This window comes from Arthrobacter sp. 05L417, assembly GCF_056397865.1.
On record NZ_JBFTOG010000012.1, the window covers coordinates 1 to 115,343 of the forward strand.

At 60.7% G+C, this 115,343-nt stretch carries 87 protein-coding genes and 8 pseudogenes; 60 read left to right on the plus strand and 35 right to left on the minus strand.

Going from position 1 to position 115,343, the window contains the following annotated elements:
• The 4 genes from AC1DJW_RS11185 to AC1DJW_RS11200 all read right to left on the minus strand — a co-directional run.
• The coding region (locus AC1DJW_RS11185; protein WP_476901450.1) for a N,N-dimethylformamidase beta subunit family domain-containing protein at positions 1–2,625 on the minus strand (2,625 nt) is incomplete at its 3' end.
• A 233-nt stretch (positions 2,626–2,858) separates the two neighbouring features.
• Positions 2,859–4,067, minus strand: coding sequence for an L-2-hydroxyglutarate oxidase (gene lhgO / locus AC1DJW_RS11190; RefSeq protein WP_459342581.1), 1,209 nt, complete (start codon positions 4,065–4,067; stop codon positions 2,859–2,861).
• Positions 4,064–4,657: an acyltransferase gene (locus AC1DJW_RS11195; protein WP_476901451.1), complete on the minus strand. Its 594-nt coding sequence runs from the start codon at positions 4,655–4,657 to the stop codon at positions 4,064–4,066. Before AC1DJW_RS11195 ends, lhgO begins: the two co-directional genes overlap by 4 nt.
• A gap of 157 nt (positions 4,658–4,814) precedes the next feature.
• Entirely contained in the window at positions 4,815–5,195 is a 381-nt protein-coding gene (locus AC1DJW_RS11200; RefSeq protein WP_476901452.1) for a cupin domain-containing protein, read from the minus strand.
• A 210-nt stretch (positions 5,196–5,405) separates the two neighbouring features.
• Between AC1DJW_RS11200 and AC1DJW_RS11205 the strand changes: the two genes are divergently transcribed.
• Positions 5,406–6,545, plus strand: coding sequence for a class I SAM-dependent methyltransferase (locus tag AC1DJW_RS11205; protein WP_476901467.1), 1,140 nt, complete (start codon positions 5,406–5,408; stop codon positions 6,543–6,545).
• A 13-nt stretch (positions 6,546–6,558) separates the two neighbouring features.
• On the opposite strand, the gene AC1DJW_RS11210 is transcribed toward AC1DJW_RS11205, so the two are convergent.
• Positions 6,559–7,449 (minus strand): aminoglycoside phosphotransferase family protein, encoded by an 891-nt coding sequence (locus AC1DJW_RS11210; protein WP_476901453.1) that lies wholly within the window; start codon positions 7,447–7,449, stop codon positions 6,559–6,561.
• 129 nt (positions 7,450–7,578) lie between these two features.
• Between AC1DJW_RS11210 and AC1DJW_RS11215 the strand changes: the two genes are divergently transcribed.
• The 4 genes from AC1DJW_RS11215 to AC1DJW_RS11230 all read left to right on the plus strand — a co-directional run bounded on the left by AC1DJW_RS11215 (position 7,579) and on the right by AC1DJW_RS11230 (position 12,097).
• Positions 7,579–8,832 (plus strand): ROK family protein, encoded by a 1,254-nt coding sequence (locus AC1DJW_RS11215; protein WP_390277725.1) that lies wholly within the window; start codon positions 7,579–7,581, stop codon positions 8,830–8,832.
• 104 nt (positions 8,833–8,936) lie between these two features.
• Positions 8,937–10,292: an extracellular solute-binding protein gene (locus tag AC1DJW_RS11220; protein ID WP_390277723.1), complete on the plus strand. Its 1,356-nt coding sequence runs from the start codon at positions 8,937–8,939 to the stop codon at positions 10,290–10,292.
• A 3-nt stretch (positions 10,293–10,295) separates the two neighbouring features.
• The gene (locus AC1DJW_RS11225; RefSeq protein ID WP_476901454.1) at positions 10,296–11,222 is read left to right on the plus strand and encodes a carbohydrate ABC transporter permease; all 927 of its coding nucleotides are present in this window, start codon (positions 10,296–10,298) and stop codon (positions 11,220–11,222) included.
• A complete protein-coding gene (locus AC1DJW_RS11230; protein WP_390277946.1) occupies positions 11,216–12,097 on the plus strand; it encodes a carbohydrate ABC transporter permease in 882 nt (293 codons plus the stop codon). The genes AC1DJW_RS11225 and AC1DJW_RS11230 overlap by 7 nt, the downstream gene beginning before the upstream one ends.
• 17 nt (positions 12,098–12,114) lie before the next feature.
• On the opposite strand, the gene AC1DJW_RS11235 is transcribed toward AC1DJW_RS11230, so the two are convergent.
• The gene (locus AC1DJW_RS11235) at positions 12,115–12,318 is read right to left on the minus strand and encodes a hypothetical protein (RefSeq protein WP_265981384.1); all 204 of its coding nucleotides are present in this window, start codon (positions 12,316–12,318) and stop codon (positions 12,115–12,117) included.
• Between the two features lie 450 nt (positions 12,319–12,768).
• On the opposite strand from AC1DJW_RS11235, the gene AC1DJW_RS11240 reads away from it, so the two are divergent.
• Both AC1DJW_RS11240 and metE read left to right on the plus strand, forming a co-directional pair.
• Entirely contained in the window at positions 12,769–13,737 is a 969-nt protein-coding gene (locus tag AC1DJW_RS11240) for a methylenetetrahydrofolate reductase (RefSeq protein WP_269997849.1), read from the plus strand.
• A 66-nt stretch (positions 13,738–13,803) separates the two neighbouring features.
• Entirely contained in the window at positions 13,804–16,137 is a 2,334-nt protein-coding gene (metE, locus tag AC1DJW_RS11245) for a 5-methyltetrahydropteroyltriglutamate--homocysteine S-methyltransferase (protein WP_284754844.1), read from the plus strand.
• 150 nt (positions 16,138–16,287) lie between these two features.
• Here metE and AC1DJW_RS11250 read toward each other — a convergent pair whose 3' ends face one another.
• Both AC1DJW_RS11250 and AC1DJW_RS11255 read right to left on the minus strand, forming a co-directional pair.
• Positions 16,288–16,794 (minus strand): DUF2004 domain-containing protein, encoded by a 507-nt coding sequence (locus tag AC1DJW_RS11250; RefSeq protein WP_284754842.1) that lies wholly within the window; start codon positions 16,792–16,794, stop codon positions 16,288–16,290.
• A 51-nt stretch (positions 16,795–16,845) separates the two neighbouring features.
• Complete coding sequence (locus tag AC1DJW_RS11255; RefSeq protein WP_476901455.1) at positions 16,846–17,823, minus strand: LysR family transcriptional regulator; 978 nt, start codon at positions 17,821–17,823, stop codon at positions 16,846–16,848.
• A gap of 522 nt (positions 17,824–18,345) precedes the next feature.
• Here AC1DJW_RS11255 and nrdH point away from each other — a divergent pair.
• The 4 genes from nrdH (at position 18,346) to nrdF (ending at position 22,367) form a co-directional block, all read left to right on the plus strand.
• Positions 18,346–18,588 (plus strand): glutaredoxin-like protein NrdH, encoded by a 243-nt coding sequence (nrdH, locus tag AC1DJW_RS11260; protein ID WP_028267421.1) that lies wholly within the window; start codon positions 18,346–18,348, stop codon positions 18,586–18,588.
• Between the two features lie 56 nt (positions 18,589–18,644).
• Positions 18,645–19,115 (plus strand): class Ib ribonucleoside-diphosphate reductase assembly flavoprotein NrdI, encoded by a 471-nt coding sequence (gene nrdI / locus AC1DJW_RS11265; RefSeq protein ID WP_284754836.1) that lies wholly within the window; start codon positions 18,645–18,647, stop codon positions 19,113–19,115.
• An 11-nt stretch (positions 19,116–19,126) separates the two neighbouring features.
• A complete protein-coding gene (nrdE, locus tag AC1DJW_RS11270; protein WP_284754834.1) occupies positions 19,127–21,274 on the plus strand; it encodes a class 1b ribonucleoside-diphosphate reductase subunit alpha in 2,148 nt (715 codons plus the stop codon).
• Between the two features lie 118 nt (positions 21,275–21,392).
• Positions 21,393–22,367 (plus strand): class 1b ribonucleoside-diphosphate reductase subunit beta, encoded by a 975-nt coding sequence (nrdF, locus tag AC1DJW_RS11275; RefSeq protein WP_284754833.1) that lies wholly within the window; start codon positions 21,393–21,395, stop codon positions 22,365–22,367.
• Positions 22,368–23,540: 1,173 nt separating this feature from the next.
• Here nrdF and AC1DJW_RS11280 read toward each other — a convergent pair.
• The 4 genes from AC1DJW_RS11280 to AC1DJW_RS11295 all read right to left on the minus strand — a co-directional run bounded on the left by AC1DJW_RS11280 (position 23,541) and on the right by AC1DJW_RS11295 (position 27,173).
• Positions 23,541–23,672 carry a hypothetical protein gene (locus AC1DJW_RS11280; protein WP_441429442.1) on the minus strand — a complete coding sequence of 44 codons (132 nt, stop codon included), beginning with the start codon at positions 23,670–23,672 and terminating at the stop codon, positions 23,541–23,543.
• A gap of 58 nt (positions 23,673–23,730) precedes the next feature.
• On the minus strand, positions 23,731–25,221 hold the full coding sequence (locus AC1DJW_RS11285) for a CoA transferase (RefSeq protein WP_441429441.1): 1,491 nt from the start codon (positions 25,219–25,221) through the stop codon (positions 23,731–23,733).
• 91 nt (positions 25,222–25,312) lie between these two features.
• Positions 25,313–26,380: an SDR family NAD(P)-dependent oxidoreductase gene (locus AC1DJW_RS11290; RefSeq protein ID WP_476901456.1), complete on the minus strand. Its 1,068-nt coding sequence runs from the start codon at positions 26,378–26,380 to the stop codon at positions 25,313–25,315.
• Between the two features lie 118 nt (positions 26,381–26,498).
• Positions 26,499–27,173 (minus strand): TetR/AcrR family transcriptional regulator, encoded by a 675-nt coding sequence (locus AC1DJW_RS11295; protein WP_441429439.1) that lies wholly within the window; start codon positions 27,171–27,173, stop codon positions 26,499–26,501.
• A gap of 104 nt (positions 27,174–27,277) precedes the next feature.
• Here AC1DJW_RS11295 and AC1DJW_RS11300 point away from each other — a divergent pair, with 104 nt between their 5' ends.
• From AC1DJW_RS11300 to AC1DJW_RS11315, 4 genes are all read left to right on the plus strand, one after another.
• Positions 27,278–28,399, plus strand: a complete 1,122-nt coding sequence (locus tag AC1DJW_RS11300) for a CoA transferase (RefSeq protein WP_441429438.1) — start codon at positions 27,278–27,280, stop codon at positions 28,397–28,399.
• Positions 28,392–29,684 carry a CaiB/BaiF CoA transferase family protein gene (locus AC1DJW_RS11305; RefSeq protein ID WP_441429437.1) on the plus strand — a complete coding sequence of 431 codons (1,293 nt, stop codon included), beginning with the start codon at positions 28,392–28,394 and terminating at the stop codon, positions 29,682–29,684. Before AC1DJW_RS11300 ends, AC1DJW_RS11305 begins: the two co-directional genes overlap by 8 nt.
• Before the next feature lie 13 nt (positions 29,685–29,697).
• Positions 29,698–31,254 carry an aldehyde dehydrogenase gene (locus tag AC1DJW_RS11310; RefSeq protein ID WP_441429436.1) on the plus strand — a complete coding sequence of 519 codons (1,557 nt, stop codon included), beginning with the start codon at positions 29,698–29,700 and terminating at the stop codon, positions 31,252–31,254.
• A 1,372-nt stretch (positions 31,255–32,626) separates the two neighbouring features.
• On the plus strand, positions 32,627–33,865 hold the full coding sequence (locus tag AC1DJW_RS11315) for an IS30 family transposase (protein WP_476901468.1): 1,239 nt from the start codon (positions 32,627–32,629) through the stop codon (positions 33,863–33,865).
• 914 nt (positions 33,866–34,779) lie between these two features.
• On the opposite strand, the gene AC1DJW_RS11320 is transcribed toward AC1DJW_RS11315, so the two are convergent.
• Positions 34,780–36,003, minus strand: coding sequence for a cytochrome P450 (locus AC1DJW_RS11320; RefSeq protein ID WP_441429435.1), 1,224 nt, complete (start codon positions 36,001–36,003; stop codon positions 34,780–34,782).
• Between the two features lie 189 nt (positions 36,004–36,192).
• On the opposite strand from AC1DJW_RS11320, the gene AC1DJW_RS11325 reads away from it, so the two are divergent.
• From AC1DJW_RS11325 to AC1DJW_RS11360, 8 genes are all read left to right on the plus strand, one after another.
• Positions 36,193–36,513: a 2Fe-2S iron-sulfur cluster-binding protein gene (locus AC1DJW_RS11325; protein WP_441429434.1), complete on the plus strand. Its 321-nt coding sequence runs from the start codon at positions 36,193–36,195 to the stop codon at positions 36,511–36,513.
• A complete protein-coding gene (locus AC1DJW_RS11330; protein WP_441429433.1) occupies positions 36,479–37,789 on the plus strand; it encodes an NAD(P)/FAD-dependent oxidoreductase in 1,311 nt (436 codons plus the stop codon). The genes AC1DJW_RS11325 and AC1DJW_RS11330 overlap by 35 nt, the downstream gene beginning before the upstream one ends.
• Positions 37,790–37,888: 99 nt before the next feature.
• Positions 37,889–39,025, plus strand: coding sequence for a thiolase family protein (locus tag AC1DJW_RS11335; protein ID WP_441429432.1), 1,137 nt, complete (start codon positions 37,889–37,891; stop codon positions 39,023–39,025).
• Between the two features lie 4 nt (positions 39,026–39,029).
• Positions 39,030–39,443 (plus strand): Zn-ribbon domain-containing OB-fold protein, encoded by a 414-nt coding sequence (locus AC1DJW_RS11340; RefSeq protein ID WP_476901457.1) that lies wholly within the window; start codon positions 39,030–39,032, stop codon positions 39,441–39,443.
• Entirely contained in the window at positions 39,443–40,240 is a 798-nt protein-coding gene (locus AC1DJW_RS11345) for an enoyl-CoA hydratase/isomerase family protein (RefSeq protein WP_441429431.1), read from the plus strand. Before AC1DJW_RS11340 ends, AC1DJW_RS11345 begins: the two co-directional genes overlap by 1 nt.
• Before the next feature lie 64 nt (positions 40,241–40,304).
• A complete protein-coding gene (locus tag AC1DJW_RS11350) occupies positions 40,305–41,687 on the plus strand; it encodes an NAD-dependent succinate-semialdehyde dehydrogenase (RefSeq protein WP_441429430.1) in 1,383 nt (460 codons plus the stop codon).
• A gap of 439 nt (positions 41,688–42,126) precedes the next feature.
• Positions 42,127–42,960: an SDR family NAD(P)-dependent oxidoreductase gene (locus AC1DJW_RS11355; protein ID WP_441429429.1), complete on the plus strand. Its 834-nt coding sequence runs from the start codon at positions 42,127–42,129 to the stop codon at positions 42,958–42,960.
• Between the two features lie 47 nt (positions 42,961–43,007).
• Complete coding sequence (locus AC1DJW_RS11360; protein ID WP_441429428.1) at positions 43,008–43,973, plus strand: aldo/keto reductase; 966 nt, start codon at positions 43,008–43,010, stop codon at positions 43,971–43,973.
• 982 nt (positions 43,974–44,955) lie between these two features.
• Here AC1DJW_RS11360 and AC1DJW_RS11365 read toward each other — a convergent pair.
• On the minus strand, positions 44,956–45,582 hold the full coding sequence (locus tag AC1DJW_RS11365; RefSeq protein WP_441429427.1) for a TetR/AcrR family transcriptional regulator: 627 nt from the start codon (positions 45,580–45,582) through the stop codon (positions 44,956–44,958).
• A 94-nt stretch (positions 45,583–45,676) separates the two neighbouring features.
• Between AC1DJW_RS11365 and AC1DJW_RS11370 the strand changes: the two genes are divergently transcribed.
• Complete coding sequence (locus AC1DJW_RS11370; protein ID WP_441429426.1) at positions 45,677–46,423, plus strand: NADPH-dependent F420 reductase; 747 nt, start codon at positions 45,677–45,679, stop codon at positions 46,421–46,423.
• A gap of 142 nt (positions 46,424–46,565) precedes the next feature.
• On the opposite strand, the gene AC1DJW_RS11375 is transcribed toward AC1DJW_RS11370, so the two are convergent.
• Both AC1DJW_RS11375 and AC1DJW_RS11380 read right to left on the minus strand, forming a co-directional pair.
• Positions 46,566–46,745, minus strand: coding sequence for a hypothetical protein (locus AC1DJW_RS11375; protein ID WP_476901458.1), 180 nt, complete (start codon positions 46,743–46,745; stop codon positions 46,566–46,568).
• A 65-nt stretch (positions 46,746–46,810) separates the two neighbouring features.
• Positions 46,811–46,951: pseudogene (locus tag AC1DJW_RS11380) on the minus strand (DUF4192 family protein); the annotation flags it as partial.
• Between the two features lie 538 nt (positions 46,952–47,489).
• Here AC1DJW_RS11380 and AC1DJW_RS11385 point away from each other — a divergent pair.
• Positions 47,490–47,750 (plus strand): annotated as a pseudogene (locus AC1DJW_RS11385) (pyridoxal 5'-phosphate synthase lyase subunit PdxS); the annotation flags it as partial.
• Positions 47,751–47,878: 128 nt separating this feature from the next.
• Here AC1DJW_RS11385 and AC1DJW_RS11390 read toward each other — a convergent pair.
• Positions 47,879–48,784, minus strand: coding sequence for a helix-turn-helix domain-containing protein (locus AC1DJW_RS11390; protein WP_441429424.1), 906 nt, complete (start codon positions 48,782–48,784; stop codon positions 47,879–47,881).
• A gap of 142 nt (positions 48,785–48,926) precedes the next feature.
• On the opposite strand from AC1DJW_RS11390, the gene AC1DJW_RS11395 reads away from it, so the two are divergent.
• The gene (locus tag AC1DJW_RS11395) at positions 48,927–49,949 is read left to right on the plus strand and encodes a carbon-nitrogen hydrolase family protein (protein ID WP_441429423.1); all 1,023 of its coding nucleotides are present in this window, start codon (positions 48,927–48,929) and stop codon (positions 49,947–49,949) included.
• Positions 49,950–49,960: 11 nt separating this feature from the next.
• Positions 49,961–50,470 carry a group I truncated hemoglobin gene (locus AC1DJW_RS11400; RefSeq protein WP_441429422.1) on the plus strand — a complete coding sequence of 170 codons (510 nt, stop codon included), beginning with the start codon at positions 49,961–49,963 and terminating at the stop codon, positions 50,468–50,470.
• A gap of 153 nt (positions 50,471–50,623) precedes the next feature.
• On the opposite strand, the gene AC1DJW_RS11405 is transcribed toward AC1DJW_RS11400, so the two are convergent.
• Entirely contained in the window at positions 50,624–51,541 is a 918-nt protein-coding gene (locus tag AC1DJW_RS11405) for an AraC-like ligand-binding domain-containing protein (protein WP_441429421.1), read from the minus strand.
• Positions 51,542–51,689: 148 nt separating this feature from the next.
• On the opposite strand from AC1DJW_RS11405, the gene AC1DJW_RS11410 reads away from it, so the two are divergent.
• The 4 genes from AC1DJW_RS11410 to AC1DJW_RS11425 all read left to right on the plus strand — a co-directional run bounded on the left by AC1DJW_RS11410 (position 51,690) and on the right by AC1DJW_RS11425 (position 55,075).
• Positions 51,690–52,094, plus strand: coding sequence for a cupin domain-containing protein (locus tag AC1DJW_RS11410; protein ID WP_441429420.1), 405 nt, complete (start codon positions 51,690–51,692; stop codon positions 52,092–52,094).
• A gap of 224 nt (positions 52,095–52,318) precedes the next feature.
• The gene (locus tag AC1DJW_RS11415; protein WP_441429419.1) at positions 52,319–53,737 is read left to right on the plus strand and encodes an aldehyde dehydrogenase family protein; all 1,419 of its coding nucleotides are present in this window, start codon (positions 52,319–52,321) and stop codon (positions 53,735–53,737) included.
• Between the two features lie 95 nt (positions 53,738–53,832).
• Positions 53,833–54,213 (plus strand): hypothetical protein, encoded by a 381-nt coding sequence (locus tag AC1DJW_RS11420; protein ID WP_476901459.1) that lies wholly within the window; start codon positions 53,833–53,835, stop codon positions 54,211–54,213.
• Between the two features lie 691 nt (positions 54,214–54,904).
• Positions 54,905–55,075 carry a hypothetical protein gene (locus tag AC1DJW_RS11425; protein ID WP_441429418.1) on the plus strand — a complete coding sequence of 57 codons (171 nt, stop codon included), beginning with the start codon at positions 54,905–54,907 and terminating at the stop codon, positions 55,073–55,075.
• A 146-nt stretch (positions 55,076–55,221) separates the two neighbouring features.
• Here the strand turns inward: AC1DJW_RS11425 and AC1DJW_RS11430 are convergent, their stop codons facing one another.
• The 5 genes from AC1DJW_RS11430 to AC1DJW_RS11450 all read right to left on the minus strand — a co-directional run bounded on the left by AC1DJW_RS11430 (position 55,222) and on the right by AC1DJW_RS11450 (position 64,157).
• Positions 55,222–57,012, minus strand: coding sequence for a flavin-containing monooxygenase (locus tag AC1DJW_RS11430; protein ID WP_441429417.1), 1,791 nt, complete (start codon positions 57,010–57,012; stop codon positions 55,222–55,224).
• An 889-nt stretch (positions 57,013–57,901) separates the two neighbouring features.
• On the minus strand, positions 57,902–59,440 hold the full coding sequence (locus tag AC1DJW_RS11435) for a sigma-54-dependent Fis family transcriptional regulator (RefSeq protein ID WP_476901460.1): 1,539 nt from the start codon (positions 59,438–59,440) through the stop codon (positions 57,902–57,904).
• A gap of 426 nt (positions 59,441–59,866) precedes the next feature.
• Positions 59,867–61,402, minus strand: coding sequence for an aldehyde dehydrogenase family protein (locus tag AC1DJW_RS11440; RefSeq protein WP_476901461.1), 1,536 nt, complete (start codon positions 61,400–61,402; stop codon positions 59,867–59,869).
• Positions 61,403–61,776: 374 nt separating this feature from the next.
• Complete coding sequence (locus AC1DJW_RS11445) at positions 61,777–62,526, minus strand: SDR family NAD(P)-dependent oxidoreductase (RefSeq protein WP_441429414.1); 750 nt, start codon at positions 62,524–62,526, stop codon at positions 61,777–61,779.
• 170 nt (positions 62,527–62,696) lie between these two features.
• Positions 62,697–64,157 (minus strand): APC family permease, encoded by a 1,461-nt coding sequence (locus AC1DJW_RS11450; RefSeq protein ID WP_476901462.1) that lies wholly within the window; start codon positions 64,155–64,157, stop codon positions 62,697–62,699.
• Positions 64,158–64,740: 583 nt separating this feature from the next.
• Here AC1DJW_RS11450 and AC1DJW_RS11455 point away from each other — a divergent pair.
• Positions 64,741–65,769, plus strand: a pseudogene (locus AC1DJW_RS11455) (IS30 family transposase); the annotation flags it as partial.
• 17 nt (positions 65,770–65,786) lie between these two features.
• Here the strand turns inward: AC1DJW_RS11455 and AC1DJW_RS11460 are convergent.
• On the minus strand, positions 65,787–66,593 hold the full coding sequence (locus tag AC1DJW_RS11460) for an IS3 family transposase (protein WP_441429412.1): 807 nt from the start codon (positions 66,591–66,593) through the stop codon (positions 65,787–65,789).
• A gap of 47 nt (positions 66,594–66,640) precedes the next feature.
• Entirely contained in the window at positions 66,641–66,961 is a 321-nt protein-coding gene (locus AC1DJW_RS11465) for a transposase (RefSeq protein ID WP_441429411.1), read from the minus strand.
• 156 nt (positions 66,962–67,117) lie between these two features.
• Between AC1DJW_RS11465 and AC1DJW_RS11470 the strand changes: the two are divergent.
• Positions 67,118–67,370: pseudogene (locus AC1DJW_RS11470) on the plus strand (IS30 family transposase); the annotation flags it as partial.
• On the opposite strand, the pseudogene AC1DJW_RS11475 reads toward AC1DJW_RS11470, so the two are convergent.
• Both AC1DJW_RS11475 and AC1DJW_RS11480 read right to left on the minus strand, forming a co-directional pair.
• A pseudogene (locus AC1DJW_RS11475) lies at positions 67,371–67,675 on the minus strand (DDE-type integrase/transposase/recombinase); the annotation flags it as partial. It lies immediately after the preceding pseudogene.
• 98 nt (positions 67,676–67,773) lie between these two features.
• Positions 67,774–68,421: a TetR/AcrR family transcriptional regulator gene (locus tag AC1DJW_RS11480; protein ID WP_441429410.1), complete on the minus strand. Its 648-nt coding sequence runs from the start codon at positions 68,419–68,421 to the stop codon at positions 67,774–67,776.
• A 235-nt stretch (positions 68,422–68,656) separates the two neighbouring features.
• Here AC1DJW_RS11480 and AC1DJW_RS11485 point away from each other — a divergent pair, with 235 nt between their 5' ends.
• From AC1DJW_RS11485 to AC1DJW_RS11525, 9 genes are all read left to right on the plus strand, one after another.
• Complete coding sequence (locus AC1DJW_RS11485; RefSeq protein WP_441429409.1) at positions 68,657–70,456, plus strand: sigma-54-dependent Fis family transcriptional regulator; 1,800 nt, start codon at positions 68,657–68,659, stop codon at positions 70,454–70,456.
• A 246-nt stretch (positions 70,457–70,702) separates the two neighbouring features.
• A complete protein-coding gene (locus AC1DJW_RS11490; protein WP_441429408.1) occupies positions 70,703–71,650 on the plus strand; it encodes a C-terminal binding protein in 948 nt (315 codons plus the stop codon).
• 20 nt (positions 71,651–71,670) lie between these two features.
• Positions 71,671–72,963, plus strand: a complete 1,293-nt coding sequence (locus tag AC1DJW_RS11495) for an aspartate aminotransferase family protein (protein WP_441429407.1) — start codon at positions 71,671–71,673, stop codon at positions 72,961–72,963.
• A 2-nt stretch (positions 72,964–72,965) separates the two neighbouring features.
• Entirely contained in the window at positions 72,966–73,865 is a 900-nt protein-coding gene (locus AC1DJW_RS11500; protein ID WP_441429406.1) for a fumarylacetoacetate hydrolase family protein, read from the plus strand.
• Between the two features lie 34 nt (positions 73,866–73,899).
• Complete coding sequence (locus tag AC1DJW_RS11505) at positions 73,900–75,990, plus strand: hydantoinase/oxoprolinase family protein (RefSeq protein WP_441429405.1); 2,091 nt, start codon at positions 73,900–73,902, stop codon at positions 75,988–75,990.
• A gap of 2 nt (positions 75,991–75,992) precedes the next feature.
• Positions 75,993–77,753, plus strand: a complete 1,761-nt coding sequence (locus AC1DJW_RS11510; RefSeq protein WP_441429404.1) for a hydantoinase B/oxoprolinase family protein — start codon at positions 75,993–75,995, stop codon at positions 77,751–77,753.
• 81 nt (positions 77,754–77,834) lie between these two features.
• Complete coding sequence (locus AC1DJW_RS11515) at positions 77,835–78,968, plus strand: Gfo/Idh/MocA family protein (protein ID WP_441429403.1); 1,134 nt, start codon at positions 77,835–77,837, stop codon at positions 78,966–78,968.
• Between the two features lie 183 nt (positions 78,969–79,151).
• Positions 79,152–81,101, plus strand: coding sequence for a 3D-(3,5/4)-trihydroxycyclohexane-1,2-dione acylhydrolase (decyclizing) (gene iolD, locus AC1DJW_RS11520; RefSeq protein ID WP_441429402.1), 1,950 nt, complete (start codon positions 79,152–79,154; stop codon positions 81,099–81,101).
• An 84-nt stretch (positions 81,102–81,185) separates the two neighbouring features.
• Complete coding sequence (locus AC1DJW_RS11525; RefSeq protein ID WP_476901463.1) at positions 81,186–82,541, plus strand: NAD-dependent succinate-semialdehyde dehydrogenase; 1,356 nt, start codon at positions 81,186–81,188, stop codon at positions 82,539–82,541.
• A gap of 79 nt (positions 82,542–82,620) precedes the next feature.
• Here AC1DJW_RS11525 and AC1DJW_RS11530 read toward each other — a convergent pair.
• The 4 genes and pseudogenes from AC1DJW_RS11530 to AC1DJW_RS11545 all read right to left on the minus strand — a co-directional run.
• Positions 82,621–82,782 (minus strand): annotated as a pseudogene (locus AC1DJW_RS11530) (IS3 family transposase); the annotation flags it as partial.
• Positions 82,728–83,351 carry an IS3 family transposase gene (locus AC1DJW_RS11535; protein WP_441429400.1) on the minus strand — a complete coding sequence of 208 codons (624 nt, stop codon included), beginning with the start codon at positions 83,349–83,351 and terminating at the stop codon, positions 82,728–82,730. The pseudogene AC1DJW_RS11530 and the gene AC1DJW_RS11535, both read right to left, overlap by 55 nt.
• Before the next feature lie 56 nt (positions 83,352–83,407).
• A complete protein-coding gene (locus AC1DJW_RS11540; RefSeq protein ID WP_441429399.1) occupies positions 83,408–83,713 on the minus strand; it encodes a helix-turn-helix domain-containing protein in 306 nt (101 codons plus the stop codon).
• A gap of 93 nt (positions 83,714–83,806) precedes the next feature.
• Positions 83,807–84,991 (minus strand): Gfo/Idh/MocA family protein, encoded by a 1,185-nt coding sequence (locus tag AC1DJW_RS11545; protein WP_441429398.1) that lies wholly within the window; start codon positions 84,989–84,991, stop codon positions 83,807–83,809.
• Between the two features lie 222 nt (positions 84,992–85,213).
• Between AC1DJW_RS11545 and AC1DJW_RS11550 the strand changes: the two genes are divergently transcribed.
• From AC1DJW_RS11550 to AC1DJW_RS11595, 10 genes and pseudogenes are all read left to right on the plus strand, one after another.
• On the plus strand, positions 85,214–85,945 hold the full coding sequence (locus AC1DJW_RS11550; RefSeq protein WP_476901464.1) for an SDR family NAD(P)-dependent oxidoreductase: 732 nt from the start codon (positions 85,214–85,216) through the stop codon (positions 85,943–85,945).
• Between the two features lie 52 nt (positions 85,946–85,997).
• Positions 85,998–87,758, plus strand: a complete 1,761-nt coding sequence (locus tag AC1DJW_RS11555) for an IlvD/Edd family dehydratase (RefSeq protein WP_441429396.1) — start codon at positions 85,998–86,000, stop codon at positions 87,756–87,758.
• A gap of 63 nt (positions 87,759–87,821) precedes the next feature.
• Positions 87,822–88,817 carry a D-2-hydroxyacid dehydrogenase gene (locus tag AC1DJW_RS11560; RefSeq protein WP_441429395.1) on the plus strand — a complete coding sequence of 332 codons (996 nt, stop codon included), beginning with the start codon at positions 87,822–87,824 and terminating at the stop codon, positions 88,815–88,817.
• 391 nt (positions 88,818–89,208) lie between these two features.
• Positions 89,209–92,163, plus strand: coding sequence for an FAD-binding and (Fe-S)-binding domain-containing protein (locus tag AC1DJW_RS11565; RefSeq protein ID WP_476901465.1), 2,955 nt, complete (start codon positions 89,209–89,211; stop codon positions 92,161–92,163).
• Entirely contained in the window at positions 92,163–92,363 is a 201-nt protein-coding gene (locus AC1DJW_RS11570; RefSeq protein WP_441429393.1) for a hypothetical protein, read from the plus strand. The genes AC1DJW_RS11565 and AC1DJW_RS11570 overlap by 1 nt, the downstream gene beginning before the upstream one ends.
• Positions 92,364–92,744: 381 nt before the next feature.
• Positions 92,745–93,488, plus strand: coding sequence for a TetR/AcrR family transcriptional regulator (locus AC1DJW_RS11575; protein WP_476901466.1), 744 nt, complete (start codon positions 92,745–92,747; stop codon positions 93,486–93,488).
• A 122-nt stretch (positions 93,489–93,610) separates the two neighbouring features.
• Complete coding sequence (locus tag AC1DJW_RS11580) at positions 93,611–94,984, plus strand: APC family permease (protein ID WP_441429454.1); 1,374 nt, start codon at positions 93,611–93,613, stop codon at positions 94,982–94,984.
• A 221-nt stretch (positions 94,985–95,205) separates the two neighbouring features.
• Positions 95,206–96,417, plus strand: a complete 1,212-nt coding sequence (locus AC1DJW_RS11585) for a D-arabinono-1,4-lactone oxidase (RefSeq protein ID WP_441429391.1) — start codon at positions 95,206–95,208, stop codon at positions 96,415–96,417.
• A gap of 789 nt (positions 96,418–97,206) precedes the next feature.
• On the plus strand, positions 97,207–98,232 hold the full coding sequence (gene iolG / locus AC1DJW_RS11590) for an inositol 2-dehydrogenase (protein ID WP_441429390.1): 1,026 nt from the start codon (positions 97,207–97,209) through the stop codon (positions 98,230–98,232).
• 383 nt (positions 98,233–98,615) lie between these two features.
• A pseudogene (locus AC1DJW_RS11595) lies at positions 98,616–99,054 on the plus strand (PALP domain-containing protein); the annotation flags it as partial.
• A 171-nt stretch (positions 99,055–99,225) separates the two neighbouring features.
• Here the strand turns inward: AC1DJW_RS11595 and AC1DJW_RS11600 are convergent.
• Positions 99,226–100,467 (minus strand): annotated as a pseudogene (locus AC1DJW_RS11600) (IS701 family transposase).
• Between the two features lie 577 nt (positions 100,468–101,044).
• On the opposite strand from AC1DJW_RS11600, the gene AC1DJW_RS11605 reads away from it, so the two are divergent.
• The 6 genes from AC1DJW_RS11605 to AC1DJW_RS11630 all read left to right on the plus strand — a co-directional run bounded on the left by AC1DJW_RS11605 (position 101,045) and on the right by AC1DJW_RS11630 (position 110,910).
• Complete coding sequence (locus AC1DJW_RS11605) at positions 101,045–102,655, plus strand: APC family permease (protein ID WP_441429389.1); 1,611 nt, start codon at positions 101,045–101,047, stop codon at positions 102,653–102,655.
• Between the two features lie 411 nt (positions 102,656–103,066).
• On the plus strand, positions 103,067–103,951 hold the full coding sequence (locus AC1DJW_RS11610; protein WP_441429388.1) for an ATP-binding cassette domain-containing protein: 885 nt from the start codon (positions 103,067–103,069) through the stop codon (positions 103,949–103,951).
• The gene (locus AC1DJW_RS11615) at positions 103,948–104,937 is read left to right on the plus strand and encodes an ABC transporter permease (RefSeq protein ID WP_441429387.1); all 990 of its coding nucleotides are present in this window, start codon (positions 103,948–103,950) and stop codon (positions 104,935–104,937) included. Before AC1DJW_RS11610 ends, AC1DJW_RS11615 begins: the two co-directional genes overlap by 4 nt.
• Before the next feature lie 83 nt (positions 104,938–105,020).
• Positions 105,021–105,989 carry a sugar ABC transporter substrate-binding protein gene (locus tag AC1DJW_RS11620; protein WP_441429386.1) on the plus strand — a complete coding sequence of 323 codons (969 nt, stop codon included), beginning with the start codon at positions 105,021–105,023 and terminating at the stop codon, positions 105,987–105,989.
• Between the two features lie 1,043 nt (positions 105,990–107,032).
• The gene (locus AC1DJW_RS11625) at positions 107,033–107,260 is read left to right on the plus strand and encodes a hypothetical protein (protein WP_441429385.1); all 228 of its coding nucleotides are present in this window, start codon (positions 107,033–107,035) and stop codon (positions 107,258–107,260) included.
• Positions 107,261–108,762: 1,502 nt separating this feature from the next.
• Positions 108,763–110,910 carry an amylo-alpha-1,6-glucosidase gene (locus AC1DJW_RS11630; protein ID WP_441429384.1) on the plus strand — a complete coding sequence of 716 codons (2,148 nt, stop codon included), beginning with the start codon at positions 108,763–108,765 and terminating at the stop codon, positions 110,908–110,910.
• 252 nt (positions 110,911–111,162) lie between these two features.
• Here the strand turns inward: AC1DJW_RS11630 and AC1DJW_RS11635 are convergent, their stop codons facing one another.
• On the minus strand, positions 111,163–111,816 hold the full coding sequence (locus tag AC1DJW_RS11635; RefSeq protein ID WP_441429383.1) for a transposase: 654 nt from the start codon (positions 111,814–111,816) through the stop codon (positions 111,163–111,165).
• 525 nt (positions 111,817–112,341) lie between these two features.
• On the opposite strand from AC1DJW_RS11635, the gene AC1DJW_RS11640 reads away from it, so the two are divergent.
• Together AC1DJW_RS11640 and AC1DJW_RS11645 are read left to right on the plus strand one after the other, a co-directional pair.
• Complete coding sequence (locus AC1DJW_RS11640; RefSeq protein ID WP_441429382.1) at positions 112,342–112,521, plus strand: hypothetical protein; 180 nt, start codon at positions 112,342–112,344, stop codon at positions 112,519–112,521.
• Positions 112,522–112,539: 18 nt separating this feature from the next.
• On the plus strand, positions 112,540–112,725 hold the full coding sequence (locus tag AC1DJW_RS11645) for a hypothetical protein (RefSeq protein ID WP_441429381.1): 186 nt from the start codon (positions 112,540–112,542) through the stop codon (positions 112,723–112,725).
• Positions 112,726–113,353: 628 nt separating this feature from the next.
• Here AC1DJW_RS11645 and AC1DJW_RS11650 read toward each other — a convergent pair.
• Both AC1DJW_RS11650 and AC1DJW_RS11655 read right to left on the minus strand, forming a co-directional pair.
• Positions 113,354–114,253 carry a diacylglycerol kinase catalytic domain-containing protein gene (locus AC1DJW_RS11650; RefSeq protein ID WP_441429380.1) on the minus strand — a complete coding sequence of 300 codons (900 nt, stop codon included), beginning with the start codon at positions 114,251–114,253 and terminating at the stop codon, positions 113,354–113,356.
• Positions 114,254–114,262: 9 nt separating this feature from the next.
• Positions 114,263–115,333 (minus strand): SPFH domain-containing protein, encoded by a 1,071-nt coding sequence (locus tag AC1DJW_RS11655; RefSeq protein ID WP_441429379.1) that lies wholly within the window; start codon positions 115,331–115,333, stop codon positions 114,263–114,265.
• Positions 115,334–115,343 lie beyond the last annotated feature (10 nt).

The following is a 115,343-nucleotide window of genomic DNA, read 5'->3' on the forward strand; positions in this document are numbered from 1 at the left end:
GGTGGTGGTGTTGTAGCTGGTGGTGCCGGGTACGGCGGTGTTGGTGGCGTCTTTGAGGGTGTAGGTGATGGAGGACGCGGTGACGGCCTGGTTGAAGGTCGCGGTTGGTGCGGTGTTGGTGGGCACGGCGGTGGCGTTGTTGGCCGGGGACGTGGAAGAGACCGCAGGGGCCGTGCTCGAGGGATTGAAGATCGCGTCCACCCAGTAGTACTCGGCGTCATACGATTCGTTCGGGAACGCCGAAGAAGAGCCGTAGGCGTAGAGGCCGTTAGGGGTGCCCGGGAGGCTCCGCGGGTAGTGCAAAGGTGCACTGTCTACGCGGCTGTTACCCGCGGGCGGCGGAGACGGATGCAGGTAGAAGTAGGCTGTGTCCTCGGAATAGTGGCCCGCAGGAGCGTAATAGGAAACGACGTACATCGTGTTCGCGGAGACGGCCAGCGGCGTCGAGAAATTCACGGTCTGCCACCCCGTGGCGGATTCACCGGTGAAGGTTGCACTGGCCAACAGCTGCCCGCTGGCGGACCAGATGTTGCCGATGTGTGTCCCGGTGTTTTTGGTTGCCTTGTAGAACCGGACTCCTTTGATGGTTCCGTTGACTTCGGAGTAGAACTTGGCGCCTACCTCGATCGCGGTCGGGTCCGCCGCGTCGGCCACGGTTGGCGAGATGTTCACGCCCGAAAGGGAACACGGGCAGGCGACGTTGGTGACAACGCCCGACGACGGCGTCTCCACGTTGCCGCTGTCGTCAACGGCACGTGAGCGCAAGGTGGACGTGGGGTTGCCGTGCGCATTCCAGGTGAAGGTCCAATTTGTCGTGCCCGTGGCGGGACGCCAGGTATTTCCGTTGTCGGTGGAGACCTCGACGCCGGCCACCACGCCTCCGGTGTCGGCCGCGGTTCCGCTGATGGTGACGATGGTTCCGTCAGCAATGTTCGCGCCGAAGGCTGGTGAAGTGATGGTGGACGTCGGCGGAGTGACATCTGTGGATCGGGTGGCGGCAGTCAGCCCGGTGACGATCGTCGCCGGCTGGACTCCCATGTCGGCGAACAGGTTGACGGTAGCCTGCTGCATGTTCTTGTCCACCGCTTTGCCAGTGGTGAACCCGTCAAGTCCCCACGGCCACTGCACTGTGCCCGCGCCAAAGACAATCGCTCCACTCGGTGCTTTGTACATTGTGAGGTTGTGGGTGGCTGTCTTCCCGGTGGCAGTCTGCGAGCCGTAGTCCGTGAAGACTTCCGCGGACGTGTTCGTGGTGGCCGACAGCTTGAAGAGGCCGGCCGGCCGGAAGCCGTTATCGGCGTCGATATCCCATTCGTAACCGAGCGTTCCCAGGCCCGCACCGAGGGTCACGCTGGTCCCGGGGGCCGTCGTGGCAATGGTCGTGTTCCTCCACATCCGGAGCGCACTGTATTGCGAGGGAACCGTGATGTCAGTGGTTCCTGAATTGACGATGAAGAACTGGCCTGTCAGTGAGTTTTCGGGGTTTCCTCCACCAGTGGAGGTCCCGAAGCGCGGGTCCCGATAGGTGCCCGTCCAGGAGACCGGGTCGGTTGGCGCGTTGAAATGCGTATCTTTGTAGGCCACCAGAGTCCGGCCGGGCGTGCTGGGTCCGGCGACGCTCGGTTCCCAACGCGTCTTCCAGAAGACCTCGTTGCCGCTGAAGAACGCAAGGTTCACGCCGGCGTCGCGGGCGGCTTCGACGTTGGCGCGCTGGTCGCCGGACCAATACTCGTCATGCCCCACGGACATGAATGTCTTGTGGTTGAGCAGCAGGGAACCCTTGGTGGCGACATCGTTGCCGCTCATGTAGCTCATGTCGTACCCGTTGGCTTCCATGAACCGGATCATCGGGTACTCGGAGTACATCAGCCAGCTTCGCCCTTGGTCGTCCGCAGCGGAATTGAACGGCCTGTTGTACGAGACTTTGAAGGCCGACTTATAGGCCTGCGGGTTCCCGGGAGGGCAAGCGACGGTGCAGCTGTAGAGGCTGTTGCCACCATAGGTGTTGTACGCCTGCCACGTCTCGTCCGAGGTCTGGAACAGCATGTCTGAATGTGCGGAGTCGTTCCGGACAACGAATGGCACGATGCTCGCGCCGTTCGTGTCGTTGCGCACGAGCCTTGCGATATAGACGCCGGAGACCGCAGTGGACGGGACCGCCCAGGAAGCCGACACGCCCCAGTTTCCGCAGTCGATGAGTCCCGTGTCGGAGTAAGTGTTACAAGCCGGTTGTGATTGCGGCAGTGCAGCCGAGGGGAGGACGTTCGAGGCAACTTTGCGGGCCCCCAAGCCCTGGTAGTAACCAAGCCGATACACATCGATGTGGTAGGCCGACGCGGGCGTCAGAATCTTGAACGAGATCGTTTGGCCGATATTGACGCTCATCGACGTGCCGTAACCCTGGATCGTGGAGTCTCCGGCTCCGGAGACCTGCCATTCGGAGGCGGGGTTCCCGGGCAGAGTGTTTTCGCAAGCAACCGGGTTGGTGACCGGCGCGGCGCATGGATCCGTGGCTGCGACGGCGGAGACTGCCATCTGCAACGGCAGGAGCGTTGCGATCATGGCCAGCACGGTCGGCAGGACCGCGCGGCGCACAGCCAAAGGGAAATTTCGGTTGTTGCTCATGTCGCGACCTGCTTCTGTCATTGGTTTCAGGCACTCAATGACGGAAGCATATGGAGCGGGCCGGGAGCATGGCACGAGTGCCGGTACCCGTTTTTTTGGCCGCCGCACGTCGGGAACGGCGGTCGTTTACCTGTTTTTAGGCTTCGGACACGCGGAAATACCAGCCGATGTCGAAACGAACCCCGGGGGCACGGAGGAAATGCCGCGCGGGTGGAGCTGTCAGGTGCCCTGGATCAGGAGAGTCGGGCTCGTCCCGTTGCTTCGGCCACGATGTGCTCGGCGATGGCCATCGACGAGGTCGCGCCCGGCGAGGGAGCATTCCGCACGTGGAGGACGCGGCTCGTGCCGGTAATGACGAAGTCATCGACGAGGCTGCCGTCGGAGGTCATTGCCTGCGCCCGGATTCCGCGGGGACCGCGCGTGACATCGCCCGGCAGGATGTCCGGAACGTACTTCTGTGCCTCCCTGACGAAGGCACGGGTGTTCATCACCGTGCGTGCCTCCCGGACGGCTGCGGGCAGGTTGCCTGCGGCGAACCGCCAGAATCCCGGGAACCCCAGCACGGCGCCGAGATCGGCGGGGGACATTTGCGTGCGGCGGTAGGCTTCCCGGCCGCCGGCCAGGAAAGCATTGGGTCCCACCAGGATGGCGCCGTCGATGCGCTTGGTCAGGTGGACACCGAGGAAGGGATATCGCGGGTCCGGCACGGGATAGATCAGGCCTTTGACCAAAGAACGCTTCTCGGTCCGGAGCAGGAAATAGTCGCCGAAAAACGGCACGATACGGGGGTCCGCGGGGTCTCCGGCGGCGTAGGCCAGCCGATCCGACTGCAAGCCGGCACAAGTGATAACGACGTCGAACGCTTCAGTTCCGCGGGAGGACCGTATCCGCACCTCGCGGCCACGGTCTTCCACACCGGTCACCGCCAGTCCCAGCAGGATATTCCCGCCCGCCGCACGCACGTCCTGGGCCAAGGCATTGGTGATGGCGCGGTAATCGACTATCGCGGTCCGCGGCGAATGCAGGGCGGCCAGGCCGCGGGCATGCGGCTCGACGACGGCGAGATCGTCCGCGCCGATCATGCGGACGTCCGGCACGCCATTGGCGATGGCCCGGGCGTGTATCGCCTTGAGCCGGTCAAGTTCGCGGGCATTGTGGGCGACGACTACTTTGCCGCACTCTTCGTAGCCGAGGTTCTTCTCCGCCGCGAACTGCCGGAGAAGGTCCACGCCGCGGCGGCAGAGTCGCGCCTTCAGGCTCCCGGGCTCGTAGTAGAGCCCTGCATGCACAACGCCGCTGTTGTGTCCGGTCTGGTGTCCGCCAAGCTCGATTTCCTTCTCGAATACCGTCACGTCCGCATTGTCGAGTCTGCGGGTGAGCTCACGCGCCACCGCGACGCCGATGATTCCGCCTCCGACGACGGCGGCACGGACCCTGCTCATACCGTGGGTGCTTCTGTGAGCGTGTCTCCGTTTTTGATGTAGCGCTCTCCCGTCGCGGGGCACACCAGTTCGTCGCCGTCCGGCCGAAGGGGATGTCCGGACTTGCCGACCCAGCCGATTTGCTTTGCGGGAACTCCTGCAACCAACGCGAAGGCCGGAACGTCCCGGACCACCACCGCGCCCGCGGCAACGGTTGCCCATCTGCCGATCGTTATGGGCGCGATGCACACCGCTCGGGCGCCGATTGCCGCGCCATCTTCTACGATCACGCCCACGGGGGTCCAGTCGTCGGCCGATTTCATTGTGCCGTCGGGGCTCACCGCCCGGGGGTACGTGTCGTTGGTGAGTACGGCTGCCGGGCCGATGAAGACTCCGGCGCCCAGCCGGGCGGGCTCATAGACCAGGGCATAGTTTTGAAGCTTGGAGTTGGGGCCTATTTCGACACCTGGTCCCACATAGGCCCCGCGACCAATGTTGCAGTTTTCGCCGAGGCGGGCATCCTCCCTGATCTGGGCAAGATGCCAGATCCTCGTGCCGTGGCCAATGGACGCCTGCTCTGAGACATCGGCGGTTGGTTCAACGAAAGCCATGGAAACACGTCCTCTACTTATCGGTGAAGACGGCCGCGTCTTCCGTTCGGTGTGAAACCGTCCGTGCGAGCGGTCGCTTGCGACGATTGTAGATGCGTTTCCTATTCGGCAGCAGGCCGAGGAGAAAATCCCAGGACGCGCTGACGGCATGTAAAGACTATTGCTCGGCTTTGACTCCATATTCTGCCGCGCTGACAAACTCGATGGCCGAGTAGGTTTCGTCGCCTACCACCCAGGCATTGTGTCCCGGCGGGATGGTGTACGAATCTCCTTTGGAGATGCTGATCTTCTTGCCGTCGGTGGTCTCGACTTCGAGCGAACCGGTAATGCAGTAGCCCACGTGGTTGAGCTGGCAGGAATCGGTTTGGACCACCGGCTTGATGCAATCCGCCCAACTCCAGCCTGGCTCGAAGCTGAGGCGGCCGATGGTGTAGTCACCGACAGTGACGTTTTCCACCACGGTTTTCTCGGGCCGACGGATTTCATCGGGAGAATTGTGCGACTTTACTTCAAGCTGAGTGACGAGGTTGACAGTCATGGTCTGCTCACAAGGGGGAGTGGGAGCCTGGTCTTCCAGGTCCGCAACGTGGCTCGCCCTTCGCAGCGGACCCTGATGTCTTGGCTGCTTGCGGCGTGTGCCGTGCCTTCAGCAGCGGTCAGACGGTCGATTACTTGCAATCTCTACCTTCCTCCGCCGCCCCTGTGTTGTCGAGGGTTCGTGAGGGAGATAGATTGGTGCACCGTGACCTTGACCGAGCTGGATGTACACCTTGAGACACTGTTCGGCACCTTGCGCCGCTTCCCCGATGTCGAGGCGGAGAACCTGCAGGCGCACGACGCCACCGACCGGCTGCTCCTTGAGACCGCGGCTGGCTACATCGCAAATCCGGAAACCCGCGTTGCGGTGATCGGTGACCGCTACGGAGCCCTGACCCTGGGCGCTTTGGCGGCCATCGGCGTCGGGCATGTCCGGGTGACCCAGGACCTCTACGCCGGCAGGCTCGCGCTGGAACGTAACGCCCAGGCGTCCGGGTTGTCCGGGCGCTTTGATCAGCTCGAGTTGGGTGCCGGGCTGCTCGACGGCGCCGAACTGGTGATCATGCAATTGCCCAAAGCCCTCGCGGAACTGGAAGAAATCGTCGACGCCGTTGCACGCTTTGCAGCGCCGGGAGCCGTCCTGCTCGCCGGAGGTCGCGTCAAGCACATGTCCCTGGGCATGAACGCCGTCCTTGAACGCAGCTTCGAATCGGTGCAGCCGCAGCTTGCGCAGCGGAAGTCGCGTGTCCTGATCGCCCGCAGTCCCAAGCGGCCGGACACGCCGGAGTCCTTCCCGGTTTCGGAGCAGAACACCGAGCTTGGGATGACGGTCTGTGCCCACGGGGCTGCGTTTTCAGGCACGAAGCTGGATATCGGCACGCGCTTTCTCCTGGGCTTCCTGGACAGGATCCCCGAAGCGCGCCACGCCGTAGACCTTGGCTGCGGGACCGGGATCCTCGCCACGATGTACGCCCGGAACCGTCCGAAGGCACGGGTTACCGCGACGGACCAATCGGCGGCAGCAGTCGCGTCCGCCAGGGCAACCGCGGCAGCCAACGGGCTGGCAGATCGAATCACGGTAGTCCAGGACGATGCCATGTCCACCTTCGAACCGGGCAGCGCCGACCTCATCCTGTTGAACCCGCCGTTCCACCTCGGCGCGAGCGTCCATGCCGGGGCGGCCACAAAGATGTTCGATGCCGCGGCACGGGTCCTGGCTTCGGGCGGTGAACTCTGGACTGTCTACAACAGTCACCTGCAGTACCGTGCGGCGCTTGAAAGGCTGATCGGTCCCACCACCGAAATCGGGCGGAACCCGAAATTCACGGTGACCCGCAGCGTCAGACGCTAGGCGTCAGACCGGGTCAGTGCGGCTCCGACAGCAACTGCCCCACCCCGAAATGCCCGATTCCTGCCATCCCCGGATTATCGTCCGAGAAACTGACCATCGCCGTCGCGAGGACCACAGCCCAGCCGCGGGAGCGGGTCCAAGTCGCGGCATCCACGGCGGGTCCGAAGGCAGCCATGAAGCGGCGCCGCGCGCCGCCGTCGAACATCAACCACGCGACGGCGAGGTCGACGGCGGGATCCCCGGCCCCGAGGTCTCCGAAATCGACGACGTCCGCGAGCCGGCCGTCGGGCCCCAGGAGGACGTTCGCCGGGTGGAGATCTCCATGCAGCCACAGCCCGGGTCCGTCCCACGACGGGGCCAGGCATGCCTCGGACCAGAGCGTCCGCAACCGCGCCGCCCGCGGATAGCGGCTGGAATCGTCGAGCCGGTCCATGACCGCGTCGGACCTCGCTTGCAAAGGCACCCCGCGGACGGGATTGACGGGCGCGCCCGGTGCCGCCGGAACGTGGATTGCGACGAGGAACGCCGCAAGGTCCTGGGCCGCCGCATTTCGTGACTCCTGGGACGCCAGCACTGCGGAGAGCCCTTCCAACCATGGAGTCACGCTCCAAGGCCACGGATACTCCGCAGATGGGCGTCCAGAGTGAATGGGGCAGGGGAGGGGTACGGGAGACTGCCGGGCATACTCGGGGAGATATTGCTGCTCATGCAGTATCAACTGCGCTGCCGCCTCCCGCCGGGGCAATCGGACGGCCCATTCGTTGCCGAGCCGGTACATGACGTTATCCCAGCCGTTTGCCACCAGCTCCAACGGAAGGTGGGAGACTCCTGGCAGTTGCTCTTCGAGCAAACTCCTCACCAACCCCGCGGTGATTTCCAGCTCAGCCTGGGGCATGAGTGCCATATTCGAGGGCCTCCCATCAGCAATATCGGGGTCCGTTACGCCCGGGGAGCGTGTGGGCATACCGGGACAAGCACACGTGCCGTACGATGCAAATGCAACAGCATTATTCGAATGATTTTAGGGGAATCCGTGACTGAGATCCGCCAGCCGACTCCGAGGCGCGGAACCAATCTGCCCCGCATGGGGGACTTCAACCTGACCGTCATTCTCGACGCAATCAGGCGCTCGTCGGGCGGACTGAGCCGCGTGGAACTCGCCCAAATCGTCGGCCTTTCACCGCAGACTATTTCGAACATCTCCCGCCGCCTCCTGGATCAGCGGCTCATTGTCGAAGCAGGCAAGGAAGGCAGCGGTCCGGGTAAGCCCCGCACCATCCTGCGCCTGAACCCTTCCGGAATGTACGCGCTTGGCGTCCACGTTGATCCCGCGGTCATCACCTCCGTGGTCCTGGACCTCGTGGGCGACGTTGTGAAGCACTCCCGGATTCCCACGCCTGCCGGGAGCAATCCACAGCGGGTCATCGCCGCCATCGCGGAGGAAATCAAGGCGCTCATCGAAGATTCCGGTGTTGACACGGGGAAGATCGCGGGACTTGGCGTCGCGGCGCCGGGACCCATAGACCTTGATGAGGGCACTGTCGTGGATCCGCCCCTGATGATGGGGTGGGACCGGGTTTACCTGAGGGACGCCCTTGCCGAAGCCACCGGGCTTGAGACCCTCGTGGACAAAGACGTCACGAGCGCGGCCGTCGCCGAAACCTGGGCAGGCGGGGCCAGCGGCACTGGAAGTTTCATCTTCATGTACATGGGTACCGGCATCGGTTGCGGGATTGTCTTGAACGATGAAGTTGTCCGTGGAACATCCGGCAATGCCGGGGAAATCGGGCACATCATTGTTGACCCGGATGGACCCCCCTGCGATTGCGGCCTGCGTGGTTGCGTCAAGTCTTCCTGCATCCCGCAGGTCCTCGTGGCCGAGGCCGAAGAGCAAGGTGTCCTGAACGGTGGCCGCAAAGGCACCGAGGGCCCGGAAGTGCAGGAAGGATTCGCCCGGCTTTGCGACGCCGCGGACGCAGGCGACGAACGCGCCATTGCGATCATCGATAAGTCTGCAGTGCTGGTTGCCCGAGCGGTTGCGGTGGTGACCAACACCCTCGACGTCGAACGCGTCGTCTTTGGGGGCCCCTTCTGGGGCCGTATGGCCGAACGCTACCTGGATCGCATTCCTGCCCTGCTCGCCGCCAACAGTGCAGCCAACAGCATCCACAGCATCGAGGTTGTCGGGACCGGAGTGGGCGAAGACGTCGGCGCCATCGGGGCTGCCTGCCTGGTACTGGAACACACCCTTGCGCCGCGTGCCCAGCGGCTCCTCTTGGAAGGCTGAGGCCTTCACTAGGTCCTGCGTCGCAGGGCTGCATTTATCAATATTGGCAACAGGCTGGGCCAGCTGAAGTGTGGGGGCTGCAGCCGCTTGAAGATCGGAGCGTCATGCGTCGCCCAGTCCGGATCGGAGCAGCACTGCTCGGCGTCGTAGGCCTTTTGGCCACGGCAGCCTGCTCTGCCCAACCCCAAGCCGTAAGCAAACAAACCATCAAGATCGTCTATCAAAAGACGGACTCCTTCACCGCCCTGGACAAGGTCTTCCAGGACGCCAAACAGGAATTCGAAGCAGCGAACGCGGGCGTCACTGTGGACCTGGAGCCCATCCAAGCCAACGACGACGACTATGGCACCAAGCTCGCGCTGGCCCAGCGTTCCCCGGACACTGCTCCGGATGTCTTCTACGAGGACACTTTCAAGGTCCGCTCGGACGTCGACGCCGGATACTTGCTGAAACTCGACTCGCAATTGGCCACGTGGGACGAGTGGTCCAAGTTCAACGAGGGTGCCAAGGCCGCCGGACGCGGTGACGACGGCAGTATCTACGCCGTCCCGCTTGGCACCGACACCAGGGCGATCTGGTACAACAAGACAGTCCTCCAGAAAGCCGGCATAACGCTGCCATGGCAGCCGAAGACCTGGGATGACATCCTGGCCGCGGCCCGCAAAATGAAGGCCGCGGATCCGGGCGTGATTCCCTTCAGCATGTACGCCGGAAAGGCCACCGGTGAGGGAACCGTCATGCAGAGCTTCTACGAACTGCTTTATGGAACGGGAAGCTCCCTGTATTCGGAAAGCGACAAGAAGTGGGTGGTGGGTTCCAAGGGATTCACCGATTCACTCCAGTTCCTGAAGACCCTCTACGATGAGAAGCTTTCGGTGACACCGGCGGACGCCCTTGATTCGAACGTGTGGAAGAAAGTCTTTGGACAGTGGCTGCCGCAAGGCAAAATGGGCGCCACCGTGGAAGGTTCCTACGCGCCGTCGTTCTGGCAGAAGGGCGGCTCCTACGAATGGGCCGGCTATGCGCAGGATATGGGAGTAGCCACGTTCCCCACCCAGTTTGGACAGGATCCCGGTGGCGTGAGCATGTCCGGTGGCTGGACGCTCGCCGTTGGCGCTAAGACCAAGAACCCGGACCTTGCCTTCAAGTTCCTGACCACTGCCGTGAACAAGAAGAATGCGTTGGCCTTCGACGTCAACAACTCGCAGATCGCCGTCCGCACCGATGTCGCTTCCGATCCTGGTTACCAAGCAGCCAACCCGTTCGTGAAGGACGTTTCCGATCTGGTGGGCGTCACGCACTATCGCCCGGCAACCGCTGACTATCCGAAGATCTCCCTCGCCGTCCAACAAGCCACTGAGGCCGTCATCACCGGCAAACAAAGCCCGGCAGAAGCCGCAGCCGAATACGACGCTTCGGTCAAGAAACTCGTCGGCGACTCCAAGGTCATGCAGAAATGACGCATGGCAGTCCCTGATTCGCTCAACCGCGGTTCCCTGCGACGCAGACCCCCCATCCGAAAGTCTCTGCGTCGCGGGCTCCGCTTGTTGCCGGTAGTGCCCTCAATCCTGCTGCTGGCCTTCTTCATGGTGGCACCCGTGGCGTGGTCCTTCTACGCCTCCTTCACCAACGCTGCATTGTCAGGCAAGGCAGCACTGAACCCCCAATGGGTCGGCCTGGACAACTACGCCCGGATGCTGACGGATTCCGTCTTCCCGCTCTCGGCGTGGCTGACGGTCGTCTTCGTGGCAGTTTCCGCGATCCTCGGACAGAACGCCCTGGGCCTGGTCATCGCCCTGTTGATGACCAGGGCCGGGGGAGCCACGGCCTCGCTGGTGGGCACGGTGGTGGTCGCTTCGTGGATCCTGCCGGAGATCGTTGCGGCCTTCGCGGCGTACGCGTACTTCAGCCAGGACGGCACGCTCAACCAACTCTTGGGAATGTTCGGTGTCCAGGGCACCAACTGGCTCTATGCCTTTCCGATGGCCGCCGTCATCCTGGCCAATGTCTGGCGCGGCACCGCGTTCTCGATGCTGGTCTACCGGGCGGCCCTTTCCCAGGTCCCGCGCGACATCTCCGAAGCCGCCCTCATGGACGGAGCCAGGGGTTGGCAACGGCTGGCCTTCATCACCCTTCCGATCATCCGGGGAAGCATCGCCACAAACCTCATGCTGATCACGCTACAAACGCTCGCGGTATTCACCCTCATTTGGGTGATGACGGCCGGTGGTCCCTCCAACGCGAGCACCACCTTGCCCGTGCTCGCCTACCAGGAAGCCTTCAAGCTCGGAGACATCGGTTACGGCACCGCGATCGCCTCGGTATTGATCCTGATCGGCATGGTCTTCGGAGTCGTGTACGTCAGGCTGATCCGCGGGGCAAAATCGTGACCTCCCTGCGCCGTGCGCCGCTGCTCGCCGGGAACCGCCCGACGGCGGTGGGCAGGGGACGGCTCCGCGTCCGCTTCGCCGCCAATGCGGCTTTGGCCGTGATCGGGCTGTGCTTTGTGCTGCCCCTTGCATGGCTTCTGCTCGCGTCCGTTGATCCGCACGCCGGATACGAGACGCGATGGCCGCAATCGCCGTCGTTCGCCAATTTTGCCGCCGTATCGACGCCCGGGTTGCTCTTCCAACCGCTCCTGAACAGCTTCCTTCTCTCAGCCGGAACCGCCGTCGTGAACCTGGCGGCCGCCGTCCTGGCAGCCTATCCGCTGTCACGCTACCAATCGCGATTCAACAAGCCGTTCCTGTACACGATCCTGTTCGGCACCTCGCTCCCGGTCACGGCAATCATGGTGCCCGTCTATGGCCTGTTCGTGCAGTTGCAATTGCTGGACTCGATGCCGGCAACCATCTTCTTCATGGCAACCACCACGTTGCCAATGGCCATTTGGATGACCAAGAACTTCATGGACTCCGTGCCGCTTGAGCTGGAGGAAGCTGCCTGGATGGACGGCGCCTCGGGACTGGCCACACTCCGGAGAATCGTGCTGCCGCTGATGAGGCAAGGGCTGGGCGTAGTGTTCATCTTCGTCTTCATCCAGGCCTGGGGGAACTTCTTCGTCCCGTTCATCCTGTTGTTGTCTACCTCCAAGCAGCCCGCCGCAGTGTCCGTCTTCAGCTTCTTCGGCCAGCACGGAGCGATCGCCTACGGGGAACTTGCCGCGTTCTCCATCTTGTATTCGGTCCCGGTACTTATTCTCTACACGGTGGTCGCGAGGGGCTCCGGAAGCGCGTTTGCCCTGTCCGGCGCGATGAAGGGCTGAGCGGCAACAGCCTGGACTCAGTCGATGTCCTCCACAATGGTGCCGTACGGAATGGAATCATCAAGATGGGCCTGGTGACCGGTTAGCCCCGGGTTGTAGAGGACACGGACACCGTGGAGCTTGTCCGCGGCGGATTGCATCAAGATGGGGCGGATGGTCTGGATGAACCGCTCATCCTTGCCATCGAGGTATTCCTGGTAACTGGCTGGAAGCTGAATCATGGCAAAAGAATAGTCCTGCCGGACCGTCATGGGGAGGGCTCGCGGCGGGCTACTCCGTGGCGTATCCTTTGCGGCTTAGACCCTACCGAAAGCTAAAACGAACAATCTTCAGAAATCAGGCGAAACGCAGCGTAAAAGTGCGTCTTAATTCGGCGGAGGATTTGTGGCGCCCGGAGCCCCGATCTAGAGTCGTATTCAAGTTACCGCGGTAACGTGTCAGCGATCCTCCGCCGGATCTGTCTCTTGAAGGCAGGCAGGAGGGTGTGGGTGCCCCCATGTGGGCCTGACATTTGCACACGGACAACTTCATTCCAGGCGTAACAGTCGCGGCTGCGCCCTGCTGGAGTTCGTTGCGTGTATCCCCAAACTCAATTCACCGATTCTGCAGTCCATGGACCTGGCTTTCAAGTCCGTGAACGCAGGCCCGCTGACACACAGCCAAGGACGCAAATGTCACCACCAAGCCTCATCGACACCCATCCAAACTTGACCGGCGCCGCTCCTGTTGCCCTGTCCTACGAACTTTTCCCGCCGCGCTCTCCCGCGGCCGCGGAGTCCCTCTGGACGACCATCGGGGAGCTCGAGGCCACGGACCCCGACTTCGTCTCCGTGACCTACGGCGCCAGCGGCTCCAACCGCGACACAGCCGTCGAGCTCATCAACCGGCTGCTGCTCGAAACGACCCTGCGGCCACTGGCCCACCTGACCTGCGTCGGAAACACCCCGCAGGAGTTGGCCGAGATCATCGGCGAACTCCTGGACAACGGCGTGCGCGGTATCCTTGCGCTGCGCGGCGACCTCCCCAAGGACAGCGGCCAGCCGGTCAACGGTTCGCTGCGCTACGCCCAGGACCTGATCGAACTGATCCGCCGCGTGGAACAGCGACGTTCGGCCCTGCTGTGCGCGGGCAAAATCGCCGTTGGCGTGGCCGCCTATCCCACTCGCCACCCTGAGTCCCCGAGCGTGGAGCACGACGTCGAGGTGCTGCTCGCGAAGCAGCGCTCGGGCGCCGACTTCGCCATCACGCAGGTCTTCTTCCACACCGAGCAATATGCGGACCTGATCTCCCGTGCCCGACGTGCGGGGGTCACGATCCCGATCATTCCGGGCGTCATGCCGCTGACCAGCCTTCGCCGGCTCAAGCGCCTTGGCGAGCTCACCGGCGTCGAGCCGGCACCTGAGCTGATTGAACGCCTCGCCGCGGCGGACACGGACGCCGAACGGCGCAAGATCGGAGTCCGCGCCACGGTTGACCTGGCCAACGCCGCACTCCAGGCCGGTGCTCCGGGCATCCACCTGTACACCTTCAACGAGCACACTTGCGCCCTGGACGTGCTGGACAAGCTTGCCTTGCCCCGACCGGCCCGGCCCGCCAGCAGGCTCAGCGCCATCGCCCGCCGGCAAGAACTTGTGAGCTGATCAGCCAACGCTGCTCCGCAAACGCCTAGACACATCAATTTGCACCTACTGCCCCAAGGAAATCCCATGACTGAACAGAACATCACCCAGTTCCCCGCAGCCTCGATTCTCGGCTACCCGCGCATCGGCCGCCGTCGCGAACTTAAGAAGGCCGTTGAAGCCTACTGGGCCGGCAAGATCGACGCCGCAGCCCTTGACGCCGCTGCCAAGGACATCCAGCTGACCACCGCCAAGCGACTCCAGGAACTCGGCCTCAACGAAGCCGCCGCCGTTCCCGGCACCTTCTCCTTCTACGACCAGGTGCTCGACGCCACCGCACACCTCGGCGCCGTCCCGGCCCGCTTTGGCCAGCTGCTCAACGCCGAAGGCCAGCTCGACATCGATGGCTACTTCACCCTGGCCCGCGGCAACAAGGAACAGCAGCCGCTGGAAATGACCAAGTGGTTCGACACCAACTACCACTACCTCGTTCCGGAAATCGGCCCGGAGACCGACTTCAAGCTCGCCTCCAACCGCATCGTCGAGGAATTCGAGTTCGCCCTGGCCAACGGCATCGAGACCCGTCCGTACATCGTCGGCCCGGTCACCTACCTGCTGCTTTCCAAGGCTTCCGACGACGCTCCTGCGGGCTTCGCTCCGCTGTCGCGCCTCGAGGACATCCTCCCGGTCTATGTTGAGCTGCTCGGCAAGCTTGCCGCTGCCGGCGCCAGCTGGATCCAGTTGGACGAGCCCGCACTCGTTGTCGACCAGGACACCCCGGCCGCGGAAATCCAGGCCGCCGTTGCCCGTGCCTACGAAGTCCTCTCCGGTGCGGCAGCGCGCCCGCAGCTCTTCGTCTCCACCCCGTACGGTGCCCTCGACGGCCAGCTCGGCACCCTTGCCGCCACCAACATCGACGCCCTGCACATCGACGTCTTCAAGGGCGCGGTACCGTCCGCAGCAGCCCTGGCCGGCCTGGGCAACAAGACCCTGGTTGCCGGCGTCGTCGACGGCCACAACATCTGGCGCAACGACCTCGCCGTCTCGGCCGCCAAGCTGGATGAATTGAAGGCGGCGGCCGGCAAGCTTGCCGTCAGCACTTCCACGTCCACGCAGCACGTTCCCCACGACACCGCGGAGGAGACCCAGCTCTCGGAGCAGCTGCGCAGCTGGCTCGCATTCGCTGACCAGAAGGCCGTCGAGGTCAAGACCCTCGCTGACTACCTGGCCGACCCGGCTTCCGCGAAGGTCGCCATCGACGAAGCTTCCGCAGTGATCGCCTCCCGCGCCACCGCCGAAGGCGTCCAGCGCGCCGACGTCCGTGCCCGCACCGCTGCCCTCACCGAGGCCGACTTCAACCGCTCCGAGTACGCGGTCCGCGAAGCCGCCCAGGAAGCAGCGCTGCACCTGCCGCCGCTGCCCACCACCACCATCGGATCCTTCCCCCAGACCTCGGAAATCCGCTCCGCCCGTGCCCGCAACAACAAGGGCGAGCTGAGCAACGAGCAGTACGAGCAGCTCATGAAGGACGAGATCAAGCGCGTCGTCGACCTGCAGGAAGAGCTCGGCTACGACGTCCTGGTGCACGGCGAACCCGAGCGCAACGACATGGTCCAGTACTTCGCCGAGAACCTCGAAGGCTTCGACGTGACGGTCCACGGCTGGGTCCAGTCCTACGGCTCCCGCTGCACCCGTCCGTCCATCCTTTGGGGCGACGTCACCCGTTCGGCCCCCATCACGGTCGCCTGGGCCGAATACGCGCAGTCCCTGACCAACAAGCCGATGAAGGGCATGCTCACCGGTCCGGTCACCATCCTGGCCTGGTCCTTCGTCCGCGACGACCAGCCGCTGGGTGAGACCGCCAACCAGGTCGGCCTGGCTCTGCGTGACGAAATCGCCGACCTCGAAGCTGCCGGCATCAAGGTCATCCAGGTGGACGAGCCCGCATTGCGCGAACTCCTGCCGCTGCGCAAGGCTGACCACGCCGCCTACCTGAAGTGGTCGGTTGACTCCTTCCGCCTGGCCACTGCCGGTGCGGCCGACGCAACCCAGATCCACACCCACCTCTGCTACTCGGAGTTCGGCGTGATCATCGACGCGATCGACGGCCTGGACGCCGACGTCACATCCATCGAAGCAGCACGTTCACGCATGGAGGTTGTCCACGACCTCGAGGCGCACCACTTCGGCCGCGGCGTTGGTCCGGGCGTCTACGACATCCACTCGCCGCGTGTTCCGGGCGAAGCCGAAGTCACCGAGCTGCTGTCCACCGCGGTCAAGCACGTTCCGTCCCGCCAGCTCTGGGTCAACCCGGACTGCGGCCTGAAGACCCGTGGCTACGCCGAGACCGAAGAGTCCCTGCGCAACCTGGTCAAGGCCACCAAGACGGTCCGCGCCAGCCTGCTGGAAGCAGCCAAGTAAACCCAAGTAGTACAAACTGCGTCGGCCGGTCACCTCGAAAGGTGACCGGCCGACGGTGTTTTTTAATCATCGCTTGCTGGGCCCACACCGGCAGGGTTCCCTGGCCGAACTTGTGAGGCGAGGGGGCCGGTGGGGACTTTTAGTCCTGCTTCAGGACTCCCAGAGGATCTCGTCGTCCACTACGCCGTCCTCGTCCGCCGCAACTACCAGGAGCTCGTCGGTGAAGTGTGAGCCCAGGGTGAAGTCCAGGACGAAATAGCGCTCCGGCTGGCCGGGGTAGATCGCTACATGACCTAGTTTCAGGGCCTTGAGGAAAACGTCCTTGGTGAGCTGCGTCTTTTCGCGGACGCCGAACACCGCCTCCAGTTGCTCTTCTTTAAGCTGGCTGGAGTGGAAGTGGAGGAACTGCTGGGAGTTGGTGCCGTCCTGGTCCAGCTCCTCGGCGATCATGTCCCGGACCTGGTCCACCAACTCGGGGAGGTAGCCCAGGCGGTAGTCCACCTTGTGGAGTGCCTTCTCGTCGAAGTGGTCATGCGCCGTGACGTTCAGGTCCAGTTCGAGGGGATTTCCGGCGAGCTCGTGCGAAGCCACGTAACAGTGCTCCCGCCCGTGGTTGAGCTCGATCTCCCCAAAATGTTTGCTCGCTACCTTGCTCATGTCTTCAAGATAGTCCCAAACAAGCAGCGTGTTCCAGCATCCTGGAAGATTTCAGGTACGCGGTTTGGGCGTTGACTTTTGAGTCGTTTTGGGCATCGTCGCGGCACTGCCGGCCCGCACGGTTGCGGTGCTCCCGCGAAGCGTGTCGGCAAGCAATTCCGTGAAGAGCTGCACCTGCGCCGTGCGCTTCTCGTTGAGGAGCAAGGCGAACACGTTGCGGGCGAGCCGGATGTCGGGAACATCGAGAACCACGACGCCGGGCGGCCGGTGCCTCAGCGCCAGTTCCGGCACCAGCGCGGCGCCGAGCCCCGCTGCCGCCATCTCGAGGCTGGCGTGGAAATCATCGCTATAGGCCACGACGCGCGGGTGCAGATTGCAACTGGCGAACAGGCGTTCAATCACCACCGCGTCGCTGGTGCCCGGATGGTGCATGATCCAAGGCATGTCGGAGAGCTGCGAGGCTTGCATTTCTGCGTCCTCCCGGATGCCCCACGACGCGGGGAGCACCACTCGGAAGTCGTCGTCGCCGATCCACTGCCGATCCAAGGTGTGCGGCCATGCCAGCCCGGACTGGCCCACTTGGTACACCAGCGCGAGGTCCAGTTCGCCGCCGGTGCGCAGCCCCTGGATGGTCTGGGAAGGCTCGGCAACCCACAGACGGAGTTCAATGCCCAGCTTCTTCCAGCGCGGGTTCCGGAGGATGTCCGGCAGGACGTAGGTTGCCAGGCTGGGGAAGATGCCGAGCCGCAGTTCCTGGACGGGGGAGTCCGTGCTGCGCGAGGCGGCCGCCAGCAGGGTCTCGACGTCGGTGAGCACTTTGGAAGCATGGCGCACCATGGTGAGCGCGGCTTCGGTGGGAACCACGCTGCGTGCGGAACGGTGGAAGAGTTCGACGCCGGTATCCCGTTCGAGCGCCGACATCTGTTGGGATACGGCTGAGGCGGTGTAGCCGAGCCGGGCGGCGGCCGCCGCGAAGGAACCGAGCCGCGTGACCTCAAGCAGCGTCCGCAGGTGGAGAAGGTTGACCATCAGTGATCCTTAGGCTCGGTGACGGCCGAAAGGCCGTGGAAGCCAGCATAGCGGTGTGAATTCGGTCTCCGCTGCCGCTGTTGCCGGGTTGGCCTGGCGCCGGACCGGCGCCTGGAAGTGTGGCGGGCGACTCACGAAACGGTGTTTGCAGGATGCCGCGACACGCCGGGATCCTGGCGACACGCTGACGATTAAATGTGGCTAAGTAGTCCACAGGGTGTGGATTAAGTCTCTGGATTTGGCGGATTCCCGGACATTTTTACCCCCTGCGCCTGTGGACTACCGGTGCGTAAAATGACATACTTGTAATACATCATCTTGGGGTTCCGCTGAGGCGCTTGCACTACATGTAGTATCGATTTACGGATTGAGCGGGAAACCAGCGCAAGACATGAATGCAAGACGTGAATAGATCAGTTTGGCTGCCTAGGCGGCCAGCGGGCCAGCATCGGAGTCGGAATCAGTTCCGGTCGGGGCCTGCCAAAGCGAAGAGCAAAGACTTCAACAAAGGGGACAGGGACCATGACTGTTACGGTTTACACGAAGCCGGCCTGTGTTCAGTGCAACGCAACCTACCGTGCACTCGACAAGAAGGGCATCGCCTACCAGAGCGTTGACATCTCCCAGGATGCCGAGGCTCTCGAGCGCCTGAAGGCCCTTGGATACATGCAGGCCCCCGTCGTGGTGACCGAGCAGGACCACTGGTCGGGATTCCGTCCGGACAAGATCGAAGAGCTGGCACTGGCTGCCGCTTCGGTGGCCTAGTTTTTCAGGACTCCGCCACAACAACAGAGTATTCCAATGTAGTCGAGGTGACTCCCATGGCAGCGCTGGCAACAGCAACTGCTCAACTAAACGCTGAAGCTGTCAGCACACGGAGTCACCTCATCTACTTTTCCTCCACATCTGAGAACACCAAGCGCTTCGTCCAGAAGCTCGGCGTCGACGCGGCACGCATCCCGCTCCATGCCAAGGACGCGCCGCTGCTCGCACTGGAACCCTTCGTCCTTGTGCTGCCCACGTATGGTGGCACGAATGGCGAAGGATCGGTGCCCAAGCAAGTCATCAGGTTTCTGAACAACCCGCAGAACAGGGAACTGATCCGCGGCGTCATCGGAGCAGGAAACACCAACTTCGCGGACAACTATTGCGCGGCGGGAGACATTATCGCCGCCAAATGCAAGGTCCCGCATCTCTACAAATTTGAACTCATGGGGACGCCTGAAGACGTCCAAAGGGTCAACGAAGGGCTGGAAAAATTTTGGACACGACTGTCGCAGATACAGAAGTAACCAAGGGCGCTATGGACACCGCCAAGGTCAAGAAGCCATTGCCGGAGGCCTACAAGGGCCTTGGCTACCATGAGCTCAACGCCATGTTGAACCTCTACGGTCCGAACGGGGAAATCCAGTTCGAAGCCGACCGCGAGGCCGCGCACCAGTACTTCCTGCAGCACGTGAACAACAACACCGTTTTCTTCCATGACCTGGAAGAGAAGCTGGACTACCTGGTCAAGAACCAGTACTACGAGCGCGAGACCCTCGATCAGTACACGATGAACTTCATCCGTGACCTGTTCAACCGCGCCTACAAGAAGAAGTTCCGCTTCGAGACCTTCCTTGGCGCCTTCAAGTTCTACACTTCCTACACGCTCAAGACGTTCGACGGCAAGCGTTTCCTGGAGCGCTACGAAGACCGTGTCTGCATGGTTGCCCTGCACCTTGCCCGCGGCAACGAAGAACTGGCCAGCCGCCTGGTCGACGAAATCATCGACGGCCGCTTCCAGCCCGCCACGCCCACGTTCCTCAACGCCGGCAAGGCCCAGCGCGGTGAGCTGGTCTCCTGCTTCCTGTTGCGCATCGAAGACAACATGGAGTCGATCGCCCGCGGCATCAACTCGGCGCTGCAGTTGTCCAAGCGCGGCGGTGGCGTGGCCCTCTCGCTGACCAACATCCGCGAGCATGGCGCCCCGATCAAGCAGATCGAGAACCAGTCCTCCGGCGTCATCCCGGTCATGAAGCTCCTCGAAGACAGCTTCTCCTACGCCAACCAGCTCGGTGCCCGCCAGGGTGCGGGTGCCGTGTACCTGCACGCCCACCACCCGGACATCTACCGCTTCCTGGACACCAAGCGTGAAAACGCCGACGAGAAGATCCGCATCAAGACGCTGTCCCTCGGCGTCGTGGTCCCGGACATTACGTTCGAGCTGGCCAAGAAGAACGAGGACATGTACCTCTTCTCCCCGTACGACGTGGAACGCGTCTACGGCGTTCCGTTCTCCGACATCTCGGTCACCGAGAAGTACTACGAGATGGTGGACGACTCCCGGATCAAGAAGACCAAGATCAGCGCCCGCGAGTTCTTCCAGACCCTCGCGGAGATCCAGTTCGAGTCCGGTTACCCGTACATCATGTTCGAGGACACCGTGAACCGGGCCAACCCGATCGCCGGCAAGATCACCATGAGCAACCTGTGCTCGGAGATCCTGCAGGTTTCCACGCCGTCCATCTACGCCGAGGACCTCAGCTATGAGACGGTCGGCAAGGACATCTCCTGCAACCTTGGTTCGATGAACATCGCCAAGACCATGGATTCCCCGGACTTCGGCCTGTCGATCGAGACGTCCATCCGTGCCCTCAGCGCGGTGTCGGACATGTCCTACATCAACTCGGTGCCGTCCATCGCGCAGGGCAACGCCCAGAGCCACGCAATCGGCCTTGGCCAGATGAACCTGCACGGCTACCTTGCCCGTGAGCACGTCCACTACGGTTCCGAAGAGGGCCTGGACTTCACCAACATCTACTTCTACACGGTGCTGTTCCACGCACTGCGTGCCTCGAACAAGCTGGCCATCGAGACCGGCCAGCCCTTCGGCGGCTTCGAGAACTCCACGTACGCCAGTGGCACGTTCTTCGACAAGTACACCGAGCAGGAATGGTCCCCGGAGACCGAGCGCGTCCGCGAGCTCTTTGCCGGCATCCACATTCCCACGCAGGATGACTGGCGCGAGCTGAAGGCTTCCGTCATGGAGCACGGCATCTACAACCAGAACCTGCAGGCCGTGCCGCCCACGGGCTCCATCAGCTACATCAACAACTCGACGTCGTCGATCCACCCGGTGGCAGCCAAGATTGAAATCCGCAAGGAAGGCAAGATCGGCCGCGTCTACTACCCGGCTCCCTACCTCGACAACGACAACCTGGAGTACTACCAGGACGCGTACGAGATCGGCTACGAAAAGATCATCGACACCTACGCTGCCGCCACGCAGCACGTGGACCAGGGCCTGTCCCTGACGCTGTTCTTCAAGGACACCGCCACCACGCGCGACATCAACAAGGCGCAGATCTACGCATGGCGCAAGGGCATCAAGACGCTCTACTACATCCGCCTCCGCCAGCTCGCGCTGGAAGGGACCGAAGTAGAAGGCTGCGTTTCCTGCATGCTGTAACCGATAACGGTTGTTTATTTGCGGCAGTCGCCGCGCCTCAAAACTGAAGAGTACGACGCCGGGTGAGCGCCCGGCGTCGTACGCTTACCTTAAAGAACACATACGTTAAGGGGACGAAATGACCGAGAAGGTCAAGCTGCTTAGCCACGTCGAAGCGATCAACTGGAACCGCATCCAGGACGACAAGGACGTGGAGGTCTGGAACCGCCTGGTTAACAACTTCTGGCTGCCGGAGAAGGTCCCGCTGTCCAATGACGTCCAGTCCTGGCACACCCTGACGCCGGAGGAGCAGCAGCTCACCATGCGGGTATTCACGGGCCTGACCCTGCTGGACACCATCCAGGGCACGGTTGGCGCCGTTTCCTTGATCCCGGACGCGATCACCCCGCACGAAGAGGCCGTGTACACCAACATCGCCTTCATGGAGTCGGTACACGCAAAGTCGTACTCATCGATTTTCTCCACCCTGTGCTCCACCAAGGAGATTGACGACGCCTTCCGCTGGTCCCTCGAAAACGAGAACCTGCAGAAGAAGGCGCAGATCGTCATGGACTACTACCAAGGCGACGATCCCCTCAAGCGCAAGGTCGCGTCCACGCTGCTGGAATCGTTCCTGTTCTACTCCGGGTTCTACCTTCCGATGTACTGGTCTTCCCGTGCCAAGCTCACGAACACGGCAGACCTCATCCGCTTGATCATCCGCGACGAAGCCGTGCACGGCTACTACATCGGCTACAAGTTCCAGAAGGGCCTCGAAAAGGTCTCCGAGGAGAAGCGCCAGGAAATCAAGGACTACACCTTCGAACTGCTCTTCGAGCTGTACGAAAACGAAGTCCAGTACACGCACGACCTATACGACGGCGTCGGCTTGGCCGAGGACGTCAAGAAGTTCCTGCACTACAACGCCAACAAGGCTCTCATGAACCTCGGCTACGAGGCCATGTTCCCGGCCTCCGTCACCGACGTGAACCCGGCCATCCTGTCGGCCCTGTCACCCAATGCCGATGAGAACCACGACTTCTTCTCGGGGTCGGGGTCGTCCTATGTGATTGGCAAGGCTGTCAATACTGAAGATGAGGACTGGGAGTTCTAGTTCGTTGAGAGAAGTCACTCTAAGTGGAAGAACCGATATCCATTTGGAAGAACTAGTCGGCCTATCTGGAAGACTTCCAAATAGGTGTGAGAATTCACGGTAGTAGTTGGCCATTTCCCAAGTTAGATGTCCACGTTTCGCCGTACTTGGCCAGCTGTTCATGCAGTTGGCCAAGTAGGTGGAACGCCCGTCATGTTGGAAGTGCCGGGCCCCTACTTGGAAGACTTGCAAGTAGGTGGATGGGGCCGCTCTCGTCCACCCAGAAGTGGGAGGGGTAGGTCTTGCGACGCAGCAGCTGTGAGATTGGAGGCTAGTTGGCGATTCGCCAGCTAGGTGGCGAATCTGCCCAACGTATTTGGCGGGTCTTCCGTCTCTCTCGTGATGGAGGTTAATTCCGCGCGCAAGTTAGACGGCCGCCAGTGTGGCCGCCTAGATTGTGCGCAAAATGTCGTTGCAACGGGCGTTGTTGAAGTGAATCCGAGATCGCAAAATTTGGGGGAATAGTGGCTAAGGGTTCGCTGACAGTCAGTTCGTTGGCAGCAAAGGCCAAGGTCGACACAGAGCAAGCGTTGGTCGCGCTTTGGGGAGAAGGCGTCGAATATGTGGACGCCCCAAACTCGGTCGTAGAACGCCGCGATATGCGGGCAGCAGAAAGGGCCTTGGGCCTTCCTGGTGCTCAGCAGAGGAAAGTTTCGTACTGGCTCGGAGAGTATGGGCTGGAGCGCAACGAATTGGCGGACCTGTTGGAGGAGTTGGGTTTCACATTGAAGTCCGCCACCATCACCATGCCAAGGGGCTCCATCAGGCGACTTAACTCGTATCTGGCGTCCACCACTGACAGTACGGCGCGCAGGTTGGAACAGCGGCGCGAGGTTCTAAAGAGTGATTCACGGCCTGTGGCGCCGCCGTTTGAGTGGACGGCGAAGGGAACGGCTCGTGAGAGAAGACTCCTTACGACCGAGGAGATTCTAGGAATCCATGAGGAACTCGAAAGCGATTTTGCGGAAGCGGGAGACCCGATTAGTCCCCCAGGTGTCCGGAGCGTACAACTTCTTGAAAGCGCCGTGTCCAGACCCGGGACGAGCTTGGGTGGTCAGTACAAGTACTCCACCATCCAGTCAGCTGGCGCCGCACTTCTACACTCGTTGGGTCTTCGCAGGCTTTCGCCGCGCCTCAGCTGCCGCGGATGGCGAGAGGCTCGATACACAGCGGTGCTTTGCTTGGCCAAACGAGCACGCCGTTGTCCTCGCGGGAATTCTCCATGTCGAGGACAACGGCGTGGCGATCGTCAGCGCCGAGCGGCATGCGGACATTGTGGACCGAGCTGTTTGCACCATCCGTCAGTCAAGCAAGACTGGACGCGTCATGGCCGATCGTAAGACCACGTCGGCGCAGATGATCCTGGCCTCTCCGAGATGCGGTCCCAAAAGTGGGGGGTGTTTTCGATGGTCAAAGGGAACGGTAGGCGTTGGGACGCTCTTCCGCCCATGCTGTAGATGCGATCATCCAGAAAGTCAGCCTCGATAGGCAAGTCGAATGTCTCCTGATTTTGAGGAGATCCTCCATTTGCAAGCAGGGCAGCCGACCGGGCGAGTGACATTTTGGTGACAGATCCCAATCCCGTGTTCATCCTTCGTCGCAGGCCTTCAAGCACCGCCGCAGCGAGTTGGTATCCAGTGCCGAAATCGAGGGCCTCCACCGGCAGATGTCGCGGTCGGGTCGCATCAACTGAATGTCCCAGCGCGTTGAGCGGAAGTCGACGGTCAGGGTCCTGATTTGCCCACCGGCTCACTTCATGTGCGATTCCTGATGAGAACTGTACAAGGGTGTCAAAGCCCCGCCTTTCCCTCCATGGGCCTGTCCAGCCATAAGCACACAAGGCAACTTCTACTAGTCCAGGCCGAAGAGAAGACCGTGTCTCTTGATCGAACCCGAGGCGGTCAAGTGCCCCTGGCCTATAGCCGTGCACCAATACATCGGTTGATGCCAGCAATTTCTTGAAGTGTTCCCTGCCCTCCGGCGTTTTGATGTCGAGCAATGCCCATCGCTTGCCGAGGACAATGTCGTTAGCTTTTCCCAGCAGTACTTCGTCCGAGTTTGGCGCATCCAGCCTTAGGACTTCCGCGCCGAGGGCCGCCAGGTATCTGGTGGCCATTGGGCCTGCCACGACCCGCGTCAGGTCCAAAACGCGGACACCGAGGAGCGGCCGTCCCGGTGTGGGTCGCCAAGAGTCGACGCCCATGAGGGTGTCCTCGCATGCGGCAATGGGTTCACGTGCGACGGCGGCACCTTGGGGATGATGACGCCAGTCATCGAGAGACCGGGCTACGGCTGCCGCCGCGCCACCGGCGATCAGGCGGTTTTCTGCTTCGTCAGCATTCAAACCGGAAAGCGCTTCAGCGACATCTTTTAGGTCACCTTTGATTTCGAGGCTTCCAAACAATCGCTGGCGAAGCGTAGGGTACGTTGCCTGTACTCGAATCCACTGGGCGTCTCGAGTCTGGAACTCAACCATCCACTTTGAGTGGATGCCATGGGGGAGAGGCTCGTCGATGAGCCTCGAAGGCGCTATAGGAAAATCAAACCAGGTTGTCGCATTCTTCCGGTCCACCCTGACTTCGGGCGCACCTAGGCCAGCGTCGTGAATTAGTTGGCTCGCGGATAGCCCCGCGGCGGCAAAGGTGGCGGCTGCGAAATCAGCAACTGGAAACGGCGAGGAAAGGTCTCCCTCGTTGTGGAACGTCACTCTTTCGAGGGCGGGCGCCTCTCCGCCCAAGGAATTCCAGATTTCTCGGAGGAAGCTCTTTGCGATGGGGAAATCTGAAGATGCTGCTGAAATAGGGGGAGTGAACATTGCTTCCTCTGGCAAACTGTGGACCGGCAGGACCACTAGGGATGGAATGGATCGTGCCCCATAGGCTTCCGGCTGCTGGATGGATGGCTCTCTAAATGTGGTTCGGTCGCCGTTGTCCTGCGCGGCCTGGTGTGGTGGGCGGGGTCTCAGCTGTCCCGAGGAAGGACGCGTGAGGAACAGGGCACTTAGTGGCATCACCCGTACCGTCGTGCGCGTGCGAAATATCAGATTCAAGGCTTTCCACCAAGGGAAGTCTTTGAACGTCAGCCATCACGTCGCGTGCGTGCTCCAATGCGAACGCTCGAGACGCGGGATTTGTGGCAATAATATGTATTCCGCTCAATAGGCCGTCGAAAGCCTGTTTGGCGACGTCCTCAGAGGATTGAGCGTATGGTTCAATGGCCGACCGGAGTTCGGGGTGTGCGGCGATCAATTCACCCACCCGTTCCGTTAGAACCCACCCCGGTGCCAGAAGGCTGGTACCGACGCCTGTATCCTCGAAATCCCGGCGCGCAACGTCAGTAAATCCCAAATTGGCGTACTTGCTGACGGTGTAGGTGCTAAGTGCCATCACGTGTGGGGGAACTCCCAGTGAATGTTCCGACCCGACGTTCAGAATGTAGGCGGCCTGCCCGCGCTGTGCAGACCTTTTGAGTTCCTCAGCAAACACCCTGATTCCGTTGAACATTCCAAGCACGTTCACCTCGAAGAGGCGCCGGGCCTTCGTCGGGTCAGCGGTGTCAAGACCAGCGTTTTCGCCGCCACTGGCTGCGTTGTTTACAACCACGTTGACTTGTCCGAATCGGCGCACAGCTTCCGCTTTGAGATTCATCACAGATTCGTAGTCAGCAACATCGGTCAGAACCCACTCAGCCCGACCGCCGGCTGCCGCTATGAGGCTCACTGTTTCGCTGGCGTCCCCGGTGGAACCGATGAGCACGCGTGCTCCCCGTGAGGCGGCTTCCCGGGCCAGTGCGCGGCCAACGCCGGTACCTCCGCCGGTAACAACTACAACTGCATCTGTCAGAGAAGACATTTTGTGGTCCTTTCGCTGAATAGGGGGCTCAACTACGCGAATCTGTTGTGAGTGGGATGCGAGCCCTACCGGTAGACGAGCCATCGTTGGCAAGTCTGGGCGAAGTGATTCCATTCGCAACATAGATATGCCTTAGAGGCCTTAGTTCGTGTACAGAACTAGCTTAGGTTTTACCGTTTCACGAGTCAACCATCTGGTTGGTTGAAATCGAGGACGGGCCGGGCTTGTTGAGCGCAAACCCTCACTCCGGACGAAGCGCCTGGATGAGTTGCGCGGCAAAGACCCGACGACGTTCAGCGAAATTTTCACTGCCAGGATCTTCGCCTGTGAGCATTTTTGTAATCTGGGGCAGCGCATGAGGCCCCATGGACATCATGACAATGAACAACGCCACCATTGCAGGGTCCATGTCTGCTCTTAAGTCCCCCTGGCTTTGGGAGCGTCGAACGATGTCAATCTCCCGGTGCCAAGCCTTGGTCCGCTCTGCCTCCATGCGAATCTCCTGGCCGCCGCCCTCGCTATTTTCGATACCCTCCCACACAAGGAGGCGGCGCCAAAACTTCGAGTTTGCACCTGAACCCGCGCTAAGAAATTTGCCTGCAGTGTCCTCAAGGCGTAGTGATTCCATGGCCGTCCATGCGGGAGCCGTACCTTCGATCATGGCCGAAAGCACGGCATCGTAGAGGCCGGCTTTGTTGCCAAAGTAGTAATAGATCAACTGCTTGTTGCAGTCCGAGGCTTTGGCGATTTCATCAATTCGTACGGCAGCAAAGCCCTTTTGGGCGAATTGCTCGGTGGCAACCTGGAGAATTCGATCCCTCCGGGAGGGTCCGTCGACTTCCTCTTCCTGGGCTGCTGGGCTCTCGGGCTGCTGTTTAGAGGTTCGTGCCATGGAGGCTAGGTTACCACCGTTCAACCGAACACTTGGTTGACTAACAGGATCGTTTCGATAGAATCAAGTAACTAGTTGGTTGAAACAAAACCCACTAGCTCGCCGAACCTGCAGGAGGAGAAAATTGCATGGAAACACGCAGTGTGGGGAGAACAGACTTCGGACATAGTGGTCCGTTGTCCGGTCTTTCCGTAGTCGAACTTGGGGATGACATTGCTGTTGCGCTAACCGGAAAACTTTTGGGAGCCTTGGGAGCTGCCGTTACGAGGTTTGAACCGGAAACTGGCTTCGCCTCACGCTCACGCGCGCCTATGGGACCTGATGGAACGAGTTTCCTCTTCACGTATTTGAACAAGGGCAAAACGATTCAGAGTGCTGCAAGCGTCGATGGCGGCGCTGCGTCTCTTATCCGGTCAGCGGAGATCGTAATCGGAGCTCATCAGTGTTTCGTGTCGGAGGGCGTGGGAGTGGAGAGGCTTAGCCGTGGTGGAAAGATTGTCACAGCCATAAGTGGCTGGGGTGAGCAGGGACCGCGGGTTGGGGATCCTTTTTCTGATTTGGTTGTCCAGGCCGCTGGAGGCCTGATCAATCTTGTTGGCGACCGAGACCGGCATCCGCTGGCATTGGCCGGAAACCAGGCCGCATACTCCACCGGAATGCAGGCCTTCACTGGCACTATGATTGCGCTGCACCATCACGACAAGACGGGTGAAGGGCAGGTCGTACGAACGAGTTACCTTGAGACAGTGGCCTACTTGGAGTGGAAGGGCGCCACGTACTACCAGGCGAATGGCGTGGTTCTGTCGCGGGGAAGAAGCTCAGGGCCTGTCATTCTGAGGACTCAAGATGGGCACGTCGCGTTCTACTACCGTGATACTGACTGGGCGCAGGTGGTGTCGCTCTTTTCGGATCCCCGCCTTGCTTCGCCCAAATTTGCCAGTCCTACTGGTCGGATCGAGCATGAGGCAGAGCTTACGCTCGTTCTGTCCGAGTGCTCTGGGACGTGGACGAAGGAGGCTCTGTACCATGCAGCCCAAGCACGAGGTATACCCGTGGGCAGCGTTGAGCTCATCTCAGACCTTTTGTCCTCCGAGCAGTACCTGGACCAGAGGTTCTTTGAGAGTGCAGGCATCCCCGGGGTGCCGTCAGCGAAGCAGCCAGGCGTGCCCTTCACTTTGGGGGGGCAGCGGCCGCGTGGCGAAGCGATGGTTGGCGCACTGAAAACTTTGGACGGAGTTACATGTGAATGAGCAGGGGCAGCTTGCCGGCCAAGATGCAACCAAACTCCCGGGTCCACTACATGGAGTACGGGTACTGGATTTGGGCACCATCACGGCGGGAGCAGCGACAAGTTGTGTTTTCGCCGACTTCGGTGCGGATGTTGTCAAAGTGGAGTCCTTGGCTCACATCGATCCTTTCCGCGCCTGGAAGCAGGTTTCTTCGTCCACAGGAAATGACGACTATGATCGCAGCCCGCCGTTTCATACTGTGAACCGGGGAAAGCGCAGCGTCGGTATTAATCTGAAGACGGCCCAAGGGAGGTCTCTGCTGCTGGATTTGGTCCGGTCAAGCGATGTCGTCGTCGAGAATTTCCGCCGAGGCGTGTTGGAACGCCTGCGCCTAACGTATGAGGACCTTTGCGAGGCTAATCCAGCTATCGTCCTTCTTTCCCTTACTAGTCAAGGCATCCATGGGCCAGAAAACCGATACGCCTCGTTCGGCTCAACGTTGGATGCTCTGGGTGGATTGATGTCCGTGACCGGATACGACGCAAGCACGCCTAGATGGTCCGGAAACAACGTGAACTATCCGGATCAGCTGGTTTCCTTCCTGGCTCCAGGTGTTGTTCTTGCCGCCCTCCGCCAAGCCGAAAGTACCGGATCGGGGACTTGGATCGACTTCTCTCAGCGGGAAGCCGTGACCTTTTCCCTGGGAGAACAGGTAATGGCAGGATCGGTTTCCGGAGTCGACCCCGTTCCTCTGGGCAACAGAGCTGAGGACTTCATTCAAGGGGTCTATCCGACAGCCCATAGTGAGAAGTGGGTTGCTCTCTCGATCCCCAATGACGACATCTCGTGGGCGAAACTTGCCCGGGTTGTGGGTATCAACCCAAGCGAGTCCACACTTGCATCCCCTGAATTGCGATGGAACGCGCACGACCAAATCGATCAAGGCATTGCCCGATGGACATCCTGGCTGGAACCGCCTTCGGTCGTCAGGGCCTTCGCTGAAGCCGGAATAGCGGCTGCCCGGGTGACAAATGCTGTTGAAGTTCTGGAAGACGAACAACTTGGCGCACTTGGCTTTTTCAGGGAAGTCGATACGCCCCTGGGAACCGTCAGGCAGCGGGGCTTTTCTGCCCGGCTCTCTGGGACGCCCGGAAATATTCGACGCCATGCTCCAAACCTCGGAGAGCATACCAGCGAGGTGCTCAAGGAGCGACTAGCCATTGACGATGAAACGATCAATGATCTAGTCGGCTGTGGTGTTTTGAACGACGGCCCGCAACTGGCTTCAGCGGCGCCAACCAATTAGGACGACAGGCTCAATGACTGACAACGATGTACAGGAGAAGCACATGAACAATCTGCCTAGTTCGGTTCTGGCCGAACGTTTTTCACCGGATACGGATCGCGACTACGCAATGCTGATAGATGGAGACTGGGTCCAGTCCTCGAGCGGAGAAACGTTTCAGTGTGTGGATCCGTTCGACAATGTCCCGTGGGGAAGGATTCCCGCAGCCACGGTGGAGGACGTCGACCGCGCGGTGCGGGCAGCTCGTCGCGCGTTCGACCAGGATGGTTGGGGCACAACATCGCCTCTCGTCCGGTCGCAACTGCTTCGGCGGTTCGGCGATCTCATAGGGGAACACGCCGAGGAACTCGCAAAAATCCAAATCCACGAGAACGGCAAACTCATCACTGAAATGCTTGCCGGCGCCCGGACGTTGGGTCCGCAGGCTCATTACGTTGCAGGCTTGGCTGAGAACATTCACGGCCGCACCTTCCAGTCACTGATACCGAATACCACCGCTTATAGCGTCCGGGAGCCGATCGGCGTCGTCGCTGCCATCACCCCATGGAACACCCCCCTGGGGCTGTTGTCGTGGAAGCTGTTCCCAGCTCTTGCCGCTGGAAACACCATTGTCATCAAACCCTCAGAAGTTACTCCGACGTCAACGCTCAGGTTGGCCGAGCTGGCTATGGAAGCTGGGTTTCCACCAGGAGTAATAAACGTCGTGACCGGTTTTGGCCAGCCCACCGGGTCAGCTTTAGTCTCCCACTCGGAAGTCGACAAGATTGCGTTCACCGGTTCCACGGGCGCGGGTCGGGCAATTTACAAGCAAGCCGCAGAACGAATCGGACGGGTCACTCTCGAATTGGGTGGAAAATCGCCCAACATCATCTTTGCCGATGCGGACCTTGACGATGCCGTTCATGGAGTCATGGCGGGCATATTCGCAGCCACGGGCCAGACCTGCATGGGAGGTTCACGTGTCTTGGTCCAGGATGCCATCCATGACGAGTTTGTTGAGCGATTGGCGAAGGCCACCAGGTCTCTTCGCCTTGGAGATCCCCTGGACCCGTCTGTTGACGTTGGACCGGTGGCAAATCGAGCACAGTTCCAGAAGGTGCTGGAATACGTTTCGATCGGTAAGGACGAAGGGGCCGAACTTGTCACTGGCGGAGTCACTCGCGCGGACGCAAGCGGCAACGGAAACGGGCTCTTCATCGAGCCGGCTGTTTTTGCTGGCGTCGACAATGGCTCCAGGCTTGCTCAAGATGAAATTTTTGGCCCTGTAGCAAGCGTCATCCGCTTCAAAGATGAAGACGAAGCGGTAAGCATCGCGAATAACACGGAGTTCGGACTTGCGGCGGGGATTTGGACGAACGACGTCGGGCGGGCCCACCGCATGGTTGGAAGGGTCCGCGCTGGGACCGTATGGGTCAACAGCTATCGCTTGGTTTCGTTCAACGTTCCGTTTGGAGGTTTCAAACAGAGCGGAATTGGGCGGGAGCTCGGACCAGATGCTCTCGACGCTTACACAGAGGAAAAGGCGGTCTGGATAAACCAGGGGAACCGTCAAACATTCGGGCGTCACTAATCCTCTGGCACTCACAGCCGGTTCGCTGTGAGTGCCAGACAGCCCGCTCGTGAAGGACGCCCGGTGGGGTAGTTGCCAGGGAAGGACTTTGGCGAGCAATAACCGGACAAGGCTGACGATCGTTCTTATGCTCAGACTGTGCGGACTGGAGCTAACGAATGCCCGGATGGATGGACTGCCCCAATCACAGCTTCAACACGGAAATGTAGGCTGTCTGCGGTCGTGATCCCATGGATTCCAGCACGCAAAGTTTTGGCTGGTTCATGCTTACACTGCCCGCTCTTGAGATATTGGGCAAAGCGTCCTCGATTGTTTGCTATACGCACGATCTTCGGTTTGGTGCGGACATCAGGCCATCTAAGGGACATGCGCAGAAAATGTTCGGCTCTGCACCGCGGCGATAACGTTATGCCTGGCACGATGGATCATCAACGTGGTCCAAAAGAATCGGAAGTAGATCCCCGACCGCTGTAGTGCGATTCCCGATCCATTGCCGAGGACGGCTATTCCCGTTTGCCTCTTATGCGATCCGCCTACGGCGTGTCTCCTTATTGGCGTAGCCAGATGATCACGGGCATAGAACGACGCCGGCGCGGGATGTCAGCGGGACTTGTCATAGCAGGTCGCGTGTTAGCGGCCATGAAAAACTGCCCGTAGGCGGCCACGAAAATGCCCACTGGGCGAGTTCTAGTCATCGTTGCAACACCTCCGGATAATCGGGAGTTGCAACACCATGGAATCACCATCGAAAAATAGTCTCCCCTTAGGGAAAAAATCTTCTTTCACGGAAGACCCGGCGTCGAGGACCGGGGCGCTCGGGAAGCGTTCCCAGCAGTCCCATACCCGTGCCCAAAGACAGGATTTCCTTTCCGCCGTGGCGCGTCTGGGAACTGTCGCCGAGGCGGCTCAGGAGCTCGGCATCAATAGGAGCACGTGCCAGAAGTGGGCGAACGCTGCCGGGATCAGGCCGCAGCGCCAGTACAGCCAGGCGGAGAAGGACCACTTCTATGCCGTTCTGGACAGGACGGGCAACATTACCGCGTCGGCCCAGGAGCTGGGATTGAACATCAGCACCGCGCATAGCTGGGCCGGCAAGGTCAACCCTGCCGGGAGAAAACCACGGGCCATAGGAACCGGGAGGGCTGCTCCTGCGCATCGCCCCCCACCGGCGGTGATTGAGGAGTTCCTGGGTCTGCTGCACGAGGTCGGCAATGTCAGCGCGGCAGCCCGGCAACTGGGCCTGAACCATTCCACCTGCCACAACTGGGTCAAGGCCGCCGGTCTGGTCTCGGTCGGTACGCGAGGCCCGTCGGCGAAGCAGCTTCACTACCTGCGCCTGCGCCAGGAAGGAGCCGGCCGGAGGGACGCCGCCATGGCTGTCGGCGCCAGCAAACCGAGTTCCTACAACTGGGACCGGCAACAGGCTGCAAAGGACACGGCCGCCACCCAAGGCCAGGCCGCGGATCTGCCGTATACACAGAAGGTGAGAACTACATTCGCGGAACCTCCGGCCCCTACAGCGGCGCCGGAGCTGACGGCAGCGGCGGTGCCGGAGCTGCCAGTCTCAGTGGCGGAGCCGGTACCCGCACCGGTGGCGTTGGAAGCTCTGGAGCAGCCCATCAGCGCCCGCTACCTTTCCCTGCAGGAGCGGGAGAGGATCGCGGATCTGCTCTCCCACGGGACTTCCATGCGGGAGATCGGCAGGGCCCTGGGCCGGTCCGTGGGCACCATCAGCCGGGAGATCAAGCGCAACAGCCACCCGGTGCTGGGTTACCGGCCTTACGGTGCTCACCGGGCCGCCACTGCGGCCCGGGCACGGCCGAAGGACAGTAAGCTGGCAGAACCCGGGGAACTGCACGACTACGTGAAGACCAAGCTCCTCACCCGTTGGTCCCCGGAACAGATTTCGAAGCTGCTGATCAAGGAATTTCCCGATGACGAGCAGATGCGCGTGAGTACCGAAACGATCTACCAGGCCCTCTACTTCCAGGCCAGAGGCGGACTCAAACGCGAGGTCAAAGAGGCCCTGCGCAGCGGCCGGACACGCCGCAAGCAGCACAGGAACCCCGAGGAACGCACAAGCCGGTTCCGTGACCCGATGATCAACATTTCCGAACGCCCCGCCGAGGTCGAAGACCGCGCCGTCCCGGGCCATTGGGAGGGCGACTTGGTGACCGGAGCCTACAACCAGTCGGCGATCGCAACGCTGGTCGAACGCACCACACGCTACGTGATGTTGGTGCACCTGCCGGTGGATCACACCGCCGAATCGGTCCGCGACGGGCTGATCAAAACCATGTCCACCCTCCCGGCGCACCTGCGGGGATCCCTGACCTGGGACCAAGGCGCCGAAATGGCCAAACACAAGGCGATCAGCATCGCCACCGACATGGACGTCTACTTCTGCGACCCCGCCAGACCCTGGCAACGGGGATCCAACGAGAACACAAACGGGCTGCTGCGCCAATATTTCCCGAAAGGCACCGACCTGAACGCCTACGGGCCAGAGGACCTGGAACACGTCGCCCAGGAACTCAACGCACGACCACGCAAGACACTGGACTGGGACACCCCAGCCGAGCGTCTACGTGATTTACTGATAGCCAGCTAAGCAAGGGCGTTGCAACGACCCCTAGAATTCAAGCAGCGGGCACATTCACTGGCCGCCGGTGGGCAGAAACTGATGGCCATTGACAGTCGCGACGCCAGGGCATCGGGAACGGTTCTTGCACGGCCCCGTCGAGGCGAGGCACGCGGATCGCTCCCATGACGACTGGGAACATGGCCGAGCCGCCAGACGCGGGCCCTCACCTTCGCAGCATTATGGGTTTTTGTTTTTAGTCCGCCACGGGAGCGACTGCTCGCATGGTCCGGAGGTTCAGCTAGCAGCTTGTAATTCGGGAGTTCCCCCGTGGCGCGGGGAAGGGTCATCCCGCGCTCGTGGGCTCCGTTGATGGGCGAGTCCACCGAAACTGTCCCGTAGGTCTGCCCTGTGGCGTCCACTTCGGCCAGAAGCCCTGGCATGGCTCGGTCTCAGGTCCCGTCGGAGGCGAAACGGCGGTGCGCTTCTACAAGGGTATGCCGGAGACCGAGCTCTGCTAGCAGGTCCCGCCATGGATCCCGCTGCGGTATCGGACTGATGCTTTCAACAACCGGCCGATGCCACGGAACGGGCGGCACCGCCGCCCGTTCGAAGTCGGCAGCAGAGGTTCGATCCGGGACTACTGATCATCACTTAAGAAATCAGATGCGATTTCGGACTTCATCGAAGACTTCCAACTGCCCGGTGTGCCGATACCGGTGTGCCGATCCTCGTAAACGCGGACATTCCACCTTTCGGATAGCATCGACAACGCGACGACTTGGAATCCTGTTTATCGCGCCTGTCGGTTGCAGTAACGAGGTGTGCGTTCCCTGATGCTGCAACAAACTCGTGGGCGAGGCAACAGCAAATGGAAACCTCGGAGACCTGGATCTTCAGGCTGGAGGGCCTGCAGGGCCATATGTTGACCCTGCAGGACATGCTCATCCGACCTTGACGGGAAGCGCAAACAATTGATTGATCCAGGTGCTGTGCCCCCGGCGGGGAGTACCGTCGAGTTCCAGTTTTACTGAGCGCTTGTGGAGCTCTTCCAGCAATATTCGCACTTCAAGTTTGGCGAGGCTGTTGCCGATGCACCGGTGTGCTCCGCTTCCGAATGCGAGGGTTTTTGTCTCAGGTCGCCGGGGATTGAACACATGAGGATTCGTGTACACCGCGGGGTCGCGGTTGGCTGCTACGAAGTAGAGCTGGATGACATCACCTTTGCGGATTTGTTGACCAAGAAACTCGACGTCCTCCGTTGCTACACGCGCCATGTTCATGGCGGGAGTGATGAACCTCAAGAACTCGTCGACCACCCGCATAGTTTCACCGGCCTCGACATCCCGCCACGTCTGTTCGGCGATCGCGGGGTCTTCTAGGATCATACGCATTGATTGTCCAATCAGGGTATGCGTGGTTTCGTACCCCGCGACCATGAGAAGGCTCACGTAGTACTGGTATTCCTCCTGCGAAATCTCGCCACGTTCAACGTATTGGGCGAGAACGGTGACCATATCATCTTCGGGAACGCGCAGTTTTTGCTGCTGCAACTCCCGAATGTAGGGAAAGATCTCATCTGTCGACTGTTGGAGCATAACTGCGCCCGAATCTGGGAAAGCTGAGGCGTGGAAGATCGCATCTGTCCATCGCACTATGTCACCCCGTCGCTCGAAAGGCACACCCAAGACGCGCGCCACGACTCGTGAGGGAATTAGCTTTGCCACGTGCTCCACGTAGTCAAACTTGCCCGAGGGGAGGGTATCGTCGAGCACTTCTGCGACGATCTCGCGGATCCAGCCGTCGAAATTTGCCACAACTCGCGGCCCAAATGATGCGGCGGCCGCTCGGCGAACGCGGCCGTGCTTGGGCGGATCCATGAACATCAGATTGTCGCCGAACTCGTTGTTTGGACCACTACCCATTAAGGGAAACCCGGGGCCTTCACAGGAACTGAAAAGGTCAGGACGCTTCTCAAACTCCAGAATGTCCTCGAACCGTGTCACAGCCCAGAAACCGCCATTGGGAGTTCCGAACTCGGCCCGTTGCCAGTAGAGCGCAGGCATGCGCCGAATAGCGTCGAAGGCTTCGTGGGGCACTTCCTCACTAAACGTCTCAGGCCTGCTTAGATCGGGCAAGGTCTCGGCAGATGTCGCTGCTGGGGTCATTAGTATCCTCCTTGATACGGCCAAACGACGGGATTTCCTCACTTTAGGGTTACCTTCGAAGACTGTCAACCAACAAGTTATATAAGAGATCCCGTTGCTTCCCGATGGCCGGGCTGTCTATAATCAAATGGTTGGTTGAATTTTTCATCGCGACGCCAATGAGCGTCCGATGGCAACGAGGAGGTTGCTTTGACAGAGATTGTGTATGTCCATCAATCAGGACAGCGCCAGCATGTACAAGCGGACGAGTCTGAAACCGTGATGCATGCTGCCGTGAGTAACTTCGTTGACGGCATTGTGGGCGAATGCGGGGGGGATCTCTCTTGCGCCACATGTCACGTCTTCGTCGACGAGGGCTGGGCCGGAAAGGTTGGGACTCCAAGTCCGGACGAGGAGGCAATGCTGGAGGCCGTGGCAGTTGCACCGACGCAGTTCAGTCGTTTGTCATGTCAGCTCAAGTGCAACGCCAATCTGAATGGCCTCATTGTGCACGTGCCAGAAGCGCAGTAGTCCGGTGGTAACCGAAGCGCCGCGGGTGGCGTCAACAGATCACGTCGTGATCGTCGGAGCGGGTCAGGCTGGCGGCGATGCAGCTGCGGCCGTGCGTATGGCAGGGCATCAAGGGCCAATCACCATGATCGGGGACGAACCTCTTCTTCCCTATAGTCGACCCCCACTTTCGAAAGCATTCCTATTGGGTCAGGTGGACGAGGGGGGTCTTATTCTCCGGACAGCCGAGTCCTATCGCGATCACGAAATTGAAATACTTACGGAGGCTCGCGCAATTAGCGTCAACAGCGCAGACTGTCATGTCGTTCTCGAGGACGGAACTACTGTTCCTTATGACAAGCTGATTCTTGCGACTGGGGGGCGACCTCGTTCGCTCCCAAATCCTGAGTTATCAGGTGCGAGGAACGTTTTTACACTCCGTTCCGCCCGAGACGCGTCGCTCATTCGGCAACACCTGCGCCAGGCGAGGCGCATGGTAGTTATTGGCGGAGGATACATCGGCCTTGAGATGGCCTCTGTGGCACGCTCCCTAGGGGTCGACGTAACGCTCCTTGAAGCCAACCCCAGGCTGCTCTCTCGCGTAACGTCTCCCGTAGTTTCGGACTTCTTTCGTCAGCTCCACCAGGACGAAGGCGTTGAGATACGGTTCAACGCTCGTATTGACAAGTTTGAAACCGACGACGCTGGAAACTTTGTGTCGTTGTACCTGATTGATGGCACGAAGATCGAGGCGGACTTCCTTATAGCAGGGATAGGCCTTGTTCCCAACACGGAACTTGCATTGGGTGCAGGGCTGAAGGTGGACAACGGCATCCTCGTAAACGAGTACCTGCAGACCTCCAACCCTGATATTTACGCAATAGGCGACGTGGCCCGGTACCCAGACCAGCAACACGGCGGGCTCAGCCGGCTGGAGTCCGTTCCAAATGCTTCCGCCCAGGCGAGGAGGGTCGCGGCCAACTTGACGGGGGACTGCCTCCCATTCAACAGCGTTCCATGGTTTTGGTCGGACCAGTTCGATGTGAAACTGCAGGTCGTCGGACTGTCTCGAGGCTACGACGAACTCGTAGTCCGGCACGACCCCTCCAGGGCTCGTGCCATCACCGTCTTTTACCTGAAGTGCGGGGTAGTTATCTCGGCGGATATCGCAAATAGTCCAAAGGACTTCGCTTTCGCTAAGAAGCTAGTAGCAGCAGGTGCAGTAGTCGACTCCGCTCTCCTGGCGAACGCCGCAATTCCATTGCGGGACCTGGTCCCACTACCTGCATCGATATAGGCGAACCTGCCCGAAACCGTTTGTCGAACGTTAGCACTAAATATCAAACAACCATATGGTTGAAGTGGGGGACGCCGAGTTTCATGGAAGTAGAGAAATATGAATGACCTACGAGAAGTTGCCATTGTTGGGGTTGGACAAACTGATTTTGGCGCTCTCTATGCCAAGAAAGATGCCCAGCGCGACCAGTACGCATTAGGGGCCGAGGCCCTCCGGCTGGCCATAGCCGACTCAGGTCTGGCGAAGAGTGAAATCGACGGTCTTCTAACCGCAAGGATTCAGTACGAACACGGTGGCCACGTACTCGGATTAGGAAATGTCCGTGTAATCAACGGCCTTGAAGGCTCTGGCCGAATGAGCGGAGTAGCCATACAACAGGCCGCTGCCCTGATTGCCACTGGCCAGGCTGACGTTGTCGCGTGCGTCTATGGCAACAACGGAAGGTCGGTGCAAATGAAGTATGGCGGAGGTTACACGGCAAGTCCGACTTCTGTGTACGACTCCCTATATGGAATGACCTCTCCTGGCGCGTACGTCTCAATGATGTATCAACGCTACCGCCACTTGTACGGGGTTCCTGATGGTGCTCTGGCCCCCCTTGCCATTAACAACCGTCAAAATGCGGCCTTGAACCCAGTTGCTGTGATGCGCGAGCAGATAACGGCCAAGCAGTACCTCGCCTCCCGCTTCATTGCCGAACCACTCAGACTCTATGACTACTGCATCATCAATGACGGCGGCGTTGCCATCATATTGACCACCATCGACCGGGCGAAAGACCTGCCGCATCGTCCAGTCAGGATTGCCGGGACGGCGTCTGCAGCGGATGTAAGCAATTACTACACGAGCTCCAGCTTTTTCTACGACGCCTCTCAAAGAGTTGCGAAAGATCTCTACACCCAAACTGGTTTGACGCCAAAAGACGTCGACGTTACCCAGATCTACGACAATTTCACGCCGACCATCTTGTTCAGCTTGGAAGGTTTTAATTATGCCCCGCAAGGGCAAGCCTGGGAGTGGGCGAGCCTTGACAGGATAGGGCGGGATGGAGCGAGCCCCATTAATACCGCCGGAGGCCACACCGGAGAGAGCTACATGCAGGGTTGGGCGCATCATGTCGAAGCCGTCGTTCAATTGCGAGGCGAAGCAGGCGAACGACAAGTACGCGACGCAAACGTTGCCCAATACATTTGCGCATCCCCAATCACTACGTCACACATTTTGATAGGAGAGTGAGACTGTGCCCACACGGGAACAACTCGAAAAGATGCTGCCAGCGATCACGGACTTGAACCGCGGATTTTGGGAAGGAACAGTAAGAGGAGAATTCCGGCTTCAGTACGGACCTTCCGGTGTTCCCCGCTATCCCGAGTCGCCAATTGATCCAGTGACCCTGGACCCCGATTTCAGTTGGCGGGCCTCCACAGGACGAGGAACATTGTGGTCATGGATCATCATGCATCAGAAGTACTTCCCCGCATTCTCTGAGGACGTCCCCTACATTGTCGCGTTGGTGAAACTGGATGATGGACCGATGGTCATGAGCACCATTGTTGATGCACCAGAAGACCTCATCTGCGATCAACAGGTCGAGGTAGTCTTTGAGCCGCTCAACGACGACTATGCCTTGCCAAAATTCAGGGTGGCCTCCTAATGACCGGATTCTCGGAAAATGGTGACCTGATTCTTCTCGCGCATCGAGACAATGGGGTGTCATGGGTCACGTTGAATAGGCCGAACAAGCGCAATGCCATGAACTTGGCGGCCAGAACTCGTTTGATCGAAGTTTTGGATGAATGCCGGCAGTCGAAAGTCATTGTTTTGACTGGAAACGGACCGGCATTCTGTGCCGGAGTTGACCTCACGGAAGGTGCGTCCGGAAATGCGGGTAATGCTGAACTGGACAGCAGAAGCACTTGGTCCGGAGTTCAGAATGAACTGCGAAATCACCCTTCTGTAGTTATCGCCGCGGTCAATGGATTCGCGCTTGGTGGAGGTTCCACGTTGATTAACGTTGCAGATCTGGCGGTGGCTGCGGATGAAGCGCAGATTGGTATGCCGGAGATGGGATTCGGGCTATATCCGACTCTCGCTGGTCCGGCCGCACAGCTACGTATCAGTCGTAAGCGCGCTGCCTGGCTCATCCTTACGGCTCAGAGAATCAATGGAACCACCGCAGCCGACTGGGGAATGGTCAATGCTTCCGTGCCCTTATCGGACCTAGCGATAACAGTCCAGGAACTGGCGGACAGAGTTGCTGGCTTTGATAGGGCGGCACTCAAATGGTCAAAACGTGCTCTGTGGACCATCCCTGACGAGGTGTCTCAGTGGGATTCGGCACTCGAGTATGGGGAACGCATCAGTAAGCAGATTCAATCCGAAAGCGACGCTTTCAGTGCGGGGTTGGCAGGCTTCCGGTCCGGACAGCGGAGCCAAGGCCAAGGTGTCTGAGAATTCCCTTGCACACCCTTGCCCGCAACGATTCAGCGCAGCAACAAAGACACAGAGGAATGCTATGTATACGACAAAAAACCCAGCTACCGGGGAAGTGCATGCGACATACAATACGTTGACGCCGGAAGAGCTGGAGGACGCCGTCACACGGTCAACAGCTGCTTTTTCCTCCTGGAGGGATACACCAGTGGATGAACGGGTCTCCGTGCTCAGCCGCGCGGCTGAACTAGCCCGCGAGCGCGCTGAGGAACTTGCCCAGATCGCGACGTTGGAGATGGGTAAGCCTATTCAGCAGGCAAGGACTGAAGTCACACGACTCTTCCAAAATATTCTTGACTACTACGCAGCCAACGCATCGGAGTTTTTGAAGGACCAGCCGCTGTTTCCTTCCAGTGGTGACATTGCGGTGGTGAAGACGGTGCCAATAGGTCCGGTTCTAGGCATCATGCCTTGGAACTTCCCCTACTATCAGGTCGTTCGGTTTGCAGCGCCCAACCTCTTGTTGGGCAACACCGTCCTGATCAAGCACGCAGCCAACTGTCCTCAATCAGCACTTGCCCTAGAAAAGCTTTTCCATGACGCCGGTTTGCCTGATGATGCATATATTAATCTCTTCGCCAAGCATGCGGATCTTGAGTCTGTAATCGCGGACCCTCGCGTACAAGGTGTCTCCCTCACGGGCTCCGAAAAAGCGGGAGCCGCGGTTGGTGCACTGGCCGGCAGTTACCTGAAAAAGGTCGTCCTTGAGCTGGGCGGGTCCGATCCCTTTATTGTTCTCGATGATCACGACCTTGACAGGGTTGTGCGACAGGCGGTGACAGCTCGGATCGGAAACGGGGGTCAAGCCTGTGTGGCGGCTAAGCGGTTCATCATTATGGCTGACACGTACGAGGCGTTTACTACCAAGTTCGTACATGCAATGTCCGCCATCGTCCCCGGCGATCCAACATCCGAGGGCACCCTCCTTGGGCCGATGGTTTCAGTGCAGGCGCGCCAGGAGATTCAAGGGATCGTCGATGAGGCTGTTGCGGCCGGCGCGACCGTGCTGGCCGGCGGTGACGCGCACGATTTTTCAGGAGCATTCATGCCACCTGTCGTCCTTACGGACGTGAAACCTGGCATGCGTGCTTGGAATGAAGAAATCTTTGGGCCTGTGGCCGTCCTCCATCGAGTCAACGATGTCGACGAGGCCGTTACCCTCGCCAACGATACGATCTACGGTCTGGCAGGTTCGGTCTGGAGCGGCGACCACGAACTGGCAGAGAAAGTGGCCCTAAGGCTCGAGGTTGGCATGGTTGGGATAAACGCCACTGCTGGCACCGAGCCAGAACTCCCGTTCGGGGGAGTGAAGGCCTCCGGATTTGGCCGCGAACTAGGAGAGTTTGGTCTGAACGAGTTTGCCAACAAAAAACTCGTTCGCACAGCACGAGGCCAACTCAACTAGGTGGACCTGGCTGGACGCAGACCGCGATTTGTCCCCGGGCTGCGGCGGAGAAGGCACCGAGGGGGCCAGCCGGGCCTTACTCCATCCGAAATGTCTCGGAGACAAATGCAAAAACTTCCTGCCCCAGTTTACGTCATAGCACTCGTAGGGTTTCTTTCAGCCTTCGGCATCGGCGCACTGCGAAGTGAGCGGCACTGTATTGGATCATGTTCGATCTCGCTGCGATCTTCCGGCCAATCATCAGTGGAGTCATTGGGGAGGGAATCGGTCCTGGTGCTCCATTGGTCCTTGCAGGAGTGATAGTGACGGCGGCTTCCTACTTCGCGCTTCGCGCATGGAGAGTCGACGCAGAATCAGAGGCGCACTAATTCGGCTTGCCCCACAGGTCTAACCGCATCATTCAGATCAATTCGAGCAGTCCTGGAAAAGGAGAAAAGTTATGGGTAAGACATGGTTTGTGACTGGAGCATCAAGGGGATTCGGCCGGGTATTCGTAGAGGCGGCCCTCGAACGAGGTGATCGTGTCGCGGCGGCCGCCCGTAATATCGAGACGCTTTCTGATCTCTTGGAGCGCTACGGCGACGCAATCCTCCCTCTCGCACTTGATGTCACGAGCGAGTCACAGGTCAAGAGTGCCGTTCGTTCCGCACACGAATCATTTGGTCGATTGGACATCGTGATCAACAACGCTGGCTACGGCCTATTCGGAACTGCCGAGGAAGTTTCATTGCAGCAGGTCCGAGACCAGATGGAGACCAACTTCTTCGGCGCGGTCTCTGTCACGAATGAAGTTATACCCATTCTTCGTCAACAAGGATCTGGTCATATCGTACAGATCTCATCCATTGGAGGCGTGACAACATTCCCAACACTAAGCGCCTACCACGCCTCTAAGTGGGCGCTGGAGGGCTATTCGGACAGTATTTCACAAGAGCTGGCTGGCTTTGGGATTAACGTCACTATCGTCGAGCCTGGCGGATTTGATACTGATTGGGCAGGCTCTTCCGCGACATTTGTTGAGCAGATGCCGGAGTATGCAGGGGTTCGTACAGCCCTCTCACAGGTTTTCGCCAAGCCTTCGCCGAAGCCCCTCGGATTTGGCAGCGCAATTCTTGCGGTTGTAGATGCGGAACACCCTCCCCTGAGGGTCTTTTTTGGAGAAGCGCCTCTCCGACTCCTGCCGGACGTGTACAAGGGGCGACTCGATACCTGGGAGTCGTGGTCGTCAGTCGCACGCCTGGCTGAAGGAAAATACGGTCCGCGTGAAAATTAGGTGCAACAGCACAGCAATCAATCACGTCCACAACACAGTAGGGAAAAATGAAACAGCGCATATTGGGCCAGCAAGGCCTGGCTACCTCTGCCTTGGGCTATGGTTCAATGGGAATCTCTCTGGCCTATGGATCTTCAAACGAACAGGGCGGCATCAAGGCTATTCGACGGGCCCACGAGCTGGGCGTAACGTTATTCGATACCGCCGAGCTTTATGGCTGGGGTGAGAATGAGCGGATTGTGGGCAGGGCAGTCGCTCCATTCCGTGATGAAGTAACCCTCGCCACTAAATTCGGCTACAACCCCGATTGGTCCCTAAACAGCAATCCGGATCACATCCGTGAAGTTGTCGATAAAAGCCTGAAGTATCTGGACACAGGGCATATCGACGTTCTCTATCAGCACCGCGTAGATCCTGCTGTTCCCATAGAGGAGGTGGCAGGTGCGGTCAAGGACCTGATTGACGCTGGCAAAGTGAAATACTTTGGACTTAGCGAGGCGGGCGAGAAAAATATTCGCGCCGCCCATGAGATCCAACCCGTATCGGTACTCCAGACGGAATATTCCCTCTTTGAACGGGACGCCGAACAACTCTTTCCAGTCCTGTCGGAACTTGGCATTGGATTCGTACCATACTCGCCGCTCGGCCGCGGTTTCCTTACTGGCACTGCCCAGCCGGCTAGCCACTACGACGCCCAGACGGATATGCGGGCATTCGACCCGCGCTGGCAACCAGGAAACTTTGAGAAGAACGTGGAAGCAACGCGCCAGTTATCTGAATTTGCGCAAACTCGAGGGGCTACCGTGGCGCAGTTAGCCCTCGCGTGGTTACTTGCTCAAGGCGAACACATTGTCCCGATTCCCGGGTCCCGTGACCCTCGAAGAGTGGAGGAAAATATCCACGCCGTCAACGTTGATTTGACGCGGAGTGATCTGGACCGCATCGCAGGAATCTTGCCTAGCGGCGGCTTTGGAGCCCGATACCGAGCGGAAATGCTGCCCAGCTGGGTCTAGCCAATTGACGTTGGGATTGATGATCAACGGCGGCGATATTGGGGACCCTGTGTCCGCTTTAGCTGTGGGAATGAGGTCATCAGTCTGGATTCGTCCAGGGTGATGACCTCCTGTGATTAATGACGTGCTACCGCCGGTTAATGACGCACCGCCGCCACCGAACTGCGGAAACCTGTTATTCTCGGCGCTTCTTAATCTCGACGGAATCGGGAATGGTCGTCCCGGTCAACCCCGGTTGCTCAAACCAAAGGTCATGACATGGCAACGGCAGGCTTGATCGTGTCATATTTTGCAGTTTGGCATACTTAAGTCGGTCGGCGCCGTCGTCTACGATCGATTTGGGTACAAGGGCGGCGCACTTACAATGCCCATGGCGCACGCTCTCGAATTCGGGGGACGTGCCTGGCGTTCGGAATCCCAGGCATTATGGCCGTCATTCTCCCTGCGTGGCTCTGGCACTCAAGTTGTACTTCGTCATCACTCCTCTGTCCGTCAATCTGGCTGTCAGTAAAGCCCAGTTTGCTCCCATCGATAGGGTCATCATGACTCTTTGCAGGAGCGCCCTGTACGGAAGCTTTTAGCCTCGGTATCGTCGGCGGCATCTCCATGGCGTTGTTCGGCTTGTCGATCGCCCAGACACTCGGGGGGAATCGCACCCGCAGTTCCAGAAGTTGCCTCGGCCTACTGAGTCAGACCCGACATAACAGGTATTCCCGGCGTGCTGGAGACGTTTCCCAGCACGCCGGGCTCGGATCGCAACGCCGGCGTCTTCACGTTTGGTGTGCAGCATGCGTTTCTGCATTTTGTCCCCGCCGCAAGCCGCAGACCAATTGGCGCCGGCCCGATGGCGGTGGAGAAGGAGTAACCTCGTGCAGGGAAGCCATTCCGCGGGGGAGTAGTCCAATTTTCGCGATCTGCCTCGAGTTAGTGCCATGGTCCTTCGGTCGACAGGCGCAGTTCAACATGTGGGGACCCGGATCGTTCAGCTCCGGTGGCTTGTCCTTGGTATTTCGCAGTCGTCCGCCTCGATTTCCGGCAGCGCATTGGTATCCGCAGGACGTAATGATTCAAGGAGAAGTGCGATGGCCCGGCTGGGTCCGCTGCCCTCGACTCCGCGGCCCCAATGAACGCTGGTCAGCATCGCCAGGAATGTAAACAGGTCCCCTGGGGACACGTCTGGCCGGATTTGCCCGCTTGCTTGTCCTCGGTGCAGAAGTTCAGCCAGCGCAGTGGTGATGACACTGGCTGAACGCGCGGTAGGCACCAAGGCGTTGCGGGCGGCGGCAATAACGTTTTCCTCGCGGGCCACCATGTCGGTAGCCGCGGTCATCACCTCCCTTAGACCGACGCGAGGGTCAAGCTCCGAAACCGCACTCCGGATTTTGGGCGCAACATCCTCCCTGATGCATTGATCCAACGCTGCTTTGACCAGATGTTCCCTGCTCGGAAAATGCCTATATAGCGTTCGTGCCCCGACACCAGCCTGGGCTGCTACCTCGTCCAGGGAGGCCTCCGGGCCCATTTCGAGGAACACCGCACGGGCTGCCCGGATGATGCTTTCGGCATTTCGTGCTGCATCAGCTCGAACGGGAGATTCAATATTGTTCACCCTGACATTATACTATCTGGCAGTTCTCTGCCAGTACTGCTAGAGTCGCATATGGCAGTTCACTGCCATATCACATCAAGAAGGGACAGCAGTCTTGACAACAATTGGAATAATCGGCGCGGGAATGATTGGCAGAACGTTGGCCCAACTGGCGATCGATGCGGGGATGGAAGTGCTTCTGAGCAACTCAAGGGACCCCAGCACCTTGAGCGGACTTGTGTCAACGCTTGGACCAAATGCACGGGCCGGATTTCCCGCTGAAGCTGCCCAGGCCGGCCCAGTGGTGATAGCAACCATTCCGCTTGCGAACTACGGGACCTTATCGCAGGCAGATTTGGCAGGAAAAGTGGTCATAGACACCATGAATTACTATCCGGAACGAGACGGAAACATTGCCGTCCTTGACCGCGGCGAATCCACGTCAAGCGAGCTTGTGCAGAGTCACCTATCGGACAGTTTGGTCGCGAAGGCCTTTAACGCCATCTCGTTTGCGAATCTCGGTTCCAGCGCCAGACCTGCCGGTGCCTCGAGTCGGAGCGCGCTTCCGTTCGCGGCAGATTCCAAGCAGGCGGAGACTGTCGTGGGTGACCTTATCGATCGGATTGGATATGACGCTGTCTTTGCTGGAAGCCTCGCGGAGAGCTGGCGATTCGAACCCGGCACACCCGTTTATGTTGCGCCGTACATGCCCAGCACCCGCCCGGAAAACATGTCGCAGGAGGAAGGCCTCCGATGGATGGTTGACACTCCCGGAACACCTGTCGCGACCAACCAAGTGAAGATGCTCCTGGAGCAGGCCGTTCGTGCGCAGCCCGGCGGGCTTCTTCCAGCGGGTGCTTAGACGGTTCCTGCGGTGCACACGAGGTGGGGCGTAGGAGCCCGTCCGCGCCCCACTTCGTTCATGAGGAGATCTTGACGGTGCGTCGCTATCGTGCTTGACGGTAGATGGGGCAACGAGTCCATTGGTACCAAGGAGTAGGCCTTTATTGGTGGGCTTTGCTGCCGCGGCCTTCCCACCAGTTGATGTAGCCGATGGCGGTGAGGAGCGGCGCCGAGTGGTGGATGCTGCTGTGCGTGTAGGCGTGGAGCAGTATTTGCTGGGCCCATTCGACGCGGGTCCATTGCGGCTTGCCGGGGGTTTGGGCCAGGAGGATTTGTTCCATGAGGCCGTCGACGCGAGGTAGCCGGCGACTGTTCGGGCGTAGGCGAGTTCTCCACCGTCGCGCTTGGGGAGGTCCACGCGGAGCGTCACGCCGATGTGGTTGGTGTCCAGCGTGATGCACACAAGGCTTTCCTGCGGCCAGAAGCCGAGTGTGTGGCCGATGAAGCTGAGGACATCGGCGGGGGTCGTGATGGTGAGCGTTTCCATGATCTTTCTCCCTCAGGGGCGGCGTTGGCCGTGGGCGTTGGTTTTTCGTCGTCGTTCTGATTGAGGGTCCAGTGCTGGGCATGAGGGGCCGGAGTGCAACTTGGGGGACCGGCAACAATCCAAAAGTTCGCGAGGAAAGAAGCGGAGCGCGGAGAGAAGTTTTGGAGGGGGGTCGGCGTAAAGCGCCCTGGTTGCGCGGAGGACCCGCCCAGCGATGATCGAGCATCAGAATGACAAACAGCGAAGATTCTTCTGCGTCTTCATGGCTGGGTCGGGGCAGCGCCGCATGACGCCTGAGCGTCTTGTTACTTGGACCAGAATCTTTCGCGTGAGCCGTGAGCCGTGCGCCGGAGCGTCTCTGAAGGGCGAGTTCGGCGCGTTCGACGACTGAGCGGCCGTGTGCGTCGAGGCGCCCGTCTATCGTGGGGCTGGCCATTTCACAGTCGCGGATTTCCACCAGCCGGCGGTGGAGCTGTGTTTCGGCGTGCCGGCTGAGGACGATGAGCCCGCTGGACCGTCGCTTCTCGAGGATCAGGTCGAGATCAAGAAGCTGACCTCCATGCCGGAGGACGAACTGTACGTCTCGGCCAAGGAACTGCAGGCCCCGTACGAACTGGTCAAGGAAATCGCCGCCGCAGGCAAGCTCCCGGTCGTCCTGTTCACCGCCGGCGGTATCGCCACCCCGGCCGACGCAGCGATGATGATGCAGCTCGGTGCGGACGGCGTGTTCGTCGGTTCCGGCATCTTCAAGTCCGGCAACCCGGCCCAGCGTGCCGCCGCCGTCGTTTCCGGCGGCACATGTCGGGAGCGGTATGAATTGGCCCGAGACTTCTGACGGATCCGCGCTTTCTAGGTTGGCCATGGGCCGACTAACAAGCCAGCAATGGCCTGCTCGGCGGGGGGCGATCAGGTGAAGGAAAGGGGCCCCTAAAGGCGTGAGTCTTCTGATGGCAGAAGGCCAAAGTGTCGTTTGTAAGCTCTGGTGAACGTGTCAGGGTTTGAAAAGCCCACACGATAAGCAACTCCTGTCACTGAATGCCCGTCCCGAAGCAAAAACCGTGCATGCCCGAGGCGAACCCGACGTATAAATCCAGCTGGAGTATCGCCTTCTGCGGCAAAAACTTTGTGCACCAAGCGCACGGATACGTGATGCGCACCAGCAATTCTCTCCACCCCAAGGTCAGATTCGCTGAAATGCTGGTTGACGTACCCACAAAACGCAACGTGCAAGATGGAAGCATCGACTTCTGGCCTCCCCGCGATACTTGTTGATACGAGTACTGCTTTTAGCAAACTCACCGTGGCGTCGGCCAGATGTTCAGCAGCAATCTCGCTCCCGATTTCCGCCTCTTTTGGATCCAACGAACACAACAAACTGGTCAAGACCGTCAAAGACGCAGAGGGTGGGAGCACACGCGCTGTCAGGCCTTCAAAAGCCAGACCCGTCAGCGGCACTACGGACCGCGGAACCTGTAGAACCATTTCGCTCATCTTCGAAGGGAACTGCAGGCTGTAGGGGGAAGACGCGTCGTACATGGCAGCTTGGCCTCGCTGTAACGGAGCGGAACGTCCATGCTGCAGGATGTTCCCCACTCCGGAGCGTTGCAAGGAAAGCAGCATGTCATCACGTTCATGCATCCTGACCAGATCATGGCTCCTGTACACCTCCGAGGCTTCGCTGACGACCTTGGCGATGCTGACATTCCTCGGCAACTGGGCCTGCTCAAGACTGGCGGTGAAGCCTACGGACGCCGAGCGAACTTTCAGCGGAACGAAAGCCTGGCTGCAGGCAGAGGACCATTGTTCGGCTGTTTCGGCACTTGTGCAGGGCATGTGAATAGCCTAGGTTCTCGCCGCGGGGGTGTACACGAATCGTCGAACGGCATGCGGGCATCGTCGAGAACTCTGCGCGTGGTGCTTATCACAATGAAGTACGGAGTTTCCCTGTACTCCCTCAGACACCCCAGGAGATAGCATGTCCGACTATTCCAAGCAGCTCCGCGTAGCCGCAGTCCAGGCAGAACCAGTCTGGAACGACTTATCAGGTGGCATCGAAAAGACCATAGCCCTGACCAGGGAAGCCGCTGATAACGGGGCTGACCTCATTACATTTCCGGAAGTGTGGATACCCGGGTACCCGTGGTTTCTCTGGCTCGACTCGGTAGCCTGGCAGTCGCAGTTCCAGCTCACTTATGCTCAGAACTCTTTGGTCCCCGGAAGCCTTGAATTTATCCGTGTCGAAGAGGCGGCACGAAATTTCGGCATATCGATCTCGCTCGGGTTCAGTGAGCGTGACGGTGGCTCGCTCTACATTTCGCAGGCGTTCATCGACAAAACCGGGACCACAAAGCTAACGCGTCGCAAGCTGAAACCGACCCATGTGGAGCGCACACTTTTCGGCGAAGGCGACGGATCTGATATTCAGGTTATTGATACCGAACTCGGTAGGGTGGGCCACTTGGCGTGCTGGGAACATCTCCAGCCATTGACGAAGTACGCCATGTTCGCCCAAGGCGAGCAACTTCACGTCGCAGCATGGCCCAGTTTCTCGCTTTTTGAGGGTGCGGTGCACGCCCTGAGCCCGGAGGTTAACGTCGGGGCTTCCCGGCAGTACGCAGTGGAAGGGCAGACATTCGTTGTTGCCCCTTGCGGTCTGGTCGGCCCCGCCGGCCAGAAACTCATGGCGGACACGGAAGTCAAGAAGCAGTTCCTGAACCTCGGCGGAGGACATGCACGAATCTTCGGCCCGGACGGCCGCAGCCTGGCAGAGCCACTTCCTCCCGAAGTAGAAGGCATCATCTACGCTGACATCGACTACGCGGCAATACTCCAAGCCAAGAACGCGGCGGACCCTGTGGGCCACTACTCGCGCCCCGACGTCTTTAAAGTCCACTTCAACCGCACTCGCAACGCGGTCGTCACCGAATCCCACGCCGAAACTCAGGCGCCAACGGCCGAACAGTCAAAACCAGCTGTCGAACAATACGTGGAAATCTAAGGAGTTAAACTATGCGTGAATCCACTCAAGAAACCACTGCCCCAGCTTCTGCCTCTCTCTACGAGCGGCTCGGCGGTTACGACGCAATCTTCGCGTTCGCTGGTGCAGCTCTGAAAAAGGGCATGCAGCATCCGGACATTGGCCACATATGGGACCACATGCCCGAGTCGTCCTTCAACAGGGAACACATTAACTTCGTCGATTTCCTAGCCGCCGAGTGGGGAGGCAATGTTCGCTATCGGGGACGTGACATGGTCACAGCTCACCGCGGCATGGGGTTGACCGATGTTCACTGGAATGCAATGTTTGATTGTCTCTACGCATGCTACGAAGAGTATGGCCTCCCTGAGGAGCTCCAGCAGGAGATCAACGCCAGCTTCGAGAAGTTCAAACCGGTCGTGGTCGGTAGCCCTTCATTGCGCTCGGTAGTGCTGGACCACCCTGAAATGGATGTCACCAAAGGGATGAAGAGTGTCGGCGTCGTATGGCCGCAGCGCAAGAGCGGACAAGCTCGAGAGTAACGCAAACAAGCTACAAGGCGGATCAGTGCAGGGTTTCGCAGGTTTGGTGTTTCCGGCCTGCGAAACCCTGTCGACAGGCATCCAAGTTGGGGGTACCGAACCAAAGACGTGACGTTCCGTGACGTACCAAGTACATCGCACATCAACTCCTGGTCAGGACGCAGGTTCTCTCCGCCATTGACCAGGGGTGGTCCCATACTGACGTTTGAAGGATCGGATGAAGACGTTCACCTCTGGGTACCCGACCCGCCAAGCTATCTGGCTTACAGATAGCGTGGCATAGCGAGGGTCGGCGAGCAGGCGCCGGGAGAGATCCAATCGCTCGGCACGTATGAAGGCCGCAGGGCTGGAGTCGAACACGGCAAAGGCAAGTTGCAGCGTTCTCAGCGAGACGTGCTGGCTATCGGCCACCAACGCGGGCGATAGTTCGGGGTTACTCAGATGGGCGCGGATGAACGACTGCGCGGTGGCCAGAACGTATCGATACCCTTCCGCCGAAGACGCAAACCGATCAGGGACCGCTCCGAGAACGCTGAGCGCCAGCCCCGCAGCTGTAGCACCGAGTTCGTCGTGTTCACTTTGGGAAAGTTGGTCAGCCACGTCGAGCGTTTCTGTTGCGAAGGCCCTGTAAACCCGCGTCATCGCATTATCGGTAGCCACCCTCCGGCGTTCAACAGAGAGCAGCTCAGATGAGGGCACTATCCGGCGAGGCGCTTGCAGAACGAGCACGCGGCTGGAACCGTCAAAGGCTAGTTCATAGGGCCGGTTCGCAACGTGCACTGAAGCGGCTCCTGGCCTCAGGATAATCTCCCGGTCCTCTTGCCGCACGACTGCATTACCTGATAGAGACATCAGAATCAGCAGGTCGTCGCATGCGTCCGCCCGTGCGGCTTCGTCGGTACGGAGAACACGCGAATTCGTTGTTCCAACCCTGGTCAACCGCACTCCGCCCAATTCAACCCGGTGCAACGAACCTTGGAAATCCGCCGTGGCATCGCTGACCTTAAGCGAGATGAAGTTGTCCGAAATCATCCGCACCCAGGTAGCGGGGCTATTGGTAGAGGAATCCATCTGATGGTCCTGCCGGTTGAATCCAAGTTTGCACGTTACGGCTATTGCCTCTGCGCGAAGCGTCGACCACTTGTGTGGGTTTCGTCACAAACTAGCTTGACGAGAACGCATCATACGCGTCAATGCCTACTACTACGGAGGGACACCGATGTCCGGTCAAACCAGCAGTACTTGGAATCATGTCATCACCAGCCACATTGCTGCCGAGTTCGTCCCCTTCGACTACCCGGAGGCCGGGGGCACCGGCGGGGTCTCGCGTTTTGGGGAGATTGCTGTCCTGCGTACCACTGCCTACGACGGAACAATGCACGTCGCTGCGTTTTGGCGCGTTGAGCCGGCAACCTCACCGCTATATGACGTTCCGCTGGGCGACGAGTCCGGCTACGTCATCCGCGGCTCCGCGAGCATCGAACTGCTCGACTCGGGAGAAACCGTCGAGCTGAAGGCAGGGGACCTCTACTCCTTCAAGAAGGGAACCCTTAGCCGCTGGACAGTTCACGAGCCCTTCGAGAAGTTCGTAGTCGTCACCGACGGCGCCAGCAACGCCCAGTAGCTATCCGCTTAGCCAGGGGGTCGCGTCGAGCGGCGCCACGGCTAAGCCATGCTCCACCCACCCAAGTTGAATACGACCACCGGCTTTCGACAGCATCACTGGTGGCCAGGGCGACGGCGAACCAATAAGGCCTTGCTGCACACGCCCCCCGTCGAACGCATAACTCGGTGCAATCCGCGGGCGCTTCCCGTAACCCTTACCGAACTCCATGACAAGGAACCATCATGACTGTTGTTCCAGAGACGAAGCATACTCTGCTGGCATCCATCAACGCCGCCGATAACGGCCGCGAAATCAAGGATCCGGCCACTGGTGAAACAGTGGGCTACGCCCCTCAGCACGGGGTCGCGGACCTCCAGAATGCAATAGATCTAGCCAGAGCGGCGCAACCGGCTTGGGCTGAGGCAGGGCACGAAGTCCGCTCGGCTGTACTTTTGGCCGCCGCAGAAGCAGTTAATGCCCACTCCGAGGAACTGGCGCAGATCCTTTCCCGTGAACAGGGAAAGCCATTGAACGGACCCAACGCACGATTCGAAGTCGGTGCGTGCTCAGCCTGGTTGCGGGCCGCCGCCGCCACGCCCCTGGAGCCAGAAATACTCGTCGACGACGGCGAAACCCGGGCCGAAGTGCATTACCGCCCACTTGGGATCGTCGGTGCCATCGGACCGTGGAACTGGCCCATGATGATCACTATCTGGCAAGTCGCCCCCGCGCTGCGAATGGGCAATGCGGTCATCGTCAAACCCAGCGAATACACCCCATTGAGCGTTCTCGCCCTCGTGGAAGTCCTCAACTCGGTCATACCGGCTGGCCTTCTGACCGCCGTTTCCGGTGGACGGGACGTTGGTGAGGCCTTGGCCTCCCACCCGGCCGTCAGCAAGATCATGTTCACCGGTTCTACCGCCACTGGCAAGGCCATCATCAAGTCCTCCGCGGACTCCATCAAGCGCCTGACACTGGAATTGGGCGGCAACGACGCCGGAATCGTACTTCCGGATGCAGACCCCAAGGCCATCGCCGAAGGACTCTTTTGGGGCGCTTTCATCAACACTGGCCAGACCTGCGCGGCACTGAAGCGCCTTTACGTCCACGAGGATATCTACGAGGCAGTCTGTGAGGCCCTCACCGAGGTAGCTTCGGCAATGCCAATGGGGGTTGGGCTTGACGAGAACAACGTCCTGGGACCGCTTCAGAACAAGGCCCAGTACGACATCGTGGAACGACTTGTCGACCAAGCACGGAAATCTGGGGCCCGTATCCTCATAGGAGGTAACCCGGAAACAGATCAGCCGGGCTACTTCTACCCCACGACTCTCGTGTCCGACATCGACAACGGCAACCCGCTGGTCACAGAAGAACAGTTCGGCCCCGCACTGCCCATCATCCGATACCGGACGGTCGACGAAGCCATAGCCATGGCCAACGAACTCGATGTAGGGCTGGGGGCATCTGTCTGGTCTCCGGATCTTGAGCGGGCACGTACCGTTGCCGCGCGCCTGCAAGCCGGCACTGTGTGGATTAACAAACACGGAGCAGTCGATCCGCGGGTGCCCTTCGGCGGAGCCAAGCAATCGGGCTACGGCCTGGAATTCGGCGTCGAGGGCCTCAAACACCTGGGACAGCCCCAGATCATCAACGGATAACACCATCAATCATGTCCTGGCCGGCGCTGTTACAAGTGCCGGCCGGGACATTCTAAGGACCGACGTTCCCCGGTAAAGTACTTTACTGCCGTGATTTGAGTATCGGAGATGAGATCCATGCCCGGAAAGGAACTCGCAACTTCCAAGTCCGGGTGGTGGAAATTCACGAAGCTATGGAGCTCTTCTGGGCCGTCGACACTATTGGGGAACTCCGGATCGTGGAATTCGATGAATATACTGTCTATCTTCAACAGCCTGCTTGGCTTGATGTTTCACGCTTCCGCGCAGCCCAGCCGACAGCCGTCCTAGTTCCAAGGGAATTGAACGGCACTGAGGTGTCCCATTTCAGTATCAATGTGCGGGACGATTGTGATCTGGTCGTCGCGGCCGAAAGTCGCCAGGACAGCTCGGATTCTCTGATCAGCAAAGTCTTCTTTTGCATCCCCGGCGCTCGCCTCAGCTCTGGTTCCCAATAGCCGCGTTGTCGCATACTCGACCGGCGCGATTCCTGTTGCCTCCGCCAAGCGACGCATTGCCTGCTCATGTGCTGCGTCGGATACCGCATGAACCACGAGGCCGGCGACAGAACTACAATCCGATTAGCGCTTGGTCTGCCTGACTCTGATGAAGAAGCCCACTGAGCGCGTAGGGGGCGGAGACGGGGTGGACTTGCCCGCTCTCTTCAAACGCCTGTGTAGCCCGGCCTTCAAGAGGAGATGTGGTGAAGAGCCGCGGAGTGTATTACTCAGTGCCGTTGAGGAAGGCGTGCTGTCGCTGGCAACTCTGAATGGTCCTTGGGCGGAGAAATAGACCCGGCCATGACTGTCCCAGTCCTGTACCCACCAAGCTGAATTGGTGTGTCCCACGATAGCCAGATAGGCCTCGCCGGCTGCCGCCTTGTCCGCGCGGATCTGCTCGCCATCTTTCCGTTTCCACCACGGAGAGCGTTCTGGAGGGCCTTGAAGAAGTTTGTCTCCGAAGTCATGGATTCCATCCGGTCCGGTTTCGTGGACCGATTCCGCGGGTTGCCACCGTCTGATGAAGGACGGCGGCGCAGCACTGGTGCCCGACGCCCGTGAACTGATCGAGCTGCTCGCCAGCTAACCTCGAAGGTGGCCGGGACTTATACTGTCCCGGCCACCCCATCCCCGCGAAGGAGACACAACGGTGACGGGCTCTTGGGACGACGACGGCAATTTCGACCACGAAGTACACTTCGAGGCGATCCACCGTGAGAAGGCAGCCGCGACTGCCAGGCGGGCCGGCATCCTACGGTCGATGGAAGTCGAAGGCCTGTCCTCACTGGTCTCGGAAGGAGTCCCCGAGGAAAGCATGTAAGGGGGAATGCACCTAGCGATCGGAGCAAGGGGACGACGTGGGAGAGTCGCCGCAGTGCGCATTCGTAAAACTCACCACAGCTACTGGTCAATGGCCGGCTGCCCGCGGCTTGTGTTCGCTTGTCTGAATTCTCAGTGGGGCTGTCGTCAGTTCCCTGAGTTGCATAGGGTCCCTGCGTCCATCGCCGCGATCTGCAACGCGAGCAATTTGGAGTAGAAGCGTCCGTCGCCGATGCCGAGCGAAACCATAAACCACAATTTGTCGACGCCGGTCTGACGCCAAAGGCGTCCGTATTCGCGGTCCTCGCCGACGTCCGCGAAATTGCCGACCTGGTCTGCGACTGCATCTCCGAGCACTTTCCTTATGGCAGTTGCGGGGCCACGGTATCCCGTTGCAAAAATTACGAGGTCGGCTTCGACAGAACTGCAGTCATCGAGTACGATCCCGGCAGAGTTGAAACTAGTGACGCTACCGTGGCGCAGCTTGACAGTGCCATCAGCGATGAGTTCCGACGCGCCGGCGTTGTAGTAGTACCCTGTAGCGTTCTGCCCGAATATCAGGCCAAGCACGCCTTGGCCGTTAGGTCCATCGCTGAGCTTGAATCCGGCCGCGGAGAGAGCCGCGAGAAGTTCGTGGTCCCGTTCTTTGACGAGGGCAAGCTGTGCCGCACCGTATGAGGGAAGCGCACCGAAAGGCGTCGAAGCGTTGACCAAATCAGCTTCGTCAACCGTGTAGTGACCCCCCGTGTGATTCGCATGCATCACAGCGTGGAAGGTCGACGTGTCCATCACCACCGTGCCTGAACGCTGGATGATGGTCACGTCGACGCCATGCTCCGCGAGATCCTGCGCGAGATCGTGTCCGCTGACGCCAGTGCCCACAACAACAGCTTGCTTCCCGGCCCATGCCTCGGCACCTTTGTAGTCGACCGCATGTATGACGGTCCCCTTATAGTCCGCCTCGCCCGGGAGATCGGGCCGGTGAGCCTCCCCGTTCATTCCCGTAGCGAAAACGAGGTGTTGCGGAGTGAGCGTCCGGCGTGAACCATCCGGGCGAATAACGTCCAATGACCATCGGCCGCCCATTACATCGAAATTCACATTCTCTGCAGTCGAACCCGTCCACACCGCGAGGTCCAACAACGACGCGTAGCTTTCGAGAAAGTCCCCAAATTTGTCCTTCGGCGTAAAGCGAGTCCAAGTAGGCGGGAATGGGACATACGGCAGTTGATCAGAGGCAAGCGGCGTGTGCAGAGCTAACGAACTGTACCGATTCCTCCAGTTATCACCCACCCGTGCATTGCTCTCTACGATCAAGGTAGGAATTCCCAAAACGCGTAGTCGTGCGGCGAGCATCAGGCCGTTGTGCCCAGCACCCAGGATAACCACGGTGGGGTCTTTTCGCGTGAACTCGTGATCAAGTTCCTCATGCCATGGGAGACGGGACGGATTCGGGCCGTGACTGCGCCCCAAAGGCCGTAGGTCGCCGACTTGTTCGGGGTGGGTGTCAACAGCGCTGAGGGCGAGGACAAAGGCCATAGCCCGATAAGCGCCGCCCTCCCCCTCGACTAGCTTGACAAATCCTTCCCCCTCGCCGACTTTCGTGCGAAAGCTCAGGAACTGCGCGATGGTTCGACGTCCATTTTCATGGCCCAAGATAGGGAGCGGCTCACGTCGAACCCTCACAGAGATTTCTGTCGATGAGTCAGCCGCACTCAAAAGTTCAACGACTTCGTCGCGACCGACGGCGTTTCGGAAGTCCCAGGACAGCGCCAAAAGGTCGCGCACTGTGCAATCACGCTCGAACAACTCGTTGATGGCCGCGGCATTGCGGGAACTCAGCGCACCTTCTAGTGCCGCGACCCAAGAGGAGACGATATCGTCACCTGCCTCGGCGCTGGCTGTTATGGCCGTGGATTTGATGGCTGAGGTGGTCATTTTGGTGTGCTCCTTTGTGCATTTTTCTGCCTTGTCAACGATGATCCGCAAGGCAGTGGGTCGGGACCGCTGGGAGAGCGGCTGGATGATGTGGCGGTCGACAGCTCAGCGACGTCCGGTCGGCGACGCGTGGGCCTGAAACGTCAGTGGCCGTGCATGTAGGCCGCAGACACCGGCAATAGAGTTTTGTGAACACCCATGGATCTAGGCTCCGCTATCTTGGGACTCGGCACAGTCCTGTTTTGAGACAGGTCACAAATTGCCGTAGATTCCGCAACCACTCAAACTCAGCGCAAAGACAACTGCCCTGGACACAGTCTTAACACCATGGTCAAGACGCTGAAGGTGGGACGAGGTGCCTCCGCCGGCCCATTAATCAAGGTCTTGTTGAAACCCTGAAGAACTTCGATCTGGTTGTTGCCAGACACGCAACAACAGCACCCCGCTGCGCCCCGCTCGGATCCAGCGGGACAGCTGAGGTCGAAAGATGGGCAGCGACTTTTTTGGGGCTTCCCAAGCAGAACCGTGCTCTGGAAGCTCTAGTCGGATGAACTCGCCGTCGATCGCATTCCGGATCTGCGCTTCGAACGCGTCCAGTTGACCTCCCTGAAATGCTGGTTCTCGGGCACGCAGGCAGAAACCCGGCCGGCTAGCCCTAGCCTAAGTCGGGAGTGCCTTTGGTCCCTACGATCTGAGTAGATTGACGATCAGCCAAGGACCAAGTCGCAGTACCGCGAGTTGTTTCTGGGTGTTTATACCCCGAATTGTCTGTGCGCAGGTCACACCTCCTCCGCGACACCGCAGCGACAGCGGTCCCCGCGGTCGGGGGCGCAGGAAGAGTTGGGCAACTTCTTCGCCAATGAACCACCCACGCGACGAAGACCAACATTCAGTCGTCCGCCTGAAGACCAAGTTCAAAGCCGCGACGTGCGTAAGTATCCATCTTTCTATACAGTGTTGAGCGGCTGATTTCCAAAATCACCGCGGCCCTCACCCGGTTGCCGTCGGCCTCGGTCAAGGCTTCTCGGATCTGTTGTAATTCCACTTCTTCAAGGCGTGTGAGCCGACTTCTAGCCAGCAATCCCTTGTGGGCCTCCGTTAGATCCTCAGGGCCAATGATGCCCTGCACAGCATGAGCTGATGCTGATTCCAGAACGTCCCTGAGCTGCCGAATGTTGCCGGGCCAATCGCCCACCGCAAGCGCCTCAATTAGGCGAGGAGAGGCGCGACGCGGACCGTTGGCCGAGGCACTCAGAAAGCTACGCACAAGCATTGGTATGTCGTCCCGACGCTGCCGCAGGGCAGGCATTTGAATCTCGATCCCGCGCAGCGCTGCTATAAGTGGAAGCATCATGTCGGTTAGCTTCCTTGAAGTCAGCACGACTCGAGGCTGTTCCAGGTCAGCCAACGTAGTTGCGAGCCGATCCCGATCATCAGCTGCAAGAGCGTCAATATGGTGAACTACAACTGCGGACTCATTGTCCAAGGCTTCCATCAGCCGGCCATAGTCAAAGCGGTCATGAGGAGATCCTGAGCCGCAATCGAGAACCACCGACGTCCTAGCCAGACGGGATGCCACTGCTTCGGCTAGGAATCTCTTGCCCGTTCCCGGTTCGCCGACTATGTAAGCAGGCATCATTCGGCTGCACGCCGTGGCGGCAGCTTCCAGGGCTCGACGGAAGGCAAGGCCCTCTCCCACCAGCTGCTCAAACCCATCCAATCGCTCGGATACTCCGACCCGTGTAGCACTGGGCTGAGGAACGGGCGCTGGCCGCAGCCGCATGACTGTCCCGACAGGATCGTCTCCCGTGTCGACTTGACGTATCTGAAGTTGCAGGACGCGGCCAGACACAACCGTGACATTGTGCTCAAGCGGTTGACGTAGATCTTGGGATGTACGGGCATATCCCGCGAGGACCGCATAGTCGCTTTGAGCAAGCATGCCCATGGCTGCCCGACTTGCGATAGTCGTTCGTCCATCCATGGCTACCACAGCGTCGGAGCCACGCTTGCGAACCTCTCGAAGATATGCGGACAACAATGCCTGCTCGCGGGCAGCCAACCGGGCCGCTAGCCTCCGCGATACTTCCGCGGCAGCGCCCTGAACGATCAACAGGATGGACCGAGGATCGGATTCGTTTGCGATGGGCGCAGGCAGAGTCAATGACAAAACGGCACGAATCGATCCGCGCAGGGGATCCCGGATTGGCACCGACGTGCAACAAATATCCTGGAGGTTCTCAGCGAAATGCTCACTGCCCCAGACCTGAACTGAAGTGCCTTCTTCGAGAGCAGTACCATCGGAATTGGTCCCACTGAGATCTTCCGAAACGCGGCTTCCTAGAGTGAAGAGGCGGTCGGCCCAGCGAAGGACCGAAGGTTCGCCCCGCACCACGGACATTGTGCCGAGGGGATCGGTCAGGCTCACGCACCCGTTTGTATCCAAACACATTCGTTCGAGGTCGCTCATGACGGGCTCGGCACATTTGAGCAACTGTTCGTCTAGTTGCGGATCAGCCATTGATTCGACAACCTTTGTCCCGGGGTTGACATTGCAGGCGAGGCTTCGTCGCCACGACCTGGCAATTACCGGCCTCAGGGACGACAAATCAGTCCGATGCGGATCGGCCAGGAACCGCCCTCGCAGCGCCCTGAGTGCTGCTAGCGCTTCTGGTCCTGCCTTGATTGTGCTCGGCTCAAACTCTGGCAGATTAGAAATCGTCATCGAGGCCACCACTTCCCGGGTCTTTTAACGGACAACACATCTGTCCAACGGTTCAGCTCATGACTGGAGAGTCCGACCTGAGCTGAACCGCGCTCCGCAATTTCTGCGTAGACTAATTCCTTGCTGCGCTCAGTCGTCCAGCAAAGCTTGAAGCTCCACCGGGAGCTTGCGACTCTGTTGACGAGCAAATTGCTGAACGTACCACTTGCCGTACCCCTGCTTGCCAGTCGACCCACTACCCTTCCAGCCACCGAAGGTCTGCAGCCCGGGCCACCATGAGGTGGTGGCGTGCCCGGGCACATTTACATTGATGCAACCCGCTTCGACCCGCCGAAGGAACATGCGGATCTCCTCGTGGTCCCCTGTATAGAGGCCGGCCGTAAGCCCCAGCGGCACATCGTTTGCGGCTTCAAGCGCAGCTTCAAAAGTAGGGACTTCGCTGATCGTGATCAAGGGCAGGAAATGCTCGTCACGCGCTAAAGCGTGGTCTTCCGGTACCGAGGAAATGACTACAGGACGGACTAGGTAGTTGCTGGTGTCAAGACGTCCGCCGCCAGCCACCGAAAAACCGGCGCGTCGGGCCTCTGTCAGGATTCGTTCATAGCGCTCAACTGCTTCGACGCTTATGACCGGCCCGGCGAAAGCCCCGGGATCTGCTGGACCCGCCATGTGCAATGCGGCCGCTTTCTCGGTCACCAGTTTCACGAGAATATCGTGTGCTCCGGGCGTGACCAGGACGCGGGACAGTGCAGTGCACTTTTGGCCAGCGAGGTCGAAAGCAGAGAAGACGATACCCTCGGCCGCTGCATCCAGGTCTGCAGTGTCCGTGACAATGACCGGATTCTTTCCCCCCATCTCGGCAATTACCGGTCGAAGGTAAGGCCCCGCAGCGACCTGGCGGAGGATGGCAGCCCCAACCTGCGCCGAACCCACGAACGACAAGCCGTCCACGTCGGAGGAAACCAAGGCCCTTCCCGGGCCGTCTGCACCGTGCACCACGTTGACCAATCCCATCGGCAGATCCATGGCATCAAACATCTCGAAGACTGCATGACCGGACCAGGCCCCACGGTGGTCTGTCTTGATAACAACACCATTGCCAGCCAGTATTGCTGCAATCGCAGGACCGGCAGCCAGAGCAAACGGGTAGTTGAACGGCGTGATAACACCGAAGACCCCGTACGGACGAAGAACGGATTGGTTGGCAAGGGTGCCGTCTCCGGCTTCAAGTTCTTCCTCGAATGCACCTTCCTGTTCAGCGTGAGTTGAATACCTACGGAGGAATTCAAGTCCTTCCAGGATTTCCGCTCGGGCGGGCACATGTCCCTTGCCTGTCTCCAGAGCCACTCGCACTGTCCAGTCATCAATGTGGCTTTCTACAAAGACAATTGCACTGCGAACGCGGTCGATACGCTCCCGGAGTGGAACAAGCTCCCACTCCCGCTGCGCAACACGGCTAACGTTTACTGCACGCTGTACCAATTCCGCGGATGCGTCATGACAGCCGCTGATGATGATTGAAGGATCGCTAGGGTCCTCACGTGAGATTCGCGGGCCAACGAACAGCTCTTCGCCGGAAATGATGTGAGGGACAATTGTCGGTATGGTAGCTCGCCGATCTGTCAGCGCCGACGTGAATGTAGGGACGGCGGTTTGGTTGGTCATTTGGGCTCCAGTCGTCGAGCGTCCAACGTTAAAGATGGAACAGGTATTCCGCCACATTTGTATGGCGATGTGCCGCTTCCGCAAAGTAGCGAAGCGGGTGGCAAAGCTTGCAACTTGTTCTGACATTCGAATAAACATCCTCCAATCCAAGGCGGGGTGCATCCAATGCCTGATGTTCGTCGCTCTACTACGACACTAGGTCTGTGAGCAGAACTCGCTCTGTCCGATATTGGGACATCAAGCCGGATGTCAGGCGATTTTGGAGGATTCGCAGCGCTTTTTCGACGCAGCGCAGGCCCAGAACCGGCCGTTCGCTACGCACCGCGATCTGGTGCTTCCAGGTCGCGGTCCGCGCGAGGTCTGCCGCTGAGTCGTTACTGAGCCGTATAACCGCCGTCTATCAGCAGGTCCGTGCCGGTGATATAACTGGCTTCGTCACTCGCTAGGAACAGCACTCCGAAGCTGACCTCTTCCGGACGGCCTCCCCGCTTCATCGGTGTGGCATCAGCGAAAGCACGATTGGATTCTGCACCTTCCTCTGCAGCCATCGCTGTCATGATAAGTCCAGGCGAGACTGAGTTGACCCGGATGCCGTCATTGACGTATTCGAGTGCTGCGGCTCGCGTCATCATCCGTACCGCACCTTTCGAGGCTTGGTAAGAGAAAAATCCAGGTCCTCCTACGGTGCCGTTGATGGAACAGGTATTCACGATGGCACCGCCTCCCGCGCGGCGCAAGGCAGGGACGACGTGCTTAATTCCTAGGAATACGCCTTGCTGATTAATATCAGTTACTTTTGCCCACGCCGATAGGGCTTCTTGGTCGGCTGCTTTCATCGAACCAACGATTCCAGCATTGTTGAGGAGCACGTTGACTCGTCCCCATCGCTGCTCTGCTTCAGCAACAACCGACGCCCAGTCTTCTTCCGAGGACACGTTCATGTGCCGGTAGTGCACATCGTGACCGGCTTCTTGTAGCTCGGCAGCGACCGCGCGGCCGGCGTCGTCTAGAACGTCGGTCATGAGCACGGATGCGCCCTCAGCAGCGAAAAGCCGTGTATGTGCTTCGCCTTGACCACGGGCTGCGCCCGTGATGATAGTGACTTTGTCTTGAACTCGGTTCATGGGTTCCTCAATTCTCTAGGTGGGAGTACTTCGCCGGAATCTCTAATTTCGGCCAGGCCGGCCCGGCTGATTGCGGGCTGGCCTGGGCGTTTTCAGTTAGTAGTTCCGAGTGCGGATAGGGCTTGTTCGGGGGGGGCGCGCGTAGTCGACGCCGGCGGGAGCCGGGTGCTCTACTCGAGGGTGCGTCCAATGCGCTTGTACACTTCCGGCCTGCGGCGACGCAGGATGAATGCGAGGATGATCCCCGCGACGGTCGCGGCGTATGGGATGAGCAGGAGAACTGTGAGGAGCAGCGGGTCACCGGTGACGAGAAGGTTCATGTTCAGTGTTCCGGTGACGAGCGCGAATCCGATACCGAGCAGCGCGATAGCCGGTGCGATGCAGGTCCGCCAAAAGGAGATGCCGGACGGGTTACGCCGGAAGTAGACGATGATCGCTACTGCGGTCAGTGCCAGCAGGAGCAGCATTCCGTAAAAGGCAACACCGCCCGCTGCGGCGTAGAGCGCGTTCTCGTCCCCGCCCGAGAGCACCAGGATCACCAGGACCACGAGGAGGACGGCGCCGACGGCGACGGCTGCGCGGTGAGGCGAACCGTGCTTGCCGTGCACCTTCGCGAGGTAGCGGGGGAAGATCCCGTCCACGGCGAGAGAGTGGGTGTAGCGCGACAGGATGTTTTGCAGGGACAGCATCGAGGCGAAGAAGCTCGTGATCAGCAGGATGGAGACGAGCTGGTCTGCGAAGACCCCGAAGTACTTGAGCAGGGCGTTCGGCATCATCTGGGGGGCGTTCGCTCCGGCTGTCGTGACTGCTTGGTTCGTGCCGACCGAGAGGATTAGGGCGTAGGCCGAGATCGCGTAGAAGACGGCGAGGAAGACGATTGTCAGCTGCGTGGCGCGAGGGATCGTCACGGAGGGACGCAGTACCTCGTCGCGATAAATGGCCGTCGCCTCGAAGCCGTTGAACACTCCGATGCTAAACAGCAGGAGGACACCGATCGTTGGGGTGAATAGGTTTGCCGGGTTCCATGGCTCGAACGACTGCCCCTCCGGGCCCCCATTGGTGATCATGACGGCGTCGAAGATCACCACGAGCGTGACCTCGATGCACAGGATGACCGAGAGGACCTTTGCCGAGAGCTCGACATTGAAGTAGCTGAGTACCCATGCCGCGACAAGCATGATGAGGCTCCACGCCCACCAGGGAGCGAGCGCGTGGCCGGTGAAGGCGCTGGCGAGGTTGTTTACCGCGATGCCCGCGACCACGATGGCCGAGGTGATGTTAAACCCGTAGGTTCCGAGCGCGAGGAAGGATCCGCCCAGGCCAGCGGGCCGACCGAGTCCGGCGCGAATATAGGTGTAGAACGCACCGGGGCGCGGAATGGCCCTCGTCATGCTGGTGAAGCCGAGTGCGAATAGCACCATCAGGACCCCGACTGCGAGGAATGCGATCGGCACTCCGATGCCGAAGGAGATGTTGACGGAGACGAAACCGTAGACAACGCCGAGCGGTGCCGTGAACGCCAGGACGGTGGTTAGGAGTCCGAACGTCCCCATCTTGCCGCGCAGCTTAAATTCGGTCGATCGTTCTATTTCGGGCACTAGGACCGGAGTCGTGACCAGGTCTTCTTGCATCGGTCTTGCCTTTCTTTAGCGCGTCGTCGTCGTCGACGCTGCATTGGGGGTGCTGCTAAGCGTTGTTGGCTCCGGACCGACCAGCGTCCGTTGCCGAATGTTAAACTCCAATGGTTCCGCTCATGGGAATCGGCAACTGTGTCACTTTTACGCACCCCAGAACTTCTAGCCCAGTTCGAGGTCGAAGCCTTGGACTTCCTGGGCTTGGAGACTAGGGCCAAGCGCTGAAAATTCCATGCCCCTTTGGCGCTTGTCCTAAGCAGTCGCCGCCAGATGACTTGACGAAGAAGGGCTGCGGGACCTGTCCTTGCTTCGCTCCGGCGCAGCGAAGGACCCTTTGTATGCCCGCCAGCAGGTGAACGCCGTGCTGCTCGGGCTGGGATCCGTTGACAATGTCCGACCGAACGCCGGGCGGCGGGTGCACATCGCTGGCGGCGGCAGTGGCGCCACAGGACCCGGCGCCACGACCGGCGGCGCCCCCGCGGTCGCCGGCGAAATCCGGGCTTTCTTGCGTAAGGGTCAGCGCCAAGGGGGCGAGTTCAGGCGGTGAGTGCAACACCCTGAATTCTGTGGGGTGTCGTCGATGGGCAGACCGTGGTCGCCGTTGAGTGTTCGTTTAGCGTTCTGGGAAGGGCTGGATGCCGGGCTAGCGGTAGCCGTAGCGGCGCGGGCCGCCGGGGTGTCGCGTCCGACCGCGTACCGATGGTTGAGCGACCATCAGAAGGTGTTGCCATCGCCGCTTCCGGATTTCAGTGTGCCCCGTGCAGGGCTTTTGTCGTTGCGTGAGCGGGAAGAGATCGGCTTCCAGCTTGCTCAGGGCCATGGAGTGCGTCGTATCGCCGCCATTTTGGGTCGGGCTCCGTCGACAATCAGCCGGGAGATCGCGAGGAACCGCGTCAGTGACCGGTATTCGCCATCGCTCGCGCAGGAGCAGACCTGGGCACGTGCCCGCAGACCGAAGCCACGGAAGCTGGACGGGTTAGCGTTACGGGAAGAGGTCACCACGATGCTCAGCGACCGGTTCAGCCCGGAACAGGTCGCTGGCCGACTCAAGGTGGAGCATCCGGAGAATCCGGAGATGCAGGTGTCACACGAAACGATCTATCAGGCCCTCTATGTCCAGGGCCGCGGATCCTTGCGCCTGGAAGTTGCGACGGCGCTGCGGTCCGGGCGGGTTCGTCGGCGCCCGCAAAGGCCGGAGGGTCCTCGCCCGCAACGGTTCCAGGAGATGGTGATGATCTCTGACCGGCCGGCCGAGGTCGAGGACCGCGCCGTTCCTGGCCATTGGGAAGGGGACTTAATCATCGGTTCGACGTCATCGAAATCCGCGATCGGGACCCTCGTCGAACGCACAACCGGATATGTGATGTTGCTGCATCTGCCAGAGGACCACACCGCCCGCACCGTCGCAGATGCCATGATCATCGCGATGAATAGCCTGCCCGAGCAATTGCGCCGTTCGACGACCTGGGATCAAGGAGCGGAGATGTCCCGGCATCAGGAGATCACGATGGCGACCGGTATGCCGATCTATTTCTGCGACCCACATTCGCCCTGGCAGCGCGGCAACAACGAAAACACCAACGGGCTCCTGGAGTGGTCCCCGAAAGCTGGACTCCTAATCAAACGTTACGCGGTGGCGAGCTTGTGGGCGAGGTATTCGTCGGGGCTGAGGTAGCCGAGTCTTCGTTGGATTCGGGTGCTGTTCCACCAATGCAGATACTCGGTTAGCCCGGTGTGGAACTGCTCGATAGTCCTGGGTTGCTGGATTCGGAACCATTCCTCTTTGAGGTGGCTGAAGAACCCTTCCATGGAGGCGTTATCCAAGCAGGTGCCCTTACGGGACATTGATTGAGTGAGTCCGGCGTCGCGGAGCGTGTCCTGCCAGAGCGGATGCCGGTACTGAAATCCCTGATCTGAATGGACCAGGGGTCGCTCGTTCGGAGCGAGGCCGCTGATCGCAGTGCGAAGGCCATCGGTGACCATCTTGACGCTCGGAGATGGACCTGCCATGACAGAGACGATCCGGTTGTCATGGAGATCAAGGACCGGTGAGACGTAAACCTTGGAGGCACCCACCGTGAACTCGGTGACGTCGGTGGCCCACTTTGTGTGTTTGACCGCAGTCTCGAACTGGCGGTTCAACACGTTATCCGCCGTCTTACCGACCTCGCCGCGGAAGGAGTTGTATCTGCGCCGGCGACGCACCGGGCTTTGCAGACCGAGCCCACGCATGAGCTTCAGCACGGTCTTCTTCGACACTGTCCATCCCTGTCGCAGCAGCATGGCCAGGACGCGTCGATGCCCGTAAGCGCTTCGCGCCTGCGTGAAGACCTGACGAATGGCTTCTTTGAGGTTTGCGTGCCGATCCGGCCGGGTGAGCCGGTTGCGGTGGTCGTAGAACGTGGACCGGGGAATCTTTGCCAGATGCAGCAACAGCGGTAACCGGTGTTGGGCCTTGAGATCATCGACCGCTTGAACTTTCAGCGTCGTTCCTGTGACCTCAAGGCCCGCAATTTTCCCAGGTACGCCACCTCCGCACGCAACCGCTCGTTCTCCCTCCGGAGCTGCTCGACCTCGCTCTCAGGAAGTGCATTCTCGCGGTTGACTGGTGGCCGGCCCCGTTTCTTCGGGCGTAACCCGTCTTCACCATCGCGCCGGTAAATGCTCGTCCAGTTCGTGACTGTGCCGGGCGAGGGAAGGTCATACTCCTTGGCCAGGACACGTCCGGATACGCCCTGAAGATGACGCCGCACGATCAAGAGCTTGGTCTCGATGTCGTACTGCTTACGGTCTCTTGTCATCAGCGCACCCGATCCTCGAACCTGCCATCGTTGATACAACATTTGGACAGGATTCGATGCTAGATCAAGAGCAAGCGCGACGGACTTCGCGGTCAGTCCTTGCTCGAACAACTCGACGGCCGAAACGGCGTCCGACCGGCTAAGAGTGCTCCCTGAATACATTGCTGCGACCCCGTTCGATGCTCGACACATAATTACCGTGTCCAGCTTTCGGGGACCACTCCACTCCTCCGCGAGTACTTCCCGAAAAGCACCGATTTGTCGTTCCACGGGCCCGGAATCCTCGAAAACGTCGCGGCGGAACTCAACCGCCGGCCACGGAAACGACACGGCTACCGAACGCCCGCAGAAGTCCTCGCCGAGCTAGTCTCGAACCCAGTCAACTAAGTCCGGTGTTGCAGGCACCACTGGAATTCGCCGGGCCTTTGTTGCGAATGAGGTCGGCCTTGAACAAGGAGTTCAGCGCCTCGGCACGCATTGTCATAGCTGTCCCCGCGGGATCCGACGGAGGCGACCGCGTCGGCTTCGGCGAGGCGTTCGGTGTAGCGGATTGCCCGATACTGGACTCCGCGGTCTGAATGATGGGCCAATCCGGCCAGATCTGCCCCGTCCCTGGTCCGGGACCACAGGCCCATTTGCAGGGCGTCTAGGGCGAGCTCGGTGTTAGAGGTTCGTGGAGACCTGCCAGCCCACGATCCGGCGCGAGAACACGTCCTGGTGGACTGCGGGAGACGCTTGGGAGTGGGAGGCCCGGGTTGCAACCCAGTGGGGTCAGCACGAGTCAGGGAGTCGGCCGAAACCTTGCGCTCGAACTAAAATTGAGCAGCGAGAACGACCTGGGAAAGCGTGACGGCGCGACTAGTCAATGCCTCCAGTTCATTGTCATTGCAATCGGGTGATGCCCACCTGGTGGCTCCTTCAAGAAGGGTCATGATGACCTTGACCCGATCCTCGGCTTGCGTGTAGCCCATGTCAGTGGCGGCGGCCACGTACATGTTCTGATGGAGGCTTACCCAGTCATTGACCTGATTGCGCAGGGCTGGCGGGAGGATATGGGCCATCCTGTCGGTGGCGACCAGCAAGTCCCAGAGGTTGCTTTCCGGGAGCTTCACCTGACGAATGAAGTGAAGCCTGACCATGGCATCCCAGAAAGACTCAGCAGAGGTCGCCGGACCGACCGCTTCCAACAAGGCCATGCCAAAGCGGTGGAAGTGCCAGCGGAGCGATTCTGCAACGATTTCGTCCCTCCCGTTCGGGAAGTGTGAGTAAAGGCTGGGGGGCTTGATGTTAACGGCATTTGCGATCGTTCGCATCGAGACCGAGCTGAAGCCGTTCGCTATTGCCAACTCAAGAAAGGCTTCAAGGATGTGCCGCCGCGAGGCCCCTTGGCCTGCCCAGTCCCACTCCTGAAGTTGGCGGGCGAAGGCGTCGCGCGCAGCCTCGTATGACCTACCGCTCATAACTTGACCCTAACAAAGAAGTAATCCCCAAAAAACTCTTGGCTAACGACCATTAGTTAGCCTATCCTGAAGGTGGGGTTAATGAAGCGCCCGCATTGAGCGCTTCTCCAAGTTTTAGACACAGGAGGCGGCGGACGTGGTCACGGAAGCGGTTCTGGATCAGGCCGTGAAGTCTATGGTGCCGGAGGCGACGTCGTCGCCTGGCTCGTATCGGATTCCTCAGAAAGATCTTGAGATGGCTACTGCCGAAGTATTATCCCCTTGGCCGCATGCGGCGTTGCAGCAGATCGACCGAGTACGCGAACTTTTCCTGAGGCAACCAAATGCGGACCTCAGCGGCATCCGGCCGATCGTTGCCCGTTCCTGGTACCGGAGCCGCGCTGCCGGTGTCGATGGGGTCGCGGACCGCGGCTTCTTTGGTGAAGGCCGCATTGATGAACACACCATGGCAGCAGCCGGTCCGCACCTACAGAAGCTGGATGAGGTGGCTGCTGACTTGGGCGGCTATATCAGCCTGACAGCGCCAAACGGGGTGCTTGTCAAAGCTAGTTTCCTCCGGGACGACGGTTTCCCTGCCGGATACTCGCTGCTGGAGGAGAGCTGCGGCAGCAACGGAGAGGGCCTGGCGCTGGAGGAGGGACGCGGTGTTTGGCTGGCGCCTGAGGAGCACTTCCGTGAGGACATGCGGGGCAACTGGTGTTTTGCCTCTCTTGTGCGGGACCCGTTCCATAACCGCGTGCGGGCTGTCATCGGTCTGACGCTCCCGGCCAACCGCGTCCCTGCCCTAGAGCCGTCATCTACGCTGCTGATGCTTGAGGGCGTTGCCTCGCGGATCGAGCGAGACATCGAGGTGCGGACTTCCTCCAGGGAACGGGCTCTTCTGAGCGAGTACTTGAGAATCTCGCGGCGAAGGGGCAACCGGGCAGTGATCGCAGTTGACGGGAAGAACTCGCTCCAGAATGCCTCGGCCTTGGCCATGCTGGTGGACAGCGATTTTTCGATCGTCTCCGGTTATGCCAAGGCAGTGATGTCCTCGGGCCGCGATATGACCTGTGAAGTCATGCTGCAGGGTCCGGGGCTGTCCACCTTGGAAATTTCGCCGGTGACCTTGTCTGCCGCGAACATTGGGGCAATTGTTGTGGTGCGGCCCCATGCCCCCGCCAAGGAGCATGCTGAAGCTGCGGCAAGTATCGCCTCAAGGCTCGAATCGCTCCCGCAAGGGACCGCTGAGCGCTTGATGAAGCACGTGGAGGGCACAAGCACGGAATTCAAGCGTACCCTGAACCTGGCCCGGAAGGCTGTGGACCAGGAGAGGTCCGTGGTGATGATCGGTGAGTCGGGCAGTGGAAAACTTCGTCTGGCCAGTGCCATCGCATCATTGCGGGGAGGCCAAATGGTGGTTGATGCACGAAGCGGCGCCCTCCGGGCCCCGCAATTCATGGATGTGCTGCACCAGGTGGCAACAAAACTGCCGGCGACGTTAATTGTCGAACACGCCGACGAGATTTCCCAGCACGAAGCCAGCGAAATCGCCCACAACCTGCGGGGCAACTCGGCCACCAAACTGATCTTCACCATCACCCGCCCTACCGACGCCACACTGCTGCTCTCAGAAGCGTTCGACGTCCTTGAGATCTCGGTCGCACCCTTGCGCAACCGAAGGGAAGACATCCCCCAACTCGCCAATGCCATCGCAGCGGAACTGGGGGAGCGCAGGCTGTCACGGAGGCTCATCACGACGCTTACCCACGCTGACTGGCCAAGGAACATTGACCAGCTCCGGGCCGTCGTGTGTAACGCGGTGGAAAGAGCAGAAGGCGCCGAAGTCACAGTGGACGATTTGCCGCAGGGATTCCACCGCGTCCTGACGAAGGGCAGGCTTTCGCGGCTGGAGGATGCAGAGCTCAGCGAGCTGCGGACGGCTTTGCAGGAAGCGGAGGGAAACCGCAGCCTGGCGGCAGAGAACCTCCAGATAGGGCGCTCCACTTTGTACCGGCGGATGGACTATTTCCGCAGCCGGGGCTTCGATCTCTGACCCGGAGCACCGGGAATAGCTCCCATGGACTGAAAGAGCCGGCCATCTACTTGATGGCCGGCTCCTCCGTGTTCGATACCTGCCCGGGGCGAGTGCCGCCCGTGGCACAGTGTCCCACCCGGTGTCTCGATCTGGCACGGATGGAGTCCTGGATATCGGGTTGTACTTGAAACACCCGACACCGGCACCCGTCCCATGGAGTGTTCGGCAGCGAATGAGGGTACGAGACGAAGAGGACGACAGACTATGACCCGCGATGCCCAGGGAACCATATTGGTGGCCCCTCACCATTTCCCGAACCTGAACCGCGAGCACGCCCTCGCGGAGGAGTTCGGTTACACACTCAACCCCGCGGCAGACACCGATGCCTTCCGTAAAGCGCTTCCCGAAGCCGACATTGTGATGATCACCCCCTACGCCAAACTCACCGCCTCGGACTTCCCGGTGATGTCCAAATGCCGCGCGGTCATCAGGTACGGAATCGGCTATGACAACATCGACGTTGCCGCGGCCACGGAAGCCGGCATCCCGGTGTCAATCGTCCCGGGAACGGCATCGGAGGAAGTTGCCTCCCACGCCTTTGCCATGGGCGTGGCTCTGGCCCGTCGCCTGCCGGCAGGCAACGCTTCGATCCGCGACCTGGGATGGGCCGGAACCATCGGCTACGACACACCGGTTCTCTCCGAGCTGGAAGTCGGCGTGCTGGGCATGGGACGCATCGGCCAGCACGTGGCCCGGATGTACTCGGCTGTCGGCGCCCGCGTCCGCGCCTACGACCCCTTCGTCACCGAGAGCTTCGTCGATCTGACCGGGATGGAAGACATCTTGGAAAACTCCGACGTCGTCTCGCTGCACCTGCCGCTGAACCAGGACACTGCCAACCTCATCTCCGAGGACGTCTTGGCACGGATGCGGAAGGGCTCGGTCGTCGTCAACGTCTCCAGGGGTGGCCTGATCGATGAAGCCGCTCTCGCGTCGGCACTAACCTCCGGACACATCGCCGGCGCCGGCATCGACACCTTCGCCGAAGAGCCACTGAGCCCGGAACACCCGCTTCGTTCCGCCCCCAATACGATCCTCACTCCGCACATTGCCTGGCGCTCCAACCGGTCCACGGGCGCGCTCCAGGACGGCGCCGTCGAACGGGTCCGACTTGCATTGACCGGCCAGCCACTGATCGACCTTGTGAACTGAATAGACTGGAGAACTCGAAATTGGGAATAACCAATCATCTGGAAAACGTCGCGGGCATTAACCCCGCGGAAGATCCCCACCTGCGCCGCGGGCCACGCGGCTTCCCGCTGCTCCCTGGTGGCTACGGGCGCTCAACCTATTACACCGGAGCTCCGAGCCCTTACGCCATCAAGGGTGAAGGCTACCTCGTGTGGGATGACCGCGGCCGCGAGCTAATCGACGCGAACAACAACTTCACGTCCCTGATCCACGGCAACGCCCACCCGGAAATCGTGGAGGCCGCAACGAAGGCCCTCACCACGGGATCCAGCTGGGGCATTCCGAACCTCTACGAGTGGGAACTCGCTGATCTCCTGCTGTCCCGCCTGCCCGACCTTGACCAGGTCCGTTTCACGAATTCGGGCACCGAAGCCGTCATGTCCGCGATCCGTATCGCGCGGGCAAGCACCGGACGCGAACGCGTCATCGTCACCAAGGGCGGCTACCACGGAACGTCCGAAGTGGCCCTGGTCCCTGGCGGGCCCTCCTACCAGCGCGGCGTGACCCAAGGTGTTATCGACGACGTCTCAGCAGTACCGCTGAACGAGGTCGAGGTCCTCCGCCAGACGGTGGAAGCCGCCCCCGACCAGTACGCCGCCATCATCCTCGACCTGCTGCCCAACCGCGCCGGCCTGCTCACGATCTCCGACGAGTTCGTCCGGACCGCCCGGGAACTCGCGACCCGGCACGGCATTGTCCTGATCATCGACGAGGTCATCAGCCTGCGCCTCGGGTTCAACGGGTTCAGCGGAGAATACGGCGTTGCGGCCGACTTGCTGACCGCCGGCAAGCTCATCGGCGGCGGATTCCCCGTTGGCGCCGTCTGCGGCAAAGCCGAACTCATGGCCGAAGTGGACCCGACCCGTCCGGGCAGCCTGCCACACGGCGGCACTTTCTCCGGCAACCCGGTCAGCATGGCCGCCGGGGCGGTGTCGTTGCGCTTGTACACGCAGGAGGAAGTCAAGCGACTCAACCACTTGGGCGATTCCGCGCGGGACACCGTGAACGCTAGGATCGCCGATGCTGGCTGGGAGATCCGCGGACGTGGATCGCTGCTGCGCGCCGTTCCTGCCGGAGCCGAGAAAGTGGACGAGCAAACCCAGCACCAGCTGTGGTGGGCCTCCTACGAACGGGGACTTCTCGGTTCCCCTGCCAACCTGCTGTCCCTGTCCACGCCGATGGACGAGAAGGTCGTCTGCGACATCGCCGACCGCCTAGCGGATGCTGTGTTGGCAGTCGCAGAACACGCTCCGGCAACGGAAGGCGGCAAATAGGCATGAAGATCGTTTCCTACGAACACGAATCCGGAGTTCGCGGCGGAGTCCTGGTTGACGATGCTGTCTACGACCTAGAACTGCTCCTGCAGGGTTCCAGCCACGCTGTTCAAGGCGCCACAATCTCCGTTCGTGAGTTCCTGGAACTGTACGGTGACCGGCTTGAGGAAATTTCGGCCGAAATCGGGACTCTGGTCAGCCAAGACCCTGTTGCCCGCGTGGGTTCACGGGACGGCGTGCGCCTCACCACACCGGTGTCGGATCCCTCCAAGGTGCTTTGCATCGGGCTGAACTACAAGGACCACGTAGCCGAAACCGGACGGGCTTTACCCGAGTACCCCGACGTCTTCGCGAAGTTCGCCTCCACCATGGTTGGCCCCGAAGACGAGATCGGGGGCGCCAAGGTCAGCGAAAACCTTGATTTCGAAGGTGAGCTGGCAGTCGTTATCGGACGTCGGGCCAGCGAGGTAACAGAGGAGGAAGCGCTGGACTACGTGGCCGCGCTCGCCCCACTGAACGACGTCACTGCGCGGGACCTCCAATACCGCGGCACCCAGTGGCTGGCCGGCAAAGCCGTCGACGGCTCAACCCCCTGGGGTCCTGCCCTGGTCACCTTGGATGAAGTGGGTGATCCGCAAGCCCTGGAACTGGTCACGCGCGTGAACGGCATTGAAGTTCAGCGTTCCAACACCCGGTACCAGATCTTCCCCATCGCCCGGATCGTCTCCTACCTCTCAAGTTTCCTCACACTCGAGCCGGGCGACGTCATTGCCACAGGTACCCCACAGGGCATCGGTGCCAAGCGGAACCCGCCTGTCTGGCTTCTACCTGGAGACACGGTGGAGATCGAGATCGAAAAGGTCGGGGCGCTCCGTAACCGGGTCGGCAAACCTCAGCTCTAATTCCCTGCAAGCTCTACGAAAGTAATGAAGACCTATGAGTGAAGTTCAAACACAACCAGGTGAGGCCAGGTACCGCATCGCCGTCGACACCGGCGGTACGTTCACCGACGTCGTGGTCGGTTCCAACAGCGGCGACATGGCGGTCGGCAAAGCACTGACCACGTACGACCGCGTATTCACCGGCTTCGAAGCCTCTGTCCGCCGTGCGGCCGAGTCCGTCGGCTGGAGCGGCGACGAGGTACTGCGCAACGCCGATGTCATTGTCTACGGCACCACCCACGCCACCAACGCCGTCCTCACCGGCAAGGTCGCCAGAACCGCACTGCTGACCACGGACGGCTTCGCCGACACCTTGCTGCTGCGCGAAGGCGGACGCCGGGACGCCTTCGACTCCAAGGCCGCCTACCCGCCGCCCTACATCCCCCGCCAGCTGACCTTCGAGATCACCGAACGCATCTCTGCCGAAGGCGACATCCTGGTGCCGCTGGACGAAGAACAGGTCCGGGAAGTCCTCGGCTCCTTCAAGGAACACGGGATCGAAGCCGTCGCCGTCTCTTTCCTCTGGTCGATCATCAACGACGCCCACGAGAAGCGGGTTGCCGAACTCATCAAGGAAATCCTCCCCGGCATTCCCTACACACTCTCCAACGAAGCCAACCCCACCATCCGCGAATACCGCCGCTCCTCCGCGGCCTCAATCGACGCTTCCCTGAAGCCGCTGATGGCAGACCACCTGGGCAAGCTCCGCTCTGACCTTCAGGAGTATGGCTTCGCCGGCGACCTCCTGGTGGTCACCTCCGAAGGTGCCGTTCTCGACGTCGCAGACGTCCTGGACCGTCCCGTGCTGCTGCTGAACTCCGGCCCGTCCATGGCGCCGCTGGTCGGCGCGGCGGCCGCCCCGGACCGCGACACGGTCGTTGTATGCGATATGGGCGGGACTACCTTTGACGTGTCGCTCGTTGAAGAAGGCGTTGTCCGCCACACCCGTGAAGCATGGCTGGGCGAGCCATTCGTTGGGCACCTCACCGGACTGTCCTCCGTGGCGGTGTCCAGCATCGGCGCCGGCGGCGGCAGCATCGCATGGATCGACGGCGGCGGCCTGCTCCGCGTCGGTCCGCAGAGTGCGCGCAGCACCCCCGGGCCGGCCGCCTACGGACGCGGCGGCGAAGAGCCCACCGTCACCGATGCCTGCGTGGCACTCGGGTATCTCGATACAGAGGGCTTCGAAGGCGGGTTCACCCTGGACCGCAAGGCCGCTGTCCAGGCTATCGACACCCGCATCGCCGGGCCGCTGAAGATGGACACTCTGCAGGCAGCACAAGCCATCCTGGACGTCTCCGCGAACCACATGGCCACGGCCATCCGACAGGCCGCACTCGAGCATGGCGTCGACCCTCGCGGTGCGCTCATTGTTGCCGGCGGCGGCGCAGGCGCCATGGTCGCCGCCGCGATCGGTGTCCTCCTTGAAGCCGACACGATCCTCATCCCGGCCACCGCAGGTGTCCTGGCCGCCTACGGCGCCCACCGCGCACCCATCGCCACCGAGTTCCTCTCGCCGCTGCACAACGACACCCGCAGTTTCGACGCCGGTTCAGCCTCCCGCGCTGTCGAGGAGCTCACCGCCAAGGCAGAACTCTTCGTGAAGCGGTTCGATGGCGTAGGAGATGCACCCAACATCACCTATTTCGTCGACGCCCGCTACCCGGGCCAGGCCTGGGACCTGAAGGTTTACCTGGATGCCGCACCCGACACCTCCGGCGATGCCGCCGGAATCATTGAACGGGCTTTCCACGAAGAACACGACCGACGGAACGGCACCCACGATCCGGACAGCCGGGTGGAGATCATCACCTGGGGCGTCCGGGTGGAAATCCCGCGGCCCGAGCACACCAAGTCCGAAAACGAACGCACACGGACCACCGAGGTCCACCGAACCGACGCCATCGTCTTCGGTGGCGAGAGCTTCAGCACCCAGCGGTACCGCGGAGTCACGCTCGCCCCGCGCGACAAGATCCTTGGGCCGGCCGTCATCGACCAGCCCACCACCACCATCGTCGTGCCGCCGGAATGGAACGCCACGCTCGACGAACGATCCAACATCTACCTCACGCGTAAGGAGGCATAACCGTGGCGCGCGAATTCGATCCCGTAAAACTCTCGGTACTTGCCAATGCATTCGACGGCATCGTCCGTGAAATGACCAGCGGCCTGCTCCGCTCGGCACGCTCGTCCGTCATCAACACAGCCCGGGACTTCTCCTGCGCCGTCCTGACGGCAGACAACCAATTACTCGCAGCGGCAGAAGGTGTCCCCGTGCACGTCTTCGGCGCCGGCCCGCTCGGCGAAGACATGGTGGAACTGCACGACGACATCAGTGAAGGCGACGCCTTCCTCCACAACGACCCCTACATGGGCAACTCCCATGCCGCGGACCACGTCATCCTGGTGCCGATCTTCATCCAAGGACGCCACCTTTTCACCGCCGTGACTAAGGCCCACCAGGCAGACTGCGGCAACTCCCTGCCCACCACGTTCTTCGCCACCGCCCGGGACGTGTACGAAGAAGGCGCCCTGATCTTCCCCTGCGTGCGGATCCAGCGCGACTACACCGACATCGACGACATCATCCGCATGTGCCGCTCCCGCATCCGTGTCCCGGACCAGTGGTACGGCGACTACCTCGCCTCCGTCGGTGCTTCCCGCATCGCTGAGCGCCGCATCCACGAACTCGCCGAAAAGTTCGGAGTCGAAGACCTGGTGGACTTCGTTGACGCCTGGTTCGACTACTCGGAACGCCTCACAGCAAGCGCCATCGAAAAACTCCCCGAGTACGTCCTGCACGGCACATCAACACACGATCCTTTCCCCGGCACCGGCCCCGACGGCGTGCACTTGCAGGCGACCCTCGAAGTGAAGCCCAAGCAGGGCAAAATCGTCATCGACCTGCGGGACAACCCGGACAACCTGCCCAACGGCCTGAACCTCACGAAGGCAACGGCCACTGGCGCCGCTTTGGCGGGTATCCTCTCGGGCATCCCGGAGAACTTGCCAAGCAACGCGGGAACCTTCCGACGCGTCGACGTCTTGCTGCGTGACGGTTGCGCCGTCGGTGTACCCAAGCACCCCTATTCCTGCTCGTCCGGAACGACCAACCTCGCCGACCGCGTCGTGAACATCGTGCAGGCTGCCTTCTCACAGATCGACGACGGTTATGGGACGGCCGAAGGCGCGGCCGGCCAGGCACCGGCGAAATCCGTCATCTCCGGCATCGACGAACGCAACGGCAACCCCTACGTGAACCAGATCCTGGTGGGCGGTGTCGGTGGCCCGGCAACCCCCTACGTTGACGGGTGGCCGACCTACCAGCGTCCTGTCTGCGGCTCCCTGCTCTACCACGACAGTGCCGAGGTGGATGAACAGCGCTACCCGATCCTGATCCACGAACGCACTCTCGTCGCCGACTCCGGCGGAGCAGGCCGGCAGCGCGGTGGACTCGCCACACGCGTCACCATGGAACCCCGAGGGGAAAGCGTCACCCTCACCTACGGCATTGAAGGCAGCCTCAACCCACCCAAGGGTGTCCGCGGCGGGCACGACGGCAAAGCCCCTGCCACTTGGGTCGAGGACCTGCGGACCGGAGAACGCCGAGAAATTCCTGTGGTGGGCCGCTACGACCTGCAGTCGGGGGAGAAAGTCGTGTCCATCACTCCAGGCGGTGGAGGATACGGGGACCCTCTCGAGAGGGACCTTCTTGCGGTCTTGGACGACGTCCGCGAGTCCCGGGTCAGCCCCGACGCCGCACTCACGGACTACGGCGTGGTCTTCACCAACGGAGTGCTGGACGAAGAGGCCACCTTCAAGAACCGCCAGGAGCGTCTGGCCAGCTAGAACACAGTCATGGCAATTATTTCCGGGGAGGGGTATATTCCTCGCCCCGGAATGTTCCAACGATCAACAACGGAGATAGACATGGAACCCATTCGAGTCGGGATCATTGGCGTCGGAAACGTTCTGAACCAATACCTGGACAAGATCAGCGTCCACCCGGACGTAGTGATCGTGGCGCTGGCGGACGTGAACGCGGATGCCGTGAAAGCGAGGGCGGCAGAGTACTCGATTCCCAAAGCCCTCACACCGGATGAACTGCTGGCCGACAAGGACGTGGAGCTGGTCCTCAACCTCACCCCGCCCAAGCTCCACGCGCCGGTGACGCTCAAGGCCATCGCCGCCGGCAAACACGTCCTCTCCGAGAAGCCTTTTGCCACCTCGCTGGAGGAAGCCAGGGAAATCCTCGATGCGGCGCGGGAAGCCGGCGTTAAGGTAGGTTCCGCGCCCACCACCTTCCTGGGGTCGGGCATGCAGACCAGCCGCAAACTCATTGACGATGGGTGGATCGGCAAGCCGGTAGCAGCCTTTGCATCCTTTGCGTGCCGGGGTTACGAGCACTGGCACCCCAATGTGGACCCGTTCTACAGCCCCGGCGCCGGGCCCATGCTGGACATCGGGCCTTACCTCATCACCAACCTGGTGAACTTCTTCGGTCCGGTCAAGCGGGTTTCCGCTACGGCGCCCCGCTCTTCGGAGACGCGTCCCCGCCCCGGCAAAGAAGGGGAAGTGATCCACATCCAGACCCCCACCCACGTTACGGGCACCATCGATTTCGAGTCCGGTGCCGCGGCCACGGTGATCGTCAGCTGGGACATTTGGAACCACAACCTGCCGCACTTGGAGATTTACGGTACGGGCGGCTCCCTCGCAGCGCCCAACCCGGACCATTTCTCCGGCGCGCCGGTGCTTCGGCGCGGTGAGCCCCGTGATCTCTCGTTGGACATGACCCCTCCTGGCGGTGGTGACTGGCGGGAAACGCCCATCACCCACCGCGACGACGCGTACCGAGGCATCGGCCTGGCCGAATTCGGGTACGCCATCCGCAAGGGGCTGGAGCCCCGCACGGGCGGCGATTTCGCCTACCACGTGCTGGAGGTCCTCCTCGCCTTTGAAGCATCCTCCGAGCAAGGACGCCATATCGAGATCGAGAGCACCTGCGAGCGGCCCCGGCCGCTGCCTTCAGTAGGCCCGCAGGAACCTTACCGATTCGACTGACGGCCAGCAAAAACAGCAGCCGACGGCGGTACTCATGTGCCGCCGTCGGCTGCTGTTTTCTTGTGCCGGGCCCGTGGGCTGCGTATCAAACTGGGACACAATATTGGTCCTCCACGGTGAAAACCTGATGTTCGGGCGAATCGGTTTGCAAATGCCGACGCACCTACGAATTTAGGAGAACGCATGACTAGCACAGCCGCTGCTGATATCGGCACCGACGTCGACATCAAAGCCGTCCGTCGCCGCACAGTCGCACAAGCAATCGTTGAATACCTCCAGGTCCAGTACAGCGAACTGGACGGCCAGAAGAGGCGCTTGGTTGCCGGCATGTACGGCATCTTCGGCCACGGAAACTCCGTTGGACTGGCCCAAGGTATCGACGAATACGGCGTGGACTTCCCCCACTACCAAGGCAAGAACGAACAATCGATGGTCCACGCAGCCATCGGCTTCGCGAAGGCTTCCAACCGTGCAGCCACCCTCGCCTGCACGGCCTCCGCCGGCCCGGGATCCACCAACATGATTTCCGGCGCGGCAACGGCCACCACCAACCGCCTCCCGGTCCTCCTGTTCCCGGCAGACATCATCAACAATCGCTTCGGTGACCCGGTTCTGCAGCAAATCGAACACCCGGTCGAACGCGATGTCTCCGCCAATGACTGCTTCCGCCCGGTGAGCCGCTACTTCGACCGCATCACCCACCCGGCTCAGCTGCTCTCCACTCTCCCCGAAGCCATGCGTGTCCTCACCGACCCCGTGGAAACCGGCGCAGTGGTGGTCTGCCTCCCGCAGGACATCCAGGGCGCGGAGTTCGACTTCCCGGAGTCGTTCTTCACCCCGCGTGTTTGGCACATCCGTCGTCGTCCGGCAGTGGAGGACGAGATCCGTGACGCGGCTGAAATCATCCGCAATGCCAAGCGTCCCCTGCTGATCGCCGGCGGCGGAGTCCGCTACTCCAAGGCGCAGGAGGAACTGGCGCGCTTCAGTGCCGAATTCGGCATCCCTGTCTCGGAAACGTTTTCCGGCAAAGGCAGCGGCCCGATCAGTGAATTGAACCTGGGCGGCCTGGGTGTCACAGGAACCGTTGGCTCCAACGAAATCGCCGGCGGCGCTGATTGCGTGATCACCGTGGGCTCGCGACTGCAGGACTTCGTCACAGCCTCGCACTCACTGTTCCAGAACCCGGACGTCAAGTTCGTGCACCTCAACGTCGGGTCCTTTGACGCGCACAAGATGGGCTCATTCCCGGTGATCGGTGACGCGAAGCTGAACCTGGCTGCACTGCGTGAGCGTCTCGCGGCGGATGGCTACAGCACGTCCGGGGACTTCCGCAACGACATCGCCGATGCCCGGAAGGCTACCGCCGAAGTACGCAAGCATGACCTCCAGGCCTTCCCCGGCGAAAACATGAGCCAGGCGCAGGTCATCGAGATACTCAACAAGGAAACGAACAGCCAGGACGCACTGGTTCTGGGTTCCGGCGGCACCGTGGAAGGCATCCACAAGGCGTGGGATCCGTCCAACGGCACCGATATCCACTTCGAATACGCCAACTCCTGCATGGGCCACGAGATCCCGGCAGGCCTCGGCTACCGCTTGGCCCGTCCCGACGCGCCGGGTGACGTGTTCGTGCTGATCGGTGACGGCACCTACCTGATGCAGCCCACTGAACTGGTAACGGCGGTTCAGGAACGAAAAAAGATCATTACCATCGTGATCGACAACCGCGGACACCAATGCATCTGGCCGCTCCAGGTTGCCAAGGGCGGCCCGGGCCGTGAATTCGGTACCCAGTACAAGGCACGCGGCACGGAGTCCGGCCGTCTCGACGGGGCGGTTCTTGAGTTCGATATCGCTGCCAATGCCGCGAGCATGGGTTGCGCCGCCTGGTCCACGACGACGGTCGAGGAGTTCACTGCGGCGCTGACCGAAGCACGCGAGGTCGAAGGTCCCGCAGTCATCGTCGCCCATGTGGAACCGTGGCGGTACCTGTCCGGCAACGGCTCCTTCTGGGATGTTGGAGTTCCGATGACGTCCCAGCGCCCGGGTAGCCAGGAAGGTACTGCTAAGCACCTCGAAGGCCGTGCCCGCCAGCGCTACTACGCGGCTACCACCGTACCCGACGCCAGCTAGGCGTTACCGGGCGGGATCGTCTTTGAGGGGCGGTCCCGTCCGGCCCTGTTTGGATCCAACATCCCTCGAAAAGGAGCATTCACCATGGGCGCATTCGCTGTTATTGACCCGGCCACAGGTACCACCCACGCAGAGTACCCTGCGGCCACAGATGCAGAGATCGAAGCAGGTCTCAGCGCTGCCCAGAAGACGTACCAGGAGTGGTCACGCACCACCACCGTCGCGGAGCGCGCAGCCTTGGCAAAACGCCTGGCTGACTTGTTCGTTGAGCGCAAGGACAAGCTCGCAGCCATCATCAACCGGGAAATGGGCAAGCCGCTGCACCAGGCGGTCGGGGAAGCCGAGTTTTCAGCCAGCATCGCCACCGCCTTCGCCGAGAACGCCGAAGAGTGGCTTGCCGATGAGGAACTCGAAGTTGCAGACGGCCTGCGGAGCTTTTTCCGGTACCAGGGCCTCGGAGTGATCCTCGGCATCATGCCGTGGAACTACCCTTACTACCAGGTGGCTCGTTTCGCGATCCCCAACATCATCCTGGGCAACACCGTCATTGTGCGTCACGCCAGCCAGTGCCCCGAGTCGGCACTGGCCCTGGCGGAACTCTTCCGCGACGCAGGGTTCCCCGAAGGCGCGTACGTCAACCTTTTCGCCACGCACAAGCAGATCTCGGACATCATCGCCGACGACCGTGTGCAGGGTGTATCGCTGACGGGCTCGGAACAGGTTGGTGCGATTGTTGCTGAGCAGGCCGGGCGCGCATTGAAGAAATGCGTCCTGGAGCTCGGCGGTGCTGACGTATTCCTGGTGCTCGACACCAATGACATCGACCTCGCCGTGAAGAAGGCCATCATGGGCCGCATGGGCAACACCGGACAGTCCTGCAACGGTTCCAAGAGAATCGTCGTCATGGACAAGTACTTCGACGAATTCTCCGAGAAGTTCAAGGCCGCGATTGCCGGACAATCCTACGAAAACGGGGACTTTGGGCCGCTCTCCTCGGACGCTGCCACTAAGTTCCTGACCCAGCAGGTGCAGGGCGCCCTCGATCAGGGCGCCGAAATCCTGGTCGGCAACAACCAGCCCCAGGGAAACGTCTTCACGCCAACGGTAATCACCAACATCACACCCTCAATGGATGTCTACAGCGAGGAGCTTTTCGGTCCGGTGGCGCAACTGTACAAGGTCAGCAGCGACGAGGAAGCCATCAAGCTCGCAAACTCCTCCCCGTACGGACTTGGCTCTGTCGTGATCTGCGAGGACCTCAAGCGCGCCGAACGGGTCGGCAACCAGCTCGACGTCGGCATGGTCTTCGTGGGTGCCTACGACCTTAGCGGCGCTGACGTTCCGTTCGGCGGCGTCAAGAAATCCGGCTACGGGCGGGAACTGGGCAAGGTGGGCATGCTGGAGTTCGCCAACAAGAAGCTGTTCCGTTTCGCGAAATAAGTAACCACAGAACCGCAGAAAACGAGAGGCCGGATCATTTTGAACTGGTCCCCGGAAGTTGGGCTGGCCAAATAAGATCCTAAGCCGCTAGGGCCTGGGCACGGTATTGCACCGGGCTCAGGCCCTTGAGCTTTGCCGGGATCCGTTCGGTGTTGAACCAGTGGATGTGCTCGTGCAGTGCTGTTTTCAGTGCGTCGACGGTGAGGAACCGGACGTGGTGGAAGAGCTCTTCCTTGAGGTGTCCGAAAAAAGTTCTCCATCACCGCGTTGTCGGAGCATTATCCGGCTAATAGCCCTGTATGCCGGGGATTGGCCGGTTAAGGATTCAGCTTTTTCGGGTGGTTGGTTTCCGGAGTTGTTCTTCCTGACGCCGCACGCTCCTGGCGAGGGTGTCGAGTGCGGCGCGGAGGGTGGCGGTCTCGTCGGTGAGTGCGGTGAGGGTGCCGCTGGCCGGTCTCCGACGCTGAACTCGGTCACGTCGGTCACCCACTTTTCGTTCGGGGCCGTGGCGTCGAACTTTCGGTTCAGCACGTTCGCGGCAATACTGTCCTGCGCACCTTGATAGGAGCTATAGCGCTTCTTCCGGCGGACCTTGCAGACCAGCCCGAGGGCACGCATCAGCTTCAACACGGTCTTCTTGGCAACCGACCACCCCTGCTTGGCCAGCTCCGTGTGGATGCACCGGTGCCCGTACGGGGCGTGGTTCTTCTTGAAGATGTCCGTGATCTCGGACTTGAGTGTCTCCAGTGTGTCAGGAGCCTGTAGGCGGCCCTGGTGGTAGCAAAACGTTGAACGAGCCAATCCGGCCACGTCCAGGAGTAGATCCAGGCGGTGCTCAGCCTTGAGGGCGATGACGGCGCGGACCTTTAGCGCCGTTCCCCGTCCCTCAAGGCCTGAACTTTTCCCAGGAAGGCTACTTCTGCCCGGAGTCGCTCGTTCTCATTGCGCAACCGTTGCGGTTCCGACTCCGGCCGTGCCGGGGTCTCGGTAGGTGCTTTTGGGCGGCCCTTGGGTTTCGGGCGCAGGGCCTCTTCGCCTTCGCTGCGGTACTGACCGGCCCACTTCTTGATGAGCGTCGGTGACGACAGTTGGAACTCCTGCGCCAAGGCGAGCTCAAACAAGGCGATCGCGCCCTCGCGCTGTTCCTCCGATAACGAACTGCTGACGCGCATAAACTGCTCCCCGAGAGTTAGAACTGATTTCTCAGTCCAACCTTCGGGGAGCAGTTCAATTTCGATCCGGCCTCTTATTTCTTGTTGGCGGGGCTATGCCTGGTACGTGGTGGTGCCAGAGACCTCGGGAACCTCAATCCAGGCGCCGGACGCGGCGCTGCGCAATGATGCGTCAACCAGCTCGGATGCTGACCAGCCATCGGCGACCGATGGGCCCAGCTGCTTGCCTTCGGCGACGGACCGCAGGAACAGTGCTGCTTCGATCGTCTTGAGGTCGTTGAAGCCGATACCCGGACCTGCGTTGGGCTGGAAGCGGCCGAACTCGCCGAAGGACGGCGGGGTCATGATGGTGCGGTAGCCGCTGCGGTCCGTGGCGACTTCCAGCTGGTTCATGCGTTCGAAGTTCCAGCGGACGGATCCTTCGGTGCCGTAGACCTCCACGATGTACTCGGCATGCGGGCCGATGGCCACGCGGGTCGTCTCGAACATGCCGATAGCGCCGTCCTCGAAGCGGGCGAGCATGGCGGTGTAATCTTCGTTCTCCACTTCACGGGTGACATCCGAGGCCTCACCGGTGTTGAAGGAGTTCGAGGAAGTACCTGCCGGGAGGGGGCGTTCCTTGATGAAGGTCTCCGTGACGGCGTTGATCGAGGCGATGCGGCCGACCAGGAATTGGGCAAGGTCAAACCCGTGGCTCAAGATGTCACCGAGGACGCCGGAGCCTGCACGGGCCTGCTCGTAGCGCCACGTGAATACCTGGTTCGGGTCAGAAGCGTAGCTCGTCAGCAAACGGATCTGGACATTCGTGATCCGGCCAATGGCGCCCGAGCGTATGAGGCGGCGTGCCTCGGCGATTGCTGGAGCGTGACGGTAGTTGAAGCCCACCGAGGTGATGAGGCCCGCGGCCTCGGCACCCTGGGCGATCTCCCGGGATTCCCGTGCGCTACGGCCCATGGGCTTCTCGATCCAGAAGTGCTTGCCCGCCTCGATCGTTGCTAAAGCGATCTCATGGTGCAGGAAGTTCGGGGAACAGATGGAGACCACGTCCACATCAGGGTTCTCCAGGACCTTGCGGTAGTCAGTGGCAGTCTCGGCATAGCCAAGCGCGTCTTCGGCGTGATGTCGTCCGGCGTCGTCAGGGTCGGCCGCAATCACCAACTCGGGGTGACGGGGCAGTTCTGGGAAAAACTGCTTGGTGGCCAGGTAGGCACGTGAATGCAACCGCCCCATCCACCCTACCGAAATCAGGCCTACGCCGATGCGGTTCTGGTCTTTCAAGGGAACTCCTCCGTCTAGCAATGGTTTCTTGGAAATGGTGCCGCGGCAAGGGGCACCATCTGTCGATCAGCATATGAGGCACAGAGGCATCCCCTGTGTCTCAATGTGAGACATCGGGCGGGACCGGGGCGCTGGTTTAGTGGAACACAACCTAGACCACGCCAACCATGAGGGGTCCTGTCGACGATGATGAGCCGCAGCGAACAAGCGAGAACGGAACCGTTGAGGGTTCTCGTCACCGGTGCCACATCCGGTGTCGGGGAAGCGACCGCCAAACTTTTTGCCCGACGGGGCGCCCGTGTCGCACTGCTGGGCCGGCGGTCAGATGAACTGCAGCGAGTTGCGCGGGAGATCGGCGCGGGCGTGCACGTTGTGGCGACCGATGTCGCAAACGCTGAATCGGCCAGGAACGGGGTCCGCGGAGCAATCCATTCGCTTGGCGGACTCGACGTGGCGGTCAACGCCGCGGGGGTTGCCGGCTATGCAGCCCTTGAAGACTTGGATGAACACCGGTGGCATGAGGTTCTGGAGACCAACCTTTCCGGCACTTTCTACGTTTCCCGGGAAGCCGGCCTCCACATGCGCGGTGCCGGTGGAGGAGCGATGGTCAATGTCGCCTCGGACCTCGCAATTATGGGAGTCCCCGGATTGGCCCACTATTGCGCAGCGAAGGCCGGCGTCGTGGGACTCACCAAGGCGTTGGCTCTGGAGCTGGCCCCGGATGTCCGCGTCAACGTCATCTGCCCGGGGCCTATTGATACGCCCATGTTGAGGACGGGCCTTGAATCGGAACCGGACCCGGTCCTTGCCCTGCAGCAGAAAAAGAGCACTGTGCCACTGGGCCGGCTCGCGGACCCGGATGAGGTGGCCGCGGCCATTTACTTCCTTGCCGTCGACGGCACCTTCGCAACCGGAACCAGCATGGCCTTCGACGGCGGCACTTCCGCCGCGTAACCGCCTCACCAAAACCCGAAGATATAGAACAAGCCAAGGAGCTTCGAAAGACATGCCAGAGTCGAACTACAACGACCTCCGCAGCGCGCGATGGTTCGCGCCGCAGGACCTCACGGGATTCGTGCACCGTACGGCCATCCAGGCAGAAGGCTTCTCGCGCTTCGCCCTCAAGGACAAGCCGGTTATCGGCATAGCGAACTCCTGGTCAGAGCTCGTCAATTGCAACATCCATTTCAAGCTGCTGGCCGATGCTGTCAAGCGGGGCGTCCTGATGGCTGGCGGTTTGCCTTTGGAGTTCCCGACCATCTCCCTGGGCGAGAGCCTCATGAAGCCTTCCGCCATGCAGTTCCGGAACCTGATGGCCATGGACGTCGAGGAATCCATTCGTGCCTACCCGCTGGATGCCATCGTGTTGCTGGGAGGCTGTGACAAGACGGTTCCCGCCCAGCTCATGGGCGCGGCCAGTGCCGACATTCCGACGATCATGCTGACCGGCGGACCCCAGGAGCCGGCACACTTCAGGGGCAAGCAACTCGGCGTCGGAACGGACACCTGGAAATTCGCCGACGAGCTGCGGGCCGGGAAAATCAAGCAATCAGATTTTGATGAACTGGAATCTGCCGCGAAACCGTCGGCAGGTCACTGCAGCGAGATGGGCACCGCGTCCACCATGACCTCCCTCGTTGAAGCCCTCGGCATGTGCCTACCCGGCACCGCCTCCATTCCCGCTGTCGATTCGCGTCGTGGCGCCGCGGCAGAAGCTACAGGTCGCCGCGCAGTGGAGATGGCTTTGTCGCAGGGTCCAAAGCCCAGCGAAGTACTGACCAAAGAAGCCTTCGACAATGCGATCACGCTCCTGATGGCAGTGGGTGGCTCGACCAACGCGGTGGTCCACCTCCTGGCCCTTGCACGGCGCGTGGGATACGAGCTGGAGCTGGACCGGTTCCACGAGATCTCGGAGCGGACTCCGCGTATCGTCAACGTGCGCCCTTCCGGCGAGTACCTGGTGAAACAGCTCTTCGAAGCCGGGGGAATTCCCACGGTGCTCAAAGCGCTTGCCCCGCTGCTGAACAAAGATGTCATCACGGTCAGCGGCGAGACCCTCGAAAAGGGTTATATGGACGCCCCTGAGCCTGACGGCGTCGTAGTCAGTAGTCTTGACGAGCCCTTTGACGCCTCCGGTGGCATCGCCGTCGTTCGCGGTTCCCTGGCCCCCAACGGCGCCGTTATCAAGCGCAGCGCAGCCTCCAAAGATCTTTTGCAGCACAAGGGGTCCGCGATCGTTTTCGAGGACATCTATGACCTCGGACGCAGGATCGATGACCCGGAGCTCGACGTTACAGAGGACTCCGTACTTGTGCTCCGCAACAGCGGTCCGGTCGGAGCGCCCGGCATGCCGGAGTGGGGCATGCTTCCCATTCCGGAGAAGCTCCTTCGCAAAGGAGTCCGGGACATGGTACGGATCTCAGACGCTCGCATGAGCGGAACGGCCTTCGGTACAACCGTCCTGCATGTTTCCCCCGAAGCAGCCGTCGGCGGTCCGCTCGCGATCGTTCGGGACGGGGACCCGATCGTTCTCGATGTCGAGAACCAGCGCCTCGACCTGGACCTGCCAGCGGAAGAAATCGAGAACCGACTGGCCGAACTCAAGCTCCCCGAGCCGAAGTACCGGCGTGGATACGGCCGGCTGTTCATCGACCACGTCAATCAGGCGCACGAAGGCTGTGACTTCGATTTCCTGAAGGGCCTGCCGGACGAAGAGCCCCAACGGCTGCCTTACGGCCTGATGAGCGGCTGGCAAGGCGGCTGGTAAGAGCAGGGCTCACAACTACAGATGCGCCGCCGTCTGAGAAGGACGGACTGAAAGGAGAGAAAGATGTCTCGACCCAAAGTGATCACCATCGTCCAGGAGGGCCGTCCTGTCCCGCCTGTTGAGCGGCTGGACGCTGAGGCCGAGGTCGTGGTGGTCCGGACGGCAGACGATTTCCGGGCCGCACTGCCCGGAACCGAAATCCTGTTCCTTAATGACTTCCGCACCAAGCTTCTGCGCGAAGTGGGTCCAGGGGAATTGCGCTGGATCCACACCTCCAGCATCGGAGTAGACAGCCTGATGACCGATGAGATCGTCAATAGCGACATTGTGGTGAGCAATTCCCGTGGAGTGTGCGAACGGCCCATCGCGGAGTGGGTTCTGGGAGTTTTGCTGATGTTCACCAAGGACCTTCGCCGCACCATTGAGTTGCAGCAGGCCCGCACGTGGCAGCACCGCGAAACCGAGCCGCTCCTGGGCAGGAAAGTCTTGGTGGTCGGTCCTGGGCCCGTGGGCCGCGAGACAATCCTCCTGCTGCGCGCAGCCGGCATGGACGTCACCGTCGTTGGAAGATCCGCCCGTGATGATGCCCAGCTCGGCGCCATCGCGTCCTTCGACGATCTCGACGTACTCCTCGGTGAGGCCCAGGACGTGGTGCTGACCGTACCGCTCACCGAGGAGACCCGTGGCCTGTTCAATGCTGCACGGTTCGACAAAATGCGACCGGGCTCCCGCCTCGTAAATGTCGGGCGTGGCGCGGTGGTGGTGGAGCAGGACCTCCTCCAAGCCATTGACGCAGGTCACCTGGGCGCGGCAGCCCTGGATGTCTTTGAGCATGAGCCGCTTACACCTGGTAACCCCCTGTGGAGCCGCAAGAACATCCTGGTGTCCCCCCACGCCTCAGGAGACCTGATCGGTTGGCGCGGCCGAGTTGTGGACTGCTTCGCCCGGAACCTTGAGCGGTGGAAAACGGGGCAGCCTCTCAATGACGCGGTGGATCTCAAAAAGCTGGGGGCGACAGCTCCAAAAGTGGCGTCCCGGGCTGCTGCAACACTCCCGTAATCGCCCCATGAGTGCAACGCATAATGCCAGTGGAGAACTGAACGCGAAAATGCCCCAACCGGTCGCTTTTTGGGAAAAAGCAGCAGTGGGAGACCCCGTTCGACTGCAAAGAGCAGGCTGGCCTCCGCACGATGGTTATGTGGACGACAAGACTCCCGACGGAGAAATCGTCTGGGTCGTTTCAGTAGGTGAACGTCGCCTCTTTCACAGGGCTGACGGTTACAGCCTCATGGTGAGGAGCTGACCCCTGCCGCCGGCGATCACGCTCACGAACAAAGCTTGAGATAAGCAGTTCCCACATGAACGGGCGCAGGGGATCCACCCGCTGTGCCCGTTCGGTTTTGGCACACTCCAGCAGGGTGCCAGCCTGCCTAGATTTCCACCACGTCGATTGGAGAACGCAAATATGCCGCATGGTGACGACCGGGACACAACCCTGAGGCAGCTTCTTGTGAGTTTGCGCGAGCAGGGCATCGAGGTGGACGACTCTTCCCGAAGGCTCTCCGAGTACTCCTACGATGCTTCGAATTACCGCGTCCGGCCTGCCGCCGTCGCTTTCCCAGGAAGCGTCGACGACCTTCGGAAGGTTGTGCGGGCGTGTTCCGCTTCGAACGTGCCGACTATCGCACGGGGCGGCGGCACCTCCATGGCAGGAAACGCGATCGGTGAGGGCTTGGTGATCGACCTCTCCCGCCGCATGGTTTCAGTGGAAGGCCTCGACGCCGACCAGGCCACGGTCTGGGCGGATGCGGGCGTTGTCCTGGGCGAGTTGCGCTCGTACGTTGAGAAAACCACGCACGGGAAGTTGACCTTCGCTCCTGACCCTTCCTCAATGACGCGGGCCACGATCGGCGGTTCAATCGGCAACGATGCCTGTGGTAACCACTCGGTGGCCTACGGGCGGATGACCCAGCATGTAAAGGAGTTGGAACTCATTACTGCTGACGGCGCCCACCTGCATGCCGGACGGGACTTCCTTCGGGCGGTGGACGTGACAGATCACCACTCCGTGGTCCGGGCCAGTGAGTTGCTGGAAGGCTTGAATGAACTGGCGAGGGCAAACATGGCTCCGCTGCGGGTAGAACTGCAGAAAATTCCGCGTCAGGTCTCCGGGTACCACCTGGGCCATCTGCTGCCGGAAAACGGTCTGGACATCGCGGGCGCTTTGGCGGGCAGCGAAGGCACATGCGCCATCATAGTAAGGGCCAAAGTCGGACTGGTCCCAAAACCCCGGACCACGGCGCTCCTGTGCCTTGGATATCAGGACACCATCGAGTCGGCCCGCGATGTGATGACTATTTTGGCGGCGAAGCCAAGCGCGATCGAAGGCCTGGATGCATCGATTGTGGATATCATGCGCCACCGCAGGGGGGACGCGAGTGTTGATTCCCTGCCGAAGGGCCAGGCCTTCCTCATGGTCGAGTTTTCGGCCGAAACCATCGACCAAGCAGCATCCGACTGCGAACGTCTGGCGGAAAAGCTCCGCGCCGACGGCCGGATCGTGGACCATGCAATCGTTACCGAACCCCGGGAACGCGCAAAGCTGTGGCGCGTTCGCGAAGACGGTGCAGGACTCTCGTCAAGGCGCATCGATGGTGTGCAGACGTGGCCAGGTTGGGAAGATTCGGCTGTCGCTCCGGAGCGGCTGGCCGACTATCTCGCGGATTTGCTGCCTTTAGTGAAGAAGTACGGCTATACCGCCTTCATGTACGGACACTTCGGTGCAGGGTGCGTGCATATGCGGCTGGATTACGATCTTCGCAGTGACGCCGGCCGGCAGGCATTCAGCGATTTCACCCATGAAGCGGCCACGCTCGTGGTCGCCCATGGCGGGTCGCTGTCCGGAGAGCACGGTGACGGCAGGGCGCGGGGCGAATTGCTCGAGGTGATGTACTCCCGCGAGATGTTGGCCGTCTTCAAAGCGTTCAAACATCTCTGGGATCCGGCAGGAATCCTCAACCCAGGGATCATCGTGGACCCGGCGCCCTTCTCTGCGTCGCTCGCCCTGGAAGGCCTACCTCAACCTGTCTCCGACCACGGCGAGGTGGGCGCGGTCCTGGATGCCGCCGTCGTACCTTCCTCCGAAAACCGTGAGTTGCTCTCGGTGGTTAGCCCCTTCATGGGCAATACCCACGCTTGCATCGGGGTGGGACGCTGCAGGGCGACGACCGGCGGGTTCATGTGCCCCAGCTACCGGGCCACCAAAGACGAAAAGGATTCGACGCGTGGACGGGCGAGAGTACTGCAGGAACTTACCAGGACTAAGGGGACGAGCCATGACGGCTGGTCAAGCCCGGAAGTGAGGGAGGCGCTGGATCTTTGCCTGTCCTGCAAAGCGTGTTCAACCGACTGTCCCACGGGTGTGGACATCGCGGAAGCCAAGTCGCAGCTGGTGGATGAGCACTATCGTGGCCGCCTGCGGCCGTTCACGCATTATTCGATTGGTTGGTTGCCGCGTTGGTTGCCGCTGCTGACGAGGGTCTCCACGCTTGCCAACCTCGGTACGCGCATTGGCCTGTTCCGGGCTTTGGGGGAGCTGTTGGGTGTCAGCGCGCGACGGCGGCTTCCGGACTTCGCGCAGTCGGCCAGGATCCGGCAGCGGATCCGGGAAGCCGGATTCACCGGGAACGCGGACATCCTATTGTTCATCGACAGCTTTACCCGCGCGTTCCGACCCGAGGTGGTGCCGGCTGCGGCGCGGATCTTCCGCGAATCCGGCAGCTCAGTTGGCTGTACACCGGACGCTTGCTGCGGCCTCACCTGGATCTCCACCGGGCAGCGCGACGGTGCCCGACGGCGGCTGGCCCGGCTGATCAGCAAGCTCGATGACGGCACGGACCGGGACATCGTCGTCCTCGAACCGAGTTGCGCGGCGACCATCCGGGACGAGGGTCCGAAGCTCGTGGGCGGCGCCGCCGCCGCCCGGGTCGCGGCAAGGGTCCGGTCATTCTCGGTGGCCGTAGACGAAGCCATGCAACGCGGATGGAAGCCAAAGACCCTGCCGCCGGAAACAGCAGTGCTGCAAACCCACTGCCACGAGCACGCCGTCTTCGGTTCCGGCGCACAGAAACGCATCCTGGAGACCTGGGGCGTCCCGAACCTTGTGGAATCGTCCTCATGCTGCGGAGTGGCCGGCAACTTCGGCTTCGAGGCTGAGCATTTCGACATGTCGATGAAGGTCGCCAAACACTCCGTCATACCCGCCTTGGCGAAGGGTGATTCAGACGCCCTGGTCCTCACCGACGGCTTCAGCTGCGCCATGCAGGTCTCACAGATCGACCCGGAGCGCTCCGGCAAACACCTGGCTCTGGCACTGGACCCGCACAATGCTCGTTGGGTGGATTAATGGAGTACGTCGGCCTCTTCTTGATCCTGGTGGCGGCCGGGTTGCGCCTGTTGGGCCGCCACTTCTTCGCCAGGGCCGGACGTCAGCCGCGAAGCCCGGGCACATTCTACGGAATCTACGCGGTTTCCCCGGGGGCCGCTGCCTTTTTGGTGGCCGCCGCCGGGGTTTTCATCTTCTTCACAAGCATCGGCACACGGTGAACCCCATTCCGGTGCGACCGTGTCCCGAACTGGCACGGTTGGTTTCGCGTCACGGGACGGACGCTGGAAGGGACCGAACAAACCGAATATTTTTGAGAGTTGATCTCGATGATGAACAGGAAGCTCGCACAAGGACGGCATGTCGAATGGCTGCGGGCGTCAGCAACCTTCAGTGAGACCGATCTTGGCGAACGCACCAACGTTCCGCTCAGGCGATCCGGAAAGCTCGTTCACCGACTCCATCAGGACATGGCAGAAGGCCGCGACACACGCGACCCGTCGCCGTGGCCAACACCGGGAACATAGCCAGTCCCTAAACCGCCGCCGACGCGATTGAGCTCCTCCGGGGGAAGCTGCTTGCCATCCGGGCGGCTCCGACTGATGACTTACGAACGGTCGTTAGCTATTCTTGTGTTGATGGATAACGGGGGTGACGTTGGAATGATTCAGGTGCCGCGCGAGCAAGCGACCGCGTCAATCGCCGCCTTCTTGTTCAGTCGCGACCGACCTCCCCACACTCCTGCGCAGCAACGCATCTTGGCTGCATTCTTGCGGCTGGCCACCAGCGGCGGACTCGAATCGGTAACGATGAGGACCTTGGGGCGGGAGCTTGGAATGAAGGCTCCGAGTCTTTATTCAAGCTTTCCGCAAGGAAAGGGCGAAATTGTCGCCGCGTCACTCCTGTCGTTCACTCACGACTTCGCCCGCGGGCTGCTCGCCGCAGCCAGGGATGCCGGATCAGCCGAGGAATATTGGGCGGCCCTGGTGCGCTTCTACCTTTCACACCAGCTGCTGCAACCCGAGTCTGAGCTATGGGACCTCCTGATCGCCACAGATCGCGTCACGCATTTTCTCAGCGACGAGGTCCGGGATGAAGTCGGGGCGTTGGTTGGCTTCCACGAAGGCATGTTTGCCGCCGCGGCAGCGGAGATGGGCTACAGCCTCACTACCGAAACAACGCGGGTGATTTTTACCCTTCTGGATGGGGTCAAGCGATGGGGTGGCCGAACGGCTGGGCAAGTGGAACTCGCGGAAGTGCTGGACCGTGCCGTCACGCTGACCCGCTCGATCCTCGAGCTGTCCCAGACTGGCACACCCCTGCCTGTCCAGCTGTCGATACTGTGAGTCGGCACTCATACTTTAGTGACGAGGATTACGTGAGCAATACAACAATCGACAAACCAAAGGCGACGAGCTCCACTCCCAAAAGCCGGCTCAATGGCAACATGGGGGTGGGCGAACTAGTGATGAACGTGCTCGCGTTCTCTTCGCCGCTGGCCACGGTAGCCGGAACCCTTCCCGTCCTGCTGATGTTCAGCGGTCAGACGGCTCCGGCTATCTACGTCCTGGTCACCCTCATGCTGCTGATCTTCTCCGTTGGTTTCGTGAAGATGAGCGGCAGCGTCCAGTCGCCAGGGGGTTTCTACTCGTTTGTCACGGCCGGACTCGGCAAACCAGCCGGCCTCGGCGGCGCCTTCCTTGCGCTCTTCGGGTACATCTTCATAGGATTCTTCGCTCCTTCATTTTTCGGAGTGACGCTGCAAGGATTCGTAGTGAGCAGCTTGAACGGTCCGGAAATCCCCTGGTACTGGTACGCGCTGGCCATCACCGCAGTCACAACGGCCCTTGCCTACAACCGCATCGACCTTTCCGCGAAACTGCTCACAGCAGTAATGCTCCTTGAGGTAGCCATCGTTGTTGTCTTCGATGTGGCCTCGTTCTCAGCCAAAGGACTCGAGACAGTACAGAGCGCAGGATTCGCCCCGTCATCGGTAACCAATGCGACCGTGGGTTTGGCATTGCTGTTCGCTGTCGGCAACTTCTTCGGTTTCGAAGCCACTGTCATCTATCGTGACGAGGTCAAGAATCCGGACAAGACAATCTCCCGTGCCACATACCTCTCCGTCGCCGGAATCGGCCTCTTCTACGCGGTCGCCGCGTCGGCCTTCATCGCCTTTTTCGGTCCGGACAACGTACAGGCGGCAGCGTCAAGCGACACCGTGAATCTGTTCAACAACGCCGTAGGAGTCCTTGTGGGAAAGACCTTCGCGGATATTACAACGATTCTCCTCATTACATCCGTGCTGGCATGCATGTTGTCCATCCAGAACATCGCAGCGCGCTACGGCTTCTCCCTTGCAGCCGATCACGCCGTTCCCGCGTTCTTTGGACGCGTACACCCCCGGCACAAATCACCCTATGTTGCCGCAATCGCTATCGGTCTCATCTGGGCGGTGGCGACAGTAATCTTCGCCGTGTTGGATGTCTCCCCGGATGCTCTGTATCCGATTGCCAGCGGCAGCGGAACCTTCGCTGTGCTCTTGCTGATGTTCATCACCAGTTTCGCCGTCCTCGTGTATTTCCTGCGTCGCCGCAGTTTCGCGCCGGAGTCAGTATGGAAAACAATCGTTGCCCCGCTCATCAGCGTGGTCTTCCTCGGGGCAGTCACCTACTTGGCAATCGCAAACTACCCCGAACTCATTGGCGGCTCAGCTGAGATGACGGGCATTTTTATGAGCTTCACCTTCGCGTTGTTTTTTGGAGGCGTTGTCTATGCATTCTTCCTGCGCTCCCGGCGACCGGACATTTACGTTCGGCTTGGCCGGCAAATGATCGACTGATCCGGGCCGACCGAGCTTCCTTAACTTGGGGCGACCCTGACAGACGAACACTCGGTTGTCTTCTGACCCGTTGGAGACAGCATCAGGAAAAGCTGCGCTAGGTGTAGAGGGGTGCTCCGGAATGTGGCTCGGGCCAACTGCCGAAGCATGAGGCGTTTTCAGCAATGAATCATTCCCAAAAGCGACCGGGCTATGCGTCGCAGGACCGGAGATTGAACAACATGAGCATTCAAACGACATGGAGTAACTGGGCCGGCACTCAAGGCTGCTCGCCCGAGGCGGTCGTCAAGGCCGTTTCTGTTGAGCACGTGAGCGAGATAGTGGCCGACGCGACCAAACGGGGGATCTCGGTCCGTCCGGTGGGGTCCGGTCATTCGTTTGCCCCGCTCGTTCCCACCGATGGAATCGTCCTTGACATCTCGGCCCTGTCGGGAATTATCGACATTGACCAAACCGCGAATCGGGCAAGCATCCAGGCCGGTACGAAAATCTCTGAGATGGGCGGGCCCCTGTGGGACGCAGGCTTGTCCCTGAAGAACCAGGGCGCGATTGATCTCCAGACAATCGCAGGCGCTGTCAGCACCTCAACCCACGGGTCGGGACTGCAATTCACCGCAATGTCCGGGGCAGTCGTCGGCGCAGAGCTGATAACGGCATCCGGCGAACTGGAGCGAATAGGCCCCGACGATCCACGGCTGCCGGCTCTCCGAGCCTCATCGGGGATGCTTGGGATCCTCGTTAGCATCGATCTGCAGCTTGAGCCAGCGTTCAAATTAAGAGAATCGCTGACCTTCCAGCCCTTTGCACAAGTCCTGGCCGAATGGGATGAAGCGAACCGTAGGCACCGGCACTTCAGCTTCGTTCGTGGACCGATGTACGACATGTCGGCGATCCTGCCATCGCTGCCGGACAGCATGGATGACCCGACCTTAGTGCGCATCTACGACACAGTCCCCGCCGATGCGGAGGATGATTACACACCGGCTGCGCGCCTCAACCGTCCGTACAGGATTTACCCTGACCACTATCCGACGCCGTGGGAAGAAGTGGAGTACTTCGTTCCCTACGAGAGGGCTCACGATGCCTTCGCAGCAGTCCTGCCCGTGATGGACCGCTTCCCCGACGAATTTCCAATGGAAGCACGGACTGTGGCGCGGGACGAATCCTGGCTGTCGCCCATGTACGGCCGGGATTCCGTGGCGATCGGATTCTGCCGAACGAAGGGCGGAGATAATTTGCCCTTTTTCCACACCATCGACCTCGTACTTTCCGAGTTCGATGCGCGGCCGCATTGGGGCAAACAACAGTACTTCCTTGCTCCGGACATCCTCCGGGAGCGCTACCCTCGGTGGGACGATTTCATCGGGGTCCGGAGGAAACTCGATCCCACCGGTACGTTCCTGAACGCTCCTCTGCGCACGCTGTTCGAGTAGCAGCTGGAGCGCCAGCTACTCAAGTTGAGGTTCGTCTCTGACCCGGGCCAGTCCGGTGCCGATCCACACCCAACGGGGCGCCGTCGAAACCGCCCATCTGCTGACCCAGTGCCAGTTTTAAGGCAAGGACAAACGAATTGGAGTCTACGGCCGCAGCCGTCCGTCGCCCCCCCGCTCGAACGTCGACGAGAAGCTGATTCTTGACCTCGGCCACCATCGCTGGCTCGCGCAGAATCCACATGCAGTGAGCCGGGAGGACTTCGCGACAGCCCATCGGGCTCTGCTCGGGCACCTTGAGTGGTCCGCCTCCGGAGCCCGTGTGCCTCGGAGTCCTGCTACCCGAGAGAGGCGCGGGTGATGGTCGAACACCGAAGGCGCAGAACCTATGCCGGGCGCTGTGGTTCCTACTGAGGGTACCCGTATGAGGTTGCCATCGCGCCCGACGGGCATCACCAGTTGCACCTATCGCGGTCGCCGATGCAGCCATCGAGGCAACGCGCACCGGCAACCGGCATACGATCATGCTTGCGACGAAACCCGACTTCTACCAGAACTAGCAGCAAGGAGGCGCTCGCGATGGTGCCCGTCCTTCCCGGCTTTGAGTTTCGGGCACTTCCGCGACTGGCTCGCACCCGTATCAAACTGGGACACAAGGTCTCGGTGTTGGGCTGGCAGCCTGATCTCAGTGCGAATCGGTTCGTAATGCCGACGCACCTTTTCGTTTCCCACCAGCATTTCTAAACCCGTCCTGCGGAATTTTGATATTGCGATTCTCGAAGGGGACAATTCATGAGCCACAATCCCATACGCTTCGGACTCATAGGGACCGGCCGCATCGGCCAGGTCCATGCGGCAAACATCGCCGCCAATCCGGCGGCGGAACTGGTCGGGACAGCCGACCCGTTCATCGACGGAGCGAGGTCGGTGGCTTCGCGCTTCGGTGGCACCGCGACTGACTCGCCAGAACAACTTATCCACTCCGGGCAGTTGGACGCCGTGCTCGTCGCGTCCCCAACCCCAACCCACATCGAGCTGATCGAGGCCTGCATCGACGCAGGCCTTCCCGTCCTGTGCGAGAAACCGATCGATCTGGACATCGCCCGGGTAGACGCACTGCGTCCGAAGCTCGAAGCGAGCGGGATCCCCGTAGCGCTGGGCTTCAACCAGCGCTTCGACCCCAGCTTCGCGCGCGTGCACACGCGGGTGCTGGCCGGGGAGATTGGAAAGCTCGAACACCTCTCGATCGTCAGCCGGGATCCGGGCCCCCCGCCTGCGTCCTACATCGGAGTGTCGGGCGGGATCTTCCGCGACATGACCATCCATGACTTCGACATGGCGCGCTTCTTCGTCGGTGACATCATCGAAGTGAGCGCTACCGGGGCCCAGCTGTTCGACACGGGCGCCCGCGAGCACGGCGACTTCGACACGGCCGTGGTGACCTTGCGTGCCGCCTCCGGCGCGATCGTCACCATCACGAACTCGAGGCACAGCGCCATCGGCTACGACCAGCGCCTCGAGGCGTTCGGGGCGCTCGGCATGTTCCAAGTTGACAACGTCCAGTCCAGGCTCGTGAGCTATTCGTCAGCCTCATCCGTTGAAGCGAAGGAACCATACATCGAATCCTTCATCGAACGGTACGCGCAGGCATACGCACTCGAACTTGATGAATTCATCAAACTGGTGCGCGGTGAGCAGTCCAGCAGCCCAAGCTTCGAAGACGGACGCGCTGCCCTGATGATTGCCGATGCTGCACAGCGCTCGGCCGAGGAAGGGATCGCTGTGTCCATCGCAAGCGGGCTGCCCATAGCCAATTAGCGGAACGCCCCGGTTCCGGCGCGGCGTATTAGGCGACTGCAGGAGGGACCCCAGGACAAATTCCTCCAGGAGGCCCCCGGGAACGCCGGTTCATGACTTGTAAAAGCCGATGTCTGGCGTCAAGCGCTGCCGGCGCGCTATTCCGGGATCCCAGAATCTTGGCCGCATCCGTCTGAGCAAGCGCGCGGGCGGATGCGGCTTGGCCTCGACAAGGAACAGCGAGAGCAGCTGGAGGACACCTTCGAGAAGGCAAAGACCGACCCGGAATTTACAGCGCAGGTCGCGGACCTGAACAAGAACTGTTCCGCCCGCCACCAACGATTCGCGGAACCCGAAAGACCGATCACCGAAGCCTCAGGGATTAGGTCACCAATCCAAGGAGCACCTACTACGTTCTCGGCACAGCCGCAGGTGCCCATCCATTCCCGGCCATGGTCCGCTACTTCCATGAGGTGATCGGCGAGGAGGCACGGGCCCAGATCCTCAATCCGGCCGGGCGTATCCCGGATGGGGTCTCCGCCTGCATTAGCGGCGGGTCGAACGCGATCAGCATCTTCCACGGCTTCCTCGACGATCCCTCTGTCAGGCACTATGGCTTCGAATCCGGCTGCGAAGGCGTCGAAACCGGCCGCCATGCTGCCGCCATCACCCTCGGACGCCCGGACGCCCGGGAGCCCTGCACGGCGCCCGGCCCTACCTGATGCAAGACGAGGATGCCCAGACCATCGAGTCGCATTCCATTTCCGCGGGCCTGGACTACCCAAGCGTCGGGCCTGCGCACCCGACCTCGGACCCGCCAGCTACGAACCGATCACCGACAGCCTCGATCGACATCCCCATGGTGCGTCCTGGAGGAGACCAGGGAGTCGGTCCCATTGGCGTCCTCCCTCCTAGTAGTACTTTGTTAGGTTGGTGGGGCGTGTTGGCAGTAGGGGCAGCGGGCGAGTTGCCGGATGAGGATCCGTTGGAGTTCCTTGAGGATCCTGTACAGGCTCAGGCTGCCCCTGCTGCTTTTGGGGTGGCGAGGCGTTTCCTGGTGATGAACAGGTGCGCCGCCGAGACGAGGGTGGCGTGGTGGTGGAAGCCCGGGAAGGACCGTCCTTCAAAGTGGGCGAGGCCGAGCCCGGTTTTCAGTTCGCGGTAGTCGTGTTCGATGCGCCAGCGGATTTTTGCCAGTCTGACCAGGGTCCTGGCCGGTGTGTTGGCGGGCAGGTCTGAGAGCCAGTAGTCGGTGGGTTCCTTGGCGCCGGTGGGCCATTCGGCGATCAGCCAGGCCTCAGGTAGTGATCCGTCTTCGCCGGGAGCGATGTGCCGGCTGGCGGGCCTGACGCGGAGGGCGAGGAAGCGGGATTTCATGGCCGCGGTCTTGTTGGTGCCGGTATTTTTGGTGCCGTGCCGCCAGGTGACCTGATGTAGTTCTCTTCTCCCGGCGGCCACCGCCAGTTCGGCCAGGCTGGCCGGAGCCTGCCGGTAGCGCGGCACGCTGGGCCGGCCCTTCGGGCCGGAGCGTTCGGCAAGCTCGGGAACGGTATCGGCCGGGTAGGCGCTGGTGGAGGCCTTGACCGCCATCACCCACGGAATGGACCGCCGGGTCAGCTCGAGCCGGAACAACGCGTTGTCCCCGTACCCGGCGTCTGCGACCGCGACCGGGCACGTGCGCCCCCAGCGGGTGAGTTCATCGATCATCTCCAGCGCGAGCTCCCACTTGGGCCGGTTCCGCACGTAATCCGGGATCCTCGCCTTCGCCCGGCGGGCGGCGACCGCCTCGGCCTGCTCGCAGGTATCGTCCCAGGCCTCGGGAACGAACAGGCGCCAGTTCACCGGGGCCGAGGCCGCATCGGTGACCATGTGCACGGTGGTGGCAACCTGGCAGTTGCCGATCTTGCCCAGCGTGCCCGAATACTGACGCGCCACGCACGCCGAAGCGACCCCGTCCTTTTTGAAGCCGGTATCGTCGATCACCCACGCCTCCGGCGCGATGGCCTCCTCGGCCAGGGCGGCCACGCGGCGGCGGACCGGCTCTACCTTCCACGGCGAGGAGGTGACAAACTGCTGCAACTGCTAGTGGTCCACATCCAGGCGCCCGGCCATCGGCTGCATCGACTTGCGCCGCCCCTCCAACATCAGCCCCTGCAAATACAATCGGCCCTTCGCCCGCTGATCCTTCCGGCCCAACGACGCGAACACCTCCCCAACGTAGTCCTCCAGCTCGACGCGCAGTCTTGTCTCTTCCATGCCCACGCAACGAAATTAACAGTTCACACCGGCGATTAAAAGCCCCTGGCCGAAGAACCTAACAAAGTACTACTAGGCCTCGACGGACCGGCATTTGAACACCCTGGCACTCTGAGGCGGGGAGGTCGCACCCCGGATCTACTTCATGATGATCGAGGAGCCTTCGCCACCAAACAGCCGGACCATTGACACAGGCGCCTCGGCGGTCGAATTCTGAGGACGCCCTTAAACGCGTTGGTGTGCCTCTCGGAACTTAGATGAATTCCTCGCTATGCAGGGCCTGATGTGAGTGTGCGCGCGTTCTGGTTGGCTTGTTGATTGCTTGAGTGGTGGCATTTCTGGGTGGTGGTAGGACGTCATTGAGCCTGAAGCCGGGGCGTTCCATTCTGGCACATAGGGGTGCACGTGATGCGGGTCATAGTTGTTGTACGCGGGTGAATCCAGGCCTCCGGAGCGTCTTCCGGCACAACGACCGTATGGCGTCGTGTTGGATCCAACGAGGAAGTTTGCCGATTTTCGCCGGCAAGCGTGATTCATCCGTTCATTCATGGTCTATCTAGCGAGGACAAAGGATAAAATGACCAAAGCAGCATCAACAGAATCGCGGAACACCATGGATAGGAAATCCGCCACTAACTCTCCGACGCCCGCGGCGGCACAGTCCGCTGAAGACCAGCAGAACCGCCTTACGGGCAACCTGGGGACCGTCTCACTCGTGCTGAGCGTGCTCGCGTTTTCCGCGCCGATCGTCACGGTCGCCGGCTATTTGGCTTTCGCCATCGGCTTCGTCGGCGAAGCCGCGCCACTGGCGTGGATCATCGCGACGGTCGTTCTGATGGTATTTTCAATCGGCTACATGACAATGACTCGCCACATTCCCAGGGCCGGCGCGTTCTACGCGTATATCTCGCTCGGCCTCGGTCGAGTGACCGGCGTCGGCAGTGCCTACCTCGCCACGATCTCCTACCTCGTCAACTGCGCCGGAATCTACGGCTTCGCGGGTGTGACAATCGGATCCCTGGTGACGAGCTTCGGCGGCCCCGCCCTGCCATGGTGGGTATGCGGCGCCGCAGTGTGGATCATTGTCACCACCCTTGGACACTTCCACATCGACCTGTCGGCGAAGGTTCTGGGCACCGTCATGGTTCTTGAGGTAATCCTCGTCGGCATCTTCAACGTCGTCACCCTTGCGAAGGGCGGCTCGGACGGACTGTCGCTTGCACCGCTCAACCCGGCCCACTTCATCAACGGCGGCACCGGCATCGCGCTCCTATTCGCACTCGGCAACTTCTTCGGCTTTGAAGCGACCGCCCTCTACAGGGACGAAGTCCGCAAGCCGAACAGGACGATTCCCCGGGCTACGTACCTCGCGGTCGTCCTCATCGGACTGTTCTACGCGCTGTCCGCGTACACGCTGATCGTAGCGTTCGGATCGAAGGCGCAGGCTGCGGCCACCGATGGCGCCGGCACAATGTTCAATGATGCGCTCGCCCGGTTCGTCGGTCCAGGCGTCCTGCAGGTCACGATGGTCCTGGTTACGACGTCGGCAGTCGCTTCGGTGCTGTCCGTTCACAACGTCGCAGCGCGCTACTTGTTCAACCTCAGCGCAGACCACGCTCTCCCGAAGTACCTCTCGGTCGTGCACCCGCGGCACAAGTCCCCGTACCGTGCGTCCTTGACTGCTGCGATCGCGGTTGCGGTCATGCTGGCGCCGTTCGCTATTGCCTCGGTCGATCCGGCCTTCGTGATGGGTGCGGGCAGCGGAATCGGAACTGCGGGCGTGCTTATCCTCATGGTCCTCGTTAGCCTCGCCGTTTTCACGTGGTTCAAGCGGACGGGTGTTCCCGCCGGAGAATCTCCATGGAAAGTGTTCGTTGCGCCGATCGTCTCTCTGGTGATCCTTGGTGCGGTGGTGGTCTTCGCGATCGCGCGCTTCGACCTGCTCGTCGGCGGTGAACCAGGCCAGAACCTCTGGATGCTCCTCGTGCTTGTCGCGTTCGTCATCGCCGGTTCCTCGGTTGCGCTCTACTTCAAGCGATTCCGTCCCGCTTGGTATGCCCGTCTTGGCCGGGCCACAGACGCCGAGGTGGAAGCCGCTGCTTCGAGCGCGTCACCGCATGATGCAAGCCTCGCTATCGCTTCTGTCGCGGAGACCGAGAGCGAGATCGAGAACGTACTCGAAGCTTAAGGCGTACGGGGTTCTTCGGCGGAATTGTTTGCGCATTCTTCCTCCGCTCCAAGCGACCCGATGTGTATGCCCGCCTTGGTCGTCAGAAGATCTGAGCGAGGAGCACACTTTTTGGACTGCTCCCCGGAGCTGGACTGAAAAATCAGTTCGGGCTTCCGGGGAGCAGTTTTGTGTTTAAGCGTTCGTTGCCTGAGGCGCATTCGCCATCGGGGCGAGATGTTCCAAACTGGCACACGCGAGTATGACTGCCGTCACTCATAGTTTCTTACATGAAGCGGTGAGACTCCGGAGTGCTGGAGCAGACGCTAGGGCGTCGTGCCGTATCTGCACATGCTGAATCGGCTAACCGCTGGCGAATCTGCTTCACCAGTTCAAATTCATGGCCATAGATCTATCAATCACGAGGATGAGATGACCGAAGCACCACCTGTGACCGCTCCTTTGGTCGCACTCAAAGACATACAGAAGACATTCGGCGCAGTGTCTGCATTGCGTGGAGTGAGTATCGACGTTCAGCCAGGCGAGACATTTGCACTGCTGGGCGACAACGCGGCAGGCAAGTCAACGCTCATGAAGGTACTCACCGGCGTGTATCAGCCGGATAAGGGCACCATCGAGATGGATGGCAAACCCACCGAGTTCCACACTCCGTCGGCCTCCCGAGACCAAGGGATCGAGATGGTGTACCAGGACTTCGCCCTCGCGGACAACCTTGATGTTCGGACGAACATCTTCCTTGGACGCGAGCCGCAGAAGAATATTCTGGGTCCGCTGCTCCGCATCATCGACAGGAAGAAGATGGAGGCTGAGACCAATCGCGTGCTCGCGCGACTGGACATACCGATCAATCCCCGTCTCAAGGTGAAGCGACTCTCGGGTGGGCAACGCCAAGCCGTCGCGATCGGACGCGCCCTCGCCTTCGACGCTCGCCTGATCATCATGGATGAACCCACCGCGAACCTCTCGGTCGCCAAGGTGGACAAGCTCATCGAGGTCACCCAGAAGCTCAAGGACCTGGGCATCGCGGTCATCATCATCACTCACCGGCTCGACGAGGCGTTCGCAGTGGCCGACCGGTTTGCGGTCATGCGGCAGGGCCAGATCGTTGGCAGGTTCCGCACCGGAGAGATCTCGGAGACGCAAGTTGCGCATCTGATCTCACATGGCACACTCGACGGCTACACCGACGTGGAAGTCCCCGTGGAGCGCCGCAAGATCGGGAGCACTTCGCTCGCCGCGGTCAGCGAGCCACCGGCCGATGAGTTCGACTACTCAACGAACAGGAGCGACTCGTGACAAACACGATTGCAGTCATGCTGGGCAAGCCGAAACTGGAGGAAGGCTCACGATCAACCAAGATCAAGCGCTTCATCGGTGACTATGGAATCCTGGTATTTTTCGCCCTCATTCTGGTTTTCCTCGCCATGGCGGCCCCCAACTTCCTGACGCTTAACAACCTGGTCAACGTCGTTCGGCAGTCCTCGATTATCGGACTCATCGCCCTCGGCATGACATTCATCATGATCACTTCAGGCATCGACCTTTCCGTCGGATCGGTCGTCGGCCTGGCCGGAATGGTGTTCGCACTCTTCGCTCCATCAACCGGCGAAGCATTCTGGTGGCCACTGATCGCGGGACTGGGGGTGGGCGTCCTCGTCGGTTTCCTGAGTGCAGCACTAGTCGTTTGGGGAAAGATCCTTCCTTTCCTCGCGACACTTGCAACAATGGCGATTGCTCGCACCGCGGCCCTCGTCATCACGGGCGGCCAGGTCGTCTCCGGGCTGAGCGGTCCGGCGGAATGGATCGGATCGGGTTTCATCGGCCCTATTCCGGTCCCCGTGGTCATTTTTGTACTTGCCGCCGTCGTGTGCGAGTTCGTGCTGGGCCGGACGAAATTCGGCTCGCACGTTTACGCGGTCGGCGGTAACGAAGAGTCCGCGAAGAAGGTCGGGATCTCGACGAATCGGGTGCTCTTCACGGTGTACGTCATCGGTGGAGTTACTGCCGCCCTCGGCGGCTTGGTGCTCACTGCACGTCTCAACGGTGCGGCGCCGGTCGCCGGAACGGGGTACGAGCTTCAGGTGATTGCCGCCGTCGTGATTGGCGGAACCAGTCTGTTCGGCGGCGTCGGTACGATCCGCGGAACTGTAGTCGGCGTGCTCCTGTTGGGCGTTGTGATGAACGGCATGAACTTGCTCGGCGTCTCCTCGTACTACCAACAGGGCATGCAGGGCATCATCTTGGTGCTTGCGGTGCTTCTCAACCGTTGGAAGTCAGATTGATCGACCAATTAACACACACTTGCTACTTCCCGGATACCAACAACTGAATCCCTTCACCACACAAAACAACGAAAGGTAAACCTATGAGAATGCAACCACGCTTCTCTGCTATGGCCGCAATGTTGGCGGCAGGTGCCCTCACCCTGAGCGCCTGTGCTGGCGGCGCTACCGCAGGTAGCAACAATTCGAGCGGCAAGACGTTCAACATCGGGGTAGTAGTCCTCGACCTGCAAGACCCGGACTTGGCGCAGATGACGAAGGCCATGCAGCAAACTGCCAAGGATGAAGGCGTCACGCTGCACATTACCGACGCCAAGAAGGACGTCGGAACTGAGCTCAACCAAGTTGAGGACTTGCTCACCCAGCAGGTCGATGCGGTGATCCTGCAGCCCCTCGATGGCGAGGCAAGCCAGACCGCGGCCAAGAGGGTCACGGACGCTAAAATCCCGCTGTTCATCCTCTCGACTGAATTCGCGGACGGGGCAAACATCAACTACAAGAGCTACATCGGCGTCGACGACACACTCGCCGGTGAAATGCAGGCCGAGTACATCAACAAAATGTTCCCGAATGGTGCCAACATCGTATTTGCCGCAGGCACCTACGGCGCCTCATGGACTGACCGTCGGAAGTCTGGCTATACAAGCAAGATCGACGCCAACATCAAGACCGTCGCCGAATTCCAGGCCCAAGGAAGCCGAGACGTCGCGAAGCGAAACATGGAGGATACGCTGTCGCGATTCGGTCCCGGCAAGATCGACGCCGTGGTCGCAAACAATGACGAAATGGCCCTCGGCGCAGCCTCAGCTATTTCAGACGCGCACCGTACCTCGGAAATCAAGGCTGTGCTCGGCGTCGATGGTACCGAGCCGGCTTTCGAAGCCATCAAAGCCGGAACCATGACCGCTACCGTTCGCCAGGATTCAGCCGGGCAGGGTGTCAAGGCCGTGCAGGTTGTCACGGATTTCCTCAAGGGCGGGAAGATCGAGAACCGTTACACCCTCCCGTTCACGCTGATCACGAAAGACAATTTGGCTGATTTCATGAAATAGCGTCGGCGGCCCGGATTCGTGCGGGAGTTCTGCTCTGGCAATCGGACCCACACGAATCCGGGACCAACCTCGGGCACAGCGATATTTAGGTCGCTGTGCCCGAGTCGTTTGGGACAGATCAACGGCGACGGCACCCGCCTAAAATTCCCAATAATGAAATGAATGAGAACGGAACATGTCGAGTGCCGAAGTCGGAGCCGCCGAAATTGCTCGGCTACTTCGGGAGATCCGGGAACGGGGTATCGAGATTGACGACTCGGCCCGTCGACGCTCGGAGTACCCCCGCGACGCATCAAACTATCGGGTACGACCAAAGGGCAGTCGCATTCCCCAAGACCGTTGGCGACGCCGAGTCCCGAACGGTCTGGGTCGCCGCCGGCGTCGTACTCGGCGAACTGCGCTTCGATGTTGAGGCGGCGACTTCGGGAGAGCTTACCTTTGCTCCGGATCCTTCATCGCTGACGCGAGCCACGATCGGCGTGTCCCTCACGAACGATGCCTGCGGAAACCCCTCCGTTGGCCTACGGGCGGAGGACCCACCATGTGCAGGAGGTCGAACTCGTCACTTCCGACGGCGCCTACTTTCGTGCTGGTCGCGACGGCATTTGCGCTTCTCGGTTGCGGTAAGCGTGGCGCTCGGACGGGGGGTGGGTTCCAAAAACCGATGCCCCCGGAAACAGCCGCATTGCAAATACACTGCCACGAGCGAGCACGCGGTCTTTGGCTCGGGTTCGCAAATGCAGGTACTTCAGGCCTGGGAGTGGCAACCATTGTCGAGTCATCGTCGTGCTGCGGTGTCGCTGGGAATTCGGCTCCGAGGCGGATCATTTCGATATGTCGATGACGGTCGCAGGGCGCTCGATTGCTCTCGCGCTGGATAGAGGCGCCGAAGTGAGCCTCGTGCTGACCGATGGCTTCAGTTGTGCGATGCAGGGTTCTCAGATCGCTCCGGACCGTGCGAGCACGCATTTGGCAATCGTACTGGGTCCCGATGCCGCAAGGGACGGCGAAGCGGATCAGTGACGTAAAGACGGTTGCTTGTTATGTTCAATGCAGAGGGTGATCAGATGGTCTATTTCGGTATTTTCCTGGTTCTCATAGCCGCTGGACTGTGGTGGGCAAGCATCCGCTTCGACTCTTTGCGGTCCGCTGCGTCACAGACGGAACCCGGGTCCACACGCTTCATTCCCGTCATTTCCGCGAGTGTGGCTGCGGTCATGGTGGCGGTGGTTGGTATTTTCCTTATCGCTACGAATCTGACTGGCATGTGATGAGAAATTTGTTTCGGCTGGTCTAACGGCGAACAGTCTACTGTTGCGCATCCTTGCCGCAGTCTTCAGCCAAGGGTCCGCGCTTTCTCGTTGGCGGGTTCCCTTCAAGATTTGTTGGCGGGTTTTCTGCGAGGCACTCGTAGATGATTCCGACGGGTATCTCGTCGCTTAGTTCGATGCTGTAGGAAGCTGCGTTATGCCATGTGACTTTGACCCCACGTGATCCGCCGCGTGATGCTTCTGCCTGGACGTGCCACATGGCTTCCGTGGTGACCGACCTTCCCTTGTTTTCGTACACCGGCGATTGAACCGGGATCCGAGTTACGGCCTGTATTGGCAGAGTGGACTGCAGCTTAGAAACCATGAGAAATGGCCTCCCTCTTGCATCTGGTCAGGACGTCGAACCTGGAGCCTTCAAAGAGCTGCTGCTGCAAGGCTCGATAGTTCTGCAGCCAGAGCACAGGGTCCTCCCCGGTGACGGCCTGTAAATGGTCGTGACGCGCCGGTCTCCACCGCGTCATGTCTCGATATCGAGGCCTACGTGCGACCCCCCATTCGTGGTGGACTTCCATCCCTAGGTTTCCTTCAAGGTAATTGCGCGGGTTTGGGGTTCAATGGTGGAGGCGAGCATCAGCGCCTCCGAACAGAGACACCGTCCGACTTGAGGAATGTCTGTGTTTCGGATTCTTCATTTCCGATCCACAAGACGCCGCCGCTCCCGGATACTTCCTCAACGCGACCGTGAGCGATCACTTTTGCGTTCCTCACAATGTTGACGAACTCACCGCTTTGGAGCTCACGCCAATCGGATAGTGCAGCGTGCATTCTGCGTTCCTTGACTGCTTCTCGAGCCTTCATTTCCCTTACCTTGCTCTTGCTTTAGGCGACTGCCGCCGCGATGTCCGGCCAGATGCCAGCAACGTTTAGATCTGCAACGGGAGACTTCGAATCGGGCAAACTGCGCAACGGTGGGCTGAAACGCGCGCTCGACTCTGAGCTTGCTTTGTCCTGCACCGAGTCGCAATTTGACCGCTCCCCCGGAACTGTTCGTCCGCAATCGGTGATCGCCCGCACCCACTCATCGTGCCGACCGTGCGCGAGCTTCCGGTTCATCATTGCAATCAACTCACTAAACTGATTGGCCTATTCGATCCCTTCCAGAATCGGCCTTAGGCAACGGGACAAAGCGTGTCAGTTTGATACATAGTTGCGAACTGCGTCGCCGTGGATGAATGGACTGCCAACGATCGGCCGTCACCTTCTCAGCCGCCGGTAGCTCCCGGCCGGACAAGGAATCCTGATCCGATAGTTGTCCTCTGGGGCCCGGGCGGAACTCGCGACCCCTGGTTGGAATTGCCCGGGCACAGGAAGTTTCGGTGAGTAGTCACGGGGTCTGGAGCCAGCACGCCGAGAAGCGTAGAGTCGGTTGATCCAATGAAGGGGCCCCGTATCGGGGCTTGAATCGTCAGAAGTGACGGTGTAACTCCGCGAAGGAGCCTGGTATGGCTGGATGGAACGCAGACACGGCGGCCGCGCCTTTGAGTGCAGCGGTGACGCTGGTGGAAGGTTCAAATTTCTGTATCTCCTCGGCTAACGGGGACATCATCCCGGAATACCCTCACGGCGTCTTTTTCGAGGACACACGGATCCTGTCCCGGTGGATCCTGACCGTAAACGGTCAACTGGTTGAACCGCTGGCTACCGAGATCAAAGAGCCCTACCGTGCGCTTTTCGCCGGTCGGGTGCCGCGATCCGAAGGCCTTACGGAGAGCCCCCTGATCGTTGAGAGACTGCGGGAGGTCGGTGCGGGCATCCAGGAGCGGATTACGGTTCGCAACTATTCGGGGCAACCGGTCGAATGCCTTGTCGGCATGACCGTGGAAACAGATTTCGCCGACCTTTTCGAGGTCAAGGAAGCTCGTATCCAGCGGCGCTGGAACGAAACCCGGGAGTTGGACAGGGATTCACTGGTCATCCGGGGCACGTGGCGGGACGTCAGCAAAGGCGTGGTAATCACGGCTGGCCGCGACGCCGTCGTCACTGAAGCGTTAACCTACAGAACGACAATCGAGCCGCGCGGACATTGGAGCGCGCTGCTCAGCGTGGCGCCTCTCGTGAATGGCGCTGTCGCTCTGGCGCCTCATGCCCGTCCGGAGACCGACGCGCTAACACCGCGTGACCGTCGTCGACGGGAGTGGGTGGCCAAGATCCCAGTCCTGCAAATGGGCAACCGCTCGATCGAGCGGACCCTGCGACGTAGCTACGACGATTTGGGCTCATTGCGGATTGAGGATCCCGGACACCCGAACCGGGTAGTGGTGGCGGCCGGGGCGCCATGGTTCATGACTCTGTTTGGACGGGATTCGCTGTGGGCTTCGGCGATGGCGCTCCCCGTGGACCCCTCCCTGGCCCTCGGCACGCTGCAGACACTTGGCGACCGTCAAGGAAGAGTAGTGGATCCGATGAGCGAGGAAGAGCCCGGCAAGATTTTGCACGAGGTCAGGCTAGACGTTTCAAGCGCACTGGCTCTCGGTGGTAAATCCACCTACTACGGCAGCATTGACGCCACTCCGTTGTTTCTTATGGTGCTCGGGGAGGTGAGCCGTTGGGGCTTTGCCAAGGAAACCATTGCCGCATTGCAGCCTAACGCGGACCGCGCGTTGGGCTGGATTGTGGACTACGGGGACAAGGACGGGGACGGTTTCGTCGAGTATGAGCGACTTAACGATCGGGGATTGATAAACCAAGGCTGGAAAGACTCCTGGGACGGAATCAATTTCGCTGACGGAACCTTGGCTGAGCCTCCAATCGCTCTTTGCGAGGTGCAGGGGTACGTCTATGGTGCCTTCCTGGCATCTGCCTGGATGGCGTACGAAACCGGTGACTTGGCCAAGGCGTCCGAGCTGCGGGATCGTGCCGCGCGCCTCAAACGACAGTTCAACGAACAGTTTTGGCTGCCGGACAAGGGCTACTACGCAGTCGCGCTGGACAAGGATAAGCGACCGGTCGATGCATGCGCCTCTAACATGGGCCACTGCTTGACAACGGGCATCGTTGATAAGGACAAGGCGCCGTCAGTGGTCGAGCGACTAATGTCCCCGGAGATGTTCAGCGGTTGGGGAGTACGCACACTTGCTACCGATATGGGGGCCTACCATCCGGCCAGCTACCACAACGGCTCGGTCTGGCCGCATGACAACGCGATCATCCAAGTCGGACTCATGCGCTATGGTTTCGTGGCGGAGGCCCAGCGGATCTCCACGGCGTTGCTTGAAGCTGCGGAATTCTCGGACGGGCGACTTCCCGAATTGTTCTGCGGATTCAGTCGGGAGGACTTCACCGAGCCCGTAGCGTATCCTACGGCGTGCTCACCGCAGGCCTGGGCAGCGACCGCACCGATCATGCTTGTAACAACGTTGATGCGATACGACCCGGACGTATCCCTGCGCGGAATATGGATGGATCCGGTACTCCCGGAGTCCTATGGAGATCTGCACATCACCAACGCACCCGTGGGCGATGCTCGGATCACCATCGACATTTCCGGGTCCGGATTTTCTGTCAAGGGATTGCCCGACGGAATGACAGCCCGCCGAGGTTACCTGCCATGGGTGGGAGATCTTATGGAACAGGGGCGGTCCCAGCAGTAAATTGTCTAGCTTTGCTGCGAAGGCCTCGACTCTTCGATCGTGGACATCATGCGCCACCGTAGAGGACTCGCAAGCGTTGACTCCCTGCCTCAGGGGAATGCCATCTTATGGTCGAGTTCTCGGCCGACACCCTCGAACGGGTGCGTACCGACTGCGATCGGCTGCTTCAAGCACTGCACACCCAAGGTCGGTCACTTGACCACTCCATCGTCACTGATCCGGTGGAGGCGAAAATTGTCAAGCTGTGTGGAGTCACTGGGCTAGTTTTTGGGATGTTTTGGTCTCGGGCAGGTTGATCCCGACGTATGTGGCGGGGGCCGGTGTGGTGGGTCGTTGGCGGAATCTTTCCGGGTGTCGTTCGTAGTAGTCCTGGTGGACTTTGTCTCGCTTGTTCCAGAGTTCTTTCCACGATCCGTCGTGGACTTGTGATGGTGAGAACAGTGCGATGCCGGAGTGTTTGTGATCGGTGCTGTACCAGTGCACATAACCGGTGAGGTACTCCCTCGCGGCCACGAGATCGTCAAAGATCCGGGGGTAGCCGGGCCGGTATTTCATCGTGCGAAACCCCGACTCCGAGAAGGGATTGTCGTTGGATACGTACGGGCGGTTATGGGACAGTTCCACGCCGTGGGCGGTGAGGGTGTCACGGAGCAGGTTTGATCTCATGGCCGGGCCTGAATCGGCATGCACGATGAGCGGGGCGCCGTACCGGGCGATGGCTGTCTCGAACATCTCCGCGGCGAGGTGGTCGGACTCACGTTCCTCGACCCGCCAGCCGACGATCTGCCGGGAGAAGATATCCATGATGGAGTACACCTTGAAAACCTTCCCCTGCCACTTGGAATAGACGTCGGAGATGTCCCACGACCAGACCTGGCAAGGTCCGGTCGCCTTGAGCACCGGCATCTCAGGTAGACAAGAAACTGCTCCGTGAACGGGTCAGTGCCTAGTACTACCATCGCGTTTATGGGGCGTGTCGGCGCGCCCTTGTAGTGCCTGTATCGGGCGCGGTGTTGGTGTTTCCATCGCCAGGTTGAGAGTGTTCCAGGAGTCTGTCGGCCGGCACCTCGGCTTCCTTACTGGGGTTTGCCCGGTGTGCGGTATCGACGACAGCGTCTTCCATGGCCACTAGCCTAGACCCTGATCGCTGCTTAACGGGCTGCTGCTGGCGTCCCACGATCCGGCTTTGTCCCACCGAACGCCCTCGCAACTGATAGGTCAATTGTGCAAAGGCGCTTTGCACAATTGACGACCGCTGTCGGTGTTCTCAGCGATGATATTGGTGTGTCGAGTTTTCCAATCATCGAAGCCGCCCCTGCGGACGCCGTCCCGCCGGGGTGGATTGGCTAAGACATTTCCGCCGACCAACTGCTTCTCCACACCATTCAGAGCGAGGAAGCTTTCGCTGCGCTCTGTTCGGCAGGACTGCTCGTGTCGGATCCTTCCCGTATCGATCCTTATCTTGTCGACGCCTACGTCTGGCTTTACCAGCAGATGGCAGCACAGCTCACCTCCGCCGGCCATGGGGCCATCTGGTCTTGGGCACGGATCACGCGCCCGGATCTGGCGGACAGCTGCAAGGTCTCCATCGGTCAGGTTCTGCTGACCTGAAAGGTACCGCGGGAACGGGTGCTGCTCTCGCACTACGGCGACTGGCATTCGGTCCTGAACAAGTTCCCGCATACACCCGGTCGCCCCGGCGAAGGCGATGAAGGCTACACCGCCCGCATGAACCGCCTGGTCGACGAATTGTGGGCCAGACTCAGGGCTGCAGGAGCCCGGGGTGCAGGAATCGCGGACTGCCAGCGGATTTGAGGGCAGACGTCGAGCAGGGATGGGACGGCATTTTTGAGCCGGGGAATCACGGTCGTTTCGAGTCCTGGCAGGCCACCATGCATCCACTGCGCGTGGAAGATGTCGTGGAAGCTGTCAGAATCGGACGCTGAACCCGCCCGGCCTGTGAGTCCAGTTAGACGGCGCCGGTGTGGGTGGGCCCCGCGTACGCCTGACGGCAGGGCCGACGGCCTTGGACTGCCCGCCCGTCACGACTTTGAAGCTACCGAGATTCTCGATCATTGCAGCATCTCGAGTTCTTCAAGGGGATCGCTGCCGGGCCCGGCCTGGATGTCCACACCTTAACGGGCGCTTAGGCCGACGACGTCAATGTGGCAGGTGGCCTCGTCGAGCAGCCCATCCGGGCCTAGAGCGAACGGTTCGTTGCCCGCATCCCGGTGCGGCAACGTCAGCTGTCGCCGGCCCGCCTTTATGGGCCATCCACCCGTGTCCCTGTTGGACCTTTTATACGTCTTTATACTTTTTGTACCTTTACACTTCCCGGCCCCTGTCCGACGAGCGAAAGCTTCCCTCAGGGCCGGTTTTCCGGGCGGGGGCGATCCCGGCTGGTCAACAAGTGCACCGTTTTGCTTCCCCCGGTAGCGCTACTTTACGCCGCGAGCCGGAGTGGTCGTTCGCCCAGGTGGACGGTGATTTCCTGGCCCCAGGAGGCGGTGAGGCGGTCCTCTTCCATGCCGTCCCCGAACACCACGAGTTGATCGGAGCCCACGGTGATCCTGAGTGTCTCGCCCGCCTCCAAGGTACCTTCGGTCAGGGAGGCTCCGGTGATCGGGGAGGGCCAGGCTTCCCGGACGAACCACGCGAGCCGGGGATCCGTCGGGGCGGGCAGCGTGCGTCCTCCGCGTTCGAGGGCGATGGATGCGCACCAGCCGGTGGCGCCGGTGCCGGTGGAGACGATGAGACCCGAGGAGGACTGCCGTTCTGTCTGCCCGTCCGCGGCCGTGAGCCGGTACCGGGCCGATTGGTGCGAGGCGTGCCCGATGAAGATCTCGTTGAGTCCTGAGAGTTCCTGACCGTCGTCGAGCCGTGCCGTCACGGTGGACAGTTCATGGCAGGGCAACTGCTCCGTGGGCCCGGCCAGAGCAGAATCCTGTAGCAGTTTGGCGGCCGCGGCGGGGTTGTGCCGGACGAGGACACCTGGATTGATGCCCGGCTCGGGATTGATCCCGAGCACGGGCTGTCCGTTGAGGTATTTGGCCGTGTTGGCCACGAGTCCGTCCTGGCCGACGACGGCGATGACGTCCTCTGCGGTGAACAGGAAGCGGCTGAGGTCCGCCCGTTCGACGTCGGCGTGACGCCACTCGGCCGGGACCGCGGCGCGGATTATTGCCAGGGCCTCGCTGGTCCGGTCGTGGTGGTATTGGACGTCCTGGATGGTGCGGCCTCTGGTGCGGAGGAAGAATTCGGCTTGGCCGCGGGTGGCGTGCCGGTCCAGGAGTTCGTGCAGTTCGGTGCGCCGGTGGACGATGACGAGGCGGGGGGTGGCCATGGCGGGAGCCTACTTCCCGGGCCGGCCGGTGGTGCCGGCCACCGTCCCGGCCGCGGCGGGGTCAGCTTTGCCGGCCGGGTTCTGGAATAGTCCGGCGAGGGCTCCGCTGAGCAGGTCGGGCGTGATGGTGAGGTTGCCGATGCTGGGGAGGGACCCGGCTGCCTCGCGTAGGGCCAGTGCGATCAGTGTGGTGTGTTCCATGCCCCGGTATACCTCCATGGTGGCGGCCTCTCGTGCCGCGGCCGCCTCGCCGACGAGCCGGATCTGGTTGGCTTCGGCGGTGGCGTTGATGCCTTGGCGTTCGGCGGAGGCCTGGGCTTGGATGAGGCCTGCGGCGGCTTTCTCTTCGGCTTCGCGCCGTGCGTTGGTGCCTTCCTGGGCGACGAGGTGTTCGCGGCGGGTGGCGAGTTCGATCTGGCTGGCCATTTCATTTTCGGAGATGGTCCGTTCGCGCTCGACGGCGACGGCCCGGCGTTCGTACACGGCCCGGTCTGCTTCGGCCTGGAGCTGTTCCCGGACGGGCGTCTGCAGTGCCCGTTCGACGTCGGACTCCGGCCGGACGGCCAGGACCTGCACGCCGAGGATTTCGATGCCGGTGGACGCCAGCCGGGCGTCGGCACGGAGTGCGTCGGCGAGGACGCTGCGGAGCTGGCTGACGCCGCGCTCCAGGGCCTGGGCGAGGGTCGTGGTGGCGATCTGGTCGATGGCGTGGCTCTGGCACAGCTGGCCGATGATCGTGGCGACCTGCTCCTTCCCAGTCGCCTGCACCGTGCCTGCCCCGGAGCCGGCGGGTTGGAGGGCGAAGTCGAGCCGGGCGGACACGGCCACGGGGTCGATGAAGCGGTAGGTCACGTTGGCCTGCACACTTACGTCCTGGTGGTCCCGGGTGATGGCGTGGAAGAGCGTGGGCAGTTCCTGGTCGTCCACGGGGACCTCGCTGAGCACGGAGTTCACCGGCCGGTACCAGAACGCCTGGCCCACGCCCTGGTGCCGGACCGAGCCTTTCTGCAGGTGGACGACGTAGCCGGTGGGGCTGCCCAGGAAGTGGCTGATCCACGGGTAGCGCTTGATGCTGGCCATGGGATTCCCC

Coding starts and splice junctions, on each gene's coding strand:
- lhgO (WP_459342581.1), bottom strand. CDS start 4,067: ATGAGCAGGGTCCGTGCCGCCGTCGTCGGAGGCGGAATCATCGGCGTC.
- AC1DJW_RS11195 (WP_476901451.1), bottom strand. CDS start 4,657: ATGGCTTTCGTTGAACCAACCGCCGATGTCTCAGAGCAGGCGTCCATT.
- AC1DJW_RS11200 (WP_476901452.1), bottom strand. CDS start 5,195: ATGACTGTCAACCTCGTCACTCAGCTTGAAGTAAAGTCGCACAATTCT.
- AC1DJW_RS11210 (WP_476901453.1), bottom strand. CDS start 7,449: ATGGCACTCATGCCCCAGGCTGAGCTGGAAATCACCGCGGGGTTGGTG.
- AC1DJW_RS11220 (WP_390277723.1), top strand. CDS start 8,937: ATGCGTCGCCCAGTCCGGATCGGAGCAGCACTGCTCGGCGTCGTAGGC.
- AC1DJW_RS11225 (WP_476901454.1), top strand. CDS start 10,296: ATGGCAGTCCCTGATTCGCTCAACCGCGGTTCCCTGCGACGCAGACCC.
- AC1DJW_RS11235 (WP_265981384.1), bottom strand. CDS start 12,318: ATGATTCAGCTTCCAGCCAGTTACCAGGAATACCTCGATGGCAAGGAT.
- AC1DJW_RS11240 (WP_269997849.1), top strand. CDS start 12,769: ATGTCACCACCAAGCCTCATCGACACCCATCCAAACTTGACCGGCGCC.
- metE (WP_284754844.1), top strand. CDS start 13,804: ATGACTGAACAGAACATCACCCAGTTCCCCGCAGCCTCGATTCTCGGC.
- AC1DJW_RS11250 (WP_284754842.1), bottom strand. CDS start 16,794: ATGAGCAAGGTAGCGAGCAAACATTTTGGGGAGATCGAGCTCAACCAC.
- AC1DJW_RS11255 (WP_476901455.1), bottom strand. CDS start 17,823: ATGGTCAACCTTCTCCACCTGCGGACGCTGCTTGAGGTCACGCGGCTC.
- nrdH (WP_028267421.1), top strand. CDS start 18,346: ATGACTGTTACGGTTTACACGAAGCCGGCCTGTGTTCAGTGCAACGCA.
- nrdI (WP_284754836.1), top strand. CDS start 18,645: ATGGCAGCGCTGGCAACAGCAACTGCTCAACTAAACGCTGAAGCTGTC.
- nrdE (WP_284754834.1), top strand. CDS start 19,127: ATGGACACCGCCAAGGTCAAGAAGCCATTGCCGGAGGCCTACAAGGGC.
- nrdF (WP_284754833.1), top strand. CDS start 21,393: ATGACCGAGAAGGTCAAGCTGCTTAGCCACGTCGAAGCGATCAACTGG.
- AC1DJW_RS11280 (WP_441429442.1), bottom strand. CDS start 23,672: ATGCCGCTCGGCGCTGACGATCGCCACGCCGTTGTCCTCGACATGGAG.
- AC1DJW_RS11285 (WP_441429441.1), bottom strand. CDS start 25,221: ATGTTCACTCCCCCTATTTCAGCAGCATCTTCAGATTTCCCCATCGCA.
- AC1DJW_RS11290 (WP_476901456.1), bottom strand. CDS start 26,380: ATGTTGCGAATGGAATCACTTCGCCCAGACTTGCCAACGATGGCTCGT.
- AC1DJW_RS11300 (WP_441429438.1), top strand. CDS start 27,278: ATGGAAACACGCAGTGTGGGGAGAACAGACTTCGGACATAGTGGTCCG.
- AC1DJW_RS11310 (WP_441429436.1), top strand. CDS start 29,698: ATGACTGACAACGATGTACAGGAGAAGCACATGAACAATCTGCCTAGT.
- AC1DJW_RS11315 (WP_476901468.1), top strand. CDS start 32,627: ATGGCTGTCGGCGCCAGCAAACCGAGTTCCTACAACTGGGACCGGCAA.
- AC1DJW_RS11320 (WP_441429435.1), bottom strand. CDS start 36,003: ATGACCCCAGCAGCGACATCTGCCGAGACCTTGCCCGATCTAAGCAGG.
- AC1DJW_RS11330 (WP_441429433.1), top strand. CDS start 36,479: ATGGCCTCATTGTGCACGTGCCAGAAGCGCAGTAGTCCGGTGGTAACC.
- AC1DJW_RS11335 (WP_441429432.1), top strand. CDS start 37,889: ATGAATGACCTACGAGAAGTTGCCATTGTTGGGGTTGGACAAACTGAT.
- AC1DJW_RS11345 (WP_441429431.1), top strand. CDS start 39,443: ATGACCGGATTCTCGGAAAATGGTGACCTGATTCTTCTCGCGCATCGA.
- AC1DJW_RS11350 (WP_441429430.1), top strand. CDS start 40,305: ATGTATACGACAAAAAACCCAGCTACCGGGGAAGTGCATGCGACATAC.
- AC1DJW_RS11355 (WP_441429429.1), top strand. CDS start 42,127: ATGGGTAAGACATGGTTTGTGACTGGAGCATCAAGGGGATTCGGCCGG.
- AC1DJW_RS11360 (WP_441429428.1), top strand. CDS start 43,008: ATGAAACAGCGCATATTGGGCCAGCAAGGCCTGGCTACCTCTGCCTTG.
- AC1DJW_RS11375 (WP_476901458.1), bottom strand. CDS start 46,745: ATGGAACAAATCCTCCTGGCCCAAACCCCCGGCAAGCCGCAATGGACC.
- AC1DJW_RS11390 (WP_441429424.1), bottom strand. CDS start 48,784: ATGCCCTGCACAAGTGCCGAAACAGCCGAACAATGGTCCTCTGCCTGC.
- AC1DJW_RS11395 (WP_441429423.1), top strand. CDS start 48,927: ATGTCCGACTATTCCAAGCAGCTCCGCGTAGCCGCAGTCCAGGCAGAA.
- AC1DJW_RS11400 (WP_441429422.1), top strand. CDS start 49,961: ATGCGTGAATCCACTCAAGAAACCACTGCCCCAGCTTCTGCCTCTCTC.
- AC1DJW_RS11405 (WP_441429421.1), bottom strand. CDS start 51,541: ATGGATTCCTCTACCAATAGCCCCGCTACCTGGGTGCGGATGATTTCG.
- AC1DJW_RS11410 (WP_441429420.1), top strand. CDS start 51,690: ATGTCCGGTCAAACCAGCAGTACTTGGAATCATGTCATCACCAGCCAC.
- AC1DJW_RS11415 (WP_441429419.1), top strand. CDS start 52,319: ATGACTGTTGTTCCAGAGACGAAGCATACTCTGCTGGCATCCATCAAC.
- AC1DJW_RS11430 (WP_441429417.1), bottom strand. CDS start 57,012: ATGACCACCTCAGCCATCAAATCCACGGCCATAACAGCCAGCGCCGAG.
- AC1DJW_RS11440 (WP_476901461.1), bottom strand. CDS start 61,402: ATGACCAACCAAACCGCCGTCCCTACATTCACGTCGGCGCTGACAGAT.
- AC1DJW_RS11445 (WP_441429414.1), bottom strand. CDS start 62,526: ATGAACCGAGTTCAAGACAAAGTCACTATCATCACGGGCGCAGCCCGT.
- AC1DJW_RS11450 (WP_476901462.1), bottom strand. CDS start 64,157: ATGCAAGAAGACCTGGTCACGACTCCGGTCCTAGTGCCCGAAATAGAA.
- AC1DJW_RS11465 (WP_441429411.1), bottom strand. CDS start 66,961: ATGACAAGAGACCGTAAGCAGTACGACATCGAGACCAAGCTCTTGATC.
- AC1DJW_RS11480 (WP_441429410.1), bottom strand. CDS start 68,421: ATGAGCGGTAGGTCATACGAGGCTGCGCGCGACGCCTTCGCCCGCCAA.
- AC1DJW_RS11485 (WP_441429409.1), top strand. CDS start 68,657: ATGGCTACTGCCGAAGTATTATCCCCTTGGCCGCATGCGGCGTTGCAG.
- AC1DJW_RS11490 (WP_441429408.1), top strand. CDS start 70,703: ATGACCCGCGATGCCCAGGGAACCATATTGGTGGCCCCTCACCATTTC.
- AC1DJW_RS11500 (WP_441429406.1), top strand. CDS start 72,966: ATGAAGATCGTTTCCTACGAACACGAATCCGGAGTTCGCGGCGGAGTC.
- AC1DJW_RS11505 (WP_441429405.1), top strand. CDS start 73,900: ATGAGTGAAGTTCAAACACAACCAGGTGAGGCCAGGTACCGCATCGCC.
- AC1DJW_RS11515 (WP_441429403.1), top strand. CDS start 77,835: ATGGAACCCATTCGAGTCGGGATCATTGGCGTCGGAAACGTTCTGAAC.
- iolD (WP_441429402.1), top strand. CDS start 79,152: ATGACTAGCACAGCCGCTGCTGATATCGGCACCGACGTCGACATCAAA.
- AC1DJW_RS11525 (WP_476901463.1), top strand. CDS start 81,186: ATGGGCGCATTCGCTGTTATTGACCCGGCCACAGGTACCACCCACGCA.
- AC1DJW_RS11540 (WP_441429399.1), bottom strand. CDS start 83,713: ATGCGCGTCAGCAGTTCGTTATCGGAGGAACAGCGCGAGGGCGCGATC.
- AC1DJW_RS11555 (WP_441429396.1), top strand. CDS start 85,998: ATGCCAGAGTCGAACTACAACGACCTCCGCAGCGCGCGATGGTTCGCG.
- AC1DJW_RS11560 (WP_441429395.1), top strand. CDS start 87,822: ATGTCTCGACCCAAAGTGATCACCATCGTCCAGGAGGGCCGTCCTGTC.
- AC1DJW_RS11570 (WP_441429393.1), top strand. CDS start 92,163: ATGGAGTACGTCGGCCTCTTCTTGATCCTGGTGGCGGCCGGGTTGCGC.
- AC1DJW_RS11575 (WP_476901466.1), top strand. CDS start 92,745: ATGACTTACGAACGGTCGTTAGCTATTCTTGTGTTGATGGATAACGGG.
- AC1DJW_RS11580 (WP_441429454.1), top strand. CDS start 93,611: ATGAACGTGCTCGCGTTCTCTTCGCCGCTGGCCACGGTAGCCGGAACC.
- AC1DJW_RS11585 (WP_441429391.1), top strand. CDS start 95,206: ATGAGCATTCAAACGACATGGAGTAACTGGGCCGGCACTCAAGGCTGC.
- iolG (WP_441429390.1), top strand. CDS start 97,207: ATGAGCCACAATCCCATACGCTTCGGACTCATAGGGACCGGCCGCATC.
- AC1DJW_RS11605 (WP_441429389.1), top strand. CDS start 101,045: ATGACCAAAGCAGCATCAACAGAATCGCGGAACACCATGGATAGGAAA.
- AC1DJW_RS11610 (WP_441429388.1), top strand. CDS start 103,067: ATGACCGAAGCACCACCTGTGACCGCTCCTTTGGTCGCACTCAAAGAC.
- AC1DJW_RS11620 (WP_441429386.1), top strand. CDS start 105,021: ATGAGAATGCAACCACGCTTCTCTGCTATGGCCGCAATGTTGGCGGCA.
- AC1DJW_RS11625 (WP_441429385.1), top strand. CDS start 107,033: ATGTTCAATGCAGAGGGTGATCAGATGGTCTATTTCGGTATTTTCCTG.
- AC1DJW_RS11630 (WP_441429384.1), top strand. CDS start 108,763: ATGGCTGGATGGAACGCAGACACGGCGGCCGCGCCTTTGAGTGCAGCG.
- AC1DJW_RS11635 (WP_441429383.1), bottom strand. CDS start 111,816: ATGCCGGTGCTCAAGGCGACCGGACCTTGCCAGGTCTGGTCGTGGGAC.
- AC1DJW_RS11650 (WP_441429380.1), bottom strand. CDS start 114,253: ATGGCCACCCCCCGCCTCGTCATCGTCCACCGGCGCACCGAACTGCAC.
- AC1DJW_RS11655 (WP_441429379.1), bottom strand. CDS start 115,333: ATGGCCAGCATCAAGCGCTACCCGTGGATCAGCCACTTCCTGGGCAGC.